The sequence below is a fragment of the Arthrobacter sp. 260 genome (genome assembly GCF_013116745.1).
In the GTDB taxonomy this organism is placed as follows: Bacteria; Actinomycetota; Actinomycetes; order Actinomycetales; family Micrococcaceae; genus Arthrobacter_D.
On record NZ_JABFOE010000005.1, the window covers coordinates 1 to 115,343 of the forward strand.

The 115,343-nt window shown below is 63.5% G+C and carries 110 protein-coding genes and 1 tRNA gene; 57 read left to right on the plus strand and 54 right to left on the minus strand.

Translation table 11 applies throughout. From position 1 onward, the window contains the following. A partial coding sequence (locus HMI57_RS07125) for an ice-binding family protein (protein ID WP_346655154.1) occupies positions 1–1,012 on the minus strand: 1,012 nt, incomplete at its 3' end. Positions 1,013–1,373: 361 nt separating this feature from the next. Here HMI57_RS07125 and HMI57_RS07130 point away from each other — a divergent pair. The 3 genes from HMI57_RS07130 to HMI57_RS07140 all read left to right on the plus strand — a co-directional run bounded on the left by HMI57_RS07130 (position 1,374) and on the right by HMI57_RS07140 (position 3,024). Beyond that, positions 1,374–1,733, plus strand: a complete 360-nt coding sequence (locus tag HMI57_RS07130; protein WP_171585261.1) for a VOC family protein — start codon at positions 1,374–1,376, stop codon at positions 1,731–1,733. A gap of 20 nt (positions 1,734–1,753) precedes the next feature. Beyond that, the gene (locus HMI57_RS07135) at positions 1,754–2,185 is read left to right on the plus strand and encodes a DUF1801 domain-containing protein (RefSeq protein WP_171585262.1); all 432 of its coding nucleotides are present in this window, start codon (positions 1,754–1,756) and stop codon (positions 2,183–2,185) included. A 143-nt stretch (positions 2,186–2,328) separates the two neighbouring features. Continuing rightward, entirely contained in the window at positions 2,329–3,024 is a 696-nt protein-coding gene (locus tag HMI57_RS07140) for a hypothetical protein (protein ID WP_171585263.1), read from the plus strand. A gap of 39 nt (positions 3,025–3,063) precedes the next feature. On the opposite strand, the gene HMI57_RS07145 is transcribed toward HMI57_RS07140, so the two are convergent. The 9 genes from HMI57_RS07145 to HMI57_RS07185 all read right to left on the minus strand — a co-directional run bounded on the left by HMI57_RS07145 (position 3,064) and on the right by HMI57_RS07185 (position 13,024). Next, complete coding sequence (locus HMI57_RS07145; protein ID WP_171585264.1) at positions 3,064–4,311, minus strand: ABC transporter permease; 1,248 nt, start codon at positions 4,309–4,311, stop codon at positions 3,064–3,066. Next, a complete protein-coding gene (locus HMI57_RS07150) occupies positions 4,308–5,189 on the minus strand; it encodes an ATP-binding cassette domain-containing protein (RefSeq protein ID WP_171585265.1) in 882 nt (293 codons plus the stop codon). The genes HMI57_RS07145 and HMI57_RS07150 overlap by 4 nt, the downstream gene beginning before the upstream one ends. A 79-nt stretch (positions 5,190–5,268) precedes the next feature. Further along, entirely contained in the window at positions 5,269–5,955 is a 687-nt protein-coding gene (locus tag HMI57_RS07155; protein WP_171585266.1) for a response regulator transcription factor, read from the minus strand. Between the two features lie 41 nt (positions 5,956–5,996). Continuing rightward, complete coding sequence (locus HMI57_RS19520) at positions 5,997–7,343, minus strand: histidine kinase (RefSeq protein ID WP_171585267.1); 1,347 nt, start codon at positions 7,341–7,343, stop codon at positions 5,997–5,999. 171 nt (positions 7,344–7,514) lie between these two features. Beyond that, positions 7,515–8,927 (minus strand): amidase family protein, encoded by a 1,413-nt coding sequence (locus HMI57_RS07165; protein WP_171585268.1) that lies wholly within the window; start codon positions 8,925–8,927, stop codon positions 7,515–7,517. Next, a complete protein-coding gene (locus tag HMI57_RS07170) occupies positions 8,924–10,153 on the minus strand; it encodes an amidohydrolase (RefSeq protein WP_171585269.1) in 1,230 nt (409 codons plus the stop codon). The genes HMI57_RS07165 and HMI57_RS07170 overlap by 4 nt, the downstream gene beginning before the upstream one ends. Positions 10,154–10,191: 38 nt before the next feature. After that, the gene (locus tag HMI57_RS07175) at positions 10,192–10,923 is read right to left on the minus strand and encodes a hypothetical protein (RefSeq protein ID WP_171585270.1); all 732 of its coding nucleotides are present in this window, start codon (positions 10,921–10,923) and stop codon (positions 10,192–10,194) included. Between the two features lie 28 nt (positions 10,924–10,951). Beyond that, positions 10,952–11,707, minus strand: coding sequence for a DUF5058 family protein (locus HMI57_RS07180; RefSeq protein WP_171585271.1), 756 nt, complete (start codon positions 11,705–11,707; stop codon positions 10,952–10,954). A gap of 45 nt (positions 11,708–11,752) precedes the next feature. Next, positions 11,753–13,024, minus strand: coding sequence for a M20 family metallo-hydrolase (locus tag HMI57_RS07185; protein ID WP_171585272.1), 1,272 nt, complete (start codon positions 13,022–13,024; stop codon positions 11,753–11,755). 301 nt (positions 13,025–13,325) lie between these two features. Between HMI57_RS07185 and HMI57_RS07190 the strand changes: the two genes are divergently transcribed. Genes HMI57_RS07190 through HMI57_RS07200 form a run of 3 tightly spaced genes read left to right on the plus strand, consistent with a single transcriptional unit; the run spans position 13,326 to position 15,887 of the window. Continuing rightward, positions 13,326–14,312: a LacI family DNA-binding transcriptional regulator gene (locus tag HMI57_RS07190; protein ID WP_228720993.1), complete on the plus strand. Its 987-nt coding sequence runs from the start codon at positions 13,326–13,328 to the stop codon at positions 14,310–14,312. Further along, a complete protein-coding gene (locus tag HMI57_RS07195) occupies positions 14,303–15,007 on the plus strand; it encodes a uridine kinase (protein ID WP_346655155.1) in 705 nt (234 codons plus the stop codon). Before HMI57_RS07190 ends, HMI57_RS07195 begins: the two co-directional genes overlap by 10 nt. A gap of 49 nt (positions 15,008–15,056) precedes the next feature. Then, positions 15,057–15,887, plus strand: a complete 831-nt coding sequence (locus HMI57_RS07200) for a class II glutamine amidotransferase (RefSeq protein WP_171585273.1) — start codon at positions 15,057–15,059, stop codon at positions 15,885–15,887. Here the strand turns inward: HMI57_RS07200 and HMI57_RS07205 are convergent. Beyond that, complete coding sequence (locus tag HMI57_RS07205) at positions 15,884–17,047, minus strand: AI-2E family transporter (protein ID WP_171585274.1); 1,164 nt, start codon at positions 17,045–17,047, stop codon at positions 15,884–15,886. The two genes, HMI57_RS07200 and HMI57_RS07205, sit on opposite strands and share 4 nt — an antisense overlap. Before the next feature lie 112 nt (positions 17,048–17,159). Here HMI57_RS07205 and HMI57_RS07210 point away from each other — a divergent pair, with 112 nt between their 5' ends. Then, on the plus strand, positions 17,160–18,437 hold the full coding sequence (locus HMI57_RS07210) for an ion channel protein (RefSeq protein WP_346655156.1): 1,278 nt from the start codon (positions 17,160–17,162) through the stop codon (positions 18,435–18,437). A 34-nt stretch (positions 18,438–18,471) separates the two neighbouring features. On the opposite strand, the gene HMI57_RS07215 is transcribed toward HMI57_RS07210, so the two are convergent. The 4 genes from HMI57_RS07215 to HMI57_RS07230 form a co-directional block, all read right to left on the minus strand. Beyond that, the gene (locus tag HMI57_RS07215) at positions 18,472–19,026 is read right to left on the minus strand and encodes a hypothetical protein (protein ID WP_228720984.1); all 555 of its coding nucleotides are present in this window, start codon (positions 19,024–19,026) and stop codon (positions 18,472–18,474) included. 38 nt (positions 19,027–19,064) lie between these two features. Further along, positions 19,065–19,454, minus strand: a complete 390-nt coding sequence (locus HMI57_RS07220; RefSeq protein WP_171585276.1) for an SHOCT domain-containing protein — start codon at positions 19,452–19,454, stop codon at positions 19,065–19,067. A gap of 73 nt (positions 19,455–19,527) precedes the next feature. Next, positions 19,528–19,917: an SHOCT domain-containing protein gene (locus HMI57_RS07225; protein ID WP_171585277.1), complete on the minus strand. Its 390-nt coding sequence runs from the start codon at positions 19,915–19,917 to the stop codon at positions 19,528–19,530. Between the two features lie 45 nt (positions 19,918–19,962). Continuing rightward, the gene (locus HMI57_RS07230) at positions 19,963–20,388 is read right to left on the minus strand and encodes a hypothetical protein (RefSeq protein ID WP_171585278.1); all 426 of its coding nucleotides are present in this window, start codon (positions 20,386–20,388) and stop codon (positions 19,963–19,965) included. Between the two features lie 188 nt (positions 20,389–20,576). On the opposite strand from HMI57_RS07230, the gene HMI57_RS07235 reads away from it, so the two are divergent. From HMI57_RS07235 to HMI57_RS07245, 3 genes are all read left to right on the plus strand, one after another. After that, the gene (locus HMI57_RS07235) at positions 20,577–21,617 is read left to right on the plus strand and encodes a GGDEF domain-containing protein (protein WP_171585279.1); all 1,041 of its coding nucleotides are present in this window, start codon (positions 20,577–20,579) and stop codon (positions 21,615–21,617) included. Between the two features lie 80 nt (positions 21,618–21,697). Then, positions 21,698–21,982, plus strand: a complete 285-nt coding sequence (locus tag HMI57_RS07240; protein ID WP_171585260.1) for a hypothetical protein — start codon at positions 21,698–21,700, stop codon at positions 21,980–21,982. Positions 21,983–22,093: 111 nt separating this feature from the next. Beyond that, the gene (locus HMI57_RS07245; RefSeq protein ID WP_171585280.1) at positions 22,094–23,113 is read left to right on the plus strand and encodes a DUF808 domain-containing protein; all 1,020 of its coding nucleotides are present in this window, start codon (positions 22,094–22,096) and stop codon (positions 23,111–23,113) included. Between the two features lie 33 nt (positions 23,114–23,146). Here the strand turns inward: HMI57_RS07245 and HMI57_RS07250 are convergent, their stop codons facing one another. The 17 genes from HMI57_RS07250 to HMI57_RS07330 all read right to left on the minus strand — a co-directional run bounded on the left by HMI57_RS07250 (position 23,147) and on the right by HMI57_RS07330 (position 41,675). Continuing rightward, positions 23,147–23,608, minus strand: coding sequence for a hypothetical protein (locus HMI57_RS07250; protein ID WP_171585281.1), 462 nt, complete (start codon positions 23,606–23,608; stop codon positions 23,147–23,149). Between the two features lie 9 nt (positions 23,609–23,617). Next, the gene (locus HMI57_RS07255) at positions 23,618–24,232 is read right to left on the minus strand and encodes a hypothetical protein (RefSeq protein WP_171585282.1); all 615 of its coding nucleotides are present in this window, start codon (positions 24,230–24,232) and stop codon (positions 23,618–23,620) included. 170 nt (positions 24,233–24,402) lie between these two features. Beyond that, positions 24,403–24,478 (minus strand) — tRNA-Ala (locus HMI57_RS07260). A 107-nt stretch (positions 24,479–24,585) separates the two neighbouring features. Further along, complete coding sequence (locus HMI57_RS07265) at positions 24,586–25,266, minus strand: histidine phosphatase family protein (protein WP_171585283.1); 681 nt, start codon at positions 25,264–25,266, stop codon at positions 24,586–24,588. After that, positions 25,263–25,703: a ribosome silencing factor gene (gene rsfS / locus HMI57_RS07270; RefSeq protein WP_171585284.1), complete on the minus strand. Its 441-nt coding sequence runs from the start codon at positions 25,701–25,703 to the stop codon at positions 25,263–25,265. The genes HMI57_RS07265 and rsfS overlap by 4 nt, the downstream gene beginning before the upstream one ends. A gap of 31 nt (positions 25,704–25,734) precedes the next feature. Next, a complete protein-coding gene (locus tag HMI57_RS07275) occupies positions 25,735–26,406 on the minus strand; it encodes a hypothetical protein (protein WP_171585285.1) in 672 nt (223 codons plus the stop codon). A 7-nt stretch (positions 26,407–26,413) separates the two neighbouring features. Beyond that, positions 26,414–27,037: a nicotinate-nucleotide adenylyltransferase gene (gene nadD / locus HMI57_RS07280; RefSeq protein ID WP_318779248.1), complete on the minus strand. Its 624-nt coding sequence runs from the start codon at positions 27,035–27,037 to the stop codon at positions 26,414–26,416. 60 nt (positions 27,038–27,097) lie between these two features. After that, positions 27,098–27,343 (minus strand): hypothetical protein, encoded by a 246-nt coding sequence (locus tag HMI57_RS07285; RefSeq protein ID WP_171585286.1) that lies wholly within the window; start codon positions 27,341–27,343, stop codon positions 27,098–27,100. 93 nt (positions 27,344–27,436) lie between these two features. Continuing rightward, positions 27,437–28,720: a glutamate-5-semialdehyde dehydrogenase gene (locus HMI57_RS07290; RefSeq protein ID WP_171585287.1), complete on the minus strand. Its 1,284-nt coding sequence runs from the start codon at positions 28,718–28,720 to the stop codon at positions 27,437–27,439. A 9-nt stretch (positions 28,721–28,729) separates the two neighbouring features. Then, entirely contained in the window at positions 28,730–29,863 is a 1,134-nt protein-coding gene (gene proB, locus HMI57_RS07295) for a glutamate 5-kinase (protein WP_171585288.1), read from the minus strand. A 7-nt stretch (positions 29,864–29,870) separates the two neighbouring features. Continuing rightward, on the minus strand, positions 29,871–31,490 hold the full coding sequence (gene obgE / locus HMI57_RS07300; protein WP_318779247.1) for a GTPase ObgE: 1,620 nt from the start codon (positions 31,488–31,490) through the stop codon (positions 29,871–29,873). A gap of 118 nt (positions 31,491–31,608) precedes the next feature. After that, on the minus strand, positions 31,609–31,869 hold the full coding sequence (gene rpmA / locus HMI57_RS07305) for a 50S ribosomal protein L27 (protein ID WP_081743419.1): 261 nt from the start codon (positions 31,867–31,869) through the stop codon (positions 31,609–31,611). A gap of 35 nt (positions 31,870–31,904) precedes the next feature. Continuing rightward, entirely contained in the window at positions 31,905–32,213 is a 309-nt protein-coding gene (gene rplU / locus HMI57_RS07310; RefSeq protein WP_019482657.1) for a 50S ribosomal protein L21, read from the minus strand. Between the two features lie 282 nt (positions 32,214–32,495). Continuing rightward, positions 32,496–35,798: an Rne/Rng family ribonuclease gene (locus HMI57_RS07315; protein WP_171585289.1), complete on the minus strand. Its 3,303-nt coding sequence runs from the start codon at positions 35,796–35,798 to the stop codon at positions 32,496–32,498. A 375-nt stretch (positions 35,799–36,173) separates the two neighbouring features. Further along, complete coding sequence (gene dxs, locus HMI57_RS07320) at positions 36,174–38,147, minus strand: 1-deoxy-D-xylulose-5-phosphate synthase (protein WP_171585290.1); 1,974 nt, start codon at positions 38,145–38,147, stop codon at positions 36,174–36,176. A gap of 168 nt (positions 38,148–38,315) precedes the next feature. Beyond that, entirely contained in the window at positions 38,316–39,629 is a 1,314-nt protein-coding gene (locus tag HMI57_RS07325) for a class I SAM-dependent RNA methyltransferase (protein ID WP_171585291.1), read from the minus strand. Positions 39,630–39,698: 69 nt separating this feature from the next. Next, positions 39,699–41,675: an APC family permease gene (locus HMI57_RS07330; RefSeq protein ID WP_171585292.1), complete on the minus strand. Its 1,977-nt coding sequence runs from the start codon at positions 41,673–41,675 to the stop codon at positions 39,699–39,701. 127 nt (positions 41,676–41,802) lie between these two features. On the opposite strand from HMI57_RS07330, the gene HMI57_RS07335 reads away from it, so the two are divergent. Together HMI57_RS07335 and HMI57_RS07340 are read left to right on the plus strand one after the other, a co-directional pair. Next, complete coding sequence (locus HMI57_RS07335) at positions 41,803–42,477, plus strand: TrkA family potassium uptake protein (RefSeq protein ID WP_171585293.1); 675 nt, start codon at positions 41,803–41,805, stop codon at positions 42,475–42,477. Further along, positions 42,474–43,184 (plus strand): TrkA family potassium uptake protein, encoded by a 711-nt coding sequence (locus tag HMI57_RS07340; RefSeq protein ID WP_171585294.1) that lies wholly within the window; start codon positions 42,474–42,476, stop codon positions 43,182–43,184. The genes HMI57_RS07335 and HMI57_RS07340 overlap by 4 nt, the downstream gene beginning before the upstream one ends. 4 nt (positions 43,185–43,188) lie before the next feature. On the opposite strand, the gene HMI57_RS07345 is transcribed toward HMI57_RS07340, so the two are convergent. The 4 genes from HMI57_RS07345 to dut form a co-directional block, all read right to left on the minus strand. Continuing rightward, complete coding sequence (locus HMI57_RS07345) at positions 43,189–43,920, minus strand: DUF3159 domain-containing protein (RefSeq protein ID WP_346655157.1); 732 nt, start codon at positions 43,918–43,920, stop codon at positions 43,189–43,191. Next, positions 43,917–44,297 (minus strand): OB-fold nucleic acid binding domain-containing protein, encoded by a 381-nt coding sequence (locus tag HMI57_RS07350; protein ID WP_171585295.1) that lies wholly within the window; start codon positions 44,295–44,297, stop codon positions 43,917–43,919. The genes HMI57_RS07345 and HMI57_RS07350 overlap by 4 nt, the downstream gene beginning before the upstream one ends. Beyond that, positions 44,290–45,213 carry a DUF3710 domain-containing protein gene (locus HMI57_RS07355; RefSeq protein ID WP_171585296.1) on the minus strand — a complete coding sequence of 308 codons (924 nt, stop codon included), beginning with the start codon at positions 45,211–45,213 and terminating at the stop codon, positions 44,290–44,292. The genes HMI57_RS07350 and HMI57_RS07355 overlap by 8 nt, the downstream gene beginning before the upstream one ends. Before the next feature lie 67 nt (positions 45,214–45,280). After that, positions 45,281–45,766 (minus strand): dUTP diphosphatase, encoded by a 486-nt coding sequence (gene dut / locus HMI57_RS07360; protein WP_216607251.1) that lies wholly within the window; start codon positions 45,764–45,766, stop codon positions 45,281–45,283. A 136-nt stretch (positions 45,767–45,902) separates the two neighbouring features. On the opposite strand from dut, the gene HMI57_RS07365 reads away from it, so the two are divergent. Beyond that, the gene (locus tag HMI57_RS07365; RefSeq protein ID WP_171585298.1) at positions 45,903–46,367 is read left to right on the plus strand and encodes a DUF3093 domain-containing protein; all 465 of its coding nucleotides are present in this window, start codon (positions 45,903–45,905) and stop codon (positions 46,365–46,367) included. 15 nt (positions 46,368–46,382) lie between these two features. Here the strand turns inward: HMI57_RS07365 and HMI57_RS07370 are convergent, their stop codons facing one another. Further along, on the minus strand, positions 46,383–46,682 hold the full coding sequence (locus tag HMI57_RS07370) for a DUF4193 domain-containing protein (RefSeq protein WP_171585299.1): 300 nt from the start codon (positions 46,680–46,682) through the stop codon (positions 46,383–46,385). A 279-nt stretch (positions 46,683–46,961) separates the two neighbouring features. On the opposite strand from HMI57_RS07370, the gene sepH reads away from it, so the two are divergent. Next, positions 46,962–48,212: a septation protein SepH gene (gene sepH / locus HMI57_RS07375; RefSeq protein ID WP_171585300.1), complete on the plus strand. Its 1,251-nt coding sequence runs from the start codon at positions 46,962–46,964 to the stop codon at positions 48,210–48,212. A gap of 59 nt (positions 48,213–48,271) precedes the next feature. Here sepH and HMI57_RS07380 read toward each other — a convergent pair whose 3' ends face one another. From HMI57_RS07380 to HMI57_RS07395, 4 genes are read right to left on the minus strand one after another with little or no spacing between them, the layout of a single operon-like run. After that, positions 48,272–48,988: a thymidine kinase gene (locus HMI57_RS07380; protein ID WP_171585301.1), complete on the minus strand. Its 717-nt coding sequence runs from the start codon at positions 48,986–48,988 to the stop codon at positions 48,272–48,274. Continuing rightward, on the minus strand, positions 48,981–50,177 hold the full coding sequence (locus tag HMI57_RS07385) for an alkaline phosphatase family protein (protein WP_171585302.1): 1,197 nt from the start codon (positions 50,175–50,177) through the stop codon (positions 48,981–48,983). Before HMI57_RS07385 ends, HMI57_RS07380 begins: the two co-directional genes overlap by 8 nt. A 6-nt stretch (positions 50,178–50,183) precedes the next feature. Then, positions 50,184–50,861, minus strand: coding sequence for a DUF5998 family protein (locus HMI57_RS07390; RefSeq protein ID WP_171585303.1), 678 nt, complete (start codon positions 50,859–50,861; stop codon positions 50,184–50,186). Between the two features lie 44 nt (positions 50,862–50,905). Next, positions 50,906–53,608, minus strand: coding sequence for a GNAT family N-acetyltransferase (locus tag HMI57_RS07395; RefSeq protein WP_171585304.1), 2,703 nt, complete (start codon positions 53,606–53,608; stop codon positions 50,906–50,908). 82 nt (positions 53,609–53,690) lie between these two features. On the opposite strand from HMI57_RS07395, the gene HMI57_RS07400 reads away from it, so the two are divergent. Next, the gene (locus HMI57_RS07400) at positions 53,691–56,171 is read left to right on the plus strand and encodes a DNA topoisomerase (ATP-hydrolyzing) (protein ID WP_171585305.1); all 2,481 of its coding nucleotides are present in this window, start codon (positions 53,691–53,693) and stop codon (positions 56,169–56,171) included. A gap of 2 nt (positions 56,172–56,173) precedes the next feature. Here HMI57_RS07400 and HMI57_RS07405 read toward each other — a convergent pair whose 3' ends face one another. Next, on the minus strand, positions 56,174–57,160 hold the full coding sequence (locus tag HMI57_RS07405) for a GNAT family N-acetyltransferase (protein ID WP_228720985.1): 987 nt from the start codon (positions 57,158–57,160) through the stop codon (positions 56,174–56,176). A 134-nt stretch (positions 57,161–57,294) separates the two neighbouring features. On the opposite strand from HMI57_RS07405, the gene HMI57_RS07410 reads away from it, so the two are divergent. Together HMI57_RS07410 and HMI57_RS07415 are read left to right on the plus strand one after the other, a co-directional pair. Further along, positions 57,295–57,660, plus strand: coding sequence for a BlaI/MecI/CopY family transcriptional regulator (locus HMI57_RS07410; RefSeq protein ID WP_171585306.1), 366 nt, complete (start codon positions 57,295–57,297; stop codon positions 57,658–57,660). Positions 57,661–57,664: 4 nt separating this feature from the next. Continuing rightward, entirely contained in the window at positions 57,665–58,642 is a 978-nt protein-coding gene (locus HMI57_RS07415) for a M56 family metallopeptidase (RefSeq protein WP_171585307.1), read from the plus strand. A gap of 35 nt (positions 58,643–58,677) precedes the next feature. Here the strand turns inward: HMI57_RS07415 and HMI57_RS07420 are convergent, their stop codons facing one another. Beyond that, a complete protein-coding gene (locus HMI57_RS07420; RefSeq protein ID WP_171585308.1) occupies positions 58,678–60,786 on the minus strand; it encodes a DNA topoisomerase IV subunit B in 2,109 nt (702 codons plus the stop codon). A 259-nt stretch (positions 60,787–61,045) separates the two neighbouring features. Between HMI57_RS07420 and HMI57_RS07425 the strand changes: the two genes are divergently transcribed. Next, positions 61,046–61,270, plus strand: a complete 225-nt coding sequence (locus tag HMI57_RS07425; protein ID WP_171585309.1) for a hypothetical protein — start codon at positions 61,046–61,048, stop codon at positions 61,268–61,270. 109 nt (positions 61,271–61,379) lie between these two features. Here the strand turns inward: HMI57_RS07425 and HMI57_RS07430 are convergent, their stop codons facing one another. The 3 genes from HMI57_RS07430 to HMI57_RS07440 form a co-directional block, all read right to left on the minus strand. Further along, positions 61,380–62,627: an RNA polymerase sigma factor gene (locus tag HMI57_RS07430; protein WP_171585310.1), complete on the minus strand. Its 1,248-nt coding sequence runs from the start codon at positions 62,625–62,627 to the stop codon at positions 61,380–61,382. A 284-nt stretch (positions 62,628–62,911) separates the two neighbouring features. Beyond that, positions 62,912–64,174, minus strand: coding sequence for a DUF4192 domain-containing protein (locus HMI57_RS07435; protein WP_171585311.1), 1,263 nt, complete (start codon positions 64,172–64,174; stop codon positions 62,912–62,914). 99 nt (positions 64,175–64,273) lie between these two features. Continuing rightward, complete coding sequence (locus HMI57_RS07440) at positions 64,274–65,272, minus strand: PAC2 family protein (protein ID WP_171585312.1); 999 nt, start codon at positions 65,270–65,272, stop codon at positions 64,274–64,276. A 177-nt stretch (positions 65,273–65,449) separates the two neighbouring features. On the opposite strand from HMI57_RS07440, the gene HMI57_RS07445 reads away from it, so the two are divergent. From HMI57_RS07445 to HMI57_RS07460, 4 genes are all read left to right on the plus strand, one after another. Then, positions 65,450–66,985 carry a leucyl aminopeptidase gene (locus HMI57_RS07445; protein ID WP_171585313.1) on the plus strand — a complete coding sequence of 512 codons (1,536 nt, stop codon included), beginning with the start codon at positions 65,450–65,452 and terminating at the stop codon, positions 66,983–66,985. A gap of 189 nt (positions 66,986–67,174) precedes the next feature. Further along, a complete protein-coding gene (gene lpdA, locus HMI57_RS07450; RefSeq protein ID WP_171585314.1) occupies positions 67,175–68,557 on the plus strand; it encodes a dihydrolipoyl dehydrogenase in 1,383 nt (460 codons plus the stop codon). Positions 68,558–68,681: 124 nt separating this feature from the next. Next, the gene (gene sucB, locus HMI57_RS07455) at positions 68,682–70,469 is read left to right on the plus strand and encodes a 2-oxoglutarate dehydrogenase, E2 component, dihydrolipoamide succinyltransferase (RefSeq protein WP_171585315.1); all 1,788 of its coding nucleotides are present in this window, start codon (positions 68,682–68,684) and stop codon (positions 70,467–70,469) included. Positions 70,470–70,514: 45 nt separating this feature from the next. After that, on the plus strand, positions 70,515–70,946 hold the full coding sequence (locus HMI57_RS07460; RefSeq protein WP_171585316.1) for an OsmC family protein: 432 nt from the start codon (positions 70,515–70,517) through the stop codon (positions 70,944–70,946). A gap of 73 nt (positions 70,947–71,019) precedes the next feature. Here HMI57_RS07460 and HMI57_RS07465 read toward each other — a convergent pair whose 3' ends face one another. Further along, positions 71,020–74,409 (minus strand): S41 family peptidase, encoded by a 3,390-nt coding sequence (locus HMI57_RS07465; protein WP_171585317.1) that lies wholly within the window; start codon positions 74,407–74,409, stop codon positions 71,020–71,022. Positions 74,410–74,528: 119 nt separating this feature from the next. Here HMI57_RS07465 and HMI57_RS07470 point away from each other — a divergent pair, with 119 nt between their 5' ends. Next, positions 74,529–75,428, plus strand: coding sequence for a TIGR01777 family oxidoreductase (locus HMI57_RS07470; RefSeq protein WP_171585318.1), 900 nt, complete (start codon positions 74,529–74,531; stop codon positions 75,426–75,428). On the opposite strand, the gene HMI57_RS07475 is transcribed toward HMI57_RS07470, so the two are convergent. Beyond that, complete coding sequence (locus HMI57_RS07475) at positions 75,425–77,134, minus strand: serine/threonine-protein kinase (RefSeq protein WP_171585319.1); 1,710 nt, start codon at positions 77,132–77,134, stop codon at positions 75,425–75,427. The two genes, HMI57_RS07470 and HMI57_RS07475, sit on opposite strands and share 4 nt — an antisense overlap. 111 nt (positions 77,135–77,245) lie before the next feature. Here HMI57_RS07475 and lipB point away from each other — a divergent pair, with 111 nt between their 5' ends. The 4 genes from lipB to HMI57_RS07495 all read left to right on the plus strand — a co-directional run bounded on the left by lipB (position 77,246) and on the right by HMI57_RS07495 (position 80,187). Continuing rightward, entirely contained in the window at positions 77,246–77,962 is a 717-nt protein-coding gene (lipB, locus tag HMI57_RS07480; protein WP_171585320.1) for a lipoyl(octanoyl) transferase LipB, read from the plus strand. Between the two features lie 3 nt (positions 77,963–77,965). Continuing rightward, positions 77,966–78,970, plus strand: a complete 1,005-nt coding sequence (gene lipA, locus HMI57_RS07485) for a lipoyl synthase (protein ID WP_171585321.1) — start codon at positions 77,966–77,968, stop codon at positions 78,968–78,970. Positions 78,971–79,062: 92 nt separating this feature from the next. Further along, the gene (locus HMI57_RS07490) at positions 79,063–79,815 is read left to right on the plus strand and encodes a DUF4191 domain-containing protein (protein WP_171585322.1); all 753 of its coding nucleotides are present in this window, start codon (positions 79,063–79,065) and stop codon (positions 79,813–79,815) included. A 33-nt stretch (positions 79,816–79,848) separates the two neighbouring features. Beyond that, positions 79,849–80,187, plus strand: coding sequence for a transcription initiation protein (locus tag HMI57_RS07495; RefSeq protein ID WP_171585323.1), 339 nt, complete (start codon positions 79,849–79,851; stop codon positions 80,185–80,187). Between the two features lie 41 nt (positions 80,188–80,228). On the opposite strand, the gene HMI57_RS07500 is transcribed toward HMI57_RS07495, so the two are convergent. Then, positions 80,229–80,666, minus strand: a complete 438-nt coding sequence (locus tag HMI57_RS07500) for an RDD family protein (RefSeq protein ID WP_171585324.1) — start codon at positions 80,664–80,666, stop codon at positions 80,229–80,231. A 261-nt stretch (positions 80,667–80,927) separates the two neighbouring features. Between HMI57_RS07500 and glnA the strand changes: the two genes are divergently transcribed. Both glnA and HMI57_RS07510 read left to right on the plus strand, forming a co-directional pair. Next, positions 80,928–82,352 (plus strand): type I glutamate--ammonia ligase, encoded by a 1,425-nt coding sequence (glnA, locus tag HMI57_RS07505; protein ID WP_171585325.1) that lies wholly within the window; start codon positions 80,928–80,930, stop codon positions 82,350–82,352. Positions 82,353–82,592: 240 nt separating this feature from the next. Then, positions 82,593–84,341 carry an RNA-binding domain-containing protein gene (locus HMI57_RS07510; RefSeq protein ID WP_216607234.1) on the plus strand — a complete coding sequence of 583 codons (1,749 nt, stop codon included), beginning with the start codon at positions 82,593–82,595 and terminating at the stop codon, positions 84,339–84,341. A 41-nt stretch (positions 84,342–84,382) separates the two neighbouring features. Here the strand turns inward: HMI57_RS07510 and HMI57_RS07515 are convergent, their stop codons facing one another. From HMI57_RS07515 to HMI57_RS07530, 4 genes are all read right to left on the minus strand, one after another. Next, on the minus strand, positions 84,383–84,799 hold the full coding sequence (locus HMI57_RS07515; protein WP_171585326.1) for a hypothetical protein: 417 nt from the start codon (positions 84,797–84,799) through the stop codon (positions 84,383–84,385). A gap of 83 nt (positions 84,800–84,882) precedes the next feature. Then, positions 84,883–85,569: a hypothetical protein gene (locus tag HMI57_RS07520; protein WP_171585327.1), complete on the minus strand. Its 687-nt coding sequence runs from the start codon at positions 85,567–85,569 to the stop codon at positions 84,883–84,885. 10 nt (positions 85,570–85,579) lie between these two features. Next, the gene (locus HMI57_RS07525) at positions 85,580–86,656 is read right to left on the minus strand and encodes a site-specific integrase (protein WP_171585328.1); all 1,077 of its coding nucleotides are present in this window, start codon (positions 86,654–86,656) and stop codon (positions 85,580–85,582) included. After that, positions 86,643–87,395, minus strand: coding sequence for a helix-turn-helix transcriptional regulator (locus tag HMI57_RS07530; protein WP_171585329.1), 753 nt, complete (start codon positions 87,393–87,395; stop codon positions 86,643–86,645). Before HMI57_RS07530 ends, HMI57_RS07525 begins: the two co-directional genes overlap by 14 nt. Positions 87,396–87,526: 131 nt before the next feature. Between HMI57_RS07530 and HMI57_RS07535 the strand changes: the two genes are divergently transcribed. From HMI57_RS07535 to HMI57_RS07565, 7 genes are all read left to right on the plus strand, one after another. Then, entirely contained in the window at positions 87,527–87,727 is a 201-nt protein-coding gene (locus tag HMI57_RS07535; protein WP_171585330.1) for a helix-turn-helix domain-containing protein, read from the plus strand. Between the two features lie 110 nt (positions 87,728–87,837). After that, a complete protein-coding gene (locus HMI57_RS07540) occupies positions 87,838–88,317 on the plus strand; it encodes a hypothetical protein (protein ID WP_171585331.1) in 480 nt (159 codons plus the stop codon). After that, positions 88,314–88,604 carry a hypothetical protein gene (locus HMI57_RS07545; RefSeq protein ID WP_171585332.1) on the plus strand — a complete coding sequence of 97 codons (291 nt, stop codon included), beginning with the start codon at positions 88,314–88,316 and terminating at the stop codon, positions 88,602–88,604. Before HMI57_RS07540 ends, HMI57_RS07545 begins: the two co-directional genes overlap by 4 nt. After that, positions 88,601–89,014, plus strand: coding sequence for a hypothetical protein (locus tag HMI57_RS07550; protein WP_171585333.1), 414 nt, complete (start codon positions 88,601–88,603; stop codon positions 89,012–89,014). Before HMI57_RS07545 ends, HMI57_RS07550 begins: the two co-directional genes overlap by 4 nt. Then, a complete protein-coding gene (locus HMI57_RS07555) occupies positions 89,007–90,110 on the plus strand; it encodes a hypothetical protein (RefSeq protein WP_171585334.1) in 1,104 nt (367 codons plus the stop codon). The genes HMI57_RS07550 and HMI57_RS07555 overlap by 8 nt, the downstream gene beginning before the upstream one ends. Further along, the gene (locus HMI57_RS07560) at positions 90,100–91,401 is read left to right on the plus strand and encodes a DnaB-like helicase C-terminal domain-containing protein (protein WP_171585335.1); all 1,302 of its coding nucleotides are present in this window, start codon (positions 90,100–90,102) and stop codon (positions 91,399–91,401) included. Before HMI57_RS07555 ends, HMI57_RS07560 begins: the two co-directional genes overlap by 11 nt. Positions 91,402–91,456: 55 nt before the next feature. Beyond that, on the plus strand, positions 91,457–92,113 hold the full coding sequence (locus tag HMI57_RS07565) for a hypothetical protein (RefSeq protein ID WP_171585336.1): 657 nt from the start codon (positions 91,457–91,459) through the stop codon (positions 92,111–92,113). A 1,671-nt stretch (positions 92,114–93,784) separates the two neighbouring features. Here the strand turns inward: HMI57_RS07565 and HMI57_RS07570 are convergent. Then, the gene (locus HMI57_RS07570; protein ID WP_171585337.1) at positions 93,785–95,146 is read right to left on the minus strand and encodes a Fic family protein; all 1,362 of its coding nucleotides are present in this window, start codon (positions 95,144–95,146) and stop codon (positions 93,785–93,787) included. A 165-nt stretch (positions 95,147–95,311) separates the two neighbouring features. On the opposite strand from HMI57_RS07570, the gene HMI57_RS07575 reads away from it, so the two are divergent. From HMI57_RS07575 to HMI57_RS07675, 21 genes are all read left to right on the plus strand, one after another. Continuing rightward, complete coding sequence (locus HMI57_RS07575; protein ID WP_171585338.1) at positions 95,312–95,578, plus strand: hypothetical protein; 267 nt, start codon at positions 95,312–95,314, stop codon at positions 95,576–95,578. A 534-nt stretch (positions 95,579–96,112) separates the two neighbouring features. Continuing rightward, complete coding sequence (locus HMI57_RS07580; protein ID WP_171585339.1) at positions 96,113–96,376, plus strand: hypothetical protein; 264 nt, start codon at positions 96,113–96,115, stop codon at positions 96,374–96,376. 536 nt (positions 96,377–96,912) lie between these two features. Further along, positions 96,913–97,254, plus strand: a complete 342-nt coding sequence (locus HMI57_RS18830) for a hypothetical protein (protein WP_216607236.1) — start codon at positions 96,913–96,915, stop codon at positions 97,252–97,254. Between the two features lie 39 nt (positions 97,255–97,293). Then, positions 97,294–97,644, plus strand: a complete 351-nt coding sequence (locus tag HMI57_RS07590; RefSeq protein ID WP_171585341.1) for a hypothetical protein — start codon at positions 97,294–97,296, stop codon at positions 97,642–97,644. Further along, positions 97,628–99,394, plus strand: coding sequence for a terminase (locus tag HMI57_RS07595; RefSeq protein WP_346655158.1), 1,767 nt, complete (start codon positions 97,628–97,630; stop codon positions 99,392–99,394). The genes HMI57_RS07590 and HMI57_RS07595 overlap by 17 nt, the downstream gene beginning before the upstream one ends. Then, positions 99,394–100,707, plus strand: a complete 1,314-nt coding sequence (locus HMI57_RS07600) for a phage portal protein (RefSeq protein ID WP_171585342.1) — start codon at positions 99,394–99,396, stop codon at positions 100,705–100,707. The genes HMI57_RS07595 and HMI57_RS07600 overlap by 1 nt, the downstream gene beginning before the upstream one ends. Further along, positions 100,691–101,488 carry a hypothetical protein gene (locus HMI57_RS07605; protein WP_171585343.1) on the plus strand — a complete coding sequence of 266 codons (798 nt, stop codon included), beginning with the start codon at positions 100,691–100,693 and terminating at the stop codon, positions 101,486–101,488. The genes HMI57_RS07600 and HMI57_RS07605 overlap by 17 nt, the downstream gene beginning before the upstream one ends. A gap of 47 nt (positions 101,489–101,535) precedes the next feature. Next, positions 101,536–102,015: a hypothetical protein gene (locus tag HMI57_RS07610; protein WP_171585344.1), complete on the plus strand. Its 480-nt coding sequence runs from the start codon at positions 101,536–101,538 to the stop codon at positions 102,013–102,015. Between the two features lie 55 nt (positions 102,016–102,070). After that, positions 102,071–102,967, plus strand: coding sequence for a P22 phage major capsid protein family protein (locus HMI57_RS07615; protein WP_171585345.1), 897 nt, complete (start codon positions 102,071–102,073; stop codon positions 102,965–102,967). Next, entirely contained in the window at positions 102,967–103,428 is a 462-nt protein-coding gene (locus tag HMI57_RS07620) for a hypothetical protein (protein WP_171585346.1), read from the plus strand. The genes HMI57_RS07615 and HMI57_RS07620 overlap by 1 nt, the downstream gene beginning before the upstream one ends. A 9-nt stretch (positions 103,429–103,437) precedes the next feature. Further along, positions 103,438–103,827, plus strand: a complete 390-nt coding sequence (locus HMI57_RS07625) for a DUF6093 family protein (protein ID WP_171585347.1) — start codon at positions 103,438–103,440, stop codon at positions 103,825–103,827. After that, positions 103,824–104,207, plus strand: coding sequence for a hypothetical protein (locus tag HMI57_RS07630; RefSeq protein ID WP_171585348.1), 384 nt, complete (start codon positions 103,824–103,826; stop codon positions 104,205–104,207). The genes HMI57_RS07625 and HMI57_RS07630 overlap by 4 nt, the downstream gene beginning before the upstream one ends. Continuing rightward, positions 104,204–104,638: a hypothetical protein gene (locus HMI57_RS07635; protein WP_171585349.1), complete on the plus strand. Its 435-nt coding sequence runs from the start codon at positions 104,204–104,206 to the stop codon at positions 104,636–104,638. The genes HMI57_RS07630 and HMI57_RS07635 overlap by 4 nt, the downstream gene beginning before the upstream one ends. A gap of 51 nt (positions 104,639–104,689) precedes the next feature. Next, positions 104,690–104,848: a hypothetical protein gene (locus HMI57_RS07640; RefSeq protein ID WP_171585350.1), complete on the plus strand. Its 159-nt coding sequence runs from the start codon at positions 104,690–104,692 to the stop codon at positions 104,846–104,848. 1 nt (position 104,849) lies between these two features. Next, positions 104,850–105,362: a hypothetical protein gene (locus HMI57_RS07645; RefSeq protein WP_171585351.1), complete on the plus strand. Its 513-nt coding sequence runs from the start codon at positions 104,850–104,852 to the stop codon at positions 105,360–105,362. A gap of 95 nt (positions 105,363–105,457) precedes the next feature. Further along, on the plus strand, positions 105,458–105,979 hold the full coding sequence (locus HMI57_RS07650; protein WP_171585352.1) for a hypothetical protein: 522 nt from the start codon (positions 105,458–105,460) through the stop codon (positions 105,977–105,979). A gap of 110 nt (positions 105,980–106,089) precedes the next feature. Then, positions 106,090–106,368 carry a hypothetical protein gene (locus HMI57_RS07655; RefSeq protein ID WP_171585353.1) on the plus strand — a complete coding sequence of 93 codons (279 nt, stop codon included), beginning with the start codon at positions 106,090–106,092 and terminating at the stop codon, positions 106,366–106,368. A 163-nt stretch (positions 106,369–106,531) separates the two neighbouring features. Continuing rightward, positions 106,532–109,924, plus strand: a complete 3,393-nt coding sequence (locus tag HMI57_RS07660; RefSeq protein WP_171585354.1) for a phage tail tape measure protein — start codon at positions 106,532–106,534, stop codon at positions 109,922–109,924. A 56-nt stretch (positions 109,925–109,980) separates the two neighbouring features. Beyond that, a complete protein-coding gene (locus HMI57_RS07665; protein WP_171585355.1) occupies positions 109,981–110,742 on the plus strand; it encodes a hypothetical protein in 762 nt (253 codons plus the stop codon). Beyond that, a complete protein-coding gene (locus tag HMI57_RS07670; RefSeq protein ID WP_171585356.1) occupies positions 110,743–113,022 on the plus strand; it encodes a hypothetical protein in 2,280 nt (759 codons plus the stop codon). 5 nt (positions 113,023–113,027) lie between these two features. Further along, the gene (locus HMI57_RS07675) at positions 113,028–115,301 is read left to right on the plus strand and encodes a hypothetical protein (protein ID WP_171585357.1); all 2,274 of its coding nucleotides are present in this window, start codon (positions 113,028–113,030) and stop codon (positions 115,299–115,301) included. The last annotated feature ends 42 nt before the right edge of the window (positions 115,302–115,343 follow it).

Genomic DNA, 115,343 nt, shown 5'->3' on the forward strand with positions numbered 1-115,343 from the left:
GGGTGGTGGTGGTGGGGGTCGGCACCGGTGTGGTCTCGGTTGGTGCGGGAACGGGCGTCGTGAGCGTCGGCGTAGGAACTGGGGTGGTCAACGTTGGTGTAGGCACCGGGGTGGTCACCGTTGGTGTAGGCACCGGGGTGGTCACCGTAGGAGTGGGAACCGGCGTCGTCACCGTAGGTGTAGGCACCGGGGTGGTCACCGTAGGAGTGGGAACCGGCGTCGTCACCGTCGGTGATGGCACCGGGGTTGTCGTCGTCGGTGATGGCACCGGGGTTGTCGTCGTCGGTGATGGGACGGGCGTCGTCGTCGGCGGGACGGTCGCCGTGATGCATTCCGAGCTGGTGAAGACGTTGTTGTTCAGGGTTACAGCACCATCGCGGGCCAGTGCACGCCCGTCGATAGTCGAAGCACTATTCACAGTGATCGAGGTCTGCGCCAGAATGGTCCCCGCAAAAGCTGAGCCGGAGCCAAGGGTCGCCGAGCTACCGACCTGCCAATAAACGTTGCAGGCCTGGGCCCCGTTGATGAACTGGACGCTGCTGCTCGAACCGGTGGTGAGGGTCGATCCGGCCTGGAAGATAAATACAGCGTTGGGGTTGCCCTGGCCATTCAAGGTCAGCGCCCCATTGAGTCCGAGTGCCGTAGCGTTGGTATACACGCCTTCCACCAGGGTGAGCCCACCCAATTCCGCCGCCACGCTGGCGGTGCTCGGTTCAAGGGCCGCGTTGTTGTAGACGGTGTCAAGGTCCGATTTTGCCTGGACGGCCGCAGGGTTCGCGATGTCTTCTCCGGCTGAGACAGGGGCACCGGTGACTGACGTTCCCGGGCTCAGCCCGAGCCTGCGATTAAGGGTCGTCGCCCCGGTATTGGTGACCGTGGTGCCGGCAAGTACCGAATAGTTTGCCGCGGTGCCCAGCAGAGGAGCGTCGGCCGCAAACGCAGCTGGCTGTCCGGTAAGTGCCCCCAGGAGCACCATGAACCCAGCGGTGGTGGCTGCGACGACGCCGACCACAGCCCGCGTTTGTGGATTGCCAAGTTGCCATTTTTTCTGTGGGAATGACTAGTGCTCATGTGGATGCCTTTCAGCAGCGAGAGTGCGCCCAAGAGCGCGACCCTCGCCATGGCCACATCCACAGCGAACGATCTCGATTTAGGTCACGAGAGAGAGTAGACACAATGCGAGATGATCAAGCGAGACTAGAGTCCGAAGGGCACTTGGCTCTTCGGCTCCTTCTGTCAGAGTAACCCCTACGAGCGTAAAAAGATCCTCAATCGCGAACATTTAGTTTATTTGTCAACCCCCTGTTATCTTTTCACCGCTACTTCCGGGGTTATGCCTTCATATTCGCCGTACCTGGCAGTAGGATTCCGGCATGGCAATTGCGCGCTACCCCAGTGTGGTCATCGACTGTCCCGACGCCTCGTCGCTCGCAGCGTTCTACGGCGAAATCCTTGGTTGGCGCTCTGACGTCAATGACGGATGGGTGGATATCCGCCCGGACGACGGAAGCAACTGCATCTCGTTCCAATCGGTGGAGAACTACCGTGCGCCGGAGTGGCCCGGGCAGGACGCGCCGCAGCAGATGCACCTCGACCTGATGGTGCAGGACCTCGATCATGGCGAGTCAGTGGTGCTGGGGCTGGGTGGTACCAAGGCCGCCGTCCAGCCCGGAGAGACCTTCCGTGTCTACCTCGACCCCGCCGGGCATCCGTTCTGCCTGTGCCTGAGCTGACCCGGTGGAAGCGATCACCGATGGCTGATTCCCCCACTGGCCCGACGGGCGCAGACCCCACCGAGTTTGTCGCGGCCGTTGCACATCCCGTCCGGCGCAAGGACGCGGAGACCCTGCTGACGCTAATGGAGTCGGCAACCGGTCAGGTTCCCGTCATGTGGGGACCCACAATGGTGGGCTTTGGGCACTACCACTACCGGTATGACTCGGGCCGGACCGGTGATGCGCTCGCCGTCGGATTCTCGCCGCGCTCAGCAAACCTGGTGCTGTACGGGCTCAGCTATGGCGATGACTCAGAACGATTGCTCGCCGAACTTGGCAAACACAAGCGGGGAAGTTCGTGCATCTATATCAACAAACTTGCCGACGTTGATCTGGACATTCTGGCCCGCCTGGTCCGGGAGGGCTACGAATATTCGACGACTGTCAGGGACAGTTCCTCAGCTGACTGATCGGTGAAATCCGGCCTCGAACCGGACGCCGTCAGAATCGCTGTATAACGGTTCGACCACGTAACCAAGTTGTGCTGTCAGATAGCGCGTCGCGTCTGTAATGTCCAAGACATCTACTCACCGTCTCACTGAAAGCACCGCCCGTGAAGAAGCTCTCGCCCTTTTTTGCCCTGTCTATCTCCGCCCTCCTCCTGACGGGGTGCGCCGCCAACGTTGGGCCCGCGGCCGAGGCAACTGACTCAGACGCGAGCGCGTCCCCGACAGCGACGGCGACGGTGTCGCCAAGCACCGCATCGAGTCCAGAAGACTCCGCCGTTGCGGCACCGACCGCTGAGCCCGCAGCAGCTTCTCCCGCACCAACTACTGAGCCGACCACGCCAGAACCGACAGCTGAGGCTACTCCTGCTCCAATCACCGAGCCGACCATGGAGGCTGAGCCAACCGAGGAGCCTAGCGAGGAGCCGATCACTGAAACCTCAGAGCCTCCGATTCCCGGGCTGTCGGGTAGCTATGACGACCTGGAACTGGTTTCCACCTGGGATGGCCAGCGGGTAGTCCGCCATGTGGGTACCACCTGGAACATCGCCGGCTCGGGCTATGCGCCGGGGGCGGAGATCAAGGTGATCTTCACACCCGTTCAGAGTGACTATTCGCTGATTGGTTACCCGGTTACCTACGCCGATGCCAACGGCAATTACACCTTCGAAATCAGCCTCGGAGCCGATCTTGAACCCGGGGACTACGGAGTGATGGCTGTCCCCGTGGGACTGAGCCCTGAGGACACCGAGGCAGCCAAACGGTATTCGATCATCGAAGTGGTCTCCACCTGGGCGCCCTAGCCGACCCGGCGAAGACCACTTCGATTCCCTGACTGGCTACTACTGTTCCAGCTTCATCGCCTTCCGTAGGCTCAGCGCTCCGCCACCCTGCATGACTGCCCGGCGGTAGATCTTCTCGCCGAGGTGAAGCAGTGCGACGGCCGCGGCCAGTGCGATCACCAGTGACAGCAAAGGTTCCCACAGTGCCACGGGAGAGTTCAGCACCCGGATCGGCATTGCGACTGAAGACACCACCGGGATGTAGGAGGCGATCACCAGGAACTGGCCCGAGGCGAACAACCCGACAAAGAGTGCACCAAAGATCAGTGCCATCACCGGAGTCGAATTGTTGTTCAGGTCCTCGGGCCGGCTCGCCAGGGACCCGAGTACTGCCCAGATGGCGGCGAGGATCAGGAACCCAAAGAGGAAGAACACGAGGAACCAGCCGGAGGCAGGGATAATGCTGCCGACCAGGTCAGCGGTGTCCGTGAGGTTGAGCGCCAGCAACGCGGCGCCGCCGTAGAGGGCCAGCTGGACCATGGCCAGGATCGTGTTGCCCAATACCTTTCCATACAGCAGCTGACGGATCGGGATGGCGGTGGCCAGGATCTCCACGACCCGGTTCTGCTTCTCCTCGACCACCGAGTTGGCGATCGCCATGCCGAAGATGATCGACGCCATGTAGAACAGGAAACTGAAAACGAAGCCGGCGATGGTGGCAAGCAACTGGTTTTCAGCGCTGCCCTCCAGCAGTATCTGTTCCAGCTCGGCGCCGGAGAGCAGCTGCTCGGCTGTCGTGCCGACAGCTGCGGCATTGCTTTCCAGGACAAACGCGTTCAGCGCCTCGCCCACAAGCTGGGTGATTCCTGAGTCGATCTCGGTTTTCCCGGTGAGCTGCCAGGCGCCGTCGGACCCCTGCAGCAGCGCCGCATCGGCTTCCTCGGCCCGTACCAGTTCTACTGCGGCGTCATCGGAGTCCGCCTCGACGGCGGTGAAGGTGACGTTGCCGTCGTTGGCCTGACCCGCCTCATCGGCGAGCTGGACCACTGCTGTGGCGGAATCCGACTGGACCGCAACAGAGAAGTCGTCGCCACGGTTCATCATGAAGGCGTTGAAGACCACACCGCCAACAATCAACACCAGGGTGACCAGGGTGCTGATCGCATAACTGCGGTCCCTGACCTTGATCATGACTTCCCGCAGGGTCACGATCAGCCAGGGCGGCTGCGTCCCCGTGGACCGGGGGCGCGCATCCTGCGATGAAGGTGCGCTCCCGTCACGATCCTTGACACGTGTTTCGGTGCTCATTGGGAAACCTCCCGGTAGATTTCGCTCAGGCTTGGTCTGATCCGGCTAAATTCGTGCACGCTCCCTCGGGTCATGGCTGTGGCGAGCAGGCGTTGCGCGGTGTCATCATTGTCGATTTCCACCACGGCATCCTGGCCGGCGACGTCGATGACCCGCACCCCTGCTTCCTCGCGGACCCACCCGGCGTCGGGGGTGACCGTCAGCCGGTGACGACGGGGTGCCGACGCCCGGAGCTCCTCGCCCGAGCCTGATGCGACAAGCCGGCCCTGCTGCAGGACCACCAGGTTGTCGCACAACCGGTCGACGAGATCCAGCTGGTGGCTGGAGAACAACACGGGGACGCCCTGGGCGGTGCGATCGCGGAGGAGCTCGACCATCGAGTCCACCGCGACCGGATCAAGTCCGGAGAACGGCTCATCGAGGATCAGGACTGTCGGCCGGTGCAGCAGCGATGCGGCAATCTGGACGCGCTGCTGGTTGCCGAGGGAGAGGGACTCAAGCTTGTCCTTCCCGCGGCCGCCGAGCTGGAACCGGTCCAGCAGGTCCTGCGCCTGGGCACGGGCGTCGGAGGGGGTCATCCGGTGCAACTGGCCGAGGTAGACCAGCTGGTCGAGGATCGGCTGTTTGGGATAGAGCCCGCGTTCTTCAGGCATGTAGCCAAAGGTGGACCGGTCACTGGCGGTGATGGGCTTGCCGTCCATCAGGACTTCGCCGCCGTGGGCGGTGAGCACCCCCATGATCATCCTCATGGTGGTGGTCTTGCCCGCCCCGTTGGCGCCGACAAAACCGGTCATCTTCCCGGACGGGATAGTGAAGCTCACGTCGTCAACGGCGAGATTCTCGCCGAAGCGCCGCGTGAGGTTCTGGACCTGCAGCATTGTTTCCTCCTGGTTGTCTTCCTGGAGTCAAGCCTAGGCAGCAGGGCAACGCACCGGATGAGCCAAAAGGCTGAACCTGTTACTCCCCCGGACGGATGAGTCCGCTCTCGTAGGCGAAGACCACTGCCTGCACCCTGTCCCGCACCTGGACCTTCGCGAGGAGTGAGGAGACGTGGGACTTCACCGTGGCCTCAGCGAGGAAGAACTTGCTGGCGAGTTCGGCGTTGCTGAGGCCGGTGGCCAGGCTGGCGAGGATTTCTTTCTCCCGCTGGGTGAGGGAATCGAGGCGTTTACGGTGTTCGCTGCTCGGCTGGGCTGCCGGCGTCGTTCCTGCAGCCTCAAGGGATTTGGCGAAGCGCTCGATCACCCGGACGGTGACCTCGGGGGCGAGCAGCGCGTACCCTCCGGCGACAGCCTGCACGGCGGCGATCAGGTCATCAGGGTCGGCGTTCTTCAGGAGAAAACCACTGGCACCGCCGCGGATCGCGTCGAACAGATAGTCCTCACGCTCGAAAGTAGTCAGGATGATGACCCTGCCCCGGTGCGCCCGGGTGATCAGCTCAGTAGCCTGGATGCCGTCCATCACCGGCATCTGGACGTCCATCAGGATGACATCGACGTCGTGCTGGCTGGCGAAGTCCACGGCTTCCTGACCGTTGGTGACCTGTCCCACCACCTCAATGTCGTCCTCAATGGAGAGCATGGTGGCGAACCCTGCCCGGACCAGGGCCTGGTCGTCGGCGAGCAGCACGCGGATGGAATCCATGGGTGTCCTTCAGCAGTTAATTCAGCACGTGGTACAGATGATCAGTGGAGCAGGAATCTGGCGCGAACCCGCCAGCCGCCCTCCGAGCGCGGTCCGATTTCCGCGGTGCCCCGGTGAAGGGCCACCCGCTCACGGATTCCCTGCAGACCAAACCCGGACCCGGTTTCGGAAGTGGCGCGTGGCATCCCATTGTCCACTGTTTCGAGCTCCACCCACCGCTGCTCCCCCGCGCGTCCGGTCCGCAGGGTCATTACCGCTGACCCGGCAGTTGAATGCCGCCGCACATTGGTCAGGGATTCCTGGGCCGTGCGGAACAGCGAGAGGGCCAGCGGCGCCGAGATTTCGGCGAGCGCGCCGGGAATGTCCTCCACCCGGCCGAAGCTGACGGTGAGCCCCAGCTCCCGGTGCTGGCGGGCCAGCTCCTCGAGGTCGTCGAGTCCGGGCTCGGGACGCCGGCCCCCGTCATTCGCTGTGCCGGGCTCGGCGCTTTCAGAGCGGAGCACACCCAGGAGGTTGCGCATATCGGTCACCGCCTGGCGGCTGGCTTGTTCGATGGTGCGCAGTGACTCGACTGCAACGTCAGGGCGCTTGTCGATCACCCGGCGGGCGGCACCAGCCTGCACCCCGATCACCGAGACATGGTGCGCGACGACGTCGTGCAGTTCACGGGCGATGCGCAGGCGCTCCTCCACAACGGCCCGCCGTGCCAGTTCTTCCGCCTGCTCGCTGAGTAGCACTGCCTGTTCGGCCAGCTGGGTGCGCTGGAGCGCGTTGCGCCAGGAGGACATGCCCGCGAGGATGGCGCCGCCAAAATAGGCAAAGTTCACAACGAAGTTGTACAGCGCCACCGAGGTGAGTGGCTCGAAGATTCCGCCGGTGAACTCGGGGTTGTCCTCGTACTGGGCGAGGATGCCATCGAACGTGTTCGCCACCGTGAGGCCGAGGATAATCCACAGGGTCATCGCAACCACCACTACGGTGGTGCAGATCCATAAGGTTCTCCGATCTCTGGCCCAGGCGACGGCTGAGTAGAGGGACGCAAAGTAGGCCACCTGATAGGAGAGCTGGAGCGACACCAGGGGCGAGAGCAGGCTTAGGAGGATGAACAGGGTGGACATCACCAGCATGACGATCACCGGGTACTTCCGGCGCAGCACCAGGGGCAGGATCATGCCCGCGAGCACCAGGTGCTGAACCCAGACCGGGTGGCTGTCCTCGGTGACCATCCCGAATCCGCGAGTCAGTTCGAGCGTGAAGGCGCTGACCAAAGCAAAGACGAGCACCCCGAGGACATCCCTGCGCAGCTCCTCCCGGGTGGGGCCGGGACGTTCCCACCGGTTGTCGTCACTGTCGACGGTGTGGAGCCTGAGCCATGCGAGGAGGTTCACCGGTCGCGCCTTCGCAGTATTGGGCGCACGGAATCGATCATGGATGCCAGTGTAGTCAGCGGGCACGGGGGTCCGACTCCCCCGCCCGGTCTAGTCCGATCGGATGAGGCTTAAGACCGGCCCGCCTCCCCCCTTCGGATCGGGGCGAGGCGGGCCTGCCGGACAGACGGATCAGAGGGTTGGCGCCTGCTTCGCGTAACCAGTGGCCTGCTCGAACCCGTACGCCACCTGCAAGAGGTCAACATCCCTTCCGTGGGGCATCGTTAGCTGCAGACCAACCGGGAGCCCGGTGGTGCTGAAACCGGCGGGGACCGAGACCGCGGGAAGTCCCGTCGCCGAGATGAGGCAGGCGGACCGCATCCAGTCGAGGTAGGTTTCACACTCGACGCCCTCAACCGCTGTGGGGTAGCGCAGCGTGGCGTCGAAGGGCAACACCTGGGCCACCGGGCTGACGAAGACATCGAACCTTGTGAAGAAGTCGGCCACCTTCCCGGCCAACCGGGTCCGGGCAAGCGCGGCATCGACCAGATCGCGGCCGGTCAACGCCTTGCCCTGTTCCACGTTCCACTGCACCTCGGGTTTGATTACCTCCCCGTGCTTCTCAAGGAGCGTCCCATAGGCCAGGAGGAAATCGAACGCCCGTGTGATGCCGAAGACCTGATCAGCGTCCCGCAGGTCGGGCGCCGCCTCCTCGACGGTCGCGCCCAGGTCCACGAAGACCTGCAGCTGGGATTCCAGAACGCGCAGCACCTCTTTCTCCACGGGGACCCCCAACCCAAAGTCGGGCGACCAGCCGATCCTCAGGCCGGTGAGATCCCTGTGCAACGGGTCGCTGAACCGCTTGCTGCCCAGCGGATAGGGGTAGGGAACATCAGGATGCGCGCCGGCGACCGCGCTCATCCCCAAGGCGATATCCTCGACGTCGCGGGCCATCAGCCCGGTCCGCCCCAGCCAGGCCCACGCGTTGCGGGTGGGCGACATCGGCAGGACGCCCACTGACGGCCTGAAGCCCACAATGTTGCAGAACGAAGCCGGGATGCGCAGCGACCCGCCCATGTCGCTGCCGTCGCTCAGCGGCTGGATGCGGGCCGCTATCGCGGCGGCGGCTCCCCCGCTGCTCCCTCCGGCGCTCACAGTGGCGTCATATGGGTTGGTGGTGGTCCCGAAGATCTCGTTGAACGTGTGCGATCCGGCGGCGAACTCCGGTACGTTCGTCTTCCCGGTGGTCACCACCCCGGCAGTCTTCAGCCGGCCGATCAGCAGGTCGTCGAACGTCGGCACATGGTCCTTGAAGATCACTGACCCCTGGGTGGTTCGCATCCCCTTGGTGTTGTTGGTGTCCTTGTGGGTCATCGGCAGGCCGTGCAGTGGTGGCAGGTCGACCCCCGACGCCGTCAGCTCATCAGCTGCCGCGGCCAGCCGCTGTGCGCCGTCCCGGTCCTGGGTGATGACCGCATTGATCTTCGCGTTTACCGCGTCGATCCGGGCGAAGTGCGCCTCGAGCGCCTCCCGGGCAGAGATGTCACGACGGCGGATCGCGCCGGTGAGCGCCGTCGCCGAGAGATCCATGGGTCCGCCGGTCATCGCGCAACTTTCGAGAGGATGGCTGTCATGGCGGCACGGACGCCGGTGGTGAGGGTCGGTTCGATGTCGGGGGCGAAGTGCGGCGAGTGGTTGCCGGGAAGGGGCGTGTCGGCGTCGAGCCGTTCCTGGTTGTAGGCGCCGAACATCCAGTACACGGACGGCACCCCGATGGCCGTCGCGAACAAGCCGAAGTCCTCGCTGCCCATGACCGGCGGAACCTCGTTGACTGAGTCCTCGCCCAGCGTCAGGTGGAACTCTTTGATCAGCGCATCAGTGGTGTCGGGGTCGTTGTAGCACTCCGGGAAGCTGGAGATTTCCTCGATCGACGGCGCCGGGGCGCCGGATGCGTCGGCCTCCGCCTTGATGATGCGGCGGAGGGAATCAAGCACCCGCTCCCGCACCTCGGGGTCGAAGGTGCGCACGTTGACCGAGAACTCGGCGGTGTCAGGGATGATGTTCTCCTTCAGCCCGGCGTGGAAGGTGCCGATCGTGACGACCGCCGACTTCATCGGGTGCACTTCCCGGGCGACGATCGTCTGGATCCGCACCACCATGTGGGCGCCGAGCACGATCGGGTCGATCGACTGATCCGGCTGGGACCCGTGCGCCTGCCGGCCCTGGACGGTGATTTTCCAGGAGTCCGCCATGGCCATCGCGGTGCCGCGGCTGATGTTCACCGTCCCGGCGAGGCCCGGCCAGACGTGCTGGCCGTAGATCACCTCGGGTTTAGGTGCCTTGTCCCAGATTCCGTCCTCCACCATGGCTTTGGCCCCGGCGGCTGTTTCCTCACCCGGCTGGAAGATGAACACCACAGTGCCCGACCAGGTCTGAAGCCCCTCGCTGAGCAGCCTCGCCGCCGTCAGTGCTGCGGTGATGTGCGTGTCATGACCGCACCCGTGCATCACCGGCACCTCGGTCCCGTCGGCGAGGTGCCCCCTCGCCTGGCTGGCGTAGTCAAGGCCGGTGTCCTCCTGCATGGGCAGGCCATCAGTATCGGCGCGGAAGCCGACCACCGGGCCTTCACCATTGCGGAGGACTCCGACGACGCCGGTTCCGCCGCACAGGTACGCTTCGATTCCCAGGTCGGTGAGTGCCTTCAGGATGAAATCGGCGGTCTGGGTTTCCTGCATGGACAGTTCCGGGTGGGCGTGCAGATGACGGTACAGCTCGTGCATGGCCGTGCGGTGATCGGCGGACAGTTCGAGCGAGGTGGTCTCGGTGGTCATGGGGTTCCTATCGTGGAGGTGGTGGTGAGGACGGCGGACTAGATGCCGGGGTGTTCCTGGACGGCGGCGGCGTCGGAGTTCCTGGACCGCAGGAACCAGGCGAGCACCGCGGTCAGCAGCACCACGATGCCAGTGGCTGGCTTCGCGAGGGCGGGAACGGCGGGCACCAGGACAAACAGGACGACGACGGCAACGACGACGGCGATCACCGTCACCCGGGGCTGCTTCATCGTCACGATGAGCTGCACCAGGACGGCGCCGATGATGCTCGGGAAGATGTAGAGCCGCGCGACGTCGACAATATCGGTGGGAATGATACTGACCAGCCAGGTGCCAAGCACTCCGACGAACAGGAGCATCGAGAAGACATGGACCATAGCGGCCCCACAGATGGCCATCAGAGCCGAGAACTCTCCGCGCTTGGTTCCTGCCTTTGCACCCACTGCGGCCTGGGCCACCAGGGCTGAGGGAAGCAGCTTGTTGGCGATATTGCCGATCATGAACGCCTGGTACATGGCGGCCGGGCCGAGGACCGGGTAGTAGGTGATCGGCTCGACGAACCAGAGGACGAAGAACGCGGCAGCGACGGCGAAGAACGCCGTCCAGATCATCCCGGAGGTGATGCCCAGGTCGGTGAACAGGACCAGGTAGATGGGGGCGGCAAGGGAGAACACGAGCGCGATGATCATGGTGATGCGTCCCCAGCGGGACGTGGTGCGGTCAAACTGGTCGACGGCGGCGGTCTGTTCAGCAGTGGCTGTAAAGCTCATGGCATGTTCCTTTCGTGGAGGGTGCTGCTCAGGCCGCTGCGGGAGCGAGGCCGGCGGTGTGGGCGAAATAGGCGACCGCGAGGCCCACCAGGATGGCGATGCCGAGGCCCCATTCCCGGAGCCAGGCGGCGGACAGCGTCTTGGCGAGGAAGAGGCAGATACCCATCACCAGGGCCGACACGATCACGGTGATGATGTGCACCGGGGTTTTCCCGAGCTCGGCGATGCCCAGGCTGGCGAAGGCACCGATGAGCGCGGCGGCGGGCACGATGGCCATCAGTGCCGGGTTGACATGCCGCAGTTTGGAGTCTCCCCGCTTCAGCAGCGGGGTGAGGGCGAGGGTGGCGATCATCCACATGGCGCCGGACATGCTCATGGCCATGAAAGCGACAACGAAGACCGCCTGCGTGTAGTCCGGACCGCCCAGCGTGGCATCCATGGTGGCCGCGGCGAGCGATGCCGACGCCGACTCGGTGGCAGCGGATCCCACCAGGCCGATCCGGACCAGTACTGCAGGGGTTCCGAACAGGGTCAGGAGCGCGACGCTGACCAGGACCACCGCGAGGGAGGGTCCGATCGCTGCCACGGCGCCAGCCCTGAACGAGGTCTTCAGCTCGGCCTGCGAGATGTTGGCCGAGGGACCAGCCTTCTGGGCTGCGCGCATGTAGATCACTGATTGAAGGATGATCGCTCCGAAAACACCGATCGCCAGGATCCACAGGATGGGAATGTTGGCGATGGCGAGGATATCGGTGGATCCTCCGGGCATGACTGCGGTTTTCATGACTGCTCCAGGGGGAAAGGGGGACGGATCATTGGCGGGGATGGTCTAGGAATGGCCGGTGAGTGTTGTCTGGTCGAGGGCGATGAGTGTTTGGGTCAGGGCTGTCACACCCGTCGCGACATCGGCGAAGTCTGTCCATTCCTCGGGACAGTGGCTCTTGCCGGCTTTGGAGGGGATGAAGATCATGCCCATCGGCGCGAGGGTCGCCATGTGGACTGCGTCGTGAGTGGCGCCGCTGGGAACCGGCATCCAGGGGACGCCCAGGGTGTCGGCGACCCGCGCTGCGGTGTCGTGGACACCCGGGTGGGTGTGGACCACCTCGTTGTCAGTTGACCAGGTGAAGTCGACGTCCACACCGTGGTGGCTGGCCTGGCCGAGAATTTCCTGGGCGAGGCGGCCCTTCACGCCGGAGAGCCAGTCGGCGTCGACGCTTCGCACCTCGCTGGTCATCCTGACCAGTGAGGGAACCACGTTGGGTGAGCGGGACTCGGATTCGAGGCGGGTGGTGGTGGCTACGCCGTGGGTGGGCGCTCCGCATCCTTCCCGTCGGACGGCAAGGACCGCTTCGGCAGCGGCAACCATGGCGTCGGCGCGGTCGGTCATCGGCCTGGTCCCGGCGTGGTCGGGTGAACCGGTGAAGACCGCGAGGAGCCGCTGGATTCCCGCGATGCCCGTCACTATCCCGAGGGGAAGCCCACGCTGCTCGAGGGTGGGGCCCTGTTCGATGTGCAGTTCGAGGAACGCGTGCAATCCGGTCCTGCGGGCCCAGTGGGAGTTCAGGGTGGCCGCCGGGTCGAGACCGAAGCGTGAATAGCTTTCACCGAGGGTGACTCCCCGGTAGTCGGTACGGTCCAGGTCCTGGGCGGTCAGCTCGCCGGCCGCAGCCCGGCTGCCGAGGCAGCTCAGTCCATAGGGGTTGGATTCCTCGCCGAAGAAATCGACCACCAGGAGGTCCCGGGTGAGTGAGGTGCCACCTTCCCGCAGCTGCCGTACCGCGTCGAGCGCCCCCAAGACTCCGACAATTCCATCAAACCGGCCGCCGCCGTCGACCGTGTCCGTGTGGGAACCGGTGACGAGAGCGGGGGCATTGGGGTTGGTTCCGGGAAGCCGGCCCACGATGTTGCCGGCACCATCGGTGTGCACTTCGAGTCCGGCATCTTTCATGCGGTGAACTGTCCACTGCCGGGACTCGCGGTAGGCCTCGCTGAACACATCGCGGGTCCACCCCGGCCGTGAGGCCTCACGGTAGTCGGAGATCTCGGTAATTCCCGCTCCCAGCCGCTCGGCTGCCTCGATCGTGTGGCTCGAAGTGTGCAAAGGAAGGCCTTTCGTCGATCTTGGTCGGTGGAATACGAACTGCTTGTGCAATCGTTTGCAAACCGTTGCAAACACATAACGCTCGTACGAATATGGTCTACATCACACTACTCAGGCCTCGTTACGTCAAGGTTTCGAGGGAATTAACTTCTCGCCCCTGATTCCTTCCGTTGCGCGTAGGGACAGGTTCGCGCAAACCATTGCGCTGACGACTGCACGTGGCCGTAGACTGCGCTATAGAAGTGAAAGGGGCAAAGCTATCGCTGATCTGACAGGCGTTGAGCGCCAGAGACCGGTAACGCTGGCGACCGTTGCCCGGCATGCCCAGGTCCATGTATCAACCGTTTCGCGCGCCCTCAGCGAGGATCCCTCAGGGGTGGGGTCAGACACCGTCCGTCGGGTCCGGGAGCTGGCAGCGATGCTGGGGTACCACCGCGACGTCGGAGCGGCAGCGCTCCGCACCGGAAGTTCCCGACTGATCGGGGTTCTGGTGCCCCGCCTGACCGACCTGGTCCTGGCCACCATCTACGAGAGCATTGACGCCGCGGCGGGCACTGCCGGGTACACCACTGTCGTCTCCAATACCCTTGATGACCCGGCTCGTCGGCGCGGCCGGCTGGATGCCCTGCTGTCCCGCCGGCTCGATGGCGTGATCATCGGAGACTCGCACATCGGAGACACCGCTGCCTTCGAGTTGCAGCAGCGAGGTGTGCCGTACGTCCTGGTGATGCGTAAACTCGAGGGCCATCTGTCAGTGACCACCGACGACCACCTCGGTGGCCGCCTTGCGGCCGAACACCTGCTGTCGCTGGGACACCAACGGGTGGGAGTGATCGCCGGTGACCTCCTGGCCAGCACCGGCTTGCAGCGGACCCAGGGCTTCCGGACCGCTTTCGAGGCTGCTGGGTACCCGATCGAGGACCACTACGTGGTGAACTCCGGTTTCGGTGCCCGGGCGGGGAGGCTCGCCGGGGACCAGCTCATGAGCCTTGAGCACCCGCCGTCGGCAATCTTCGCTGTGGACGACCTGACAGCGGTTGGCGCCATGGGGGCCATTCGCGCCGTCGGGAAACACCTGCGGGAGGATGTGGCCCTGGTGGGCTACAACGACGTCGATCTGGCCGCCAACCTGCCGGTTCCGTTGACCTCCGTCCGCTCGGCGCTCACCGAGATGGGAGAGCTCAGCTTCGCCGCGCTGCAACGGCGGATCAATGGTGAGGAGACCGAATCGGTCCTCCTGAAGCCGGTGCTCATCCCCCGCGCAACGACTGTGGAACGGTGGGAGTAGGGTCTGTCGCGACGGTGTTCGCGGGAATTGCTGCGGCCATCACACCGTCTGCGGGCACCCGGCGCACCTTGGTGGGCATCGACGGGGTGGACGGCGCGGGAAAGACCACCTTCGCCGATGTGCTTGCGGAGTACCTGCGATTGCAGGGCCAGACCGTGGCGCGGGTCAGTCTGGACAACTTCCACCACCGCCGGGGTCTTCGGTATCGGCTCGGACCCTCGTCCCCTGACGGGTTCTGGCTCGATTCCTATGACTACCGGAGCCTCCACGAGCGTGTGCTTGACCCTTTGGCCCCCGGCGGCTCGGGATGGTTCCGTCCTGCCGCCCACGACCTTCTCTCCGATGCACCGGTCACCCCGCCCTGCGAGTTCGCCCCACCGGGTTCCATCGTCATCCTGGACGGTCTGTTCCTGCACCGCGATGAGGTGGTGCGCTCCTGGGACTTTTCGGTGTTCCTCGATGTCCCCTTCCAGGTAACGGCCCGGCGGATGGCAGTCCGCGATGGCTCCCCTGCCGATCCCGGCCACCCGGGGATGCGACGATACGTAGGTGGCCAGGAGATCTATTTCGCGCTGTGCAATCCCGCGGCCAGGGCAACCCTCGTGATCGACAACACCGATCCGGAATCACCGGCGGTGATCACCGCCGACGCCGCTTCCTACGTCCTACCGTCAGGGCTCACCCCTGACGGGTGAGCCTTGACCTGACCAGCCCGTGGTGAGATGAGGCCGGAAAGGTGGACTCATGTGCCGTTGGATTGCCTACTCCGGAACACCCGTCAATCTGGAGGACCTGCTGTACAAACCCGAGCGTTCCCTGGTGATGCAGAGCAAGCATTCGCGACTGGGAGCGGAAGCGATCAACGGGGACGGCTTCGGCATCGGTTGGTATTCAACGCTCCCCCGCCCAGGCCTCTTCCACAGCACCGATCCCGCGTGGAACAACATCAACCTGCGCGAACTCTCAGCTCTTGCGTGGTCGGGCCGGGTTTTTGCGCACATCCGGGCCTCAACCGGTACCGCGGTCCAGCAGACCAACTGCCACCCGTTCCGCTACGACCGGTGGCTGTGGATGCACAACGGGCTGATCAACGACTTCCCGAAGATCAAGCGTGACATGACCCTGGACATCGCTCCGGAGCTTTTCCCCCTGATCGAGGGGTCCACCGATTCCGAGCTGTTCTTCTACCTTGCGCTGACCTTTGGGCTCACTGACGACCCTCCCCGGGCTGTGGCACGAGCGGTCCACCGGATCGAGGAGATCGGCCGGAGTTACGTCGTTGAGCATCCCCTGCAGATGACGGTCGCGGTGACGGACGGTGAAACGACGTGGGCTTTCCGGTACTCCACCGAGGGGAGGTCGCGTTCGCTCTTCAGAAGCACCGACATGTCGGCGCTTCGTGCCCTCCATCCGACCCACGAACTGCTGCAAGGCCTGTCCGACGACGCCCGCCTGATAGTGTCCGAACCGTTGGGAGACCTTGAGGGCGCGTGGCAGGAGGTCCCTGAATCCTCCTACCTTGTGGTGCACGGTGCCGACGCCGACATTTACCCGTTCTCGCCTGCTCCCGCCTAGTGGGCGTTTTGCCGCGGAACCACCACGCGGCGAACGATCAGGGTGATCGCCGCTGCCACTGGGGTCGCGATGAGCGCCCCGATGAACCCCATCAGCACGGCCCCGGCGGTGGCCGAGATCAGCACGGTAGCCCCTGGAATGTGCAGCGCCTTACCCATCGCCTTCGGCGTCAGGATGTACGCCTCGACCTGCATGTACACCAGCATCGCTACCAGCACGATCAGGCCCGAGACGGGCGAACTGAGGAACGCGAAGATGCTCATGAAAACGGTTGTTACCACCGTGCCGATCAGGGGAATCAGCGTGATGAAGAACGCCGCAAACGAGATGAGACCTGCGTAGGGAACCCTGGTGAGGGTCAGGATGATCAGGCTGAACCCGGCGTTGATCGCAGCGAGCACCACCATGCCGCCTAGGTAGCGTCCGATGGAGTCGGTGATCTGTTCGGTGAGGTAGATGGTGGTATGGCGTTTGGACCGGCTGACCAGCGAGTAGAAACCCCGCTTCATACTTTTGAGCGAGGCCAGGAAGTACAGGGTAAGCACGGCGGTGAAGAACGCGGAAGACACCCCGCCGGCAATGCCTCCGCCGATCGCCAACGCGCCGCCGGCGACGACGGCCCAGAACGAGGGTTGACCGACCAGCTCGTTGAGCCAGTCAATCGCAGCATCGGCACCACCGTTGGTCAAGGTATTCAGGCTCTGTACCACGGGCTGGTCCGCCAACCTGTCGATACTGCCCGGCAGTGCACGGGCCAGCGCGAGTGCCTGCCGGATCAATGGGGGCAGCACGAGGACCAGCGTGGTGCCGGCAAGCAGGGCAAATCCCAGGGCGACGACGAAGATCGCCCTGCCCCTCGATTGGCCCGCCCGCGTCAGCAGGTTGACCAGCGGGTTGAGGGCCAGTGCGATGAACAGTGCGGCGAAGACGGTGAACACCACTGACGACATCGCCACCAGCGACATCACCAGACCCAGCGCAACAATTGCGCCGAGGGTTACCGAAAACCCCAGCGCGAACGGCGACAGGGGCTGACGGTTCCGGCGCTGCGCGTCCCGCCGTGTGGAAGGCACCTCCCCCGTCGACGGTGGGACGGGCGTGCTGAGGTTGGGGCGACCCGGCTCGCCGACAAGGTCCTTACCCGGTTGCGCGTTCATCATGACTCGATCCGTTGCCGGTGCGTCCTACGCCTACTGTCCCTCCCCTGCTTCAGGCACGGGATCACCCGCGCAGGGTGATTTGGCCTCCAACGCCCTGAGGAGAATGGCAGATGTGGACGGACAAGGGGAACCAGCAATCCGGACGCTCCTGGGCCTCTCACTCCCCGCGGCCGCAGTAGGTGTCGTCGCAGCCCTCGGACTATTCCTCGTCGAGGAAGCCGCCCACCTGCTCGAACACGTCCTCTGGGTTGACCTTCCGGGCGCCTGGGGCCTCTCCCCCGATTCCGGCTGGTGGATTTTCACCGTCCTCACCGCAACCGGGCTGGCGATCGGACTCATCCTGTCCTTTGTCCCCGGTCACGGCGGTCGGGATACGGCGACGGTCGAGCTCATCGCGCCGCCGCTGGCGCTCGCCGTCGTTCCCGGGCTTCTCCTGGTGACGGTCCTGATGCTGGCGGGCGGAGTCAGCCTGGGCCCCGAGTCCCCGATCATCGCAATCAATACCGCTGTCATCGTGGCCCTCGTCGGAAGGCTATGGCCACAGATCGGCGTGGAACTGGTGGTCATGGTGACAGCAGCGGGAACCATCGGGGCACTCTTCGGTACGCCCGTTGCCGCGGCCCTGGTGTTCACCGGGGTGGTCGCCGCAGCGAAGTCCGGCGGCGCGCTGTGGGACCGGCTTTTCCTCCCCCTCCTTGCGGCGGCCGCCGGATCACTGACGATGAGGGTGATCGATGGGCCCCAGTTTGGCGCGACGGGCATTCCCGCACTGGGGGCGCCACGGTTGTCGGATCTGCTGGCCGCCGGTGTTGTGGCCAGCGTTGCGGCGCTAATCATCCTGCTGGGCGCGATCATCTTCCGGCCGCTCCATGCCGTCTTCAGAAAATGGGGGAAACCATGGATCTACACCACCGTTGGCGGGATGATCCTCGGCGTGCTGGGAGCGGTCGGAGGCTCGGTCACGCTGTTCAAGGGTGGTCAACAGATGGCGGACCTCATCCGGGGCGCGGAGGACTACTCAGCGACCCAGCTGGTCTTCATTATCGCTGTCAAGCTCGCAGCGTTGCTGGTGGCCGCTACTGCTGGCTTCCGGGGTGGACGGATCTTTCCCGCAGTCTTCATCGGGGCTGCGGTGGGTCTCCTGGCTCAGTCCCTCCTCCCCGGCATCCCTCTCGGTCTGGCCCTTGCCAGCGGAGTTCTTGGGGCTGTGCTCGCGGAATGCCGTGACGGGTGGATTGCCCTGTTCATCGCGATCATCGTGGTCGGTGATATTTCCCTGCTCGCCGTCTTGTGCCTGGCCGTGCTGCCCGTGTGGCTTCTGGTGGCCCGCGCACCGAAGATGATTGTGTATTCGGCGGACCGTGGCCACGTCCCGGGGGCAAGCGTCTAATCCACCGCGACTCTGTCGGCCGGCCAGGCCGCGATCAGGGGTTCTCCGTGCAGCCGTCCGGTTCCGAGTTCCCACTCACGACAAAGTCCTCACAGGTATGGAAGACCGAATGGTTTACCCCGAGGGCGTAGGCGGTAGCGGCGATGGAAGCCACTGCGGCGATCACCAGGGCCCGTCGCACCAGGGGCTGGTCGGAGCCCAATGCGGGCCAGACAACCCTGGCCAGCACCCACATGGTCGCCGGTATACCCACGATGGCGATGGCATTCCCCAGGAGGTCGGTCAGTACATCCAGCGGGCTCCCGTCGTCCCTGCCGACAATGACGAGGATCAGCCACACCGTGGGCAGGAAGAGGGCGATCGCCCGGCGCAACCGATACCGTTCTCCATCCCGGCGGAAGATGACAACGAGGAGGGCCGCGGTCGCCGCAGCCCAGACCGTAAGGACCTGATCAAAAAACAGCCGGCCCCAGGCACCGAGGGTGAACGAGGGCCACCAGACCGCAACACACATGCCGACTGCGATCACGCCCTGGGTATGCGCGGGTGCGGTCGCGGCGGCCGGTCCCTGGCCGTCTGGTGTTTCCATGCCCGGTGACGCCTTCTGCCCGCCGAAGCAGTTCCCTCCTAGGCGCTGAGTGCCTTCTGCTTGATCAGGGTGTACTCCTCATCAGTGATGGTGCCGGCGTCGAGCAGTGCCCGTGCCTTATTGATTTCGTCGCTGAGGCTGACACCTGAGACCGAGCGGATGTACGCCGATTGGGCGTCCTGACGGGCGATCGCCTGCTCCTGGTTCCGGGTTGCCATTCCATCGCCCCGAACAATCAAGTACACGAGGATTGACAGGAAAGGAAGGAAAACCAGGCCGATGAGCCACACCGCCTTGTGCCAGCCCTTGAGGGCCTTGTCGCGGAAGAGATCGGCGATGACCGAGAAGAGGATCGTAACGAAGGCCAGTACCGCGTAGATCCAGAAGAGGAACCAGAAGATGTTCCAAAAACTGGTCCAAAAATCCATTGCTACTCCTAAGTGAGTGAAACTTGGTGGATGAATTCCCCGGGTGGGGTCATTCCTGGGGTCATTTAGCTGACTACTGTGCGAGCGTCTGCCGCTTGATCAGCTCGTACTCTTCCGAACTGATGGTCCCGGCGTCGAGCAGAGCCCGGGCCTTTGCAATCTCATCGCTGAGGCTCGCCCCCGAGACGGACCTGATGTAGGCGGCTTGCTCCTCGCGACGTTCGTCGGCAAACCGCTGCCCGCGCGTCGCCATGCCATCGCCCCGGGCGATGAGATACACGAGAATCGATAGGAAGGGGACGAAGACGAGGAAGACCAGCCAGACTGCCTTAAGCCAGCCGCTCAGATTCCCATCCCGGAACAGGTCGGTGATGACCGAAAAGAGCAGGGTCAGAAACGCGATCAGGGCGTAGATCCAGATCAGTAGCCAGAAGAAATCCCAGACTCTCGACAGAATTTCCATTTTTCACTCCTTTGGGCGACATGCACTGGTGGTCGGGGACGTGGGTTAGCACGTCAGGTCGGACTCAAGATCGTCAAGGGATGATCCGACGTCGGATGCTTCGCTGCGCAGGTCCTCGACGGCGTCCGGCAGCGCCGTATCTTCGGGCACGTCGTCGACCGCCGATCGGAATTCCATGACACTGGCCTCCAGGTCGTCCATCCGGTCCTGGGCCACATCCTGTGCCTCTGCCATGAGCGTTTCATAGGCATCGACGACGGCGTCCCGTGCCGACCGGACTTCCTCGACCGTGGATTCGGCCGTCAGCGCTGTACGGAAGTCCTCGACCGCCGTGGCCAAGGCTTCGGCCTCGGTGCAGGCCTGCGACACATTTTCTTCAGGGGTGGGGGAACTGCACCCGGTCAGGGCAAGAGAAATCGCTATAACTCCGGCGGCTGCGAAACCCCCGAACCGGAGAGATCTGCGCTCCATGATGCTCCTTCATCGAACGACTCCCAACACCGCAGGCGGCGATGGATGCTTATACTCCGCCAGTGTCCTGCGGCAAGATTCCTGTCGCATCACCCAGACAGGATGAACCCTGACCGGGGATCTGCTGTAGGTTGTCCATAAGTCGTGCCAAGAAGCGTATTGGTTGGCTTCCGAACAGCAAGGTCAACATGTCATCAACCCGAGGTAGTGCCTCGCCGGGCAGCGTTGCCAGCTTCCTGAAGTGGATGCAGCGGACCCGTCCCTTCCCGTACTCGCGGGAGGTTTCGGCTGCCGCGATGGCCCTGTTCTATTTGGTCGGGGGCGTGACGATGTTGCTGGTGCTGTTGTTCCCCCATCCGCCGACTCTCAATAACGCACTCCTGGCGGGTCTGGGAGTGCCGCTCGTCCTCGCTGGCATCACTATTCTCCTGCTGCGTCACCGGATTCCCGCCGCGGCTCAACCCTGGCTGCTGGCGACCGGCACGGTCGTCGTCACTATCTTGACGGCTACCGGGGGAAGTACCTCGGGGGTGGTTTCTTTCAGCTTCTTCTACCTATGGATCGTCATCTACGCCCTGCTGTTCCTCAATCCCCTGGTAGCGGCACTCCAGATAGGGTTTGCCGCCGTCACCTATCTGGGGGTGACTGTCCTCTTGGTCCGGGATGAAGCCACTCACCTGACGGTCTTCGAACCGATTGCCCTGATCACCGTGATCTCGACGACGGGCGGTGTCATCATGTGGCTGTCCCAAGCCCGCGAACAGAGCGAAATCGACCCGTTGACCCTGATCATCAATCGTCGGGGCCTGGACCGAATTCTTCACGCCGCGCTGAGCGGGGATGGCACGCCGCGCCGTTCCCTGGTGGCGGGGCTGATCGACGTCGACCATTTCAAGGAGGTGAACGATCTTCAGGGCCACGCAGCTGGAGATCAGCTTCTTGAGGAACTCACCAGTAAGTGGCAGCAGGCGCTGCGGGCGGAAGACACCCTCGGCAGGCTCGGAGGCGACGAGTTCGTGGTTCTGCTGCCCGGTTGCGCCCCCGCAGACGCGGACCTGATCCTGGAGCGCCTCCGTTCCGTTGCCTTGCAATTCAAAGTCTCCTGCTCAGTGGGGGCAGCGCTGGCCGAACCCGGCGATAGCGCGTCAATGCTTCTTGGCCGGGCGGATACCGCCCTCTACCAGGCGAAGAACCTGGGTCGTAACCAGGTCGCCTGGGCGGCGAGCTAGCAGGTTCGCTACCGAAACGTGACAGACCTGTTGCGGTTTTGTGCTCCCCCGCCAAATACTCCCGCGCCACAATGGGCCCCATGAGACTGGTGAACGGATTCGTTGGGACATCCTGGCAGTGGCTTCGCATCAATCCAGGTGCCCTGCCCTCCATCATCGCGCTGGTTGCCGTCACCGTGTTCTGGGTCGTCGGTCTCGCTGGTGGGATGTCCTTGCTCAGAGAACATCAACCCCCTCTGACCACGCTGATCGGGTTGTATCTCATGCTCGCGCTGGCCGCCTTCTCGATCATCATCGCTGTACTCGCTGCTTCCGATCTCGCCGGCCGCCTGGCCGGGAAAAGGCGTGGATACCGTCGGATCTAAGGATCCATTCGATCGGCCCACTTGGTCATATACTCAGTGCATGCCGATCACCAGCCTGACCTATGGCTTCCGCGCCCTGCACCCCTCCACGTTCCAGTGTGGGGGCGCCCTGTGAGCGGCGGTCTTGTCGCACTGCTCGACGATGTCGCGGCCCTCGCCCGGATTGCTGCCGCGTCCGTGGATGATGTCGCAGCCGGCGCTGCCAAGGCGGGAGCCAAAGCAGCGGGCGTAGTGATCGACGACGCCGCAGTAACGCCTCAGTACATGTCCGGGGCCGACCCATCCCGCGAACTGCCAATGATCAAGCGAATCTTCTGGGGCTCCCTGCGGAACAAGCTATTGATCATCCTTCCCGCGCTGCTACTGATCAGCGCCTTCATCCCGTGGATCATCCCGTTCATCCTCATGGCGGGTGGCACGTACCTCTGCTACGAGGGTGCGGAGAAGGTCTGGCACAAGCTCCGTGGCCAGCATGCGGCCGAGAAAACTCCCGCTGTCGACCGCGGTCCTGAAGCGGAGGCGAAGGTCACCAAGGGTGCCATCACCACCGACTTCATCCTGTCGTGCGAGATCATGGTGATTTCCATGAACGAGGTGGCCGACGAGTCGATCTGGGTCCGGGCGATTATCCTGGTCGTCGTGGCGATCGCCATTACCGTCATCGTGTACGGAGCGGTTGCACTGATCGTCAAGATGGACGATATCGGCCTGCACCTGACGACCAAGGATTCCGCAGGGTCCAAGCGTTTCGGTGAAATGCTGGTCAAAGGAATGCCGTCGGTCCTGGCCACGATCACGCTGATCGGGACCGTTGCCATGCTGTGGGTTGGTGGTCACATCATGTTGCAGGGTGCCTACGACCTCGGCTGGCACGCCCCCTATGATCTGGTGCATGTCCTTGAGGCGCCCTTCGCTGGAATCGCCGTCGTCGGCGGTTTCCTGGCCTGGCTTGTGAACACCCTGTGCTCAGCGGTCCTCGGACTCATCTGGGGCCTCATCGTGATGGCCATCGTGCACCCGGTCATTAAGGCGCTGCCGTTCGGCAAGAACAAGGGTGGCCACGAAGAAGGCGACCTCCGCGCCGCGATCGCTGGACACCGGCCGAAGCACGACTCGGAGCGGGCCTCCTAGGTTCGGTCACCCACCCCGCACGACCATCACCCCTCAGTCGGCACGGCTGTCGGCAGGGGCGACGATGGCGCTTTCCGGCTCAGTGGCCAACGCCAGCTGCCGCTCGCGCTTGGCCGCAGAACGGTCCGCTAGATACCCAGCGAAGATTAGGAACGCGGTGCCGACAGCCATCCACAGACGCGGCTGCTGGGCTCCGAACTGGCGGAGCTTCCGCTCCAGCCGTCGATCGATTGCCTCGCTCGTAGCAGCGAAGCGAAGCGCCGCACCACCTGTGGCGAGCCCTGTCAGGACCCTCAGGGGAAGTTGTTTACCTCCTGAGGTGACTCCCACGTAGAAACCCGACACAACGGCGGATACCACCCGCATCGTGCGGCGGTCCCGATCATTCAGCTTCGCATCGTCAACAAGCGTCAGCCCTCCCATAACGCCAACAGAAGCTATGCCAAAGACCGGCGATGCCGGGTCCGTCAACGCACTACGCAAGTGGATCGTCACGAATTGTCCTCACATGTCGCCGGAGACAAGAGCTGGCTCCGTATCTTTCAGAAACCTTTGGGTCTTGCGGAAGTGCCAGATCATCACAACGAGCAGGCAAGCCGAAACGAGTGCGAGGAGCGCCCAGAATAGCCGGAACGTAGAACCAAGGTAGATTCCGCCGGCGAATATCATCAGCTGGCCGTTAGCGATCGAGAGTTGCAGCGCCAACCCCTGCAGCATCTGAATGGCGACTCCGCGGGCTACCACTACCTGATCATCCTGAACCGGTGCGGCTCCATTGATCTGCTTCCTAATACTCCGGGAGTCGTCCTTATGGAGCAAAATGTTCACCGATGCACGATCAGGCGTGACCAGCGGATTCACCTTCTTGCTGGCGTAGACAAACCCGTAGACCAGGGTCAAAATACCCGATACCTGCAGCGCGCCGGATGCTGTGGTGGTCCAGGCTACGGGTTCGTCGAAGACCAGGACCACGATTACGGCGACGGCGACGCCGATCAGCAGGATCACTGGGGTGACCGTGGTGTAGTAGCGGCGAACGGCTACGCCCACTCCTCCGTCGGCGAGGCCAAGGGCAGCCCGTTCCGCGCGGGCCCACTTCGTCGATCGATCATCGGTCACTGTTTCCCCCACGCCGTCCGTTCTCAACGCATTGCTTGTATCGTACGTGCGGCGGGAGACTTTGGCGGCGCAGTCGGGGGGTGAACTGCACGTACAACCAGCAGTGGGTCGGCGGGGTAAAGAAAAATCCGCTGGGACGACGGCTACAAGCCGTTGTCCCAGCGGATCATTGGTGGAGCTAAGGGGATTCGAACCCCTGACCCCCTGCATGCCATGCAGGTGCGCTACCAGCTGCGCCATAGCCCCAATTCCTTGGTGCCACCCCGCCGAACCGGCCGGAGCAACTTGTTTAGTTTAGTCAACAATCGGCCCCCTGCAAAATCGGCCGGTTTCTGGCCGGTCAGTAAGGGCATCTAGCCTTCCAGCGGCGTGGATGGCATCGATGCCAACCCCACATTGTGCTCGGTCAGCTGCCACTTGTTTCGGGCTTCCGGACCCTGATCCAGCTCCTCGAGAACCGACCAATGGCAGTTGGAGACCCCCGACAGGGACGCCCAGAGTTCCGGTGGCAGTCCCATCAGCGCAGCAAGCCCCGCCCGGATCGATCCGCCGTGGCTCGTCACCACCAGGGTCTGCCCAGGGCCAAGATCCGCCACGGCCTCGAGGGTACCTTCAGCCATTCGCCGGCCCACGTCCAGACGGCTCTCGCCGCCCCCGGCAAGCATGGTGGGGTCCCCGCCATGCCACGCGGCCTGATCTGCAGGAAACCGTGACGCAATCTCGGCGAAGGACAACCCCTGCCACTGCCCCGCGTAGGTCTCCCGCAACCGGGGATCCAGCTCCACGGTGACGCCGGTCAACGACGCCAGCTCATTCGCGGTGGCAACAGTTCGGGCAAGGTCGGAGGAGTAGATACGCGAAGGCGCCAGGTACACCAGTTCAGCAGCGGCCTCCCGTGCCTGCTGTTGACCCAGCTCGTCGAGCGGGATGTCCTCCTGCCCCTGGAACAATCCCCGGGCATTCCAGTCGGTCCGCCCGTGCCGCCAGAACACGATCCTCCGGGCGCCCGCCGATCCGGCGGCGTTGAACCTCACCCGGCGTCAGGAGAGGTGGCGTCGTTGGCCAATGAAGGACCTGCTGCAGGTGTTGACGACGTCGACGCTGCGGGCGCGTCTTCCAGCTGCAGGTCAATGACCGGGCAGTCACCCCATAGGCGCTCCAGCGCATAGAAGACACGGTCCTCTTCATGCTGGACGTGAATTACGACATCCAGGTAATCCAGCAGAACCCAGCGGCCTTCGCTGCGTCCCTCCCGGCGGACGGGCTTGAGATCCCGCTTGGCCAGTTCCTCTTCGATGCCATCGACAATCGAATTGACCTGCCGTTCGCTGGATGCCGAAGCAACCAGGAAGACATCGGTAATCGCCAGCCGTTCGCTGACGTCAATAGCCACAATGTCCTGGCCAATTTTGTCCGAGGCTGCATGTGCAGCCGCCCGGGCAATTGCGATGGACGTTTCGTTAGCGCTCACGTATCTCCTTGTGTGTAGTCAGCCGTCAGGTTCAATTGAAGACCCCGGTGATCATAATGACCCCGGTGATCAGCGCCAGGGCGCCCAGACTGACAATCGAATATTGCAATAGCTGCAGGCGCTTGACCCGCCCCAGCCCCGCCGTCATGGCATCGAGTGGTTCGAGACCGTGCGCAGTGCGTGCGCCGATCGGATCGGCCCGCTCCGGGGCGGCGTTCCCGGGTTCCGGCGTCGTCATTGACGTGGAACCGGGCGTCGTCGCGCCTGGTGGTTGGAAGGCAGCGACCGGCAGCCCGACGAACCTGCCGGACGAGAAGATCGAAAGGTTGTGGGCGGCCGTCGGGTCGTCAACGCCCGGCTCGGAGCCGAGACCCACCAGGGCGTGCTGCGTTTCCTCGATGGAAGGTTGCTGCACCGTCAGGGCGCGCGTGTTCAGGGCTGCCGCCCGGTCCGCGAGGGCTTTTTGCTGCTTCAGAACTTCCGGGTCTACCGCAAAGGGATCATCGTCCCCGGACTCCTGCAGCAGGGCGACATGCTCCTGCGCCTGAGCCTGGATGGAGGGTTCGTCACTACGACGACGGCGGTCCCGCCTTCCTCCTTCACGGACCGGTCCAAGACCGGTCACGGGACGGTCGACGTCGGCGTTCGTCCCGCGCAGATCCCGTCGCTTCCGCTCGTGCGCGGAATCGTTGCCGTTCGTCATTGGTTTCTCACCCAGTAGTAGATTTCAGTTCGTTGTGTCGGACGGGATGTTCCAGACGCTGCCCGGCCACTGCCTCATCCCGGTAAAGACCGTGCTTGGCAATGTACTGGACCACGCCGTCGGGCACCAGGTACCAGACCGGATCCCCGGCAGCCACCCGCAGCCGGCAATCCGTCGAGGAAATGGCCATGGCTGGCACTTCCAGCAAACTCACGTCCCTGCCTCCCCCATCGAGTTCGTGGCCTGGTCGGGTGACCCCTACGAAATGGGCGAGGGACCACAGTTCGTCGGCGTTCTTCCAGGACAGGATCTGAGCCATGGCATCGGCGCCGGTGATGAAGAACAGTTCAGCCTCGGGCCGGGCCGCCTTCAGGTCGCGCAGCGTATCGATGGTGTAGGTGGGACCGGGGCGGTCAATATCCACGCGGCTCACCGTGAAGTTCGGGTTGGACGCCGTCGCCACGACCGTCATCAGGTAGCGATGCTCAGCCGGGCTGACTGCCCGTTCCGCTTTTTGCCACGGCTGCCCGGTGGGCACGAACACTACCTCGTCGAGGTTGAAGACTGCAGCCACTTCGCTGGCTGCGACAAGGTGCCCATGGTGGATGGGGTCGAAGGTACCGCCCATCACCCCAAGTCGCCACGGGCGGCCGTCCGCGTGTGCCCTATCGGCTGGATTCACGTCCCGTGGCTAGCGGCGCGTGGCTTCGCCGTGGTCATGCTTGTTAGGGTGCTGCTTGTGCGGGTCAGCGTGCTCCTCAACGGCGTCGTGACGGTTCCCGAGGCTGGTGAAGGCCAGGGTGATGAACATCAGCGCCAGCAGCGCTCCCATGATGATGACCCCGTACAGTACGGGATCCATCGGAAGTTCGACGTGTACCGCGTGTCCGCCGGTCTCGGCAGCGACAACTGCGGCATCGAGAAACTGAGAAAGCATAAATTCTCCCCTTGAAATCAAGTTAGTACGTGGCCGGTCAGCACAAACCGGCGGATAGGTTCCCTACCATGTTACGCGCATTGGGGCACTGTCCTAGGCCCGGACCTGCCCATCGCCCTGAAGGATCCATTTGGTAGTAGTCAGCTCACGCAATCCCATTGGCCCGCGCGCATGCATCTTCTGGGTGGAGATTCCCACCTCGGCGCCTAGTCCCAGCTCTGCCCCATCGGTGAACCGGGTCGAGGCGTTGACGATCACTGCCGCCGAATCGATACCGGCGATGAACTGCTCAGCGTTGCCCAGGTCGTTGGTGACGATCGCTTCGGTGTGGCCGGTGGTCCACCGTCGAATGTGCGCCATGGCCTCATCCAGGGAATCCACTGTCGCCACCGCGAGGTCCAGGTCCATGTACTCCCTGGCCCAGTCATCGTCGGTGGCCAGGATGGCGCTGACGCCGTCGGGCAACGCGTCGAGGGTCCGTTGGTCCGCGTGGATGCGCACCCCGGCTGCCACGAGCGCCCGCAGCACGTCGCCGGTGGCGACGGCGTCGCGGTGCACCAGCAGGGTCTCGACGGTGTTACAGACACTGGGGCGTTGGGTTTTCGCATTGAGGAGGATGTCCACGGCCATTTTAGGGTCGGCACTGCGATCAACGTAGATGTGCACGTTGCCCTCCCCGGTCTCGATCACCGGTACTGCCGAGTTGGTGACAACCGTCTGGATCAGGTCGTGGCCACCACGGGGAATCAGCACGTCCACCCGCCCGCGCGCCTTCATCAGAACGTTGGCGCCCTCACGTCCATACTCGTCGACGCTCTGCACGGCGTCGGCCGGCAGGCCCGAGGTCACCAGCGCGCCCCGGATGATGTCAAGCAGCGCCAAGTTGGTGTGTGCGGCGGCGCTGCCACCACGGAGGATGACCGCGTTGCCGCTCTTGAGCGCCAGCCCGGCGATGTCGACGGTCACGTTGGGCCTGGCCTCGTAGATCGCGGCGACGACGCCGAGGGGTACATGGACCTGGCGCATCCGGACACCGTTGGGCAGAGTCTGTCCGCGCTCAAGTGAGCCCACAGGATCGGGAAGTCCCGCGAGGTTCGTCAGGGCTGCCGCCAGCCCCTCAATGCGTTCATTGGAGAGGCTAAGACGGTCAAGGAGCGCCTTCGAGGTGCCGTTCGCGTGCCCTGCCTCAACATCGAGTGCGTTGGCGGCGAGGATCCCGGCACCGTTGGCTACCAGGGCCTCACCGATCGCGAGGAGTGCCTGGTCCTTGGCGGCCCGGTTGGCGGCGGCTAGCTGCCGTGCCGCCACGCGCGAGCGGTCAGCGATGGCGTGCACCGCAGTGGTCACATCTGTCTGCTGTTCGGTCACGGAAGTCATTGACCCAGTCTAGCGAAGCACCACGAGGTCGTTGACGTGGACCACTGAACGCTCATATTCGCGGCCCAGCTCCTTGGAGAGCTCACGGGTGGTCCGGCCCAACATCCTGGGCAGTTCGAAGGAACTGTAGTTGACCAGTCCATGTGCGACGACGCCGCCCTGCGGGTCCAGCATGGCCACCGGGTCGCCGGCTTCGAAGTCGCCTCCGACCGAGACAATGCCGGCGGGCAGCAGGGAGCGCCGCCGTTCGCCGACGGCTTTCGCTGCGCCGTCGTCGAGGGTCAGGGTGCCCCGGATGTCTGCCAGGTGGGCCAGCCACAGGAGGCGAATCGGCTTGCGTCGGCCGTTGGTGCTGAACCAGGTGCCGACGTCGGCGCCGGCCAGTGCTGCCGCCGCGTTGTCGGTTGATGTGACCAGCGCAGGGATTCCGGAGCTCGCGGCAATGGTCGCCGCCTCCACCTTGGTCACCATGCCACCGGTACCGACCCCGGCCTTGCCGGTGCGCCCGATCTCGACGCCCTCGAGGTCCTGTGGACCGCTGACCTCGGGAATCCGCTGGGCGTCGTCCTTGGGCGGTCCGTCGTACAGGGAGTCGACGTCGGAGAGCAGCACCAGCGCGTCAGCCTTTACGAGGTGCGCCACCAGGGCGGCCAGGCGGTCGTTGTCACCAAACCGGATCTCGTGGCTGGCGACGGTGTCGTTCTCGTTGACGATGGGAACAACACCGAAATTCAGCAGCCGCTCCATAGCCCGATGGGCGTTGGCGTAGTGGCCGCGGCGGATCAGATCCTCGGCGGTAAGCAGTACCTGGCTGACCGTGACGCCATGGGCACCGAACGCGGCCGTGTACCGGGCCATCAGCAGGCCCTGGCCAACACTCGCGGCGGCCTGCTGGGAGGACAGCTGGTTGGGCCGTCGTTTCAGCCCGAGCGGCGCCAGGCCGGCCGCGATGGCACCGCTGGACACCAGGATCACCTCGGTGCCCTCGTTGCGGCGGGCGGCGAGGACGTCGGACAGGCCTACCAGAGCTTCCTCGGACAGACCACCGGAGATGGAGGTCAGCGAGGATGATCCCACCTTCACGACAATCCGCTTCGCCTTTGCGAGGCCCGAACGGGTTCTCAGGGGACGTTTAGCCGTCATCGTCACCTCAGTGTCCGGTTTTTTCGTCATCCGCTGCTGGTGCCGGCTCATCAACCTGCGGCTGATCAGGATCGGCCCCCGGTCCGGTACGGGTCTTGTAGTTGACCGATTCAGTCCAGATCCCGGCCTTGCGCTCGGTCTCCAGATCGGCCCGGGCCGCGGCGCGTGCATCCTTGCGGTCCTGGTAGTCCTCGCGCTTTTCATCGCGGGTGGGTCGCACGAACTCCGCCAGGCGGATATCGGTGCCACGCGGTGACGCGAGCAGCTCCGCGCCGCCCATCATGGTTGGCTCCCAGTCGAAGACGACGCCGTCGTCCTCGCCGATCACCACAGTGTCGCCGGGCTTGGCGCCGCTCTTGAACAGCTGTTCCTCGACACCGAGCTTCGCCAGCCGGTCCGCCAGGTAGCCGACGGCTTCGTCGTTGTTGAAGTCGGTCTGCTTGACCCAGCGCTCGGGCTTCTCACCGATGACACGGAACAGCGGCAGGAGGTTTTTCTCCTCGTTCCGGATGATGAAACCGCGGGAGTTGACGGCGCGGGGGCGGAGCACGGGCGGGGTGATCTTCGGCGGGGTGGCCTTGAGCTCGGCGCGGGCGGCGGTCACGATCTCGCCCATCGCGAAGCCGAGCTGCCGGAGCCCCTCGTGGCTGGAAGCCGACACCTCGAAGACGCGGTACCCGCGTGCCTCGAGTTCGGGCCGGACGAAGGACGCCATGTCCTTGCCATCGGGGACATCGACCTTGTTCAGGGCAATCAGTTTGGGGCGCTGGTTCAGCGGGACGACGTCGCCGTCGGGGCCCGCGAAGCTCATGTCGACCGCGTACTTTTCGAGCTCGCGCTCGATGATGTCAAGGTCATTGAGCGGGTTGCGGTCGGACTCAAGCGTGGCGCAGTCCAGGACGTGGACCAGCGCGGCACAGCGCTCGACGTGGCGCAGGAAGTTGTGGCCGAGGCCCTTGCCCTCGCTGGCACCCTCGATCAAGCCGGGCACGTCGGCGATCGTGTACCGGACATCGCCGGACTCCACGACGCCAAGGTTCGGCACCAGCGTGGTGAAGGGGTAGTCAGCAATCTTGGGGCGGGCCGCGGACATGGCTGCGACGAGGCTGGACTTGCCGGCGGAGGGGAAACCAACCAGCGCGATATCGGCAATGGACTTCAGTTCCAGCACAATGTCGCGGGCGTCGCCGGGGATACCGAGCAGCGCGAAGCCGGGTGCCTTGCGCTTCTGGGAGGAGAGCGAGGAGTTGCCGAGTCCGCCCTGGCCACCGGAGGCAGCGACGAATTCGGCGCCTTCCCCGACCAGATCGGCGAGCACTTCGCCGTCCTTGGTCTTGACGACGGTGCCGTCAGGCATGGGGAGGATCAGGGTCTCGCCCTGCTTGCCTCCGCGCCAGTCGCCCATCCCGTTGCCGCCGTTGGTGGCGTGACGGTGCGGGGCGTGGTGGTAGTCCAGGAGGGTGGTGGTCTGCGAACTAACGCGCAGGATCACGCTTCCGCCGTCGCCACCGTTGCCACCATCGGGCCCGCCCAGCGGCTTGAACTTTTCACGCTTGACGGAAACGCAGCCATGACCGCCGGTACCGCCCGACACATGCAGAACCACCCGGTCAACGAAGCTTGCCACGTTGAACTCCTTCAGAATTTTTGGATTTGGTGCCGAGTGTATCCCGGCTTAAAAAGAAAGTGGGGCGAGCCGGATCGGCTCACCCCACCTCACTGCCTAATGCTTGGTTGCGCAGAAACTACTCTGCGACTGCGCCGACGATGTTGACGACGCGGCGTCCACGACGGCTACCGAACTCTACCGAGCCGGCCTCCAGTGCGAACAGCGTGTCGTCTCCGCCGCGGCCAACGCCAGCGCCGGGGTGGAAGTGGGTGCCACGCTGGCGGACGATGATCTCGCCGGCCTTGACAACCTGTCCACCGAACCGCTTGACGCCGAGGTACTGGGCGTTCGAATCGCGACCGTTGCGAGTGGAACTCGCACCCTTCTTATGTGCCATCTGCTTTGCCTACCTTTTGATAAAGAACGAAGAGGTTACTTGATGCCTGTGATCTTGACGCGGGTCAGTTCCGAACGGTGACCCTGGCGCTTCTTGTAGCCGGTCTTGTTCTTGAACTTCTGGATGACAATCTTCGGTCCACGAAGATTCTCAATGATCTCGGCAGTGACAGCGACCTTGGCCAGGTCATCTGCTGCTGAGGTTACCTTGTCGCCGTCGACCAGGAGGAGGGCGGGCAGCTGAAAGCTGCTGCCGGCCTTACCGGTGACGCGGTCAAGGGTTACGAGGTCTCCCACGGAAACCTTTTCTTGCCGGCCGCCTGCGCGGACAATCGCGTACACCACTTGGGAACTCACTTCTCTCGACAACTATGCTTGGAAAACTACTGTGTGCGTACTTACACCGGTAAACCATACTATTTGGTCCTACCGCTGACGCTGTGCATCGACGCCCCGGATAACCGGTTAGAAGGCGAACGCACCGAAGATCAAGATTACGCCAGAGCGGCGGTTTCCTGCAAATCCTCCCAGGGTGGGCGAGTCGCGGGAACCTCCGAACCGGGACGAGCCGCTCCCCCACCCCTGGCCCTCCCGTGGGAGGGCCAGCGGCACGGGAGCAGCCCACCGCTACAACTCGGAGGCGGGAACCCCTACCCCAAGGATCATTGGCTCATCCTTGGCTGGCACTGCTGCCGGGGACTTTCGGGGTGCCACGGCGGTTGCGACGAACCGTGCCACCGGCTGCTCGGCGATCTCTGCGGCATCGGGCTGCTTCCGCTCGATGGTGGCGGTCGCGGCAGTCCCCTGGGGGCTGCCGGCACGCCGGCGGTTACGGCGGGGGCTGCGAGGCTCCTCTGCAGGGCTCACCGGTTGCTGCGTGGGACCGGACGATCCGGTCTCACGCGACACAGCACGCGCCGGCTGCTGGGCGGCGGCAGTCCGTTCGTTGGTCGACTGCCGGGACCGTCGTCCACTGGCCGGCTGTTCGTTGCCCGGCCGTTCAGAAACCGGCTGTTCGGATGAGGGTTGTTCGGACACCGGCTGATCATTAGTCGGCTGTTCGGACGTGGGCTTGCGGTCGAACGCCTGGGTGAGGCTGTCGAGGGTCAGGCGACGTGCTTCCTGGACCTCGGCGTCGCTGCTCTCCGCGCGGGGGAGGCTTACCGTTTCCCCGTTGATGGTGAGCACCACTTCGGCGGCCTCGTCAGCCGCAGGGTGGCCCTGAGCCTCATGGGCGGCGTGGGTGGCTGCGGCGATGCTCGCGAGGGCCACCCGGGCCGCTTCAGCCCGTGCCTGCCGCTCGGCGTCGTTCTGCGGCGCCTCGGGAGCCTGCTGCTCCTCGTCGGCAGGTGAGGAGGACCGGCTCCGGTTGCGCTTGCGCTCGCTCCGGGACACCTTCTCCTGCCGGAGGTGCTGCTGGTGGTTGTCCGGCGAGACAACATGCCGTTTGTGTTCCACCGGCTCGTCGTGGGTGACGACTCCGCGCCCACCACAGTGCTCGCAGTTCTCACCGAAGACCTCCAGCAGGCCGGTGCCCATCCGCTTCCGGGTCATCTGGACCAGCCCCAGCGAGGTAACTTCGGCAACCTGATGCTTGGTGCGGTCACGGCCCAGGCACTCGACCATCCTACGGAGCACCAGGTCCCGGTTGGCTTCCAGGACCATGTCGATGAAGTCAATGACGATGATCCCGCCAATGTCGCGCAGGCGCAGCTGGCGGACCACTTCCTCCGCCGCCTCCAGGTTGTTCTTGGTGACGGTCTCCTCGAGGTTTCCACCGCTGCCGGTGAACTTGCCCGTGTTGACGTCAACAACCGTCATCGCCTCGGTGCGGTCAATCACGAGTGACCCGCCGGAGGGGAGGAACACCTTCCGGTCGAGTGCCTTGTGGATCTGTTCATCGATCCGGCTGGCGAAGAAGATATCCTCGTTGCCGGTCCACTTCTCCAGGCGGCCCACCAGGTCCGGGGCCACGTACATGACGTAGGCCTCGATGGTGTCCCAGGCTTCATCACCGGAGACGATCAGTTTGGAGAAGTCCTCGTTGAAGACGTCGCGGACCACCTTGATGGTCAGGTCCGGTTCCCCGTAGAGCAGCTCGGGTGCGAGCGACTTGGTGGAGCCGGACTTGGCCTCGATGTTCTCCCACTGCGACCGCAGCCGGTTGATGTCATGCGTCAGCTCTTCCTCGCTGGCACCCTCCGCAGCGGTGCGCACGATTACCCCGGCATTGTCGGGGAGGCGATCCTTGAGGATGCGCTTGAGCCGGTTGCGTTCCACATCGGGAAGCTTGCGGGAGATTCCGGTCATGGAGCCGCCCGGCACGTACACCAGGTAGCGCCCGGGCAGGGAAATCTGGCTGGTCAGGCGTGCACCCTTATGGCCGACGGGGTCCTTGGTGACCTGCACCAGGACGGTGTCGCCGGACTTCAGGGCAAGCTCGATCCGGCGGGGCTGGCCGTCGAGGCGGGAGGCATCCCAATTGACCTCGCCGGCGTACAGGACGGCGTTGCGGCCGCGGCCAATGTCGACGAACGCTGCCTCCATGCTCGGCAGCACGTTCTGGACCTTGCCCAGGTAAACGTTGCCGATCAGGGAGTCCTGCTGGGTCTTCGACACGAAGTGCTCGGCCAGCAAACCGTCTTCGAGGACAGCGATCTGGATCCTGTCGTCGCGCTGCCTGACGATCATCTGCCGGTCCACCGATTCCCGGCGTGCCAGGAATTCCGCTTCGGTGATCACCTGGCGACGGCGCCCGGTGTCGCGGGATTCGCGCCGGCGCTGCTTCTTGGCTTCCAGCCGGGTGGAGCCCTTGACGCTGGTGACCTTGTTCGAGGGTGCAGTTTCCTGGACCTGCCGGGGTGCTCGCACCCGGGTCACGGTGTTGGGTGGGTCATCATCCTGGCCGCCGGTGAGTTCAAGGTCCTGATCTCCGCGGCGGCGACGACGACGGCGCCGTGAGGTCACTCCCTCGTCGCTGTCGCTGTCCGAGCCATTATCGGCAGCCGGGCCGTTGTCGTTGCTGCCGACGTCCTGGTCGGCGCGGCCCTTGCCCCGGCTTCGGCGGTTACGACGACGGCGGCGCCCACCGGTCTCGGTGTCACCATCCTCGTCGTCCTCGGTGGTGTCCTCGTCGGTGGAGGATGGTGCGGGAGCGGTCTTGCGGGCGGGAGCTGCAACAGCCTGCAGGTCGGGAGCGTGGAACAGCGACGCGGGGATGGCAAAGGGGTCCGCTGCCGACAGGGTCGGTGGGACCTCGGGGGTTTCGGGCACCTGGACCGCTTCGGGGGTTTCCGCAGCGTCCTGCACGGCCTCGCTGGAGGCATACTGGGCCGTGGCTTCCTGGGCAGCCTCTTCCACCGCTGGGGTGGCCTGCGCGGCTGCAGCCTCCTCGGCCGCGGCTTTCTTCTGGGCTACGGTGAGCCGGCGGCGCGGGGCCTTCTTGACAGGGGTCAGCACAGCGTCTGCCGGTGACGTACCTGCCTCGGCATCTCCACTCGCAGCGTCTCCATTCGCAGCGTCGTCGCTGGGTGCGGTGATCGCGGCGTCAGCCTTGCGGGTGGACCGGCGGCGGGCCGGTGCCTTTGCCTTCGGCGCGTCGGCTGGGTCTGCAGGATCAGCGGCTGCCGAGTCCGGCGTCGTCGAACCGGTGGGTGGGGTAGACGGCGCGTCGGGGAGGACGATATCGCTGGTGGTTGCCTTGCGGCTGCGCGAGGCACGACGCTTCGGCGCAACTGGCTCGTCGACTGCCGCAATGTCGGTGGCTGCGGTGTCAATAACCGCTGCGTCGGTGGGTGACTCCTGCGGGGTCTCGGCTGCGGGCTCCACCTTCTTGCGGCGGGTCCTCGGAGCCTTCTTCAATGGAACATCGAGCTGTTCCTGCGTGGGGTCTGACGGATTCTGCTCTGTAGGGTTCTGCTGAGTATCCATATGGTGTTTTGCTCCAGCGCCCCTGCGGCGTCGGCCACATTCCGACGCCCCCGGGGGCAGTATGTCGGTTGTTCGCGGACCTTGGCGCCTCGCGTTTACCGGAAGTCGTCTAAGTGAGCTTCGAGGTCGCACCATCCGTGGGGTGCGGCATCACTCGAAGACCAGTGGCGCTTTTCCTTATCCGCTGCTTTCCCAACGGGTGGCCTGCACAGCGGATTCCCGGCACCCCATCCGTCAGGATGTTTTCACGATGCACGCGGAAGCGTCGCCGGCAGAGCCGGAAGCCTGTCACTGGACCGGCCGGGGAATGTGGTTCCCCTGCCAGCCACGTTCATTGTCTCACAGACTGTTTCTGACACTCCGCTTTTCGGCGGCCTAGAGTTTGGGCAGCTGCCCCGTGACCGGTGAATCCTGACCGGGGAGCGGGCGTGCGACGGGAACACGGGTGCCCAGCACCTGTTCGACCACGTCCTGTGCCACCTTGCGCGCGGTCAATCCGACGCGTTCGAGCACCTCGCTGCGGGTGCCGTGGTCGAGGAACTCAACCGGCAGTCCTACCTCGTTCAATGCGGTGTCCACACCGACGGCACGCATTTCCTGCCGGATCCGTGACCCGACTCCACCCGCCCTGACACCGTCCTCGATCACGATGACAATCCGGTGCTCAGCGGCCATGTCGATGACCGAGCGGCGGACGGGGAGGACCCACCGCGGATCGATGACCGTCGAGCTGATCCCCTGGGCACCCAACCGGTTGGCGACGTCCAGGGCGAGTTCGCTCATCGCGCCGACGCTAACAATGAGGACGTCGTTGCTGCTCGACCCGGTCGGGCGACGAAGCAGCACTTCGACGCCGTCGTCGAGCCGTTCAATGGCTAGCACCTCGGCGCCCACCGCTCCCTTGGAGTAGCGGACCACACTGGGGGCGTCGCCGATGGCGACAGCCTCCCGAAGCTCCTCACGCAGCCGGGTAGCGTCACGGGGAGCGGCCAGGTGCAGCCCGGGAATGATCTGGAGCATGGCCATGTCCCACATCCCGTGGTGGCTTGCGCCGTCGGGGCCGGTGACCCCGGAGCGATCCAGGACCACAGTGACCCCCGCCTTGTGCAGTGCGACATCCATCAGGAGCTGGTCGAAGCCGCGGCCCAGGAAGGTGGCGTACAGGGCAACCACCGGGTGCAGTCCGCCAAACGCCATCCCGGCGGCGCTGGTGAGCGCATGCTGCTCGGCGATTCCGACGTCGAACACGCGTTCCGGGTATTTCTCAGCGAACTTGTGCAGCCCCACAGGGATGAGCATGGCGCCGGTGATCCCGACGATGTCCTTGCGCTCGTCAGCGATCGCCGTGATCTCGTCGGCGAAGACCGAGGTCCAGGACTGCGGTCCGGCGGCGCCGACCGGCTGACCGGTTTCGGGATCGATGATGCCCACCGCGTGGAACTGGTCGTCGACGTGGGCGCGGGCCGGCGCGTAGCCGTATCCCTTCTCGGTCATCGCATGCACGATCACCGGGCCCTCATAGTTGCGTGCCTGGTGCAGTGCGTGCTCGACGGCTGCCATGTCGTGGCCGTTGATCGGGCCGATGTATTTCATCCCGAGGTCCTCGAACAACCCCTGGGGTGCCCACCAGTCCTTGATGCCCTTTTTCGTGGCGTGCAGGCTCTTGTAGGCGAAACGGCCCAGGGGGCCGCCGTTCTGGAGGCGACGCTTGGACCAGTCGAGGGTGCCCTCGTAGACGGGATGGGTGCGGACGGTGTCGAGGGTGGGCCGCAGCGAGGCCAGGTAGTCGGCAACTCCCCCGATGGTCGGCGCGTAGGACCTGCCGTTGTCGTTGACGACGATCACCACGCGGCGTCGTTTGTCGGCGGCAATGTTGTTGATGGCCTCCCAGGCCATCCCGCCGGTCAGGGCGCCGTCGCCCACCATCACGACTGTGTACCTGTCGCCTTCACCGGCGATCACCCGGGCGCGGGAAATGCCGTCGGCCCAGGACAGGGAGGAGGACGCGTGGGAGCTCTCGACGACGTCGTGCTCGGATTCCGCGCGGGACGGGTACCCGGACAGTCCACCCTGCTGGCGGAGGGTGCTGAAGTCCTGGCGGCCGGTGAGGAGTTTATGCACGTAGGACTGGTGTCCCGTGTCGAAGATCATCGCGTCGCGCGGCGAGTCGAAGACCCTGTGCATCCCAAGGGTCAGTTCGACGACCCCCAGGTTGGGACCGAGGTGCCCTCCGGTCCGGGACACGTTGGTGATCAGGAAGTCACGGATCTCCCCTGCCAGGCGCACCAGCTGGTCGTTGGTGAGCCGGCTAAGGTCCTGGGGGTGGCGGATGGTTTCCAAGAGTCCCATCGGTGCCTCCTTGCGTTGGTCAATCCCGCCGGACGTCCACCCGCGGGTCATTAACTCTAACGCGGGATCTCCGCCAAGGGTGCCCGCCGCCAAAACGCCACGGCACCCGGCGGCGTCCCGGAAGACCGGCCGGGAGCACCGTTTCAGGTGGCCGACCGGTCATCGGACCTAGCCGGCAACCGGGCGCAGCACCGCGAAGGACTCCATATGATGCGTGTGCGGGTACAGGTCGAACACGCGCAGGGTGTCCAGTTCCCAGCCGGCCTGCTGGAAGTATCCGACGTCGCGGGCAAACGATGCCGGGTCGCAGGACACGTACCCGACTGCCCGCGGACCGGCGGCGATCACCTCGGTGATCGCTGCCTGACCGGCGCCGGCACGCGGCGGATCCAGCACCACCACATCGAGTGAGGGTTTCCGCTCCTGGAGCACCCGGTCCACCTTGCCCTGCACGATGTCGACCTGGGTGCGGCCGTGCAGGTTGCGCTTTGCGTCGCGGGACGCGCCGGGAGACCCCTCAACCGCGAGGACACTGCCCGTGTCGCGCACAGCGTCGGCGATCGGCGCCGTGAAGAGCCCGGCCCCCGCGTAGAGATCGGCGGCCCGCTCCCCCGGCTGGATGGCCAGGCCATCCAGGACGGCGCCCATCAGCAGCTCCGGGGCACCCCGGTGAATCTGCCAGAACCCGTCGCCGGTAATCCGGTAGGTGTTGTCCCGCACCGTCTCAGCGAGCCAGGTCTTGCCGCGGACCCGCTCCACTGTCCCCTTTTCGGGGTCCCAGAAGGCCACTGCTGGTCCGTCGAACTGGTGGACGACTGCCGCGGTTTGTTTGCGCCGCGCGCCGGGTGCGGGGACCAGCAGCACGAGGGGCGGTCCGCCCGCTGAGCCGACCGCCACCTCGACCCGCTGGATGCCGGTGAAGTCGATGGTCCACAGCTGGAGCTCGTTGATCGCATCGATGGCCAGGGGCATCTCGGCGACCGGGATCAGTTCGTTGGACCGGTGGGCGTGCATGGCGAGGTGTCCGTCGGGTGCGACGGCGAAGCTTGCCCGGGTGCGCCACCGCAGACCGTCCGGGGATTCGCCGGGAACCGGTTCCACCTCGACCGTGCGCTTCACTCCTGCCAGCCGGCTGAGCTGTTCGCTGAAGACAGTCCCCTTGAGCTCGCGCTGGGCGGGCAGGGCGATGTGCCCAAACTCGGCACCACCCACGGGCGCGGCCCCCCGCTGGGCGGCCAGCAGCGCGTCGGCGAGGGGCCACGGGTGGTTGACCCGGTGCTCGGATGCCTCCAGCACCTCGACCACGTCCGCACGCCAGAATTTCGCGCCGTCGTCGTGCTCAGTGAGCCTGACGCGCACCCTTTCGCCGGGCAGCGCATGGCGCACAAAGATCACCCGACCCTCATGGCGCGCCACGCAGTGGCCACCGTGGGCCACCGGGCCGATGGTGAGGTCGAGGGTGGCTGACGGCTGGTCTGTCACTGTGGGTCCTTAATTACTGCTGGGATAAATACTGCTGTGGATCTGCGGAACTGGTGTTTCCCTGAAAGGTCATTGCAGGTCCTGGAATTTTCGTGCGGCGTCGGAGGATGCGAGCTGCCAGGGGACACTTGCCACCATAACCCCCGGTTCGAAGTGCAGCCGGGTCTTGATGCGGAGGGCGGTCTGATTGTGAACCAGCTGCTCCCACCATCGGCCCACCACATACTCGGGGATGTAGACGACAATCAGGTCCCGTGGGGAGTCGCTGCGGATACTCCTGATGTACTCCATGATCGGGAGGATGGTGTCCCGGTAGGGCGACGCCAGCACCGTGATCGGCACCGGAATCTCGTACCGGTCCCAGTCGCGCAGCGTCCGCTCCGTCTCCTCCGGATCCACATCCACCACGATCGCGTCCAGCTTGGACGGCCGGGACGCGCGGGCAAAGGCGAGGGCGCGCAGCACCGGCTTGCGGACGTGGGAGACCAGAATGACCGCGTGGACGCGGGACGGCAGCGCACGGGAGAAGGTGGAGTCGTCGAGGGCCAGTTCGCTGGCCACCTGGTCGTAGTGCCGCTTGATGCTGTGCATGACGGCGAACAGGACCACCATCGCCAGCACGGCCACCCATGCTCCGTACTCGAACTTGGTCACCAGGACCACCACCAGCACCGCGGCGGTAAGCACGAAACCGACAGTGTTGATGGCCCGGGACTTCTTCATCCGCCACCGCCGCTTTTTGTCGGCGGTGCTGCGCAGCTCGCGGGTCCAGTGTTTGATCAGTGCGGCCTGGCTCGCGGTGAAGGACACAAACACGCCGACAATATAGAGCTGAACCAGCTGGGTGACATCGGCGCGGAAGACAAAGATCAACAGGATGGCTCCCGCGCCGAGGGCGAGGATGCCGTTGCTGAAGGTCAGCCGGTCCCCGCGAGTGCGCAGCTGGCGCGGCAGATACCCGTCCTTGGCGAGGATTGAGGCAAGCACTGGAAAACCGTTGAACGCGGCGTGACCGGCCAGGACCAGGATGAGGGCGGTGGCGCCCACCACCAGGATGAAGGGTATCGCCGCGTCGCTGAAGATGGTGCGGGCCAGCTGGCTGACCACCGGGTTCTGAATGTAGTCCTCGGACACGGGGTTGCCGTCCAGCAGCAGTTGCTCCTGCGGGTTCTGCACCACGTGCACCTTCACCGCGTTGGCGAGGTAGATCACCCCGGCCATCATGGCCGACGCGACGACGCCGAGAATGAGCAGGCTGGACGCTGCGTTGCGGCTACGGGGAGCCTGGAAGCTCGGCACGTTGGCGCTGGGGACCTCGACACCCGTGAGGGCTGCCGCCCCGGCGGAGAAGGCGCGGAGAATCAGCAGCGCACCCGCAAGGCCCACCAGCCCGGCGTCGAGCGCGGGGTCGGGGATGATCTCGAACCGGGCGCTGGGCGCCTCCCCCAGCGTTCCGTTGAGGCGCTGGATGATGCCGACGGCGCACATGCCAAGGATCGCGGCCAGGAAGACATAGGTGGGAATGGCAAGGGCCAGGGTGTTCCGGGACACGCCGCGCAGGTTCAGCAACACCAGGACGACGACGCCGGCCACCGCCATCACCGTCTGGCCGCCCGCGAGCCCCGGCGCGAGGGCAATGAGGTAGTGGGCAGCGGCGGACACCGAAACGGCGACGGTCAACACGTAGTCCACCATCAGGGCGGACGCCACGGTCAGTCCGGCCGAGCTTCCCAGGTTGCGGCGGGCGATCTCGTAGTCGCCACCCCCGGTGGGGTACGCGTGGACGGCCTGCCGGTAGGAGGCGATCACTACCAGCAGCACCACCAGGACGGCCAACCCCACCCAGGGCGACACCGACACGGCAGCCAGCCCGGCCAGGGCCAGGGTGAGGAGAATTTCGTCGGGTGCGTAGGCCACCGAGGACAGGGCGTTGGCCGAGAACACCGGCATCGCGATCCGCTTGGGCAGGGTCTGATGCCGCAGCCGGTCGTTGCGGAACGGTTTGCCCACCAGCACCCGCTTGACGGCTTCAAAGAAAGTCAGCACAGCCCACAGACTAGCGCGTTTGTTGCTGCCACACTCCATTAGGCTGGGTGCAGCGGACGCAGGCCCCCAGCGAGTGGAGCGCGTTGACACGTAGGTTGGCAATCGGTTGGAACGGCAGGTGGCGCGAGTGGCGCATTTTGTAATTATGGGGTGCGGCCGGGTGGGCGTCAGCCTCGCCCATACCCTCGACGAGTCGGGGCACACGGTGGCCATCATCGACCAGGACGACCGCGCATTCCGCCGGCTCAGGGGCTCGTTCGGTGGCCGGAAGGTCACCGGCGTCGGTTTCGACCGGGACACGCTGAAGAACGCAGATATTGAGAACGCCTACGCCTTCGCAGCGGTGTCCAGCGGTGACAACTCGAACATCCTGGCTACCCGGGTGGCCCGTGAGATCTTCCACGTGCCGCACGTGGTGGCACGTATCTACGACCCCGGACGAGCTGAGATCTATCAGCGTCTGGGCATTCCCACGGTTGCCGCGGTCCGGTGGAGCGCCGACCAGGTGCTGCGCCGCATCCTGCCCGAACAGAGCATCAACGGGGATTTCCGGGAGACCTCGGGACGGCTGATCCTTGGCGAGCTCACTCTGCACGACGGCTGGCTGGGGCGGTCGCTTGCCGATATCGAGGCCGCGTCGGGGATCCGCGTCGCCTATCTCACGCGGTTCGGTGAGGGCATGCTGCCCACCTCGGAGACCAGCTACCAGGAAGGCGACATTGTGCACGCCATGATGAAGACCTCCGCCACGGACGAGATAGGGCGTATCCTCGCCAAGAAACCTGTGGAGGAGTCGGAGTGAGAGTAGTCATAGCGGGCGCAGGCAGCGTGGGATCCTCGATCGCCAAGGAGCTGCTCTCGAACAACCACGAAATCCTGCTGATCGATGAGAAGCCCGAGGTGATCGGCCGCAGCGGGCTCAAGGGAGCCAAATGGCTGATCGGTGACGCCTGTGAGCTGACCACCCTCAAGGACGCCCGGCTGGATGAGGCTGACGTGGTGGTCTCCGCGACCGGGGACGACAAGGTCAACCTGGTGGTGTCCCTGCTGGCGAAGAGCGAGTTCGGGGTGGGCCGGACGGTGGGCCGGGTCAACAACCCGAAGAACGACTGGATGTTCGACGACTCGTGGGGTGTTGACGTGGCCGTGAACACTCCCCGGCTGATGACGGCGTTGGTGGAAGAGGCAGTCGAGATTGGTGACCTGGTCCGGCTGCTCACCCTGCAGAGCGGTGTCACATCGATCGTCGAGTTCACCGTGCCCCAGGAATCACCGATCGTGGGCCGCACCCTTGGTTCGCTGATCCTGCCGGAGGACTGCACGGTGGTGGCAATCCTGCGGGACGACGCGTCGATTACGCCCAGCCCCGACGACGTGGTGGAACCGGGCGACGAGCTGTTCCTGATCGCAGCGATCGCCGCCGAGGACGCGCTCCGCAGCGTGCTCCTCGCCGTTCCTACTGACGACGACGACACCGGTGCGCCCGTGGACGCGCCGGGCCTGCCCTGACCGGCTACCTGTCTGTCGCGCCGGCTGGGAGCTGGGCGGGCGGGCGGGACACGAGCCACGCGAGCCACAGCCCAAGTGCGTAAAGCGGGAGTCCCATAATCAGTCGGGTGGTCCCGAGCGCCACGAAGTTCTCGGCGAAGTACAGGGGCATTTGAACGGCCAGCCTTAGCCCGAGGACCGTCACGATGATCCAGGTGGCAATGGTGTACGCCTTGACCCGCAAAGGGTCCTTCCGCCATTCGACACCCTCACCCCTGATGAAGCCGAAGAGCAGTCCGGCGATCGGCCACCGCGCCGCGATGGAGATGACCATCGCGATGATGTAGGCGCCGTTCGTGAAGAACCCGGGGACGAAAAAGTCTTCGGCATTGCCGGTGCGGTTGGCTACAAAAGCGCAGATCGCCACACCGATCAGGCCCGATAGCGCCTGCGTGAGGGGGGTCCTGGAGACGAGCCGGATGACGGTGAAGATGGCGGCGACACCCAGTGCGGCGATGAGTGAACTCGCCAGGTCCCGGTTGATGGTGAAGACCACAGTGAAGATCAGGCCGGGCAGGATGCTCTCGGCGAGCCCTCTGACCCCGCCAATCGACTGCAGGACATCGATCTGGCCGTTCTCCGAGCGTTGCATGCCGGACCGGGCGGCGTACTGTTCCGCCAGTTCGGCGGCAGTGGGTCCCTGGCGCTGAGCCGGATCGGGCTCAGGCTCGGTGCTGGGTGGTGGGGGGGTGCTCACTGCTGTGCCTCCGGACGGCCGATGATTTCGTAACGAGGATTGTAGATCGTTGGCATCCCGTCCACCGGGCTGACCATACCTTCAAAAGCTATCTGGGTTCCCGCTTCGATGCCCGGCACCCGCCGCTGTCCAATCCAGACCAGCCGTACCTGGGCCCGTAGGCGGGCCACACTGTCGCGGCGGTCGGATCCGGTGGTCACCGGCGGGGCGTCGTCGGACACGACCGCGGCGAACTGGGGTGCTGAGCTGCGGGGCAGGACGGTGATTCGCGAGATGTAGCCCCGCGCCCTGGCCCGCCCACGGGTGGGCAGCCCACCGACAGTTGAAGCGGCGCCGGGGTGCACCCCGGCGCTGTCCACTCCCGGTCGGTCAGCCAATGTGGGTGATCTCGGGACCGCGCTTCAGCGGATCGGTGAGATCAGGAGCCGGTGGCACGGGCTCGGTGGGGCGGGCCGACGCCGATTCCTTGGGCAGCCGGAGCTGCAGTAGTTCACGTGGCGGCAGCGGGTGGTCTCCCCTGACCACGACGACCTTGCGGAAGAGTTCCTCGATCGGTGCGGCCGCTTCCTTGTTGATTGCCGCGGGTCCGCCGATGACACCGCGGAGGAACCAGCGGGGGCCGTCGACGCCGAGGAACCGGGCCACCCGGAAGCCGGGCTGCCCGTCCGCCGTTTTGGCGGGGAGCTTGGCTACCAGTTCGGTGCCGAAGGTGCCGACACGATCCTGGACCGTGCCACCCTGCGAGCCGACGGAGACGCCGATCTGGGCCCGGATTTCGTCCCACAACCCATCGGTGCGGGGTGCGGCAAACGCCTGCAGTTGCAGGTTGGATCCGTTCAGGTCGAGGGTCACGGCGATGACCCGCTTGGTCTTCTCTTCCACTTCGAGGCGAAGCTGGAGACCCTCGGCTGCTCCGATGCGTAGCGCACCGAGGTCGATGTAGCCGGCGTCGGAGTCGTGTTCCGAGACGTCGAACGGCCCGTTGTCACGGGAGACGACCACGCCCGGGGCCGGGGCCGCGGGTGTTGAGGGGGCAGCGGGGGTTGGCTCGGCGTCGTCGTCGGCTGCGACTGGCGCGTCGGTGCCATCAGCGGCCGTTGCGGGTTCCGGGGCATCAGTGGGGGTGGTCGCCCCCTCAGGGGTGGGATCCGCGGCGGTCGTGTCCTCGGTGGTCGTATTCTCGGTCGCAGCGGCTGACGCTGGTGCAACCTGTTCCTCGACCGGGCTGGCGGCGGGTGTCGCCTCTTCTGCCGGGAGGTTCTCTTGCTTCTTCTTCAGGCGCCCAAAAACCATGATTGGGTTCCTTTCCTTGGTGTGTGGGACCCGTCGTGCCGGGTCCCGTAGCTGGATATCCTCTAGGTTATGCGTGGGTTGGATGCGCTGTGGGTTCGATGCTGTAACCCCCGGTGGATCCGAAGCCCGCAGCGCCGCGCACCGATTCCGGAAGCTCCTCCACCACTGTGAAGTCAGCCTGTTCCACCTGCTGGATGACCAGCTGGGCGATCCGGTCACCCCGTTTGAAGCTCAGTGACTCAGTTGTGTCGGTATTCAGCAGGGTGACGGCAATTTCCCCCCGGTAGCCGGAGTCGATGGTCCCCGGTGCGTTGACCACTGTCACCCCGTGCTTCGTCGCCAGACCGGACCGCGGATGGACCAGGCCCACATATCCTTCCGGAAGGGCAATGGCCACGCCGGTGGGCACCAGGGCCCGCTCCCCCGGTGCCAGCCGAAAATCGATGCGGGTCCGCAGGTCTGCGCCAGCATCACCCGGCTGGGCGTACGCCGGGGGTGTCATCGCGTCGTCGAGCAGTTTGATCTGCACGGGAAGTCTCCGCTGTGGGTCCAGCACGTTCTTACTCCAGCTGCGTCGTGGGTGATCGGGGTAGGCCTTCACTCTAGCGCCTTAACCTTTGTGGCTGCCGGGTGCCGACGATGCCGCGTGCTGGGATGAAGTACCCCGAAAAATCTGTCAGGGTAGGGGTATGTCAACCCCCGCTCCAGCACCATCCACCAGCCCCGTCATCTACGAGGAGCGGCTGTGGCCTGCACCGTGGATCTGGCTGGTTGCGGCCGGCGCGGCGGGAGCCTCAGTGGTCACGTTCGCCCCCATCAACCTGACCACCGGGTTCATTGCGGCCACCGTCGTCGCAGTGGTGCTGGTCACGCTCCTGGTGTTGTCCACGCCGCGCATCGTAGTGACGTCGTCGCACCTGACCGTGGGACGGGCCACCATTGAGCGGCAGTTCCTCGGGGAGGTGACGGCGTACACCGGTGAGGACGCGACCGCCCAGCGCGGGCCGCAGCTGAATGCGACCGCGTACCTGTGTATCAGGGGCTGGATTTCCCCGGTGGTCCGGGTGGCAATCACCGACCCGGCGGATCCCACTCCCTACTGGTTGACCTCCACCCGTCGCCCCGAGCAGCTCGTCGCGGCCCTGGCCAGCTGACCAGGTCCTGACGACCTACCCCTCGCAGTCGCTGCAGTAGGCCAGTGCACCGGCCTGACGGGCGATCTGGGATCGGTGACGCACCAGGAAACAGGAGGCGCAGGTGAATTCATCGGCCTGGGCGGGGAGGATCCGCACCTGGATTTCCTCGCCTGAGAGGTCGGCTCCGGGCAGTTCGAACCCGTCAGCCGCTTCTATTTCGTCCTCGTCGATCACCGGGGACTGGTGGTCGGGTCGTTGCGCTTTCAACTCGTCGATCGAGTCAGCGTCCGAGTCGTCCTGGGTGGTGCGCGGCGTATCGTAATCGGTCGCCATAATCGGTTGTTCACTCTCCGGTGTTCTGTGGTTGTGCTACTCGAAACTGTCCAACGTTCACGTCGAAACTGTTCAACGTCGAGTCCAACGCTGACTGACCGCAGTTTGTGCCCGTACGCCAGCGATTGTTGCCCACGCCGCCGGGATAGTCCAATTCCGCGTCGTCCTGGCCCGTCCGACGGCGAAAGTTCCGCGCCACACCACGGGTGTAGTAGGCATGTGGGCCAACAGGTGGCAAAGTTTCACGGTAAGGAAGCAATGTCGGCTCGGAGGATTTTCATGCAGGAACTACGGCTGGTAGGTGTTCACGAGGACGGCGGACACCTGCACTTGAACGGCGAGGACGGCTCGAATTACAGCCTGCCGGTCAACGAGGCGCTCCGCATGGCGGTTTCCCGCCCCATGGAACAGCACAAGATCACCACCCCACCGCCTCCCGCGGGCAAGCCGGTGGTGCCGTTGTCGCCCCGGGACATCCAGGCGAGGATCCGCAGCGGCGCAACGGCCCAGGACATCGTTGACGAGACCGGCCAGGAACTGGCACACGTGCTCCGCTATGAGGGTCCGGTCCGCGCCGAACGCGACTACATGGCCATCCTGGCCCAGCGCGTCGAGGTGTCCTCTCCCCTGCCGTCCCACGATGGCTACCGGTCAGCGTTTGGCGAGAACCCGGCACAGCTGGGAGAAATGGTCGATTACCGGCTGCAGGCCTACGGGGTGGATCCGAGCGGCGTCGAATGGGACGCCTGGCGCCGGCCGGACGGACTGTGGAATGTCGTCGCCCGATTTGAACTGGCATCCGACGCCCGTGTGAGTGTGGGCGAGGAGCCACCGGCCCAGTGGACGTTCAACCCCAGCCGCAAGACAGTCCTCAACACCAACCGGTGGGCCCAGCTGCTCAGCGAGCTTGAACCTCTTGACGGCCCTCTGCCGACGCGCCGGCTCAGCGCCGTGGCCGATCACGTCTTCGACTTCGAGGCCCAGAAGGCGCCCGAGGTTGCCGCCGAAGAGGCCTCCGACAACCTGTTGGACGTGCTCCGGTCCCGCCGCGGGCAGCGTCTCGGAGTGGATGAGGAGGGCGACGACGCCCTCGCGCATCTGCTGGCCAAGGGCAGTATCCCCGCGGCCCACCCCCGCCCCACCGAGGGGGACGAAGAGGCGGACGCCATCGGTTCCGCCGAGAGCATGGACGACGCCGAGGAACCGCAGCGGTTCGCTGGTCTCAGTCTGGCCCCGTCGATGCGACCCGACGACGAGGACCAGGAGCACCAGACCTACAGCGATGGCTCACCCCGCCTCTCCGAGGATGTGAGCACTGACACCCGTGAGATCAGCATCTTCGCCCGGCCCGGGCGCCCGGCACAGCCCTCTGCCGAACCGGCTGAGGCTACAGATGACCGCCCGGAGCAGGACCCGGTCCCCGCACGTTCACCGAAGGTGGCCGACGAGCCCACAGATCGCAAGATCCGGCCGAAGCGGTCCAGCGTCCCCAGCTGGGATGAGATCGTCTTCGGTACCAAGAGCGACTAGCCGACCTGAGACAAGCCGGTGTCCTGGGAAAGCCAAGCGTCGGCACACCAGTTCCTGCCCTAGGGCGAGAACGGCAGCAGCATTTCGTTGCTCTTCATCGCGTTGGCCGTCCGCAGGGTAACCCGCCGGGTGTGATGGCGCCGGCACAGGGTTTCGTAACCCGTCACCGGCGGGTGGGGAGCGTCGTCTGCGGCTCCTTCGGCAATCGGCAGTTCGGGCTGCAGCGGGTCCCGCTGCACCTGCTGGAGTTCCACATCGCCTACCACCACCTGGTCACCCTCGACCACCATGACACCGTCGATGGTCCGCGCATTGTGGGTTGCCCGGCGGCCGCACCAGCAGAGCGCCTCCACCTGGAGCACCTGGACCCGGTCCGCGAGTTCGATGAGCCGCTGCGAGCCAGGAAAGAGCCTGGTTCTGAAATCCGAGGTGATCCCGAATGCAAACACGTCGACGTCCATCTCATCGACAATGCGGGCCAGCTGGTCGATCTGCTCGCCCGTGTAGAACTGGGCCTCGTCGCAGATCAGGTAATCGACGCGCTCGGCGGCCGTGCGACGTCGGACAATCTCGGCCCAGAAGTCGGTGCTGTCGGTAACCTCCACCGCTCCCGTCTGAAGGCCCAGCCGGCTGGAGATCATTGCCTCGCCCGCCCGGTCGTGGGAGCTGAAGAGCAGGCCAGCCCGGCCCCTGGCCCGATGGTTGTGATCCATCTGCAGGGCCAGGGTCGATTTGCCGCAGTCCATGGTGCCGGAAAAGAAGATCAGTTCAGCCACGGGAGACCTTCCCGCCTGGGCGGCCCAGCGTCAGCAACGGCACTTCGCGTTCGGCGCGGGTCAGGGACCCATGCTGCCCCACAACTTCCATCGCTGATTCGCTGGTGCGGCGGCGGTCGTACAGCGCGATGGGTTCCCGTGCCGCGACCAGGAGGTCACCTATGCGGGGCAGGACCCGCTCGTCGACCTGGCCGAACAGCCCTGCCTCGATGGCCTGCTCGCGGGTAAGGATCCACGCGTACTGCCCGTAGGCCGCCTGCCAGGCCGCGATGAGGCTCTCGCGCCGGTCGGTGGACAGGCCGGGTTCCAGGTACAGGTGCAGCATCCGCGGCTCGCCGGCTGTGTGGGCGACTCCGTCGATCAGCGTGGGGTCGGTCGAGAAGTCGTAGCGGTGCGCCTCGTCGACGTCGACCATCCCGTGGTCGGCAGTCAGCAGCAGGAGGGTGTCGGAGGGCACGCGGGCGGCGAGCGTTTTGACGGCACCGTCGACATCCTCGAGCTGGGTTCCCCACTGGGAGGAACCGCAGCCGAACCGGTGGCCGGCCTTGTCCATCTCGTTGAGATAGAGGTACACGAGGGACCGCTTCGTCGCGGCGAGCTGTTCGTGTGCACTGCGCACCCGCGCTTGAAGGGTTCCGGCTGCCAGGTAGCTGCCGCCCCTGAGCGCGGCGCGGGTCATGGCGGAATCGGCGAACTTCGGGAGGGACACACTCACCACGGGGACCTGGGCGGAAACCTGTTCAAAGACCGACGGATAGGGCTGCCACCGTTGGGGGTCCACTTTCGCGTCCCAGCCGCCGAGCATGTTCACCACCTTGTCCTGCTCGGGGTCCAGGACGTCGTAGCCCACCAGGCCATGCCTGCCGGGAGGCAGGCCGGTGCCAAGGCTGGCCAGTGACGCGGCGGTCGTTGACGGGAACGCCGATCCGATGGTGCGGGCGCTGTCCAGGTGCCGGCGCAGGAACGGCGCGTGCCCCCCTCGTTTCTTCAGCAGCGCCGACCCGAGCCCGTCGACCACCACCACGCAGATACGGGACGCGGCCGGCAGGCCGAGGGCGTTGTCGAAGGGGCCGGTGGTGGAGGTGAGGTCCAGGGCCGCGGCAGCGCTGGTGAACACCTCGGCGATGGTGCTGCGGCCATAGGCGGGTGCCGCCGGAAGAGGCTCCCGGTGTCCGGTGATCTGATCCACTGAGGGCTAGCCCTGGTGGTGGGTCCGGCTGAACCGCGCACCGAGACCTGGCTGCCTGCGCGGCGCCGGAGCCAGCGTGCCGGCGGCGACGGGCGTGACCGGGTTGGCCGTGTTGACCTTCCGCAGGGCGCGGGCAAAGGACTTCGCGTTCTGGACTGCCTGCATGCCGTCGGCCTCGGCACTGACGCGCAGCACAATGTCCTCCTGCGAAATGGTGCCGGTGTAGCCGTGGTCGGCGTCGCACTGCGGGTCGCTGCAGCCGGCTGGCCCCATGTCCAGACGCTGACCGCCGGACCAGGCAATTGCCAGGGTGAGCTCACGGGCCTGGTCGGAGGGTTTGTAGTCCTGCGGCTGGGCGTACAGGTAGCTGAGCACCACCGACCGGATCTGGATGACCGGGACGGATTCGGTGGAGACCTGGGCCATCATCTGCTGCCCGTCCTCATCCAGCTGCTGGTCGTCGACGTGGGTGATCACCAGCATGTCCTCGGTGAGGACCAGCACAGTGATGTGGCGGTGCACCTCGTTCCGCTCGAAGTGGGTCTCCAGGTGCACCACATGGGAGAGCGGTTCCCTGCCGTCGAGGGCATCGTGCACCGTGTCGGCGACCAGGCGAGGGTAGAAACCAGCCCGTTCCAGGGAGGCGTCGAGGCTGCGGCGTTCAGCGGAGAGCGATGAGGTCATACATCCAGTTTCCCTTATTCGGGCGCCCGCCGCCTAACCCGGTGTCAGTCCCGCATGGCGCGCCGGGCGCTGTCGGTCCGCCGCTGCGGGTTGCCCACCAGGATGTCGGTGCTCAGGATGACCAGCCCGCCCGCCGAGACCAGCACGGGGTTGAACTCCAGCAGTGCGATCTCGGGGTGGCGGTCCTTCAGGACGGCCACCCGTTTGATCAGGTTCTCGATGGCCGCGATATCGGTAGCCGGAAGACCCTGGTACCCGAACAATTTGCGGGAGGCCCGGGGTGCACGGACCAGGTCCGAGACGTCAACGGTGGAGAGCGGCGGAATGCTGTGCGCCCAGTCGTCGAGGAGGTCGACGGCGTCGCCCGCCAGCCCGAAGGACAGCACCGGCCCCAGCAGGGGGTCCTCGATGGCACGGAGGGTGCACGCCTGACCGGAGGGTGCCATCGTTTGCACTTCCATCCCGCTGACCCCGAAGGGCGCCAGCACCTTCTCCATCTGGGCGATGTTCAGCCGGAGCGAGTCGGCATCCTCGATGTTCAGCCGGACGCCCCCGAGGTCGAGCCGGTGCCGGAGGTGCTCGTCAACGGTCTTGATGACCACCGGCCAGCCCAGCCGGTCGGCGGCCGCCACCGCCTCGTCGGCGGTGGTGAACCGGACGGCGGGAAGCAGGGTGATGCCGTAGTGGTCCAGCAGGGTGGCAGCTTCGCCCGGGTCCAGACGGGTCAGCCCGTCGCCGTCGACCCGTTCCAGCGCCTGATGGAGCAGCCCCGACGCGGCGTCCGGATCGATGTCCGCCGGCTCGTCGAACCCGCCGTTGTCCCGTGCCCGCCACCGGGCGTACGTCACGACTGCTCCCAGCGCGGCGACCGCCGCTCCTGGGCCCGAGTAGCACGGGATTCCCCGCTGGCCGGTGGACTCCCCCATCGGATTGTCGGGGACAGCGAGCAGCCCCTCGGAGCGCACCATCGGATCCAGAATGCCGGCGAAGGAAGCGACCAGCGGCTTGTTGGCCGTTTCGGCGCAGTCCCTGAGACAGGCCGCGATGGCATCGACTGTCAGGCCCGGGGAGGGCAGCAGGGCAACCACCGCCGAGTGCACCTCCTCATCCGCTAACGCCTCCAGGACCGCCGCGCGGAGGACGGGCAGCGCAACCGACTGTCCGGTGTCCAGTTCGATGTCGGTGACCAGGCGACGCACGTCCAGGGACTGGGCGGCAGCCGCGTCGGCCACCACCTTGCCCAGCGCCAGGGAGTTGCTGAACACCGCGAGGCTGGGACCTGCGGGCAGCGGCTGGCTGACGAGGATCTGGGCAATGTCCACCAGCTGGGCGGTGGTCTCGACCCGGATCACCCCCGACTGTTTGAGCATCGCATCGAGCGCACCCGACGGCGCCTGGGTGGTGCGCACTGCGTGTCCCGGGGGCAGCTGAAGGCCCATCACATCGGACTTCGCCACGATAACGGGTTTTGTCTTGGACAGGCGGCGGGCAATCCGGGAGAACTTGCGGGGGTTGCCGACCGATTCGAGGTACAGCCCGACGGCCCGGGTGGAGGGATCGTCCTCCCAGTACTGCATGGCGTCATTACCGGAGATATCAGCCCGGTTCCCGGCGGAGACGAAGGAGCTCAGTCCCAGCCCGCGCCGCCCGGCGGCCGCGTAGAGCAGGACGCCGATCGCCGCCGACTGGCTGAACAGGCCCAGGGCGCCGGCAGCGGGCAGGGCGGGAGCCATTGAGGCGTTGAGTCTGATCGCTGGGTCGGTGTTCACCAGTCCGAGCGACGCCGGTCCCACCACCCGCATCCCGTAGGCCCGAGCCCGGTGCACGAGGGTTCGCTGCCGGGCCAGGCCTGCGGCGCCGTCGTCGGCAAATCCGGCGGTGGCGACGAGCAGTCCCTTGACGCCAGCCTCCCCGCACTGGTCAACCACCGTTGCCACCTGGTCGTAGGGCACGGCGATGACCGCAAGGTCGACTGGCCCCGGCACCTCAGCGATCGATGCGAAGGAAATCATTCCCGCCAGTTCGAAGGCCTCGGGGTTCACCGCGTACACGTCGCCGGTGTAGCCGCCGTCAATGATGTGTTCCAGGAAGGAGTACCCGACGGTCCCCCACTCGCGGCTGGCGCCGATCACTGCCACCGACGACGGCGAGAGCAGGTCGGCGACGCTGCGGGCCTCAGCACGGTGCTCGCGGGATTCCATCACGGCCCGGGATTTCTCGGTGGGGTCGATGTTGAACTGCAGCATCACCACGCCGTCGTCGAAGCGGCGCTGCACCTCATACCCGGCCTCGGCGAAAACGGTGATCATCTTCCGGTTCTCCGGGAGGACCTCGGCGGAGAACCGGCTGATTCCGTTCTCCCGGGCCGCTGCCGCCAGGTGCTCCAGCAGGATGGACCCCAGCCCCCGGCCCTGATGGGCGTCGGCAATGTTGAAGGCGACCTCCGCCTCGGTCGGGTCATCGAGCCGGTCGTACCGTCCGATGCCCAGGATGTCGGTGCCCCGGGTGATCACGAAGGCGACCCGGTCGCGGTGGTCCACCTCGGTGAACCGTTTGAGCTCTTTGGTGCTCAGCGACGACTTGTAGGTGAAGAACCGCAGGTAGATGGAGTTCTCGGACTGCTGCATGTGAAAGTGCTGGACAGCGTCCGCGTCGTCGGGCGAAATGGGCCGCAAATGTGCGGTGGCGCCGTCCCGCAACACGACGTCGGCCTCCCAATATTCCGGGTAATGTCCGCCAGCAGCCATAGACTCACCCTAGTGGGCGTTCGGCGCCCACGTCATTACTGTTGGCAGCACACCCCCTTCACGACCCGAGGACCACCCGATCATGGCCAGGCGCCAAACCACAGCAGCCCCGGTGGATTACACCGAGAACATCATCGATATCGACGTCACGTCCGAGATGGAACACTCGTTCCTGGAATACGCCTATTCGGTGATTTACTCCCGGGCCCTGCCCGACGCGCGGGACGGGCTCAAGCCCGTCCAACGGCGCATCCTCTACATGATGACCGACATGGGTCTGCGGCCGGACCGCGGGCATGTGAAGTCCGCCCGTGTGGTGGGCGAGGTGATGGGAAAACTCCACCCCCACGGTGATGCGGCAATCTACGACGCGATGGTGCGCATGGCCCAGGACTTCTCCCTGCGCCTGCCCCTGATCGACGGTCACGGAAACTTTGGCTCGCTCGACGACGGCCCGGCCGCCCCCCGGTACACCGAGGCCCGGCTCGCCGCCGCGGCGCTCACCATGACTGACCACCTGGACGAAGACGTGGTGGATTTCGTCCCGAACTACGACAACCAGCTGCTGCAGCCCGAGGTACTCCCGGCCGCGTTCCCCAACCTGCTGGTCAACGGCGCCACGGGCATCGCCGTCGGCATGGCCACCAACATGGCACCCCACAACCTCGGCGAGGTGATCGCCGCCGCCCGGCACCTGATCAGCAACCCGGATGCGGGTCTTGATGACCTGATGCGTTTCATTCCCGGCCCGGACCTCCCGAGTGGCGGCAAAATTGTCGGTCTCGACGGGGTGCGCGACGCGTACGCCACCGGCCGGGGGTCGTTCAAGACCCGCGCCACGGTAGGTATCGAGCAGCTCTCCGCCCGGCGGACCGGCCTGGTGGTGACCGAGCTTCCCTACACGGTGGGCCCGGAAAAGATCATCGAGAAGATCAAGGATGCCGTCACTTCCAAGAAGCTGCAGGGCATTTCCGACATCGTGGACCTGACCGACCGACGCCACGGGCTCCGGCTGGTCATCGAACTGAAGAACGGTTTCAACCCGAACGCGGTGCTCGCCCAGCTGTACCGGTACACGCCGATGGAGGATTCCTTCGGGATCAACAATGTGACCCTGGTGGACGGGCAGCCCAGGACGCTCGGCCTGGTCGAGCTGCTGCAGGTCTACATCAAGCACCGGCTCTCGGTGGTCCGCCGGCGCACCACCTACCGGCTGGGCCGCAAGAAGGACCGGCTGCACCTGGTCGAGGGCCTGCTCATCGCGATAGTTGATATCGACGAAGTCATCCAGATCATCCGCTCCTCCGACGAGTCGGCGCAGGCCAGGGAACGCCTGATGTCGATCTACGACCTGTCCGAGCTGCAGGCCAACTACATCCTCGAACTGCGCCTGCGCCAGCTGACCAAGTACTCACGGATCGAGCTGGAGAAGGAACAGGACGAGCTGCGCCGCGAGATTGCGCTGCTGGAAGAGCTGCTCGGCTCCGAGGAACGGCTGCGGGCTCTCCTGTCGGAGGAACTTGCCCAGGTGGCAGAGAAATTCGCGACGCCGCGGCGAACGGTCCTTCTGGAGTCCGAGTCCAGCTCCCCGCTGAAGGGCACGGTCATGCCGGCGGCTGTGGCAACCGGCGGTAAGGCGGCTCCCCTGCCCCTCGAGATCGCTGACGACCCCTGCTGGGTCATTCTCTCCACGTCAGGTCAATTGGCGCGCACCTCCAGCCAGGATCCTTTCGGTGAGGCAGGGCAGCGGGTCAAGCACGATGTGTTCCGCTCGGTGCTCCCCTCCACCGCCCGGGCAGAGGTAGGTGCGGTGACGTCCGCCGGCCGGATGCTGCGCCTGCAGGTGATGGACATGCCGGCGCTGGCCCCCACCGCCGGCATTCCGAACCTGGCCGGTGGAGTCCCCGCGCAGGAGTTCATGACGCTGCTCCCGGGCGAGGTACTGGTGGGGTTGGCGCCCCTGGACACCGTGATCGCCCTGGGCACCGCGCAGGGCGTGGTGAAGCGAGTGGCTCCTGAGTACCCGCTCAACCGGGACGAGTGGGAGGTCATTTCCCTCAAGCCCAAGGACAAGCTGGTGGGTCTGGCGACGGCCGCTGACCACGATGCCCTGGTCTTCATCACCGCGCAGGCACAGCTGCTCCGTTTCCCCGCGTCGACGGTCCGGCCGCAGGGCCGCACCGCTGGCGGGATGGCAGGCATCAAGCTGGGAACGGGCGACTCGGTCATTCACTTCGGTGCCGTGACTGCCGACGACCCGGCAGCCGTCGTCGTCACCGTCGCAGCAGCGAGCGGGGCGCTGCCCGGCACCTCCGCGGGTTCGGTGAAGGTCACCGAGTTCGCCGAGTACCCGGCGAAGGGCAGGGCCACTGCTGGCGTGCGTGCCCACCGGTTCCTCAAGGATGAGGACGGGCTGGTGGTCGCCTGGGCCGGTCACGGACCGGCGAAGGCGGCCTCCTCGAGCGGCGTGTCCCGGGCGCTGCCCACTGAACACGGCCGGCGGGACGGTTCAGGAGTGGCGCTCAACCAGACAGTGGAGGCGATCGGGCCCAGCCCGGTTTGAGGCTAGATCGCCAGTTCGTAGACCCTAGTCCGGTGGGTGGGTTCGTAGCCGAGGCGTTCGTACAGCCCGAGCGCCCCTGACGGGTTCTCGGTGTCCACGCCCAGCCCGGCGTTCTCGATGCCATCCGCTGCGAACCGTCGCATCGCCTCGACAAGCAGCGCCGGGGCCAGACGGAGCCCCCGCCAGTTCCGGCGCACCCCAAGCAGATCGGTGTAGGCCTCCGTGTATCCCAGGATCTCCTTCGAGCCGGGGTCGAAGCTGGCCAGCTGGTAGGCGGCCACCTCACCGGTTTCCTCGTCGACCACCGCCAGGCTCCAGTCAGGTCTGAACTCGGGGTGCGTCACCGTGTACCGCCAGGATTCCTCGTCCCGCGGCTCACTGCCCCAGTGGTCCTGGAACGCCTCGTTGTGGGCCAGCCGCACCGCCTCGGAGAGTTCCTCAGAAAACGTTGCGATCCGCAGTCCGGCAGGGATCTGGACCGCCGGGATCTCCGTCCCCAGGGGGCGGGTCATCTCGGTGAAGTACCGCACCACAGTGTTCCCGGTCGCATCCATCAGGGCCAGCTGGGAGGGAACCCGCTCCTCCGCGTAGGTGCGCAGCACCCCTTCCGCTGCGCCGTCCTCATCGAGGCGCCGTCGGGCGCGCGCCGCCTGCCAGCCGTACAGTGCGGTCCCGATGCCGCGGCGCCGCCAGGCCGGATCCACCCCACCCATCGTGTGGATCAGGGTCGAGCCATGATTCTTCTGGATGGCTCCGACCGCGCGGGGGACGCCGTCGGCGTCCAGCCCCAGGATGGTGTCCTTCTCCGGGTCTGTCTTTGACGATTCAAGGATCTGCTCCAGGTCGGCGCGTTCCTCAACCCAGTCCGGCTTGTCCTCCTCGGCCATGCGCTTGATGAGCTCCAGCCACTGCCCGATATCGTCCGGCGTGATAGGCCGCCACTGCAGGGGCGTACCGGTGGGAAAGTAGTCCGTCACTGACTTAGTCATGGCAAAAGAGTATGGCACGCGGTCGGGTGAAGCATTTCGCCGTCGCCGATGTGACCTGTTCTACCGCATGTAGAACATTGCCCAAAAAGGGAGTAGATTTGTTTAGTAACTCACAACTGAAATGAAGGACTTGCATGGCCACCCTCGGAGAACTCGAACGCACAGTGATGGACCTGCTGTGGGGCACCCCCGGGGCTTTGACAGCCAACGCGCTGCGCGATCAGCTGGCCCTGGCCACGCACGACGCCGTCGGCAAGGAACTCGCTGTCACCACGGTCCTGACCGTCCTGTCACGCTTGGAGAAAAAGGGCCTGGTGGAGCGGGAACGCGAAACCCGCCCGCACCGCTACCGGGCCATCACCAGCCGTGAGGAACACACCGCCGAGCTGATGCACGAGGTCCTGGTCACCGCTCCGGACCGGGAGGCCGTCCTGGCACGGTTCATCGGAAGCGTATCGGACAGCGAGGCACAGGCGCTGCGTAAACTGCTCGGCAGCTGAACGGATGTTTTGGGCCGCCCATCTGCTGGCCGGGCTCGCCGTCGTTCTTGCCTGGCCAGCACCGGTAGCGCTATCGCGGGCGAAGTGGCCCACCCGGGCACCCGCTACCGCGATGATTCTCTGGCAGGCCATTGCCCTGGCCGGTGGGCTCTCGATGATCGGGGCCATGCTGGTGTGGGGGCTCGATCCGCTGGGAGACAACCTAGTGGAGGCCCTGGGCCGGCTAGGCACGATGGCCATCAGCAACGAGCCTGCCGCTGAGCTGGGTCTGGTGCATGTGTTCGCGCTCAGCGCCGCGGGGCTGCTCAGCGCCCACCTGATCTTCACGCTGCTGTTGACCTACGCCAAGATCCAGGGCCAGCGTCGGCGCCACCGGGACATGCTGAACCTGCTCAGTTCACCCGCCGCGAACCGTCCGGCCACCCTGGTGATCAACCACCCCACCCCCGTCGCGTACTGTCTGCCGGGCGGTGCCCGCTCAGTCACTGTTCTGTCGGACGGGTTGTTGGATCTCCTGACCGCTCAGGAGCTCGACGCCGTCCTGGTGCACGAGCGTGCCCACCTCCACCAACGCCACCACCTGCTCCTGTGGGCATTCGCCGCCTGGCGGTCGGCGCTGCCGTGGTTGCCGACCTCCCAGCTGGCACAGCGCGCAGTCAACGAACTGATCGAGATGCTGGCCGACGACGAGGCGCTGAAGACGGTCCGCGAGCCGGTTCTCGCCCGGGCGATCGCCATTGTGGCATCCGGGCCGCTGGCCGACTCTGACGGGGTCTACCCATCCGACGCGCTGTCCACCACCACGCTGACGCCCGGTTCCCCGAGCGGGCAGGACACCGGGTCCACGGTGAACCGGATCCACCGGCTCCTTACCCCGCAGCCAACCCTTTCGCCGGTGCAGCAGGGCGCAGCCCTCGGCACCTCTGGCCTGCTGCTGGTGGCCCCGACCCTGCTCCTGATCGCCCCCTGGATGCTGGGCTGACACATCGCGCCAGGAGCCGCCGTGGTGCCCGCCGGTCAGGCGTCGATCTGCTCCCGGTCCAGGGACGCGGCGCCCGCCACGATGAAGTCCTTGCGCGGGGCAACGTCACTGCCCATCAGCAGGTCGAACACCCGCTCAGCTGACTCGGCTTCTTGGATCCGGACCCTCCGGAGGGTCCGGTGCCGCGGGTCCATGGTGGTTTCAGCCAGCTGCTCGGCGTCCATCTCCCCCAGGCCCTTGTAGCGCTGGATGGGTTCCTTGTACCGCTTGCCCTGCTTCTCCAGGGCGGCCAGGAGCCGGTTCAGTTCCTGCTCCGAGTAGGTGTAGATCGTCTCATTGGCCTTGGACCCGTGGTTGACCACCTCCACCCGGTGCAGCGGCGGTACCGCAGCAAAAACCCGTCCCGCGTCGACCAGCGGACGCATGTACCTGAAGAACAGTGTGAGCAGCAGAGTCCGGATGTGGGCGCCGTCGACGTCGGCGTCGGTCATCAGGATCACTTTCCCGTAGCGGGCGGCGTCCAACTGGAAGCTGCGGCCGGAGCCTGCGCCCACCACCTGGATCAGGGCACCGCACTCGGCGTTGGCGAGCATGTCCCCCACCGAGGCCTTCTGGACGTTCAGAATCTTCCCGCGAATGGGAAGCAGTGCCTGGTAGTCGGATGAGCGTGCCAGCTTCGCGGTGCCAAGAGCACTGTCACCCTCGACGATGAACAGTTCGGAGCGCTCGACATCGTCAATCCGGCAGTCAGCCAGCTTGGACGGCATCGACGAGGTCTCGAGGGCGTTCTTCCGTCGCTGCGTTTCCTTGTGAACCCGCGCGGAGATGCGGGACTTCATCTCAGCGACAACCTTTTCCAGCAGCAGCGCGCTCTGCGCCTTGTCGCCGCGGGCCGTCGAGTTGAGCTTGGCGAGGATTTCCTTCTCGACCACCTTCGCCACAATGGCCCGGACCGCGGACGTGCCGAGGATTTCCTTGGTCTGTCCCTCGAACTGGGGTTCCGCCAGCCGCACCGTCAGGACGGCTGTCAGTCCAGCGAACACGTCGTCCTTTTCGATCTTGTCGCTGCCGGCCTTGAGCTTCCGGGCGTTCGCCTCGATCACCTTCCGGAAGGATTTCAGGAGGGACTGTTCGAAGCCGCTCTGGTGGGTACCACCCTTGGGCGTCGCGATGATGTTCACGAAACTCTTCACTGTGGTGTCATAACCGATTCCCCAACGCAGGGCAATGTCGACCTCGCAGTCGCGTTCCACCTCGGCAATCTCGCTGTGCCCGTTTTCGCCGAGCACCGGCACCGATTCCTTGAACCGACCTGAGCCGTGCAGGCGCCACACATCGGTCACCGCGCTGTCGGCGGCGAGGAAGGTGGTGAACTCGGAGATCCCGCCGTCGTGCTGGAATACTTCCTCCACTGGACCGGCCTCGGCGGCGGTGCCAGCGAGGCGGCGTTCGTCGCGTAGGGTGATCCGCAGACCGGGAACCAGGAAGGACGTCTGGCGGGCCCGGGACTGCAACTCCTCGTAGGAGAATTTCGCGTCGGGGGTGAAGATCTGGCGGTCAGCCCAGTAACGGATCCGGGTACCGGTGACACCGCGCTTGGTGGTGCCGACCACCTCGAGCCGGGAGCTTTCGAGGAACGGCTCGAACTTTGCGGTGGGCGAGGGGGTCTTGGCGTCGAGGAACCGGCCGGGCTCACCGCGTCTGAAGGACATCTGATAGGTCTTGCTACCGCGGTCCACCTGAACATCCAGCCGGGCGGACAGCGCATTCACCACACTCGCGCCCACACCGTGCAACCCGCCGGACGCCGTGTAGGAGCCGCCGCCGAACTTTCCGCCAGCGTGCAGCTTGGTGAACACCACCTCTACACCGCTGAGTCCGGTTTTTGGTTCGGCGTCGACGGGAATGCCCCGGCCGTCGTCGTGAATCTCGACCGACCCGTCAGGGTGAAGGATGACCTTGATGCTCTGGCCGTGCCCGGCGAGGGCCTCATCCACCGAGTTGTCGATGATCTCCCAGAGGCAGTGCATCAACCCGCGGGAATCCGTGGAGCCGATGTACATGCCCGGCCGTTTGCGGACAGCTTCGAGGCCTTCCAGGACGGAGAGGTGGCGGGCGTTGTATTCGGTGCTTGGTGGCGCCACGTTGGGTGAAACTCCTTGGCAGGTAGGACAGGGTGGAGGCGTCACCGGTAGCCGGGCGCCGCGCCGGGGACCTCCGGCCGCATTCTTCCAGCATATTCCCCCGGCCTGACGGTTCGGCGTAGGCGGGCCGCACGGTCCGGCACCAAAGGTGTGACGGCGTCGGACTATGCTACGCGCTCAGCGAAAGAACACCCAGCTTGCGATGGATCGGCAACGAATAGTGGTTATATGAACTACAGGAACCACTAAGGAGGCAATTATGACAACAGCAGTAGCAACCCGCGAAATGACCGCGCTGGACCGCTGTGACCGCTGCGGAGCCCAGGCCTATGTGCGCGCAGTACTTCAGTCCTCCGGTGGTGAGCTGCTCTTTTGTGGCCACCACGCGCGTTCCGTTGAGTCGAATCTGAGGCCGCTGACGTCCGAGTGGCAGGATGAGACCAACCGTCTGCATGCAGCACCCGGACCGGTAAGCGAAGACTAGAAGCGTCACCCGGGCCGCCAATAGCGGCCTGAAATTAGAAAGGACCCCCACACCTGAGGTGTGGGGGTCCTTTCTGGTTGGAGCCGGTGTTCGGAGGCCCCAGGGCTTGCTAGTCGAGGTAGTCGCGCAGCACCTGCGACCGGGACGGGTGACGCAGCTTGGACATTGTCTTCGATTCGATCTGGCGGATCCGCTCGCGGGTCACACCGTAGACCTTACCGATTTCGTCTAACGTCTTCGGCTGTCCGTCAGTGAGGCCGAAGCGCATTGCGACGACGCCCGCCTCCCGTTCCGACAGCGTGTCGAGCACCGAGTGCAACTGTTCCTGCAGCAGCGTGAAGCTAACGGCGTCGGCGGGTACCACGGCTTCGGAGTCCTCGATCAGGTCACCGAACTCCGAGTCGCCGTCTTCACCCAGCGGGGTATGCAGCGAGATGGGCTCGCGACCGTACTTCTGGACCTCGACAACCTTCTCGGGTGTCATGTCCAGTTCGAGCGCGAGTTCCTCAGGCGTGGGTTCGCGACCCAGGTCCTGAAGCATCTGCCGCTGTACCCGGGCCAGCTTGTTGATGACCTCGACCATGTGGACAGGGATGCGGATGGTCCGTGCCTGGTCGGCCATGGCACGGGTGATGGCCTGGCGGATCCACCAGGTGGCGTAGGTGGAGAACTTGAAGCCCTTGGTGTAGTCGAACTTCTCGACCGCGCGGATCAAGCCCAGGTTCCCCTCCTGGATGAGGTCAAGGAACAGCATGCCGCGGCCGGTGTAACGCTTGGCCAGGGAAACCACCAGACGGAGGTTCGCTTCCAGCAGGTGGTTCTTGGCGCGCTTGCCGTCGTGGATGACCCATTCCAGTTCACGGCGCAGTTTCGGATCCAGCGGCTTCGCGGCGTCCTTGTCTGCAGCGAGCTTTTCCTCGGCGAAGAGGCCAGCCTCGATGCGGAGGGCAAGATCGACTTCCTGCTCCGCGTTCAGCAGAGCCACCTTGCCGATCTGCTTCAGGTAGTCCTTGACGGGGTCCGCGGTCGCGCCGGCAGAGATAACCTGCTGGGCGGGGGCGTCGTCGTCGTCGGCGTCCGAGTAGACGAAGCCTGAGCCGGCCTTGGTTTCAGCCTCGGCGGCTGCGCGCTCGGTGGTTTCAGCGGGCTCGACGGGGTTTCCCGCGGCGTCGATCTCCGGGCTGTCGTCTTCAACCTCAGCGGCGGCGGCGTTCTGCGCTGCCGCCTTCGCGGCCCGTGCTGACAAGGGCTTCACAGCAGCGGTCTTCGGTGCCGCCTTCTTGGGGGCGGCCCGGCGTTTGGTGGTCGTTGCCCCGGGTTCTGTTACATCCGGTGCAGTTGTCTTCTTGGCCGACACAGAGAACCTTTCATACGGCGTCTGTGATGCTGCCAAGGGGGCAACACCACTATGACCCTGTCAAGTCCGTGATTGAATTCAAGGAGATTGACGGGGCTTTCCTCATTGAAGAGGAACCGTCCCGCCGCCTGCACTATTCCCCAACCATCCAGCAAAGGATGGCCGGTTGAGATACAGAACACTTCTTGACACACGAACCCGACCGGGTCTCGACTCCCATTGTCGCACGATTCGCGGGCTTCGATAAATCCTCTGCCCATCCGAAACCGCCCTCGCGCCACCGCTTAGGGGGCAGATGGGTTGCCGTTCCGCCACGCCAGATCCTTGTCCCTTGACCATTCTGCGAGCATGCCCCGCGCCACCACCTCCTCCAGCAGTTCAGCGAGCCTGTAGCCGGGTTCGACCGTCAACGCCCGCTGGAAATAGAGGTGCGCCCGGGAGCCCCTGCCGCGTGCCCACTCGATCCACCCGAGCATGGTCAGCAGGGCGGCAAGCGGCTCCCCCTCGGCAACGGCGGACAACTGGGTCAGATGGTGGTGTGCTGCATCAATGCGTTGCCATTGCAGCTGGCCACGGTACTGGCCGATCAGGACACTGCAGTAGTTGTCGGCGGCTGCCCGCTCGGGTGCGTCCCGGTCGGCGTCGGCCTGGGCTGTACCGGCGAGCCCAGTACCCCTGAGGAGACCGAGCCCGGATGCCCCCTGCAGGGCCATTGACTTCCCCAGCCCCGTGAGCACCAGTACTGAGTCCCGCAGGGTGCGGCAGGTGAGCGATGCCAGGAGGTGAGTGGTCGTTTCGAGGTCCGGGGTGGATTCCCCGGTGTGATCCTCCAGGAGGTGGTCCGCGGGCGCGGGGGGCGACGGCGCCGCAGGAACTGCAGATTTGGTGGTGAGCAACTCCTCCCAGAGCGCGAGGGTGGCAGTGAATTGGGAGGTATTCCGCCACCGCCGTCGCAGACGGGATTCCTCGGCCCGCCACCGGCAGGTGAGGTCCGCCCGATCCGTCCACGGTTCGTGGCCGCCAACTCCGACGGCGGCGGTCAACGAGTCAGCATAACTGCTCCCCCGGTAGACCAGTTCCGCGTTCAGCGGGCTGTCCTGGACGCTTGCCAGGGGGTGCCCCGGCCAGGGGCAGCACTTCGGGTCCTCACAGAAGTAGTCGCGCCAGCAGGTCTCGTTCACCAGCCAGCCATCGCGCAGGGCCAGCCCCACCTCGTCGAGTGACTGCCTGAGGCGGCCGACGATCTCGTAGTGGGGTGGTGGCCCGTGCCGGTCCCACGGCTCCCCCGTGTAAAGGATCATCAGCGTGCCGTCCGCGGAGGTGTCGGCGGTAAGAATTGAGCAAAGGCCCGACGCATAGGCAACCGGGTCAGCATCCGAATGGGGCAGGTCAACCCGCAACATTGCCCCAACCCGCTTCCCGGACATCGTGAGCAGGACCAGGCTTGATTCCGGCTGGAAACCCAACGTATGCAGGATGTAACTGAGGATGTCGGCTGGCGACGTGACCTTGAAGGGGGGCTCGGGCGGGGCTGGTGCGGATGTCATTGGTTGAGCATGCCCTCGGCCCGGCCAAAGCGGAGGCCGGGCCGACTCTATGTGCGTAACCCCAGAACGAAGACCCCTGTGGAGGAAGGTCGGGAAACCTTAGCGGCCGGCTTCGCCCTCGGGCTCGGTATCGGGATCCGGCGTTTCGCCGGCCTTCCGGTCCTCTTCCAGCAACTGCTCTGACTCGTCGGCAGCCTGCGGGCTGGCCAGGTAGGCTTCCACCGCCGCGCCGATCTCGTCCGCGTCCGCCAGCTCGCTGTTTTCCTTCACCAGCAGTGATCGGCGTTCGGCGGACCCGGCGCGCTCGTCGTAGCGCTGTTCAAGCGTGGTGACAACTCCGCGGACGTCGGCGGAACCGTCGACCTGCCGGGCGATCTGCCGTTCCACGTCACGGCCGGCTTCACGCAGCCGGTCGGTGGGCAGCACCAGCGACGCGGACGCGCCGAGGTACTCAAGAGCAGTGACCGCGGCGGGCGGGTATTCGGCTTCCGCGAGGTAGTGGGGCACGTGCACCACGTAGCCGACGACGTCGTGCCCGGACTCGATCAGGCGGAGCTCAAGGAGGTGGCCTACTGAGGCCTGCAACTCGGCGGTGGGCCGCCAGGTGTTCATTCCCTCGATCAGGTCCGCGCGGTTCCCATGAACTGTCACGCCGAGCGGGCGGGTGTGCGGGACGGGCATCGGCACGGAGTTGATCCAGGACACCAGGGGCACCTCGAACCGGTCGACGAGTCCTGTCACGGCGCTGATGAACCGTTCCCACTGCAGGTCCGGCTCAAAACCGGCAAGGAGCAGGAACGGCACTCCCATGCCGTCGTACACGCGGTGCAGTTCAAGGCGGGGCGGGTGGTAGTCGGCGAGGTGGTCCTCGGCGAACGTAATCCTGGGGCGCCGGCTGCGGTAGTCGATCAGCTGGTCGGCATCGAACACCGCCACCAGCTCATGGTCAAGGGTGGTCAGCATTTCCTCGATCACCTGGGACACCACATGCCCCGCGTCGACAAATCCGGTGAAACCAGCAAGAAGAGGAAGCCCCCGCAGCTGCTGGCCGTCGATCAGGTCGGCGTTTGAGTTGAAAAGAGTTTCAGGATTGAGCATCTCCCCTCCTAACAGGTTCGTAGCTTTCTTCAGATACCTAGTCCAACGCCGGAAGGGAGCAGATTCATTCCGCCCGACGGCAGGTTCCCTAACAGACTACGATCGATAGTGGAACGGCGCGTCATTGAGCGCCCAGCCACCAATCTGTCCAGCACATGGAAGTGAGGAACACACCCAGTGAATATCGCCAGCGAACTCAAGCTGACAGCTGTCACCAAGGACTCCAAGAAGACCGCAGGTGACGCCCTGGTAATCGGCGTCGGCCAACAATCCGGAGCGCCCGTCCTGCTCGACTCCCCGCTCCCGGCCAAGGATGCGAAGGCACTTGCCGATTCCCTGCCGATGCTCGGTATCACCGGCGCAGCCGACGAGGTACGCCGACTCCCGGGCCTCGAAGGGACCGCTGCTGAAGTGCTTGTCCTCACCGGTGTAGGCCGCCTGCCAGCGGATGGAACCCTTACCGCCGAAGCGCTGCGCCGCGCCGCGGGGGCGGCAATCCGCCAGCTCATCGGACTCGACTCGGTCACCATTGCCCTGCCTGCGGCCACAGTGGCCGACGCCGCAGCAGTGGCCGAGGGCGCAGCGATGGGAGCCTACTCCTACGACGAGCACCGGTCTGCCCGCGCAGCCAAGGACGGCTCGCCGGCCAAGCAGCCGGTCAAGAGCGTCACGATCGTGACCCCGGTGGCGCAGGACCGTCAGCTGAAGGCCGCGCTGAGCCGCGCCACCATCCTCGGCCGCGGCGTCAACATCACCCGGTCGCTGGTTAACCAGCCACCGAGCCACCTTTACCCGGAGACCTTCGCCCAGGCCGCCAAGGACCTGAGCAAGGGCCTGCCCATCAAGGTCACAGTGCTGGATGAGAAGCGCCTGGAGAAGGACGGCTACGGCGGCATTCTCGGCGTCGGCAAGGGATCATCCCGGCAGCCGCGGCTGGTCAAGGTGGAATACTCTCCCGGCTCCGCAAAGAAGAGCCTCGCCTTCGTCGGCAAGGGCATCACCTTCGATTCCGGCGGACTGTCCCTGAAGCCAGCCGCCGGCATGCAGACCATGAAGCTCGACATGGCGGGTGCCGCCGTCGTGCTCAGCGCCGTCCTGGCCATCGCCGAACTGGGCTTGCCCGTGAAGGTGACCGGCTGGCTGTGCCTCGCCGAGAACATGCCGTCAGGATCGGCCCAGCGCCCGTCGGATGTTATGACCACCTATGGCGGACGCACCGTCGAGGTGCTCAACACCGACGCCGAGGGCCGCCTCGTGATGGCCGACGCACTGGCAGCCGCCAGTGAAGAGGCCCCCGACGCGCTGATCGACATCGCCACCCTCACCGGCGCGCAGATGATTGCCCTGGGTCGACGGGTGTCGGGCGTCATGGGTGACGACGAAGTGGTTGACGCGGTGAAGGGTGCCGCCGACCGTTCAGGCGAACTGTTCTGGCCGATGCCCCTCCCCGAGGAGCTCCGACCGAGCCTGGACTCCCAGGTCGCCGATATCGCCAACATCGGCGAGAAGTTCGGCGGCATGATGACCGCCGCGGTGTTCCTGCGGGAGTTCGTTGGCGAAGTCAACGGACGCAAGATTCCCTGGGCACACCTTGACATTGCGGGACCTGCATTCAACGAGGGCGCCCCGCACGGCTACACGCCGAAGGAGGCCACCGGCGTCGGCGTCCGCACCCTGCTGGCGTACGCCGAAGACGTGGCCGCCACAAAGTAAGCCTGCTGGGCAGTCTCGCTTCCCACCCGGGGGTGAGACTGCCCACAAAGGGGCGAACATTGCCCTTCATCAAGTGGATGCTGGTGTGATCTGGGGATAGGGTGAATCCAGATCACACCAAGCATTCCGCCAAAATCATCAACCGACGGGCCCCCTGGTCCGTCACAGATTACGCGAGGGAGCGTCCAAGTGGCCGATACGGCAGCTGCGCAAGAATTCGACATCCTGGTACTGGGTGGGGGCAGTGGTGGCTATGCCGCCGCACTCCGAGCCGTCCAGCTGGGATTCACCGTGGGACTCATCGAGAAGAGCAAGCTGGGTGGTACCTGCCTGCACAACGGGTGTATTCCCACCAAAGCCCTGCTGCACTCCGCTGAGGTTGCCGACACCGCGCGTTCCTCCGAGAAGTACGGCATCAAGGCGACGTTCGATTCGATCGACATGCCAGCCGTCAATGCGTACAAGGACGGCATCATCGCCGGCAAGTACAAGGGCCTGCAGGGACTGATCAAGTCCAAGGGCATCACAGTGATCGAGGGTGCTGGCAAGCTCACCTCCACCAACACCGTCGAGGTGGACGGCACGTCCTACACCGGCAAGAACATCATCTTGGCGACCGGCTCCTACTCGCGCACCCTTCCCGGCCTGGAAATCGGCGGCAAGGTCATCACCTCCGATCACGCGCTGAAGATGGACACCCTTCCCAAGAAAGCAATCGTGCTCGGCGGCGGAGTCATCGGCTGCGAGTTCGCCTCAGTCTGGAAGTCCTTTGGCGTCGACGTCACCATCGTCGAGGGCCTCCCATCGCTCGTTCCCAACGAGGACGCCACGATCATCAAGGCATTCGAACGGGCCTTCAAGAAGCGCGGCATCAACTTCAACACCGGCACCTTCTTCGAGAAGGTCGAGCAGAACGACGACGGCGTCGTCGTCACCCTCGTGGACGGCAAGACTTTCGAGGCTGACCTCATGCTGGTCGCCGTCGGCCGCGGCCCCGTCACCGACGGTCTGGGCTACGAGGAAGCCGGCGTCACGATCGACCGCGGCTTCGTCATCACGAACGAGCGCCTGCACACCGGCGTCGGCAACATCTACGCCGTCGGCGACATCGTTCCCGGCCTGCAGCTCGCGCACCGCGGGTTCCAGCAGGGCATCTTCGTCGCCGAAGAGATCGCCGGACTGAAGCCGGTCATCGTCGAGGACGTCAACATCCCGAAGGTCACCTACAGCGAACCCGAAATCGCCTCCGTCGGGCTGACCGAGAAGGCCGCCAAGGAAAAGTTGGGCGACGACAAGGTCCTCACCCAGGAATACAACCTTGCCGGCAACGGCAAGACCTCCATCCTCGGCTCTGGCGGACTCGTCAAACTGGTCAGCGAGAAAGACGGACCGGTCATCGGGGTGCACATGATCGGCACCCGGATGGGCGAGCAGATTGGTGAAGCTCAGCTGATCGTGAACTGGGAAGCCTACCCGGAGGACGTGGCGCAGCTGATTCACGCCCACCCCACGCAGAACGAAGCACTCGGCGAGGCGCACCTCGCCCTGGCGGGTAAGGCGCTGCACGGATAACCGTGCACTAAGCTCGCACTAAGCGTTCCACCAGCATTACTCGCAACCTTGGCTCGAAGGTGTCGGGTCCCCAAAGGGATCCGACACCGCACAGCAAAACCTAATCAGGAGAAACGGGGACACTATGTCTGAATCCGTCAACTTACCCGCCCTCGGCGAAAGCGTTACCGAAGGCACCGTCACACGCTGGCTCAAGGCGGTCGGTGACCGTGTCGAGGTTGACGAGCCCCTGCTCGAGGTGTCCACCGACAAGGTCGACACCGAGATCCCTTCGCCTATCGCCGGGGTCATCGAGGAAATTCTGGTAGCCGAGGACGAGACCGCTGAAGTGGGTGCACCACTGGTGCGCATCGGCGACGGATCCGGCGGCTCCGATGAGTCGGGCAGCTCGGACGACGCTGATGCGTCGGAGGCTGCCGAGGAGCCAGCAGCTGAGGAACCGGCAGCCGAGCCCGAAACCGAGGAGAAAGCCCCCGAGCCGGAGGCCGCCGCCAGCGATGAGTCGGGCGATTCATCAGGCGAGAGCACCGAAGTGACACTTCCTGCCCTGGGCGAGAGCGTCACCGAGGGCACCGTGACCCGCTGGCTGAAGGAAGTCGGCGACGACGTCGAGGTCGACGAGCCGCTCCTGGAGGTGTCCACCGACAAGGTTGACACCGAGATCCCCTCCCCCGTGGCCGGCAAGCTGCAGGAGATCCGCGTCGCCGAGGACGAGACCGCTGAAGTGGGCGCCGTCCTGGCACTCATCGGTTCCGGAGCATCCGCGCCCGCCAAGGCCGAAGGCGGCGCCGAGCCGGTTGCCGCCGCTCCGTCCGAGGAACGCGAAGAGCCGGTCGCCGAGCCCGAGAAGGCCAAGGCAGAACCTGCCAAGGAAGAATCCGCTCCCAAGGAAGAGGCCAAGCCGGCAGCTCCCAAGGCCGCCGAGGAAAAGCCTGCGGACAAGCCAGCCGAGAAGAAGCCAGCCGAGGACACCTCGGGCGGCTCCGACGCGGCCTACGTGACTCCCCTGGTGCGCAAGCTTGCAAACCAGCAGGGCGTTGACCTGCAGTCCGTCAAGGGCACTGGCGTCGGCGGTCGCATCCGCAAGCAGGATGTTCTCGAAGCCGCCGAGGCGGCCAAGAAGACGTCCGAGCCGGCCCCAGCAGCAGCACCCGCCGCAGCTCCGGCAGCGCCGTCCGCCGAGGCCTCAAAGCTCAGGGGAACGGTCGAGAAGGCCCCACGGATCCGGCAGACCATTGCCCGCCGGATGCGCGAGTCGCTGGAGGTGTCAGCCCAGCTGACACAGGTCATCGAAGTGGACATGAGCAAGGTGGCGCGGTTGCGTGCCTCGGCGAAGGACAACTTCCAGGCCCAGAATGGCGCCAAGCTGACCTTCCTGCCGTTCATTTCCAAGGCGGTCACCGAGGCCCTGAAACAGCACCCGAAGCTGAACGCCTCGTTCGATGAGGAAGCCAAGGAAGTCACCTACCACGACGCGGAGCACCTCGCGATCGCCGTCGACACCGAGAAGGGCCTCCTGGTTCCGGTCATCAACGACGCCGGGAACCTCAACCTCGCCGGGCTGGCCAAGAAGATTGCCGACGTCGGGTCGCGGACCCGCAGCGGCAAGATCGGACCCGACGAACTGTCGGGCGGCACCTTCACCATCACGAACATCGGGTCGGTCGGCGCACTGTTCGACACCCCGATCATCAACCAGCCCCAGGTCGGTATCCTGGGCACCGGTGCGATCGTGAAGCGGCCCATCGTGGTGACCGCCGACGGTGAAGACACCATCGCGATCCGCTCCATGATGTACCTCAGCCTTACCTACGACCACCGCCTGGTGGACGGAGCCGACGCCGGCCGCTTCCTGCAGTCGCTGAAGTCCCGTCTGGAAGCCGGCGCATTCGAAGCGGATCTCGGACTCTAACCCGCTCCACCCCGAGGTCAGACACCAACCCGAAGGAGAACAGTTATGGCTACATCACGTTCAGCCCACACCGTCTGGAGTGGCAACCTGCAGTCCGGCAGCGGACAGGTCAGCCTCGACACTTCCGGAATCGGCACCTACGACGTCACCTGGAAGGCACGCTCGGAAGAGGCCGGAGGCAAGACCAGCCCGGAAGAGCTGATCGCTGCCGCCCACTCCTCCTGCTTCTCCATGGCATTCAGCCTGGCGCTCAGTGAGGAAGGCAAGACGGCCGACCGGATCGAGACCAAGGCCGAGGTAGATTTTGTGCCCGGCGAAGGAATCACCGCCATCCGGCTGATCCTCAACGCGTCCATCCCGGACATCGACGACGCCGACTTCCAGCGTCTCGCCGAATCAGCCAAGACCGGCTGCCCAGTGTCACAGGCACTGGCCGGGGTCAAGAGCATCACCCTTGAGGCGACGCTGCAGTCCTAGCTCCCCGGTAGAGCAGACAGCAAAGGCGGCCACCCGGTAACGGGTGGCCGCCTTTTGCATGCCGATTTGAGGACTAGCCCTGCTGTGGCCGCGGGGGCAGTTTTCCCGGGTTCAGCAGCGGGTAGTTGGTCCGCACGGGTGGCACGTCGGTGGGCGCCGTCGTGATCATTTCCCTGAGGACTTCCATCCCACGCTTCAGCTGTGGGTCCTCCCCCGCCGCGTGGGCCTGTGGAGGGAACGGTACCTCGATGTCGGGATCCACGCCGTAGTTCTCCACTCCCCACCCCACACCGCCCGTCATCCAGAACGCGTACCGCGGCTGGGTGACAGCCGTGCCGTCCGCGAGGGAGAACCGGCCGTCGATTCCGACGACGCCGCCCCAGGTACGCGCCCCGATCACCGGGCCGATTGCCCTGAGCTTGGACACCTGCGTGATGATGTCGCCGTCGGACCCGGCGAACTCGTCGGTCAGGATGACCACCGGTCCGCGGGGCGCGTGGGCGGGATAGGTGCCGGGCTGCTCGCCCCGGGGGAAGGACCAGGCGGTGACCTTCCGGCCAATGAGCTCGGCCACCAACTGGGAGGTGTGGCCCCCACGGTTGCTCCGCACATCCACCACCAGTGCGTCGCGCGCGGTTTCCCGGTCGAGGTCGCGGTGCAGCTGCGCCCAGCCCCTGGCCACCATGTCCGGAATGTGCAGATACCCGAAGCGTCCCTCCGAGGCCTGGTGCACGAGTGCCCGGTTGGCGGTCACCCAGTTCTGGTAGCGCAGCCGTTCCTCGCTGCGCAGCGGCACGACGGCCACCCGTCGGACCTGCGGTTCGCCCTGCTCCGGGTTCCTGACCACCGTCAGTTCGACGGTCTTGCCAGCGGCACCGGTAAGCAGCACCGAGGGTCCGTGCGCCGTCGGGACGGGGACTCCGTCGACGGCGGCGATGATGTCCCCCACCTCCACTGCTACGCCAGGGGCAGTGAGTGGGGACACAGCCTGCGGGTCGGAGGACTCGCCGGCGAAGATGCGCTGGACCGCCCAACCCTGCTCGACCGGTGCCAGTTCGGCACCGAGGAAGCCCTGTGCGCCCGTTCCCGGTTCGCCGAACAGGAGTGGGGTCACGTACGCGTGGGAGGTTCCCAGTTCGCCATGTACCTCCCAGAGGACATCCACCAGGTCATCGTGTGACCCCAGGCGTTCCACCAGCGGACGGTAGCGGTCCCGGATGGCAGGCCAGTCGAGGCCGCCCATCTCCTGATCCCAGAAGAAGTCGCGCTGCAACCGCCAGGTTTCATCGAAGGCCTGACGCCAGACGCTGACGGGATCGAGCAGGACGCGGATCCGGCCCAGGTCGACTTCCACGTTGTCCGGGGAGTCCTTGTCGACCTTGCCCTTAGTGGGGACTGCCGTGACCTTGCCGGCATGGATGACGACCACAGTGGCGCCGTCACCGCTCACCTCGAAGCTGTCCACCTCCGACACCAGGGTGTCGGCGGCGCGTTTGGCGAGGTCAAAGCGTTCAAGGCGTTTCGCCGGGTCCTTCGCCGACGTGGTAGCCCGCCCGTCGCCGGTCACACCGACACTCTCGGTCGCGGTCCACAGCAGCGCGCCGTCGACAGCGCGGAGCCCCTCGTAGTCTCCCTGCGGGACCGGTACGGCGATGATCCGCTCGGCCAGTCGTCCAGGGTCAACGGTGACGCTGACGTCCGGTTCGTCGTCGGCCTGGTCAGCGCCCAGGGTGGCAGCCGGCGCGGGATCTGCCTGGTGCACCGACGGCCCGAACGGTGACGGCGTGTCAGCCGACAGCGCCACCAGGAAGGGCTTGGTGGACACGGGGAAGCTGAGGTCAAACCGGTGGGTGTCGTACACCGGATCAAAACTGCGGTCGGAGAGGAGGGCGAGGAAACGGCCGTCGCGGGTGAACACCGGCGAATGGTCGCGGAACCGGCCATCGGTCACATTGTGGATCTCGGCACCGGGTTCCGTCCTTGCGAGCCGGACCTGGGTCCTGGCCCCTTCGCCGGTGACCGGTTCGGCCCAGGTCAGCCACTGGGAATCCGGAGAGAACGCCAGATCGTCCACCGCCCCGTGGTGGGTTGAGGCCAGGGTGAACAGGGTGCCGCTGTCGAGCAGCAGGATAAGGATCTCGCCCATCTCACCGGCGACGGCCACCCGGGTGCCATCCGGGCTGGTGGTGAGGTTGCTCGCACGGAACGGCCCGTCGAACGCCCACCGCGAGACGCCCGAGGCGGCTGCCGTGTCCTGCGCGACGACGGTATCCTCGGCTGCCGTTCCGTCGGTCGGAAATATAGCGGACGCCGCTGACTCCAGGGATGAGCCCGACGAAGGAACTGCTGTCCTGGACCGTGGGCCGGGAACGCCGGTGGCGAACACGTCCCGGATGAACAGTGACTCCTCACCGCCATGGTCAGCAATGTAGGCCACCTGGTCTGCACCGAGCGGCTGGCCGAGCCGGGCCCGGACCCCGGCGGTGGCTTCCACCACGCGCGACGGTCCGTCCTTATGGGTCAGCCAGTGCAGGGTGCCGTGGCTTTCGACGATGCTCGCTGTGCCGGTGGGCACCGGGGTGGCGGCCGCCAGGTGCCTGACCACGTTCAGTGGCTGGGGGCGGCGTCCGGTCGAGGCGGAGCCGAGCGAGATCTCCAGCCGGACGGGCGCGGCGTCGAGCGAGTCCATCAGCCAGAGAGCCCCGGCGGATTCGAAAACCATCCGCGTGCCATCTGTGGTGGCGTGCCGTACATAGAAGTCGGAGTGGTCGGTGTGTCGCTGCAGGTCCTGTCCCTGGACGGTGACCGAGTACAGGTTCCCGTAACCCTCATGGTCGGAGAGGAAGGCAAGCCGGTCTTTCACCCACAGGGGGTCGGAGATGTTCCCGTCGAGTTCCGGGAGAAACCGGGCGAAGTCCCCGGATCCGTCGGCGTCGATCCACAGCTTCCCGGCGGTACCGCCACGGTAACGCTTCCACCAGGCTGGCTCGCGGGTCAGGACGCTGGCGATGACGACCGGCTGGGTGCCGCCGGTCACCGGGCCCTGGACCAGCGCGTCAAGGGGACCATAGGGGTAGACGGTCTGCGCTGATCCGTCGAGGGGAACACGATATCCCCAGGCGTGCCGCGGGTCCTGATGGCGGAACGCACTGGTCGCGATGACATCACCCTCGGCGGTGAACCCCCGGACCTTGGTGCTCTGATGGCCCCAGTAGGTCAGGCGGCGGAAATTGCCGCCCTCGGTGTCCGCCGCCACCACTTCCGGTGCACCCGCCTGGGTGACGGTCCAGGCAATGGTGGTCCCGTCCGGAGAGAACCGGGGTCCGCGGGCAGGAAGTTGCATGGCTGAAATGCGCCAGGCCCGCCCACCCGTCAGAGGGGCGACCCAGACATCGTTTTCAGCGACAAAAGTGACCAGGTCACCGTGGACATGTGGGAAGCGCAGATAGTGTGAGGGAACCATCCCACGATCATAGTCACTGGGTACCCTGCGTCGGCCGACTGGACGCCTGCGGGAAATCCCCGGGACGCCACGGGCGCCACCTGTTCCTTTTGGACGGGGCTGGGTGGTGGGATAGGGGTATGAGAATTCTGATCTCCGGTGCGTCCGGAACCATTGGCAAGGCCTTCATGCAGCAACTGGCCCCAGGGCCCCATGTGGTGACGCGACTGGTCCGCCGGACGCCGTCCGGCCCGGATGAGATCAAGTGGGATCCCACGGCGGGCGGCCTGGACCCGGCGATCATGGACGCCACCGACGCCGTCGTGAACCTTTCAGGCGCCGGGATTGCCGGGGCGCCCTGGACACGCGGCTACAAGGAAACCCTCTACTCCTCACGCCTGACCGCCACCCGCACCCTGGTGGACAGTATGCAGCGGGCCGAATCACCGCCAGCGGTGTTCCTGAGCCAGTCGGCGTCGGGATACTACGGGGACCGCGGATCGGAGGTGCTGCCGGAATCCGCGGCGTCCGGCGACCTGCTGCTCTCCGACATCTGCCGGCGGTGGGAAGCCGAGGCGTTGCGGGCACCCGAATCCGTCCGCACCGTCCTGATGCGCACCGGTGTGGTGATGTCCACCAAGGGTGGCGCCCTGCCCAAGCTCCTGGTGCCGCTGCGGCTCTTTGTCGGCGGACCGTTGGGGTCCGGGAAGCAGTGGTGGCCATGGGTGACCCTCGACGATCAGGCCCGGGCGATGGCTTTCCTGCTGGAGGCCGAGGTCAGCGGCCCGGTCAATATAGCGTCGCCTTCCCCGGCGACCGTCGCTGAACTGACGGAGGCGCTGGGCGCCGCCCTGAACCGTCCCACCCGGTTTCGGGTGCCGGAATGGCTGCTGACCGCGGTGCTGGGACAGTTGGCGCGCGAGCTGCTCCTGCCCAGCGCACGACTCGATCCAACGGTGCTCCGGGATGCCGGATTCGAATTCCGCCAGGACTCGCTGGACGACCTTGTCCAGTGGGTCAGGGACTCCCGGCGCGCCTAGGGTTCCCGCACCTCCCGGATCAGCCACCGGTCAGCGATCCGCTGCAGGACGAAGACCAGCTGCTGGCTGACTTCCTGGGGGACCACCCGTTGCGTCCGGCCGCCGACGGTGGCCTCTGCATAGCCGGAGGTGGTGGCCGTCGCTGCGATCGCCACCGTTCCAGTGTTACCCGTTCCAGTGTTACCCGCGGCGGTGTCCTTGGCGTCGCCAGGAGGGATGTCGATTCGCTCCAGGTTGGCCAGGTCGCTGCTGAGCCCGGTCAACACGTGTCCGCGGGCAGCCAGCTCGACGACCACTTCCTCATCGGCGGCCAATGCCGCTGATTCAGGGACGAAGACGTGCCTCAGCAGGGCCGGATCGGCCGTTTCGAAGGCCCGCTCCCGGACCCGGGACAGGTGCGGCAGTACCTCCAGCGGATCAGTCCCCGCGAGGGCCTCGGGTAGGACATCGGGCGCCGTGTCGCTGGCATGCGCCGTTGGTTCTCCTGCCGGAGCTGGCCTCGGTGGGGCCGTTTTCGGTGACGGTATTGGTGGCGGTCCTGACGGAACTGTCCCACTCGGGAGGTTGACGGCTCCCGCTCTCCCTGCCTCCACGGGGTCGGGCGCACTGACCGATACGGCCCCAATCGCGACGACGACAATCGCGACGACACCCAGGGCGAGGGCAATGAACAACCCGGCCGCCACCCCGCGTACCCGGCGCTGGGATGGCGGGGCGGCCCGGCGTCGTGGACCTCCAGCGGGAGCTGCGGAGCGTGAGGTGGACCGTCTGGGAACAGGGGCGACGACCGAAGCCGGGCGTCGCCGCCGTCGTCGTTTCTTCTCCGGTTTTTCGTCCGGGTCGGGCCGCCGGGTCATGAGGCTTGGCGTGACGTCGGGGTGGACGGCCGCCACCAGGTCCAGCGGTGCTGCGGTCGCCGTTCGCTGCACGGCCCGCGCGAACTCGATCGCGGTGGGCCGGTCTTCCGGCTCTGACTCCAGCCCCCAGCTAATGAGCTCAACAAGCGCCTCGGGGGTGTCGGGCACCAGCAGTGACAGCGGCGGGCGTTGACTCGCCGGGCCGGGGATTCTCCCGGTCAGGGCAAACCAGCCCACAGCGGCGAGGGCAAACAGGTCCGCCTCGGTATTCAACCCGTCGTGGTCCCGCGGCGTTTCCTGAAACCCCGGGGTACCCGTCGCCACGTGGCTGCCTTCCCCGAGCAGGCGCGCGATTCCCAGGTCGGCGAGGAGGGGCTTGCCCAGCTCGGTGAAAAGGATGTTGCCGGGGGACACATCACCGTGCACGGCTCCCCCGTCATGCAGGTAGGCCAGTACCTGGGCCATCGGCGTCAGGACGGTCACCACCTCGCCCGGCGACAGCGGCCCCCGCACCGAGACAAGGTTCAGTAACGATCCGCCGGCCGCGTAGTCCATCCGAAGTGCGGTGCCCTGCGCGGTCTGGACCACCTCGTGGAGGGCAAGGAGGTGCTCGTGGGTAAACCGGGACAGCATCAGTTGCTCGCGGCGGACCACGTCCACGCCGCGGTCACCGCGACCGGCCGAATCCAGCACCTTGAGCGCGAAGCGCGCTCCTTGATCGTTGCAGACCAGCCAGACGGCTGCGCTGCCGCCCGTGCCCAGGAGACGTTCGCACCGGTAACCTGGCACGCTGGGTGGATTGGCGCCTGAATCGTTCAGGGGTTCCTCGCCGGTAGGTGTGCTGTCCATGCCCCTGTTGTACTGGATGACTCAAAAACCTGCAGAAGTTATCCACAGGCTTGCGGCGCCGCTCGACAGGGGCTGTGAACTTTGGTCCCCGCGCAGGTCTACCCTTAAGCCATGACACTTCAGTACTCGCGTATTGGGCTGGACCCGGAGTTTGTCGACTATGAGACCGGCTGGGACCTACAACGTGAACTCCACGCCGGCGTGGTGGCTGGCACGGCGCCGAGCACCGTGCTGCTGCTGGAACACAGCGCCGTGTATACGGCGGGGCGACGCACCGAGGACCATGAGCGGCCCTTCGACGGAACCCCAGTTGTCGCGGTGGACCGCGGTGGGAAACTCACCTGGCACGGTCCCGGCCAGCTGGTCGGCTATCCCATCCTTGCGCTCCCCGAGCCGACGCGGGTGGCTGGCTATGTCGCCATCCTCGAGGACGTGATCATCGCCGTACTGCGGGACTATGGGATCGCGGGGATCAGGATCGAGGGCCGGTCCGGAGTTTGGGTTGCGGCGGACGACCGCGGGCCGGACCGCAAGATCGCCGCCATCGGGATCCGCATCAACCGTCGGGTCACCATGCACGGGTTCGCTGTCAACTGCAGCAACGATCTGGCCCCGTTCGAGCAGATTGTCCCCTGCGGAATCAACGACGCCGGGGTGACAACGATCTCTGCGGAAACAGGCACATCGGTGACCCCGTCGGACATCGTTTCGCGGATTGAAGAGGAACTGCGCAAGAATGAACCATCACTGGTTGTCGAGGCGGCAGAGGTTTCCCGCCCGTCAAGCACAGTCAACCCTGCCGGTGCCCACCGGTCGGAAGGAGCATAACCCGTGAGTCTAGCCCCCGAAGGACGACGCCTTCTCCGAGTCGAGGCCCGCAACGCCGCGATCCCGGTGGAGCGCAAGCCCGACTGGATCAAAGCGAAGGTGAACATCGGCCCCGAGTTTGTGGCCATGAAGAACCTGGTGAAAAAGGAAGGCCTCCACACGGTGTGTGAGGAGGCCGGCTGTCCCAACATCTTCGAGTGCTGGGAAGACCGGGAGGCAACCTTCCTGATCGGCGGCTCCGAGTGCACCCGCCGCTGTGACTTCTGCCAGATCGACACCGGCAAACCCCAGCCGTTGGACCGGAGCGAACCTTTCAAGGTTGCCCAGTCGGTGAAGTCAATGAACCTCCGTTACGCCACGGTGACCGGCGTCGCCCGCGACGACCTCGCTGACGAGGGCGTCTGGCTCTACGCGGAAACCATCCGCCAGATCCACAGCATGAACCCCGGCACCGGCGTCGAGATCCTCATCCCTGACTTCTCCGGCAAACCGGAACACATCCAGGCGATCTGCGACGCCGCCCCCGAAGTCTTTGCGCACAACGTTGAGACGGTCCCCCGGATCTTCAAGCGCATCCGTCCCGCCTTCCGGTATGAGCGCTCGCTCGACGTGATCACCCAGGGCCGGGACCTCGGGATGGTCACCAAGTCCAACCTGATCCTGGGCATGGGCGAGACCCGGGAAGAAATCTCAGAGGCGATGCAGGACCTGCACGACGCCGGCTGCGACCTGATCACGATCAACCAGTACCTGCGACCAAGCGAACGCCACCTCCCCGTGGACCGCTGGGTGAAGCCTCAGGAGTTCGTCGAATTGCGCGAGGAGGCGGAGGAGATCGGTTTCCTCGGTGTCATGAGCGGGCCATTGGTCCGGTCCTCGTACCGTGCCGGCCGACTCTGGGCACGGGCCATGCGCAAGAAGGGACTCGAACTTCCTCCCGCGCTGGCCCACATCGAGGACTCCGGCTCGACGCTCCAGGAGGCGTCAAGCCTCGCCCCCACGGGCTAGCCCGCCGGGTCAGCCGTGCACCCCGGTCTGACGACCGGGGTGCTTTCGGCACGTCCACCCGCCATTTGAGGATCACGTAGAATTGAAGCACTATGGCCAACAGCATTGAATCAGACGGATCATCCACCCCCAAGCGGCGCCTTTTCTCCCGGAAGCCGAAGCCCCAGAAGGGGCCGAAGAAGACCGGGCGGATGAAGCAGATCTCCGAGGTCTTCAAGATGACCCGGCGGAACGACCCGAATGTCGTCTGGGTCATGCTGCTGGCGTTCCTCGCGATCGTCGCCGTCGGCCTGGTCATTGGTTTCCTCATCCAGAACTGGATCACGATGCTCATCATCGCGATCCCCCTGGGCTTCCTCGCGGCAGTGTTTATCCTGTCCCGGCGTGCCGAACGTGCTGCGTTCTCCCAGATAGAGGGCCAGCCGGGAGCCGCCGGGGCTGCCCTCAGCGTGCTGCGCCGTGGCTGGATCCTCCAGGATCAGCCGGTTGCCATGAACCCCCGCTCGCAGGACGCCGTGTTCCGCGCCATCGGCCGTCCCGGAATTGTCCTCGTCACCGAGGGTCCTTCAGCCCGGGTGAAGCCCCTGATCGACGCCGAGCGTCGCAAGATGGCAAGGATTGTGCCCAACGTCCAGATTCACGTCATCGAAGCCGGACGCGGCGAGGGCCAGCTTCCCCTGGCGAAGGTGGCCAAGAAGGCGCAGAAGCTCAAGAAGACCTTGACCAAGCAGGAAGTCCAGGCCGTCAACAAGCGCCTTACGGCCCTGGGTACCAAGCTCCCCATCCCCAAGGGTGTCGATCCCTTTAAGGCCCGCCCGGACCGCAAGGCCATGCGCGGACGCTAGACCCCCACTGTCGATTGGTGGCACCATCGGGGCATGACAAAATACCTCATCTCTTTCCCGAGCGAAGCCATGGTCGTCACCGACGAGGAGTTCCCCACCGTTGTCGCTGAGTCACATGCGGTAATCGAGGAAGCCAAGGCGGCCGGCGTGTATGTGTTTGGCGGCGGAATCAACGAGGACGTTGCGCCGGTCCTCGTTTCCGCTGACGGCTCAGTGAAGACCGATACCTACCCTGGCAGCGAGCTCAGGGGCGGGTTCACGGTGCTGGAACTGCCGACGCGCGATGACGCGGTCAAGTGGTCGCAAAAGATTGCAGCTGCCTGCAGGTGCTCGCAGGAGCTCCGGGAGTTCATGTACGACCCGGCCAGCTAGGTCCGGACAGGCTAGGTCCGGACAGGCTAGATCCGGACGGGCTAGATCCGGACGAGGACAGTCTGGACAGCGCGGTCGTGCACGCCGCGTTGATCCCGGTCCACAATGAGCGCTGGGACCACCAGGCAAATCAAAAGGGTTCGTATTGCGGCCTTGGCGAACCCCGCCGGACGACCGCTGAGCGTCTGCACCTGCATCCCCATCATCCGGTGGCCGATGCTGTAGCCGAAGAAGCCGACCAGCAGGATCTGGGTCACCGCGAATACGCCCAGCGTCGCGAAGCTGTTGTAGTCGAAGAACAGGTAAGAAATCAGCGAGCTGAGGGCCCAGTCGAGCAGCAAAGCGCCGACACGTCGGGCTGGCCGGGCAATCGATGCTGGCCCTTCCTTTGGCCGGCCCATCCCCTGCCCCGGCCAATAGTTGGTGTGGTTCGACGGCGAACCGCCGAGCCATGAGCCAATGTCATTTCTATCTACCACCGTCCAATCTTAACGCCTCGGCATGTCCCGGATTCCCGGCGTCGTCGTCGCACCCGGGTGCCCTTTCCGACCCGCGAGCGTAAATCAGGCTAGGCTAAAAGAGCCTTAGTCACCCGACCATCCTTAAGTAACGTGCCGGAAACAATTGCGACACCAGTGGGAAACTGCAATCTCCTACAGTTGTAACTATTGCGGCGGAGCGCTCAATGCTACTGATCTGCGCCCGGTCGTTATCCCCCACATGCGTTAGGAGCATAAACGATGTTCAAGAATGCGGACGAAGTCCTCAAGTTCATCGCTGACGAAGACGTAAAGTTTGTCGACGTCCGATTCACCGACCTTCCCGGAGTGCAGCAGCACTTCAACGTTCCCGCTAAGTCAGTCGATGCAGACTTCTTTGTGAACGGGCAGCTGTTTGACGGATCATCGATCCGCGGCTTCCAGGGAATCGCCGAGTCGGACATGCAGCTGATTCCGGACGTCACCACTGCGTTCATTGACCCCTTCCGCATTGAGAAGACGCTCGCACTGAGCTTCTCGATTGTTAACCCTCGGACCGGCGATCCCTACCACCGTGACCCACGGGGTGTGGCAGAGCGCGCCGAGGCTTACCTCAGCTCAACCGGCATCGCTGACACCGCGTTCTTCGCCCCTGAAGCCGAGTTCTACATCTTTGACAACGTGCAGTACGAATCCCTCCCCCAGGGCAGCTTCTACAAGGTTGACTCAGTCGAGGCACCCTGGAACAGCGGTCGCGAGGAAGAGGGCGGAAACCTTGGCAACAAGACTCCGTTCAAGGGTGGCTACTTCCCCGTGTCCCCCGTCGACAAGCAGGCCGACCTCCGCGACGCCATCTGCGTCGAACTGGACAATGCCGGCCTTGAGGTCGAGCGGTCGCACCACGAGGTAGGTGGCGCGGGCCAGGCGGAGATCAACTACAAGTTCACCACCATGACTCACGCAGCTGACGACCTGCAGAAGTTCAAGTACATCGTCAAGAACGTTTCCGACGCGTGGGGCAAGTCGGCAACGTTCATGCCCAAGCCGGTCTTCGGTGACAACGGTTCGGGGATGCACTGCCACCAGTCGCTGTGGAGCGCTGGCGAGCCACTGTTCTATGACGAGCGCGGCTACGCAGGACTGTCCGACATGGCCCGCTGGTACATCGGCGGCCTCCTCAAGCACGCCTCTGCTGTGCTGGCATTCACCAACCCGACGGTTAACTCCTACCGCCGCCTGGTCAAGGGCTTCGAAGCTCCGGTCAACATGGTCTACTCGCAGGGCAACCGCTCGGCCGGTATCCGCATCCCGATCACCGGTTCCAACCCGAAGGCCAAGCGCATCGAGTTCCGCGCGCCGGACCCCTCGTCCAACCCGTACCTGGCCTTCGCAGCACAGCTGATGGCCGGCCTTGACGGCATCAAGAACCGGATCGAGCCAGCTGACCCGATCGATAAGGATCTCTACGAGCTCCCCGCCGAGGAAGCCAAGGACATCCAGAAGGCTCCAGGCTCGTTGGAGGAAGCTCTGCTCGCCCTCGAGGCGGACAACGAGTTCCTGCAGGCCGGTGGCGTCTTCACCCAGGACCTGATCGACACCTGGATCGAGTACAAGCGTGAATTCGAGATCATCCCGCTGTCGCTGCGCCCGAACCCTTACGAGTTCGAGCTCTACTACGGCGTCTAGCTAAAACAAAGGGCTGTAGCGGGTTTAGTCCGCAGGCAGTCCGCAAGAGTTCGAAACGGCATAAAAGATTGGAGCCCTTCACCTCGGTGGGGGGCTCCAATCTGTGATGTCTTCCCCGGCATACTCCGGCGCCCACACCCCAGGGCTACCAGGGCTCCCGTGCTCAAGATTCATGAAACATCCTTTGAGGGTTCTTTGAGTGGTATGACAGAATGTTAGTAACCTCAAAGGAGTATCAAAGTGGACCTTGATTCCGCCCTTCATCTCATTCTGACGTCAAAAACATCCGCGGCGAAAATCGAGTCGTCGTCCCTTGAATTCAAGCAAGAGAAAAGGGAGAAAAAGGAAACTTTCCAAGACATAGCTGAAGCGTCAGTCTGCTTCGCGAATGGCGCGGGTGGGAAGATCATTCTCGGTGTCAGCGATCGAGGTACCGGTTCGGATGCGTTCCTAGGAACGGATATCGAAGCCGACGTCATGAAGGAGCGAATCTACGCGCTTACCCAGCCCTCACTTTTGGTGACTCTGGAGGAAATGACCACTGCAGACGTCCGCTTACTGATTATCGACGTACCTGCGGGCCTAGATGTCTACCAAACCCACAAGACTGCGCCTACTCGTCGCCTCGGCGACCAGTGTCTCGTTCTGCTACCTGCGGAGGTGGGACGACTCAACGACGAGCGACGAGGCGCTGACTGGTCAGCGGATGCATCCGGGCGGCCATTAGAAGATATTTTGCCCTTAGCCCTTGTGCGGCTGAGGGGGTTGCTGAGCCAAACCACATCGCCCGGACTCAGAAGTCTCGCTGAGGCCGGTGTAGACGAGATGCTGACTTCCCTCAGATTTATCCACCAGGATGGAACGCTCACTCGTGCGGCTGAGATAATGCTCTGCGGATCGACACAAGGCTTACCTGACACTCTCGTTGTTTATCAACATCGCAGCACGACCGGTGGAGAGGCTGATTTTGTCCGGCGGTGGGGCGCTCCGCTCGTACAAGCCTTTCCAGAAATAATGGACGTCATAGCCAATCGCATCGGGATTACACCGGTCACAACCGGTTCGGGCCAGCAGATCCAGATTGAGGACTATCCCCTGGCTGCCATCCGAGAGGCACTAGCAAACGCGCTCATGCATGGAGATCATAGGGAATCACGCCCCGTTTCCATCGAGCACTCCCCCGAACTGTTGACTGTACGTTCACCGGGACCGCTCGTGACTGGTGTTCTTCCCACCAATATTCTCACTCATCCGTCTAAGCCCCGTTTCAGGCACTTAGCGGATGTTTTCAGGAACATTGGTCTAGCCGAACAGCTCGGACAAGGCGTCGACCGAATGTTTAGAGAGATGATCAGGAGCGGTCGAGCTGTTCCGTCTGTCGAAGAGGTAAGTGAGGGACAGGACACCTTGATCACTTTCACTGGTGGCCCGCCAAACTCACGAGTTGCTCGATTCTTGGCAACGTTACCCCTTGCCGAGCAGAACGATACTGACACGCTTCTCGTTACGACCGTGCTCTGTGAAAAGAGGACCATTACAGCTTCCTCAATCAGTAATGTCCTCCAGCGAAGTGTCGAGGCCACTGAGTCGATCTTGCGTCGCTTGGCAACCGGCGAAGCTCATCTTCTGGAACCGACAGCTGGCACATCATCTAGGCGACACCCTAGTTATCGCCTCCAACGAACCGCACTCGTCGCGCTCGGACCCGCGCTTCGGTATCAGAAGCGCTCAGTGAATGAGAGCGACGCAAAGATAGTGGAGCATGTAAAGGACTACGGTCAGATAAATAGCAGAACGGTGCAACGACTATTCGATCTGGACGTCTTTCAGGCGCGGGACCTGCTCCGGGATCTTCTCGGACGGGAACTTCTGATTCGTATATCTGAGCAATCAAGGGGTACCGCGGTTCGCTATGGTCCTGGTCCTAAGTTCCCACTGAAGAAGGCTAGGCCGAAACCCGGACCCGCGCCTGACGAGACATTGTTTTGACGATCTCAGTTCTGTCCGATCGGAATCCGCCTTCTAATTATCTAGATGCTGACTTTGCCCATGTCGCTCCACAGGGAATCAAGTTCACTTGCATCTTCCACTACCACCCCCGCTGGAACGATTGCTATCTCAGCCTTCACCTCAGTTGTGCCGTGTTGCAGAGGCTCGAATGAAAGTGAATAGAAGCTCATAAGATCATTTTCCGCGGTTGCGCTGGGGCCGACGATGCCTGCATATTTTTGACCTTCATCACCAAGTAGCCTGAATCGTGGATGTCCACCACCCAATCCTTTGGCCGGAAACGCGACATGAATTCTTGTGCGCACGTTCCAGACTTCAAGGCTGATGAAGTAGCCTCGGTGGCGAAGCTGCCCGTCTTCCAAAATGAACTGAGGGTTCTCAGGAGTGAGTACTTTTCTAAGCTCAACGAGAGCAGGGAAATCGTCGAATTCATCCATCAGTCGAAGCTAACATCTATGACTGTGCGATGAAAGGATTCCACAGGCTTTTCGGACGATGAAGACGCCCTACTGATGGAAACTTACGGTTGAGGATGGAAACTTACGGTTGAGCCGCGGTGACCTTCCAGGGTCCTGCCGGTCAAATGCCTAGATACATCTTCCTGGGCCAACCTTGGGGTGTGCTTGAGGACGGACCCGGCCGCTGATCCTCCGATCCCGTCATACATGGACACACGCGCCAGCGAAACTCCGGGCTTGAATAGTGCAACCGCATCTTTGATGGCGTCGTAGAAAGCTCGCTGTTTCCACCTTGAGGAACCGAGGGTGCCCAAAACGCCGGGTGGGTCAGAGGGACCAAACATGCGCTCGGTCGAGTTGCTTGACCAATATTTGCCATAGCTTGCTTTGGTGATGCACGCTGACTCCCAAGCCGAAGACATCTCGCGATACTGTTCCGCCCAGGGCAACCGATCGCTCCATGACAGTTCTAGAGTGGCGAGTCGATACCTGTTGAAGTGGGCTTCCTCGTCGTATTCGATGTGAAGTCCGGTAGAGCTGACGAAGTCCCATTGGCCTGTTGTGAAACTTGTTGGAACTGTTCGGCCGGTCAGCTTGCTGTGGAGCTGGAATAGCTCCTCTTGAGCGAACGCCGGAAGGTCTGTTGTTGTTGCCCTGCCCCACCCAGCCCTTTTTCGCTGGGGGATATCAAGCAGAACAAACCCCAGCTGATTAAGGCACTCAGTGAAGTTGGCTGCTTGATTACCCATTTTCGGCTCCTTATTTCGAAGCTGATCCATGCATTCCGGTGGAGGTGCGCTCGATGAGAATAGCGGAGACTGCGGCTCGCGAGGAGTCGTCCTTGTCTGGCCAGATATGCCCATACGTATCGAGCGTGGTTTTTGCGGACGAGTGCCGAAGTCGTGTTTGAACGACCTTCACATCGAGCCCAGAGGCTATGAGTAGCGAAGCAAAGTAGTGCCGGAGGTCGTGGAACCGGAAACCGTCGGGTAGACCTTCTACCTGGACTCGTGCACGCCGGAACTGCGTCTCAATCGTGTAGGGCGCCACGGAGCGGCCCCACTCCCCCGTGACGATCGTTTCCGAACCCCACTTGGTCGGGTTGTGGTTGAGCTGCAGCGCGAGCTCCCGCGGGATCGGGATGGGCGTCTTGGACATCTCAGTCTTGAGTGGCTCGGCCGGATACTGAATTGTCGGATTGACGAAACCTCGCATGAAGTCGACGTCCTGGACCCGGAGCGCCGCTACTTCCGCGACCCTCAGCCCTGCGAAGGCGGCCAAGAGGATTGCCGGCCGCATACTCTCTGGCATTAGGTCATGAAGCGCCCACACTTGCCCGGTGGTTGCGACGTAAGGTCGCTGCTTGCCGGCGCCGGGAGACGTCCTGCGGCTCACGGGTGACTTAGGGATTAGCCCGTCATGCACTGCATCCGCAAAGAGGTGGGACAGGCGGGCGTGCAGCGCGTACACGGTCGAGTCGGCGTAACCCTCTGCCTTCAGCTTCGCGGTCCAGGACCGCACCTCCGACGGTCGCACTGACGCCAGCTCCTTCGTCCCGAACTCGGCCTCGATGTGCTTGAGGTGGGACCGGGCCTGCTTCACTGTCGACGGACGCTTGTTCTCGTAACCCTTCATCCAGGAGACGCACCATTGCGACACTGTCGTCTTCGCGGTCTTGGGGTCCACATAGGTGCCAGTAACGACCGATGTCGTTACCTCATCGAGCCATCGTTGACCGTTCAGCTTCCGGGCAAAGTGTCGCGAGTGCTCCTTGCCGGCGGCGTCCCTGTATCGGGCACGCCAGCGCCCGTCAGCCCTCTTCTTAATGCTCGCCATCAGTTTCCATCGCTCTCCGGGGCAAGGACTCACGGACATAAGATCGGGCACGTTGGATTTCTACATCCGAGCTGAGTCCCACGATTGGAAGTTCTGCATCCTGCGCCTTGCTCCAGTCCTTCTCAAAGGCCAGGAGAGCCTCGGGCAACGGCAGAGATTCCAATTTCCCACCCGATCTGACGAACTCTGCCCTCACCTCCATAAGATCCCATATCGCCTCCCGAAGGAGCACTCCGGAGATCACTGGGCCAGCGAATTCCCTGTCCAGCTTCGCCGCATCAAAGTTGGGGAAGACATGTTGAAGAGCATTTTGCCAGACGACCGTTCGTAGGAATCGGTTGTAGTTCCTAAGAGAGTCAAAGGGACCGTCTGACTGATTGCCCGTTAGCCAGTCATAAGCATCGACTAAGGGCATAGGTAACTCGGCGGACGGACTCATACTCAATTCAGACGCGTAAGGCATCCCCAGGAGCAGATAGGCAGGGGGAACTTGCAGTGCCGACGCGAAGGCGTACACCTCCCCAACGCTGAACGAGGTTCGCTTTCGGCCCGACAAAATGCCATTGAGGGTTGCGACGCCAACGGGCCACCCAAACTCATCCAAACGGACCACAAGATCCCGGATAGTGAGGCCCTGGTCGTCCCTTAGAGCATTGACGCTGTCGACGATGAGATTGGCATGGGCGGCCTCCCAGCCCCTCCACCGTTCCTTGCTCTGCCCAGCACTACTGTTTGTCATTATCTGATTATTGCATATGGGTCGAGTTGTCGCCTGTTGACATGCGTAGGCCATTCCGGGTACCGTCGTCCTGTCAGCAAAACAAGACAACTTTTCTATAGTTTATTATCAAGATTTGATAAGGAGTACTCATGGGGTCAACCCCGAATTCTCACCTGCTAACCCTCGACGAGGCAGCGGCCTTCCTTCGAAAGTCACCCGCCCAACTTCGATGGATGCGGCACCGGTCTGAAGGACCAAAGTCCGCAAAACTCCAAGGACGCGTTATGTACCGCGAGCAGGATTTAGTTGCCTGGGTCGACGCCGCATTCGAAGCGGAAGAAGCCAGATAGTGAATGCCGCATCTGGACCCACCTCTACACACAAAAACGGCCTGGACACTCCCGCCAAGAAGTCAGTCCAGACCGTCATCAGCAACGCCCTCCAGAGAGAAGGAATCGCAATGTTTGAAGCCTACTACACGTCTACGATTTGTCGGGGTATTAGCGCGAATCACGACCATAGCTACCCAACCGACGCCGTTCGGATCGAGGATTCAATATACGTCTCGCTTTCTCCTCGCGCCGTAAGAACGGCCCAGTCGTACGACGGTAAATTGGTGCGCTACTTCGCCACAATCAACCATTGGCCAGCGACCGGCCGCATGCTGGTTACCATCTATGCCGGTGCTACATCCGCCGAGATCGACTCAGCGCTATGCACAGCCGAAGCCCCACGCCAAGATCCCCGCACTTGGTTCAACCATCCATGCGAGCCGGAACGACTCCGCATTAGCCTGTGCCGCTACGTGGACGATCACTATGTCAGCGAGGTCGCCGAAGCGGTCTTCGCGGACCTCGGGAACATCGACCAGGATCACCAGCTTCAAGTGGAGCACCTCCCGCTGTCCATCAACGCCGATGCGACGGAGGCCGCAAAATGACGGACCACACGAAGACCGCACCCCAGGCCAGCAAGAAAGAGAACAGGTTGGACCCCGCCCATATTTTCTTGGGCGAAGGCACCTATCCCCCGATCTACGGCTCCAAAGTCCCGACCCGCTGCGGAAAGTTGCTGGAGCCTCGAAGCCGTCCGGGCGACAAGGAGTTCCCGACAACACCATTCGCCAAAGACGAACTATGTGACACCTGCACGCTGATGTCTTCCATCGGTGCAGTGATCCCTCCAGAGGGACTCGCAATTGAATCGCGCAAAGAGGAGACCAAATGACCCGCGACGAATTGAATGGCGTGCTGGCCAAGCTCGGCCTTCTCGAAGGACGTAGCTTCACCACAGCTCAAGGAGACGCTTGGTACGAGATCCTCGGGGCACGGAAGGCAGATGACGCACACACGGCCGTTCTCCAATTCCACTCCAAACCATTCAAGCGTGTGGCGTACCCAGGGGACATCAACGGGATCGTGGAGGACATCGAGCGGTCACGGCTCGCCTTAATCGGCTCTCTGGAGCCGAATCTCGCAGACCTGGAGTCCACTGGTAACCGAAGGCCGCTCAACAAGGAGCTTTACAGGGTCGTTCGGCAGGGAGAGCTCAGCCCTGCAGGATACCGGGAGTACCAGCGCTCACGGATGACCCTCAAGGCCTTCATGGCAGGACAGGCGGTTCTAACCAGTGCCTAGGGAACGAGCGAACCTGAGGGTGGACATGCTCGCGGATGACGACTTCCGCGGGCTGTCCGTCCCAGCCCAACACCTATACATGATCCTCATGATCCACCCGACACTGTCCTACGCCGGCGTCGCAGATTGGCGGAAAGGGCGGATCGCAGGCATGAGTTCCGGTGCCACCTCCGAGTCCGTCAACGCAGCAGCACGGGAGCTGCAGACGGAACACTTCATCTACGTCGACGAGGAATCCGAGGAAGTCTTCGTTCGGTCCTTCGTGAGGCACGACGGGCTCCTCAAGCAGCACCGGCTGCCGATCTCCATGGCGAACGACTACGCGGCAATCTCGTCGCCCAAGATCCGAACCTACTTCGTGCACGAGTTGAAACGACTGCACGAGGAGATCCCGAATGAAAAATGCTGGGAGAACGACCGTGTCAGGAAGCTTCTGCAGGCACCTTCGAAAGACATGAAAACGGCTACCCATGCCGACGGTTATGCCAAAGGTTATGGCAAAGCCTATGCCGAGGGTTATGCCACCACCTTTGCCGAATCGTCGGGCGACGCTACTAGATGCCCTACTACTACAGCTACTACTACAGCTACATCTTCTAAAGAAGATAAAACCTTCTCGTCGGAAATCGCTGAAGCGATTCCACGACCAGACGTTGAACAGCTTCTCGATCTCCTCGAAAACCTCATCTTCGAAAACGGCTTCAAGAAGCCATCAAGGAACAAGGCGAACACCTCAGCGGCTCGCCTCCTCATCGACCGGGACGGGTACACCGTTCCGCAGATCGAGTGGATGATCCGATGGGCGACCAACGACGAGTTCTGGCGGAAGAACATCCTGTCCATGTCAAAGCTGCGGGACAAGTTCCCCCAACTGCTGGCGAAGGCGGACGTGAACCGTTCGAAACCGCAGGCAGGCTTCAACGGCGAGATAGACGTGGATGCCGTGCTGGGTCTCGACACCTGGGTGCTCGGTGACCCTCCGTCTGGGCTCTCCATCCCGGAGGAAGCTGCCTGGAAGAAAGCCCAAGTAGATACCCACCGGAAGGATCGGCTCAACTTGGCCCGGAAGCGTCTGGAGGGAACCAATGCAGCCTAGGCATGATTTGGATGCGGAGATGATCGTCCTCGGTTCGGCAATGCTGGACAGCCGGGTCATCGACGATTGCGTGATCGACTCGGAGGACTTCTACCGGCCAGCCCACGAGCAGCTCTGGACTTTGATCCTGACGGAACACCGGGCCGGCAACCCAATCAATCCGGTGACATTGGCCCAGAAGCTCGTCGGGTCACCAATCACAGGTTTGACGGACAGCTACCTGCACGACTGCCTAGCCGCTCCCACCTCAGCGTTCCAGGCACCGCACTACGCCTCAATGGTGCGATCCATGGCACGCCTGAGGAGGATCGCGGACGTCGGGACCGCGCTGGTGCAAAGCTCAAGCGAGGCTGACTGGGCGACCGTGGATGAGGTTCTGGAAGCCAACAGGGCGCGACTCGACGGCGTGGTCCAGATGGAGGGCACACAGGCGAGGGTACGAACCTTTGCTGATGCCCTGAAGCTGGCCGTCGACCGGTGGGACAAACCGAAGCCACGTGCCTTCCGTACCGGTTGGCCCGAGCTTGACGACATGCTCAACGGCGGTTGGAGGCCAGGTCAGCTGACCGTCATGGGTGCACGCCCAGCGGTCGGTAAATCTTTAGTCGCTGGGTGCGCTGCGGTTGCTGCAGCCGAGTATGGGTGCGGGTTCTTCTCACTCGAAATGAGCGAAGAAGACATGGTCGACAGGCTGGTCTCCCACGCTACCGAGGTCAACCTGGCCGCAATCAGCAACCACAAGCTCAAGGACGACGACTGGTCCAGGATCAGTGACCTGGTTCAGAAGTCGGCGAACTGGCCGCTCTACGTCGAAGAGGCTTCACAGTTCTCGATGGCGCAGATCCGGTCGAAAGTCCGAACCTGGACTCGACGCGGGCCGGTACCTCTAATCGTTATCGACTACCTGCAGCTTGTAACGCCGGCCAGTCGATCTGATCAGCGAGAGCGGCAGGTCTCTCGCATTGCCGAAGACTGCAAGCACTTGGCGAAGGAATTCAACACACATGTGCTCGCCCTCGCCCAGGTCAACCGCGGATCCACTCAACGCGAGATCAAAACACCCACAATGAGTGATCTCAGGGAGTCCGGCGGGATCGAAGCCCACGCCGACAACATCATCCTTCTGCACAGGGAAGGCACCGCAGAGGACTCCATCATTGAGCTCATCATCGCGAAGAATCGACACGGCAAAACCGGGAACCTGCAACTCAATTGGAGGCCCCACGTTGCCTCCGTAAGCGGCAACCACCGCAACCCTTACGAGCGCTACGAACTGGACCAAACCGCGTGACCTACCCGCAGGCCCAAAAATCACACCTAACACCCATCGAACTGGTTGGAGCGAAATGACCGCCACCGAACAACTTCTCAACGACCACATCCACCGCCTCACCCGCGAACACCGAGTCACCTACACCGACCCAGAAACCGGCAACTCGTCGTACCCCACAGAAATGTCGCTATTCGACCAGCTGCGGCTTGAACAAGCATCAGGCCGGCGTAGCACCGGAGGCAGCGGATCAGGGTCGCGCTCCCCCATCGCAATCCAGGCAATGATCCTCTGGAACGAGATTCGGGAAGCTCTCAACACCAGGCACATCCAACACACCGCGGCCGACGAGCCTGAGGTCAGTCACGAATCAAAGCTCCAGAAGTGGGGCGTACGAGCGCTCGCCGACCCGACCGGTGTAGCACAAGAGAACTGCCTCCGCACCACAGTCGGTTGGGTCAACGCCATCAGCAACCTCATCAATCCCGTCCGCAAGATCGAGATCGTTGGAACATGCCCCGTCGAAGGCTGCCACGCCACACACGCCTGGACATGGAACGAAGACGAATGGATCCGCAACACCGCCATCACCGCGGCCGGACTCCAAGTCCAATGTGGAGCATGCGGAACCACTTGGGCTGGCGCCGATCTGCACTCCCTCCCAGCTCTTATGGAAGCGGCCGAAGAATTCGTCCTAGAACTGTCAGTGGCGAATGAGTTGGTGAACCCATGAAGAACCCCGGACTGCACCTCGCAGCACTCAGATCCTTCACCAAAAGGAAAGAACCGGCCTGTAAGGGATGGCAAGTGACCCTCCCTGAAAAGATCAGCATCGTCCACTGCTTCCGCCGAGACTCGCGTATACGGCACATCGAAGCTCCACTCTTCCTCGAAGAACCGGACGACTACCGACACGCGCTCTGTGGCGCCCAAGTAAAACTCATACTGCCAACAGCATTCGCTAACGCCGGCGACGATGAGTGCCCTCGCTGCGCAGAACAGCTCAGTCTGGACCAGTCCAACGGGCTTCGCCACCCGACACCTTGGGATGGCGTTCCATGGTGGACAGGAGCTGAAGGGCCACGGCCAAGATGACACGCTTGTAAGTCGCGGCCGGGTGGGTTAATCTTGAGGCACAGAGCATAAGTGTCTCTACGACATGATGAAGGCCGCCATTGGTTCTAATGGCGGCCTTCAGTTTGTAGACACCCTATGTTCTAATTTTCGACCCAAATGGAGCTATCCCGAGCGGCTAGGCGTTGGATCGAAGCTATTAGTTCCCTTTCCTTCGAACTACGCTGGTCGACGCTCGAAGATTGAGCCCCAGACAACACCCTTGCCATTTGCCTTTTTTGCTTTCTTGACAAGTTGTTAGAAGCTTTTTTGATCGCTGCGATCACTTCTTGTTCCTCGTCTCGTATGCTTCTTCTCATCGCATTCGCAGCTTCCTGCGCAGATGCCTCTGCTCGAAACTTGCGACCTTCCGCAAGATCCCTCACTGCATGCGAAACCTGCCTAAGAACATAAGCTACAGCGGCAACGCCGGCCGATGCGGTCATAGCAGCCGATTGGATTACCTGCAGATCCATCTCATAGGGACTCCCATAGCGAGACCGGATAACCTGAAATCTTGACAGGATTCTGTGATTCGATGAGTAGCTAGGGTCATCCGATTCGAGGAACAGTCCGAGAGCTAGAATATTTGTCACATCGCGAGTCAATCGCTCGTGGGCAACGATGCTGATCCGAGGCCGCATTTCGATTCTCACAAATATGAATGTCGAGCTCAGATCCACTTCCGCAGAGACCGTCGTAGTCGTCATTCACGAATATTACCCTCCACACTTCCGTTTAGGCACCTGCTTCAATAAGAGCACCAGCAATGTTGGTCGTCTGAGCGACATGGCGGCGGACACGTTCCCTCCTCACTGGCGAGCGAAGAGCATAACTGAGGGTTCACCCAGAGGGCGGGGGGCGATCCACGATGCGATCCAGGATCACGTGGCCCGATTAGGGCACAGCGGCCTACTCGTCGATGTGGTCATTGGGTAAACGACAATGGCCGACGATGACGGCTTCATAAACTCGTGCTCCACACCTGCAGCTTCCACACCACACAGCTCATTTGGACTAGCGAAACTCACCGTCGAACAGCTCACCGATGACATCCTCGGGCGGAACCAAGACTGACTTTGATTGTTCCAATTCTTCGATAGACGGCTACTAGACTTGCGCCGCCCAACACTATGGCACGGCGTTCCATAGTGGACAGGAGCCGAAGGGCCACGGCCAAGATGACACGCTTGTAAGTGCCCGCCAAGCGCATTAACCCGAAGGCACAGAGCATAAGTGTCTCCAAGACACGACGGTTGGCCGCCACTCTCCGAATGGTGGCCAACCGTTTTTATTTGGAATCCTGAAGCTTTTGGTGAAATTGCCCTAACGCTCGGCTCAACTCCCCTTCCACCCAGTTAGTGAGCTTCCTCATCAACACCTCCGTGGCTTGAGGGGTCAATTCGCGCATCCAAACATCCAAACCGTCGTTTGCGCTAGAGGCGACAATGAGTTCAGCCCGCCCGTCATCAGCTGTAGAGATTCCAATATTTATCTTGACCAAAACCCTCGCTGCCTTGGGCCACGTACTGGCTATCCTCAGGTAGAGTGCGCCGTCCTTACCAATTACTTCGTACCCTGTTGGCACGTGATGCGGGCCCGTAAGCAAGCTAGCGTATGCGGAGCTTTCGATAGCCCTCGGAAGATCTAAGGTGGCGAGCTGACTAGTCAGTTCATTCACCGTCATATCCCTCAGCCGAACTGCGGCCGCACGGATTTCCTCGCTCCCCGAGCTACTTGCAAAAAGTTCCCGCAGATCATCCATGATGGTTTGCGTTTCGCCCGAATAATGCAACGACGATCGGATCAATCCGATAGTGTCGACAACCCTCTCCCCTATAAAGCTCACGAATGGCTTAGAATTTCCTCGGTCCGCGGCTTCAAGCGCATCAAAGTAGGGGTTGCGCTGATCCGCAAAAATCACAAGGGGAATGCCTGGATTGCGATAGAGATAAATACTGGCGAGGGCGCGAGCCACTCGTCCATTGCCGTCTGCGAATGGGTGGATGCAAACATAGGCATAGTGAGCGTATGCGGCCTGAACGATCGGATGTGCAGCGATAAACTTCTCTGATCGCAGTTCATCGACAAGCCTCTGCATCTCGGGTGCAGTGTCAGCGACGGGAGCGTAGGCGTGCACGTGACCACCCTCCAAAGTGGGACTGTTAGGCATCGTCTTATATTTCCCCTTTGGCAGGTCATGCTTCTGCGGTCCAACCGCGGTGTAGACGGTGTAGGTGTCCTGACTGGCGCAGACCAGCGCATGCAGTTCCCTGATGAAGACCTCCGTCACGATGACAGATTGTGTCGCGGCATCTAGAACAAATTCATAGGCATTCAACGCATCCTCGAAAGCCCTCCGAACATGATCTCCGCGGGAGGCCATGGCAACCTCCCAACTGGCGGATTGCGTGGCTATCGTTCTGGTGAAGCCGCGATCGACGGAGTACAAACCCTCAATGGCGCCCGTATCGATCGCAGCAGACCGCGTGGCAGCCAATACAGCGGATTCGAGCGTCGATGCGCTGGCCCCATCTTTAGCGTGTTGGAGCAGGTCGCGGTATCGGTCGAATGCTTCGGACCTAAATTCACCGGGATACCACTCGCTGTAAGTCGGGATTGGTCGGTAAACGGCGCCATTCTGATCTGTCATAAGTCGAACCCTACCCGCATACATGCCGGCGAACAGGTCTGTCGCATTGGATATTAGCGGATGCCTCGCCATTCAACCCTCCGGTGAATTGAAACAGAGGAATGCGCACCACCCGACCGGACTATGCAGAGCGTTCCTATAGTCGAATCCACCCAGGAGCAACCTATGTCTACTCAGTACCGCAAAACGCCAGTCGTCATCGAAGCGATGCTTCTCAATGGCAACGCCCACGAAGTCATGACATGGGTTCAGCAGATCCCCCGGGGGGCCTCAGCTACCTATGATCTGGACGATAACGGGCCCATCTACATCACGACGGTCGAGGGGACGATGAAAGCGGAGCCCGGCGATTACATCATCCGGGGAGTTCAGGGTGAGTTTTACCTTTGCAAGCCGGACATCTTCGAGAAGACCTACGAGCAGGTTGGATAGCCTTGCGTCGGCTATACAGTGCTGTGTGCCAGTGGCTCGAGGCCGATGCGCAAGCAAAGGGGCAGGCCAACGAAGACCAGCCAGAAGGCGACAACTTTAGTCAAGTCGAACTTGCACACTCCTACACCAGCCACCCCGAGATGCACAGTGGCCACCGTGAGCAATCCATAGATGATGACAACGGTGGACGTGGACGGTCCATCTCACTGCGATGGAATGGAACCGCCGACAGCTGATGGCATGGCATACCTCCACCCGCTCGAAGCGCCTACCACCTGACTGGCCCAAGCTCAGGCAAGCCGTCAAACGTAGAGCCGGCGGGATATGCGAATGGGTAGCCGACGGCCACCGGTGCACAACCATAGGTAGCGAGTGCGACCACACCACCCCGGGCGACAACCACGCGCTGTCCAACCTCCAATGGTTATGCACCAATCACCACGCCGAAAAGACCCGGCAAGAGAACGCGGCACGCAACACAGCCAACGCCCAACTCAGACGCAGACCCACCGAACCACACCCAGGGAGAACACCATGACCGCAGTCACCCTCAGCAAAGCAATCGGCGGACACAACAAAGGTGCGACCATCAACGTCACACCAGGCGTCGCCGCCTACCTCACCAACACTGGACACGTCGAAGAGACCACAACTCCGGCCGTGGCTGAGGACACGGACACCAAGCCAGCCGGCAACGCAAGCCTAGAAGCATGGTACGACTACGCACTACGCAACGGACACACCGAAGCCGAACTTGACGGACTCAAGAGGGACGACATCAAGACACTCATCGGATAGACTCAAACCATCGCGAGGTCGACGGCCAACCCCACTGCGGGGTGCCTCCCCCGCGGAAAACCCCCTTACCGCCGGATAGCAACTCTCATCCTGCGTGCGCTCCTTCTGGCTTTTTCGGTGGGGCTGGGAGCTCCCTGGCTCTCTCTGTGCCGACCTTTCGATGGCTTTGTGGGCTTGAATAACCCCCGCTTCGGTAGATCGGCTCCTGCAGATGCAACCTCTTGCGAACCCTTCCAACTCTCCTAGATTTAGCGGATTATCCGTAACAACTACGGTAGACTAGAAGGATGACTGAGAGGGTGTGCGAGTACTGCGGAGAGAGCATCAATCTCCTGCGTGCTGGCGCCCGGTTCTGTTCCACGAAGCATCGTGTTTATGCGTCTCGGAAGCCTGTTTTACCGGTGGAAATGACTAGTAAAGCGCGATGGATGCGGTGGAAACCGGTTCGACGTGGGGGTCGGGTGACGAAGCTGCCCATCACCACCGAGGGGAAGCCGGCGTCTTCTACGAATACGGCTACGTGGTGTTCCTACCAGGTGGCTCGCCAGTCCACCTTGGGCACCGGCCTCGGGTTCGCCCTTGGTGAGGGTATCGGCTGCATTGACTTGGATCACTGCATCATCGACGGCGTGGTCGCCGAGTGGGCACGCGCAATCTTGGACTCATGCCCGCCGACCTATATCGAGGTCTCCCAGTCCGGTGAAGGCCTGCATATCTTCGGCCTGTTGCCTGAGGGTTCCGGTCGGAACATCCGCTCGGGAGAAATGGCGATCGAGTTCTACTCCGCCGGCCGGTACATCGCCGTAACCGGCAACAGCTTCGAGGGTTCCCCTACGAGGCTCGCAGATTTGTCCGGGGTTGTTGCCTCGGTCGTCTAGTGCCCCTGGTGGGCGCGCACAGCGTCCCGGGAGGACATCATGGCAGCTACAGCACCGCGTGGCCTGGAGGCCAAGGGTAAGCGCCTGTGGAAGGACACCACATCTAACTACGAACTCCGCGCCGATGAACTGGACACACTCGAGGACATCTGCCGTGAGGCCGACCTGATCGTTCGCCTCGAGGCAGAACTCGATGGGGCGGAGCTGATCACAACTGGTTCACAGGGGCAGGACGTTGCTAATCCCATGGTGTCGGAAATCCGGCAGCATCGGGCAACAAAGAAGGCTCTGTGGGCCAGCCTGAAACTGCCAGATGAGGGTACCGCGGGCAACCAGCAACGCGCGGCGGCACAAACACGTTGGGCCCAGACCCGTGGCAAGGTCTCGTAGCTCCGCGGCTCTCATCACTTCTGCCGAGTCGGACTTCGCGGAGATTATCCGTTGGTACGAGGATCAGCTCGCGTCTGCTTTCCCTCCTGCCGGGCTGTTGTGGGAGCCGGTAAAGATCGGTCCGACCTGGCAGTACGAGAACGGGTGGACGCTCCCCCGCTTCACACTCGGATGGCGGATCCTTGCTTGGTGTGGGTACTGGCTGAAGGACAAGCACGGGAAGCCTTGGGCGTTCACCGCTGAGCAGACCCGGTTCATCCTCTGGTACTTCGCTGTCGAAGAGTCCGGTGACTTCGTCTACCACTCGGGTGTTCTGCAGCGGTTGAAGGGTTGGGGCAAGGACCCGATCGCTGCGTGCCTGTCGATGGCGGCCATGTTCGCCGAGGTGACCTTCGACTACTGGGATGGAGACAACCCGGTGGGACGCGAGCAGTCGAACGCGTGGATCCAAATCGTTGCCGTATCACTCATTCAGACGCAGAACACGATGAAGCTCTTTCCGTCGCTGATCACTGCGGAGGCACGGAAGCACTACGGCATCCAAGTCGGCAAGCGGAACGTGTGGGGTGCTGGCGATGAGCGGCAGATCGAGGCGGTGACGTCGTCGGTAATGTCCATCGAGGGCGGCCGACCGACGTTGGTGATCCGCAACGAGACGCAGAACTGGAATTCTTCGAACTCTGGTCATGAGATGGCTGGAGCAATCGAGGGTAACGCGGCGAAGTCCGATAAGGATTCGCCGGCAAGGATGCTGGACATCTGCAATGCGTACCGGCCGGGTGAGGACTCGGTGGGTCAGCGTATGAGGGAGGCCTACGAGTCGACATTGGGTGATGAGGCAGATTTTGCCGAGTTCGGTGTCATGTATGACTCGCTTGAGGCTCCCCCGGAGGCGCCGTTGACGTTGGCCGCTGCCCCTGACGTGGTGCTTGCGGTGCGGGGTGACGCGGTGTGGTTGGACGCGGAGGGGCGCATCAGAAAGTCGATCGCGAACCCGGCGAACACTCCGAGTGAGTCGCGGCGTAAGTGGTACAACCAGATCACCGCGGCCGAGGACGCGTGGACTGAGCCGCTTGAGTTCGACCCGCTGAAGGATCCTGAAAAGGTCCTGGAACGTGGCGAGGAAATCGCCCTGTTCTTGGACTGCTCTAAGTCCGACGATGCCACCGCTTTGGTGGGCTGCCGGATGTCCGATGGACATGTGGTGACTCTCGGTATGTGGCAGCGTCCGCCTGGCAAGCGCGGGGACGGATGGTTGGCGCCCCGCGAGAAGGTCGACCAATCGGTGCGCGAAGCGTTCGACGAGTTCACAGTGGTGGGTTTCTTCGGGGACCCGTCGCATGTGAAGGACGACGAGACGATGGACCGCTACTGGGATCCGCTGTTCAACGACTGGCACCTGCAATACCGGCACAAGCTCCGTGTGTGGGCGTCAGGAAAGAAGGGTGGATCTGGCCATGCGGTCATGTTCGACATGTCGGCCCGGGACAACACCCGTTCGTTCGCTTCTGCGGTGGGCTTCACTCTCGAGGAGATCAAGTCTGCATCGTTCACCTGGGACGGCGACGCCCGGTTGCGTCGACATGTGCTGAATGCCCGTCGGTACCCGGTTGACGGGTACGTATCCATTTCGAAAGACAAACGCGAGTCGAAGAACAAGATCGACCTCGCAATCTGCATGGTCGGCGCCCGCATGGTGCGCCGGCTAATCCTGAACAGCGGCAAGAAGGGTGGTGGGCAAGTATGGTGATGCGAAAAAATGCTGTGCTGGAGCTCGCCAACGACGTCCTTGTCCCTGGCTGGCAGCAGGAACGCCAGAAACTCGACAGGATCGATAATTGGCTGCGTTGGACACCTGAAAAAGTGCGGGTGCCAACCTCGGCTGACCAGGAAGAGAAGTACCTTCGGGACCTCGCTGAGACTCCTTGGCTTAGTTTGGTCGTCACGACGGTGGCTCAGCAGTTGGTTGCTGAACTGGTTCGTTCAGCCAAGTCGCTGAATGTGGATCCGGTGTGGGAGCCGTGGGTGCGGAACCGGATGCCATCACGGCAGCGGGCCATCCACCGCGCAGCCCTTGGCTACGGGTACGCCTACACGACGGTGATGCCCGGTGACACAGGCTCCGTGATCCGGGGTTACTCGCCACGGGACATGTACGCGGTCTACGCTGACCCGGTTGAGGACGAGTACCCGATGTATTACCTGCGTGTGCGCGGCGATCACCGGTACGTGGTCGACGAGGAAACTGTCCACGTTCTCGGGCTTGAGGATGGGCGCCTCCAGTACATTGAGGAACGCTCCCACGGGGTTGGTGTGGCTCCGGCTATCCGGTACTCCAATCAGATCGACCTTGAAGGCCGCACCCCGGGCGAAGTTGAACCATTCATCCCAGCCGCTCAACGTATCAATAAGACGACATTCGACAGGTTGCTTGTTCAGCATCACTCGTCGTGGAAGGTTCGCACTGCCACCGGCCTCGAAGACCCCAAGAGCGACGAAGAGAACGAGCGCCGGAAGCTGCTGTTGCGCCAGAACGACATCCTCACGGGCGGTGAGGGGGTCAACTTCGGCACCCTCGATGAGACGAGCCCTGAGGGCCTGATCAAGGCCGAGGAAGCGGACATTGAAACGCTGGCCGCGGTCTCCCAAACCCCGGCGCACGCACTGACGGGCAAGATGATCAACCTGTCCGCTGACGCGATCACCGAGGCCCGAGCCATGCTCGACCTGAAAGCTGGAGAGCGCAAGGTCGGCTTCGGTGACTCGCACTGCCAGACATTGCGGCTCGCCTCCCATATCGAAGGGCGCGAGAACGACGCGAACGACTTCAGCCTGGTCATTGACTGGGCAGACCTCGAATCGCGTTCAATGTCGCAGGCTGCGGACGCTCTCGGCAAGATGGCGTCGATGCTCGGCATTCCTCCGGAGAAACTGTGGGATCGTATCCCCGGCATCACTCCGGATGTGGCGAAAGGCTGGCTGGACTACAAGCGGGAGAATCCTTCCGCCGAAGCCCAGTTGGCCAACTCCCTGATGGTTCAGTCCAATGGCACTGACGGCTGAGGGCAGGGAGCTCACTGAGGCCAACCGTCTCGCCCAGCTTGCTATCGCGGCCCGCGCTATGGCCGTCTCTAGCGTCCTCTGGGATGGCGTGGACGTGGGGCGATTGGATCAGTCCACGGCCCGATGGATGCCCGCCCAGCTGGCGGTGCTTCGCAGGTTCCACAATGACTCCAACCGCGTTGCTGGGGAATATCTGCGCCAGTACCGGCTAGCCGAGGTCGGACAGCCCGGGGATCCTATCCCGGGTGTGTTTGATACGGCCGAGATGCGCAACACCATGTTGCTGGCTGGCCCGGTTCGAACAAAGTTGCTGATCGCTAACGGCATGGAGCCAGATGAGGCGAAGGCAGGAACGTTCGTCAAGCTTGGCGGCATGGTTCGCCGGCAGGTGCTTGATGGCGGTCGCGGATCGGTCAACAGGACTGAACGTGGCGACCGGAGAGCCAAAGGTTGGCGGCGCGTCAGCGATAGAGACCCTTGTACGTTCTGCGCGATGCTTTGCGCTCGGGGCCCTGTCTACGGATCTGAACAGAAAGCTAACCAGGTGGGCGGCTCCGGACTCCAATTCCACGGACACTGTGGCTGTACCGCCGAGATCATCTACGGCGAGTGGACACCCACTGAGACTGAGCAGACATTCGTGAACGCCTATGACGCTGCGGCAGCGGAGGCCGACGCGGCAGGTCAGTCACGCATGCAAAGCACCATCCTCTACAGGATGCGCCGAGATGGATCCTTCAAGGACTCCCCCAAGATCCGCAACGCGAACAGCGCTGCGTAAGAGCTGCCCTGGTGGCGGCGCCAGTACGAGAAGCCCCAGGAGGGCACATGTCAGAACAGCCAGCCGAATCCACTGAATCGACCGAGGAGAACACGGAGGAAACCAAAGCCCAGGAGGCGAAGGGGACCGAAGAAGAATCCACGGAAGAGGTATTCGACGCAGAGAGGGCTCGCGAGAAGATCCGCAAAGCCAATGGCGAAGCGAAGAACCTCCGAGAACGCGCCCTCGCTGCTGAGGAGAAGGCGAAGGGCGCCGAAGGCAAAGACACGAGGATCACGACCCTGGAGGCCGAGAATCTGCGTCTGCGCGTTGGTGTCAAGCATGGACTGCCCGAGGCGCTGATCAAGCGCCTGTCGGGAACCACCGAGGAAGAGATTCTCAAGGACGCCGAAGAGCTCATGGAGTTGTTCGGCCCGAAGAAGCCTCCGACGAACCGCCCAAGCGAAAAGCTCCGCGGCGGCGGTGACCCAACTAGCGAGCCCGAAGAGCGGGACCTCGACAAGTTGGCGCAAGGCATTTTCCGTTAGATCGTGCGTCTCCGCCACGGAGGTCGCGCCAGTAACTACACACTAGGAGGCCCCCGTGGCTAACACTCTTTACACCCCGGAACAGGCGGCGCGGGCTACGCTCGCTTCCCTGCGCTGGTTGACCAACCTTCCCCGCACCGTCCGTCAGGACTTTTCCAGTGACTTCGTTGCTGGCCGGGGTCAGACCGTGAATGTGCTCGGCCCGGTTAGCGCCGGCACCGCGAAGGTCTACACCAAGGCCCAGCGCGACGCCCGCGAAGCAATCCAATTCAACGAGCTGGATCAGCAGTGGTTCCCGGTCACCCTGGATAACCAGGTGTACAACGCACTGCGACTGCCGGACGACTTCGCAACGTTCACCCTGACCAACCTTGCCCAGCAGGTCCTTCGACCTCAGGCTGAGTCGGTCGTTGATGAACTCGCTGCGCCGCTGATCGCGGAGATGGCGACCATAGCTACGGACGCGTCGATCCCTGCTGTGGCTCCGGATGGCTCGAACATCATGCAGGTCCTGATCAAGTCCCGGCAGGTACTCAACGAGCGTCGCGTCCCTACCGACAGCCGCACGTTCGCTGTCGGGGCGGACATCGAGGCCGCGATCCTATCGTTGCCCCAGCTTCAGAAGGTCAATGAGGCCGGAACTTCGGAGACCCTGCGGAACGCGACCATCGGCCGCCTGTTCGGTTGGACCATCGTGGCTGATGCTGCGCTGCCATCCGATTTCGGTATCGGCTACCACCGGGACGCGTTCGCTCACGTCACCCGTCCATCACGTCAGCCTGAGGGTGCGGCGAAGTCGGCCACGGTCGCACAGGATGGGTTCGCGCTCCGCTGGATCCAGCACTACAACCCGCTGCAGCTCGAAGACCAGTCAGTTGTGGACACCTTCTACGGTGCCGCCACACTGGACGCCAACCGGGCCGTCTCCGTCTCGCTCGCGACAGGCGTGTAATGGCGGCCCCGGCAACTCTCGCCGGGGTCGAAGAGCTCGCCGATTGGCTTGGTGAGCCGATCCCAAATGGTACGGCTGAGTCCAAGCGAGCGGTGCTCTGCCTGCGTATCGCGTCCGCCCTGGTTCGTAAGGAATCGGGGCGGACGTGGACCACTGACACGGGGACCCTTGTCGCGGATGTCCCCGAGGATGCGGTCATGGTCACTCTTTATTGTGCTGGCCGGGTGTTCGATAACCGGTCAGCACAGACGCGGGGTTCCATTGACGACCGGGACGAGGCATGGCGGGTCGATGAGTCAGGTGCTTACCTGACTGACTCCGAGAAGCGGATGCTGTCCGCCTTCAAAGCCACGTCTTTGAGGGGTCTTGGTGTTGTTGCGACGACTCGCATTGACACTGTTCCCGCCTCCCAGGGGTGGGTTCCTACGGGTACGCCCGAGGTCCAGTTTCCTTGGTATTAGGGGGTTTTCATGCGTCTTGGAGTTCTGCTCAAAAGTGGGCAGCGTGCGGCTGAACGGCTGATGGTCGATCGGTGCAAGGTTGCCCGCACCACAGGTGAGTCGGTGTTCAACCCGGCGACGGGGAAGTACGAACCTTCCCTGACCACCACCTATGAGGGTAAATGCCGGTTGCAGACTTCACGCACGCAAGCGGCCAACCCCGAGGCCGGCGGCGCGGTGTTCACCGTCGAAAGGCTCGACCTGCAACTGCCGGTCTTGGTTGAACTTTCGGTGGGTGAGGTCGCCGAGCTGGTCGAGTCAATCAATCCGATGATCGTGGGGAACAAGTACCGCGTCACCGGGTTGGCGGGCAAGACTCACGAGACGAAGCGGACCTACAGTGTGGAGGTTGTGTCGTGATCGACTCGTCAGAGCTCAACGGTTTGGCCGCGGACTTCTCCAGAGCGGGAAGTGTTGCTGTCGGGAAGGTTCGCCCGATTGTTTCCAAGGGCGCACTGAACATCAAGAACCGGATGCAGAAAGACGCTAGCGCCTCCCGACACTTCGGGCAGATCGCGCCGACCATCGACTACCACATCAACGCCACTGACGAAGGTATCGAAGCCGAGATTGGCCCGAACAAAGCTCGAGGCCGGTCAGCTTCCCTGGCCGGTCTGGCTTACTTCGGTTCGTCCCGGCCAGGCGGTGCCACCGTCATGGATCCCATCCACGCTTTGAACGACGAGGCGGGGAACTTCGTGGAGCATCTAGCTAAGGCTGTGGGGTTCATCTTCGAATGATCCGTGAACACTACCTAGCAGTCCGCGACCTCATCCCCGAGTCCGCAAGTTATGACATCCACTTCGGGAGCGTGAGCCCCAAGCACGACGAAGAAGGCAAGGAGATCCCCCTGCGTTACCCGTATGTGGTCGTGTGGGGCGACTTCGGCACGGAGCATTCGGAGTCTTTGGCCCGCGTCCCCGACCAGCTGGACCTCCGCCCGCGTGTCACCTACGCAGGCGAGGGGTATGAGCAGGTGATGTGGCTCGCCGACACGGTGCGCCCCCACCTGAACCGGGCATCCCCTGTGGTGACCGGTTGGCACCCGGGAAAGATGAACGTCTCCCCTCTCCGCCCACCCGAAGAAGACCAAGATGTGACCCTCCCCGGTTCGAACACCTACCCGTGGGCGGCTGTTGACGAGTTCCCGTTCATATCCACCCGCAACTAACAATCCCCGGCCCCATTGAGGGCCATTTTTTATGCCCGAAAGGCGATCATCATGCCCCTCATTGAGGTCTATTCCAAGACGACCGGGGAGAAGCAGTACGTCCCCGAGCACTTCCTGGCTTCGAAGAATCCAAAGCTGAACAACTTCCGCAAGACCCCGCTCCCCGAAGTTCCGGCGGCAGCAGAAACCCCGAAGAAGAAGGAGTCCTGACATGCCCCGTTTCATTGGCGATGGAAAGACCAAGTTCACCCTGCTCACCACGAAGCCAGCTAACCCGGCTGACCCGACCGCTACCGAGCTGAACGCGGGTATTGATGCGTCGTTCAAGGTTCTCGGCAGCGACTTCCTTTGGTCGGCCACAGACTCGACAGCGATCACTGAAACCCCGCTTGGCGAAAAGATCGAATCCTCCGCACCGGGCCGCGGCATCTATCAGGCAGGCCTGACCCTCTGGCGTTACTTCGCCCTGGCCGGCGGTGCGGATCCCACCGAGGACGAGGTATTCGAGGCGCTGAAGGCCAAGGGCACCACCCTGTGGGGGTACGCCCGCGAAACCGACAAGGACGCTGAGGAAGATTGGGCGGCCGGCGACGAGATCTATCTCGGAGCTGAGGTCGTCAATGACACCCCACAGCGTCTCGATGGGACCGGATTCATCAAGCGCCGGGTCCCAATGATGGTCCAGCGGGCCTACGACAACATCACTGTTGCCGCCGGGGTCTAACACCCCTCGACCGGTTGGGTGCGCGTGATTTCAGTCTCCGCGCACCCAACCGCACCACGCCTTCTCGAGACTGAGCGAAATGGAGACTGAAACCCATGACTAATTCACCAGACGAGTTCGACCTCGACGGTTGGGTGAAGGGCATCAAACGCCCTGAGCGTTCCGTGACTGTGTACCAGCGGCCCGACATCATCGCCGAGCTGGATGAGTTGGAGAGGCAGATCAAGACCGCCCGACGCGTCGCACAGGACGACGAAGGAAGCCTCGGATCCAAACGTTCGCTGCGTGCCCTTGAGGGTGAGTACCAGCGGATGGCTCAGGAGTTCTCCGACTCGGCCCTCACGATTCGTCTCCGGTTGGTTGACGCGGACGAGAAGAAGCGGATTGTCGCGAAGTCCAAGAAGGGCGACATGGCCGATTTCGCCGGCCGCATGTGGTCAGCGGCGATCATCAGTCCGAAGGTCACACCCAAGCAGGCGCTGGCCCTACTCAGCAGCATCGATGAGGTCCAACTCGCCGCCGTGCAGGAGAAGTTCGACGCCATGCAGGCGGACATGCCATCTGTGAGCGCCGATTTTTTGCCGAGGTCCTCTGGACGGGAAAGTGGCACGGAGTAGTCCAGATCCTCAAAACGTGTGAGCGGTTCGGCCGTCCGCCGTCCGCTTACATGGGCGGTCCGGAGTGGGGCGAGAAAGACCACCTATTGACTCTCGCCTACACCGTTTACGTGGATGGGTTGAACGAGATGGGCTTCCCTATCAATCAGTCCCGCCACTTCGATAACGACGGTTACTACGAGGCCGAAACCATCCAGGATCATTCACTGGCTGCCGTTGAGCAGTTCCAGAAGGACAACAAAGTTTCGAGTCCTGGCGAGCGGGTCGTGGTTCGTTACACGCGCCCGCCGGGTAAACCGCTAGCTACGTTCCCTGCGGATACCAAAACCAACAATCAGGGTAATCAACCCTGCAAACGCGACAAGAATGCTGAAGCCGTACAGGAATGACTCTGAGGAATCTTCGCCGCCTGTAGCAAATATCAAGTGAACGGCGATCCCGAGCACGAGCATGGCCAACCCGGTCACTATCGCGTTGTGCCCGCGCCGTTTGGCCTGTATCCCCCGCGTGTCAGTCATCCACCCATTGAACAGCATGTAGGGGGTTCCCGCTATGGCGGATCGCAATGTAGTCGTGCGCCTAACAGCCGAAATCGCCGGTTTCAAGCAGGCGATGGACGAAGCCACACGGGTTACGAAACAGACCCAGAAGGCTACCGAGGATGCCGGGAAGTCCGCTGACACAAACCTTGGGCGGATGGTCCAGTCTGCGCAGAAGAACCGCCAAGCGTGGGATCAGACCGGCGCCACATTCCTGAAGACAGGTGCCGTCATCGGCGGCGGCTTGGCAATGGTCACGAAGGCTGCCGTTTCGTGGGAGTCTGCGTGGGCTGGCGTCCAGAAGACCACGGACGGCTCGCCTGAGCAGATGGCCGCGCTTGAGAAAGAGCTTCGCGGACTTGCCAAGACTCTGCCGGCAACGCATGAAGAGATTGCTGGTGTGGCTGAAGCTGCAGGTCAGTTGGGTATTCAACGCGAGAACGTTGCGTCCTTCACCAAAACGATGGTTGACCTCGGGGAATCCACCAACCTGTCATCTGAGGAAGCGGCTACGGGTTTGGCGCGGTTCTCCAACGTGATGGGCACCAGCCAGGACGACGTCTCGCGTTTGGGCTCCACGCTGGTGGGGTTGGGCAATAACTTCGCCACCACTGAGTCCGAAATCCTGGCGATGTCCATGCGCCTCTCCGGTGCTGGCGTGCAGGCTGGGCTTTCTGAGGGCGAAGTGATGGGTCTCGCGGCTGCTATGTCCTCAGTGGGCATTGAGGCTGAGGCTGGCGGTAGCGCCATGTCCATCACCATGAAGCGGATCAGTAAGGCCGTCGAAGAGGGCGGCGGGTCACTCGACCTGTTCGCCAAGACTTCCGGCATGACCTCGGAGCAGTTCTCGACGGCTTGGGAGAATGACGCAGCCGGTGCCTTGACCACATTCGTTGCTGGTCTTTCTGAGACTGAAGCGATGGGCATGTCCACCAACGCTGTGTTGACCGAGCTGGGCATCACTGGCATCCGCGAGGCTGACGCACTCTTGCGCCTGTCGTCCGCTCACGAGGTAACGACGGCAGCAATGGCTCAGGGCAACGAGGAGTTCGCACGCAACACCGCCTTGCAGGAAGAGGCTGCGAAGCGGTACGAGACTACTGAATCCAAGATCAAGATCGCTTGGAACAACATCAAAGATGCTGCCATTGAGGGCGGCGCTGTAATCCTGCCCGTTATAGCTGGGCTGGCTGAGGGTGTCGCTGATATGGCGGAGTTCTTCGGGAACCTTCCGGGGCCGGTGAAGGGTGCCATGACCGGTATCGCTGGCATTGCCGGTGTTGGTGCGCTCGCCGCTGGAGCTTTCCTCACCCTGTTTCACCGGGTAATGGACACGGTCGGCGCGTTCAAAACGCTATCTGCTGATGCTCCACGGGCTGCTAGTGCCCTCGGCAAGGTCGGCAAGGCTGCTGGTGTGGCTGCTGTTATCGGCGGTGTGGTTACGGCGCTGGCTAAGTGGTCAGAGTCCAGCTACATGGCGGACATTGACACGGGTATGGGCAAAGTCTCCGACGCGCTCGCCGACATCACCACCGACGCACCCGGCGCGGCAACAGCGCTAGACTCCCTCTTCCAAGATCGCAATGGCGGGGATCTGATCGGGAATGTTGACGATCTCGGATCAGCTATCGACCGGACGTTCAACAAGACTGCGGGCCGTAAGTTCAATGACTGGGCTGAGGGCATCATTAGCTCAATAGTCCCCGTTGAGGGCTCATCCCACATACTGGCGGATTCATGGAAGCGGCTTGATCAGGGGCTCTCCGATCTGGTCACCTCGGGCAACCTTGCGGGCGCGGACGATGCGTTCAAGAGCATCCAGGAGCAGGCTGAAGCTCAGGGTGTTTCCCTTGAGGAACTGTCGGCTAAGTTCCCCCAGTACGCTGACGCTCTAGCTACTGCTAGTGCTGAGCAGAAGGAAGCGGCCTCTAGTGCTGAGGCGACTGAGGCTGCTCTTGAGCAGGAGGCTGCTGCTGCGGAGGAAGCTGCTGTTGCTTCTGCGGAAATGGAAGAAGCTCTTGCTGAGATTGGTTTGTCAGCAGACGGCACGATCGCTTCTCTGAACACCTTCATCGGTGTACTGCAGGAGTCGGGTCTTCTGACCCTGTCTGCGCGGGATGCTTCCCGTAACTTCGAGGCCGCAATCGATTCGATCCAACCCGCCATTGATGCACTCATTGAGAAGCATGGCGGTCTGGGCGAGGTCCTCAACGACACCGCATCGGGTTTTCGAGACGACACGGAGGCCGGCCGTGAGGCCGGTTCCGCGTTCGACGCTGTCGCTTCATCGGGCGCAAACATGGCGCAAGCTATGGCTGACGCTGGCGGCACACAGGAAGAGCTCCAAGCACAACTTGGCACCACCTACGGCTCGCTGATCAACGCTGCGGGCCAATTCGGCATCACAGGTGAAGCTGCGGACCTGCTGGCCCGCGACGTAATGGGCATCCCCGCCGAGGCGAACATCGAAACGTGGATGTCCGACGAAGCCCTGAAGCGGGCCGAGGCGACGACCGCGGCCATGGACAACATCCCCGGCGAGGTCGACGTCCACTCATTCATGAGTAGCGATGCGAACGACATGGCGCTGAATACCAAGGCATCAGCCGAGGACGTGCCAGACCAAGTCACAATCGACTCCTGGATGTCCGACGCGGCGTTCATCGAGGCACTGGAAACCCGGGCCGCTGCACTGAACATCCCGCCGGACGTTGCGGTTGCTTCATTCATGTCGTCCGCGGCGCGGAACGAGGCCGACAGTACGACGGCGCAGGTGCTCAATATTCCTGCCGGGACATCGATCAGCTCATACATGGACGCCTACGCGCGGTACGAGGCGCAGAACCTCAACGCTGAACTGGACCGGGCGAACGGTCGGGTTGTGACCTCCTACATGGATGTGATTACCCGGCGGTCAGTCGTGGATATGGGTGGCGGTGCTGCACTAAAGCCTGGACAGATTGGCCGGATCGCAACTGGTGGGCGCGTTCGTGCTCCATCATTCGCTGACGGTGGACGGCTCCCCGCTACAGGGTTGGGTACTGACAAGATCCTTGGCATCTCGTCTATGACCGGCGGGCCTACTGCATGGGTTGATGACCGTGAATGGGTAATCAACCGCCCCATGTCTGATAAGTGGGACGTTCTGCTGGCCGCCATAAACCGCGACGACCCGCGCCTGTCTTCTATCCCGGCGCTTGCCGGCGGTGGACGTATGTCGCGGGAGTACCCGGCGGCGCCAGCTTATGCGGGTGGCAGCGGTTCGATGACGGCGACTGTGGAAACGGCGGCGATTGCTGCGGCGGTGTCGTCTGCGGTGGCCGGAATGCGGCCAATGGTCAACATCGGCGGGCGCGAGTTCTACGGCCTCATGCAGCAAACCAACAGAGACAACGGGGGCATCTAGTGGTGGCTTACCTTGGCCCGTTCGGGTCGATGATCCCATTCAAGTGCCCGTCCGCGTTGGCTGTTTCAGCGGCCGAGCGTTCGACGCTGACCCGGCTACTGGGCGGAGCTGTGTATGAGCAGCGCGGCCCTCGCGGCCGGCGTCAATGGTCAGTCGACATCGGCACGGCCACCCCGCAGGAGATCGCAATGTTGGGTGCGCTGGTAGATGGGTTCTATGGTCCGCCGCCGTGGGTGTTCGTTGGCCCAATGCAGATGGTCACCAACCTGCTCTCGCCTGAGCAGGCGCTGCTTGATACGGGAACGTATTCGACGGGCACCACGATCACTCAGGGTGGTGCTGGGACTACGGCTGACGGGCTGCGTTATGGCCGGTCATTGAACGTGTCGGGTGGTGCTGAGGTTGCTTTACATCGCCGTGATTCTCAGACTGAGCGGCTACCAGTGGTTCCCGGCATCCCTGTCACCGCATCCATTTACGGATCCGGCGGGGCTGCTATCCGACTCGACTGGATTAGTAACACGGGCGGGTTCATCTCCAACGTGACTAGCGCTGCGGGTTCGGGGAGTTGGACTCGCCGCGTGCTCAAAGCCACCCCACCTAGTAACGCTGCGGGCGCGCAGATGGTTGTCGTCGGAGCTACCGGCTTCACCATGCCCGCGTTTACCTGGACAACCGACACCGCCCCCTGGTCACCCGGTAAGGGTTCCAACGCCGTGACGGTTGACGGGCTCGCCGAGGCCGTCCAAATGGCCGTCCAAGATGCCCCGAACATGCGACGCGGTTCGGCCTCGTTCACAATACAGGAGCTCAATTAGATGCAGACGATCGCGGGGTATCCCACCAATCTGACCAGCTCGAAGCCTACTGTGACTGTCGGTTTGAATGGCACCCCGCGCAAGGTTGCATCAGTGAATGTCACTCGCGAGCTTCCCTCGGAACTTCCGGAGCAGGTTTCTGGTGGCTCAGGGATTGCGGCAGCAACGGGCGAAGTGGTGTGGTCCACCGAGGAGGTTTCCCGGTCGAAGCGAGTAACCCCATGGGGGTCGGGTGCCTTCCCTCCGAGGACTTGGGAGACGATCACCGTCGATTCAGGTTATGGCGGTGTGGAGGCGCGGTTGTTGACGGGCCAGGTCCGCGGCGGTTCCGGTTCGCTATCGTCCCGCTTCGTGTCGTCGGCGGTTATCGACTCGATCCACATGTTGAACCAACCCGTCTCGATTCAGCCGCTCCTGAAGGATATGCCGCCATTGAACTCGGGTGGAGATTACCGGTATATCGGGATCACGCCAACGTATTTCACTGACCGTATCCTGCGTGCGTGCGGGTTTTACTCGACGCCGGCACAGGAGAATGGCTGCGTGTTTTCGGCCCCTCTCATGGGCTCTGCGTGGCCTGAGCGCGGGCTGTGTGTGTCGTCTTCGTCGGCTGACTCGTTGGGTTCGCCGTCGTGGGTTGAGGCACCGTGGGGGCAGTCAGCATTCTCGCTGGACGCTTCCTACACTGGTGCGTTCACACCGGCCTATGATGGCCGGCTGAACCAGCCCATGCAGATGAGCCTCTGTGTAGACCGTTCGTACGCGTTTCCTGGTTCGGCGTCGGGCACGTTCACGACGTGGTGGGATGCGGATCATGTGCGGATTGGCGTCACTTCATCGGGTGCCGTGACGGCAATGAAGCGTGTCGGCGGCGTGGATTCTGAGGTTTGCCGGCTGACCATTGGGTCGGGCCGCGTGTTCACTCTGCGTGTTACTCCCGCTGGTCTGTGGACGATTGTGTCATCCGATGGCCGCACGGTTAGTGGCACGTCGGCGCTCTCGTCTGGGATGACCTCGACGCCGTTCACGTCGGTGCAGGTCCGCTCCGGTCATCAGGCGGCTTACCCGATTGGTGGTGCCCAAGTTGCTTTCACGAGCGTGTACACGGCGATCAATCATGTGCGGAACACGTCGCTGACTCCTGCCGCTTACCGGTTCAGTCTGGATGCTTCGCCGGCCATTGAGAACCGTAACGCCCTGGACTTGCTGAAGGAGCAGGCGTCGGCTGAGTGCGCGGCTTTCTATCTTGATGAGTACGGTGTCGCGACATGGATCAACCGTGACCTACTGACACCTGCCGGTCCTGTCGTTGAAACGATCACGCCTTCTACAAAATTGGTTGACCTCGATTGGGAGTACAACTGGGGCGGCGTCCGGTCGAAGGTCATCATCAACTACCGAATCCCTACGACATCTAAGGCGTCGAAGTGGGTCAATGATCTGGCGTTCCGTGGTGGCGGCGATTCGATGGAGTCCGGGCAGGAAAAGGTCGAGTTCGTTTCGGCTGGCTCCGATGAGGACTGGATCATCATCGATGAGACACCCGAGAGGATCGGTGACAGCGGCACTACGGCACCGTTCAACCGTGGCTGGGGATCCTTCTACGGGGGCACGGTCACAGATGGTGAGGACCTGGACCGGCTGGCAACAGCAACCGAACTGAGCGTGTCCGTTGAACGTCTCGGCGTCAATACCCTCAAGGTCACAACGCAGGTTGGCACGTTGCCTGCTGGGACGACGCTTGAGCTGCGTATGCCGGATTCTGTGACAGGAATTTGGCCGCAACATTCCAAGGCGAACCTGCCCGTGTTCCACGCGAACCGTGTTCTGCAATGGACCGGACAGAGTAAGACTGGCGTCAACCTTGGGCCGGTCAACGCACCAGTCCTTGAGCATGACACTGGCTTTTGGGTTCATCCTGACGGCATCCAGGCACTCGCTGACTGGCTCTCCGCACAAGTTTCACAACCACGAGCCGTAATCCGCTCACTCGAAGTGCTGCCAAATGATTGCAGGCAACGCACCGATATTGTGCAGGTCGAATTCGATCTAGTCAGTCTCCGGTGCCTCGTGGTTGGGATCAATGACACTACGTCCATGTCTGGACAAGCGATCAGTAAGTCTCAGTCACTCTCACTCCGGGTCATCAGCGACACGGCAGGCGAGACCTACAACGACCTTGACGCAGCCTACGGGTACGCAAACTATAGCCAGTTCGATGCGGCGTGGTCCCCGGACACCTACAACACCCTAGACTCCGATCCGCTAAGAGAGGCGTAACCAATATGGGGACAATACCTATCGGCTCAAACAACTGGGTCACCATCGACGGCAATACTGCGGTGGCGACTGTCGCTGACATCGCCGCAATCGTGGTTTCCGGTGACGCTTCCGTGGCGACAGCTAAGGGTGAAGCGGTCGCAGGAGACGCGGACACCCTAGCCGCTGCTGCTGTGGACGCCCAGAACAGGGTCAACATTGCGAAGGCTGAGGCGGGCGACTACTCGGATTTCCGGGATGACATCATCCGCACCGAGGCGATCACGCAGGCCGGGGTCTACACCGACCAGGAGACGGCGAAGGAGCGGGTACGGCTGACTCAGGTGGAGTCCACCAACACGAACCAGGGATCCACGCTCAACAACCACGACATCCGGTTGGAAGCTGTGGAGGCTCTCGGCGGGCTCGCACCCGGTAGCCTTTCAGATGCAACGATGGCTTCCATTGCTGCTTCGGCTGGGACACAGTTCGCAACCGAACTGACCAGCCAGATCGTCGGGTCGCTCCCTGTAGTGGTCACTAATGAACCCACAGGTGGAACCGACACGGCAATGCTGAACGCCGTACTCGCGGCCAACGCGGGCAAAATGGTGCAACTCCGCGCCGGCCGAACCTACATCATCAACGATCAACTCAACGTACCTAGCGGGACGACGTTCGACCTTAACGGTTCAACCATCGATGCCACAAGCATTCCAGCAGCCACCGCGTTGGGACAGCGCACAGCGTTCCGCACCGAGGGCTCGCTAAACTCCGCGCTGCCAATTTCGGCAGCTCTTGCTCAGGGGTCGCGAACAGTTACGGGGATCAGCAGCACAACAACCCTTTCGCCCGGCGACCTCGTGTTGATGGCTAATGACGAGTCGCCGGTGCCAGGGATGACCCGCTCGGACCGCGACAAGGGTGAGCTCAATGTCATTAAGTCGGTGGACTCGGGGACTCAGGCAACTCTTTTTATTGGCTCCCTTTTCGCTTACGGGAATACTGGGTTCAATCTGAGGAAGGTAAACCCGACGAAGGACGTGCGTGTTTCCGATGGCGAGGTATTGCTAGGTGGCGTGGGGTCAGGACACTGCGGATTGCAAGCTCGATATGGAAGAAACATCTATTTCGAGAATATGCGTGTGGACGGCGCCGAAGACACAGCCGTCAACTTCCGCACCGTCTGGAACGGACAAGTGCGAGGCGGCAACATTGAGAACTCCACGAGCTCAGCCACACTTGGCACGACCGGATACGGCGTGTCCATCGTGGAGGGATCAAGGTTCTGCGACGCCGAACGCGTCGAATTCAAGAACTGCAGACACTTCATAACAGGCGGCGGCTTCTGGCCGGCGTCGAACATCGACATCAACGACTGTTTCGGAATCGGTTCGCTCAACGCCGCCTACGACACCCACGAGTCGTGCTTCTACTGGCGTCTGCGGAAAAACAAGGCGCTTGCTTGCGCGGCAGGCTTTGGTATGCGAGGGCAGTTCATCGAAGTCGATGACAACTATGTCTTCGATTCCCCAGGGCTTGGTTACTCAGCACGTACTTTCGACGGTGTTACTGAGCAGCGCGGTATTTCCTTCCGACGCAACACTGCGGTTCGGTGTGCTGGCGGAGGTATCGCATTTGAGGGTATGGCTATCGGGGCCGAACCAAACTGCCTGAAGATCGACGGGGAGGCAACCGATAACATCATCACGGATTGCGGAACGCCAACCGTAGATGGGGTCGTTTTGCGCCACTTCGACGGGATGAGGGCGTGGGGTAACACTATCCTCAGGTCGGGCCGCAACGGCATCAACATAATCGGGCTTGTAGGGACACCATCGAAGAATCTGCAAATCGGGCCGCAGCGAATCCTTGACTCCGGAAGGCATGGAATCGAGATTGCGAATGTTGACGATGGTGCTGTCAGTGGCGCGGGAGGGGAGATTCGAGGCACGGTGAATAGCGGGATGAATATCACCAACTGCAACAGGTTTAACTACACCACCCCCACCATCCGGAACCCTGGGCAAGCCGGCGTGAATATCGTCGGCGGGTCAGGCCACTGCTTCTCGAACCCTTCGATAAGCGGTGGCCTCAACGCGGGCTACGACGCGATTCGAGTGAGCGGAAGTGGTGACTTTTCAGTGATCGGCGGAAACCTAGGTTCCTCGCGGCACGCTGTGTATTCGACCGCCACAGAGAACGTCATTCTTCAAGGGGTGAATATGCGTGGAGCAGCTAGCGGCCCCAGGTTTATCGTGGAGGCCGTCAATAAGGCGGTAAGCGGCAACCTGATCTGATCGCACAAATTTACTAATATCCAGCGAGGCGATCACTGAAGC

Bases quoted from the DNA above. Each gene is read 5' to 3' on its own strand.
- HMI57_RS07605 (WP_171585343.1), top strand. From the start codon at position 100,691: ATGGCACTGACGGCTGAGGGCAGGGAGCTCACTGAGGCCAACCGTCTC.
- HMI57_RS07475 (WP_171585319.1), bottom strand. From the start codon at position 77,134: ATGGACAGCACACCTACCGGCGAGGAACCCCTGAACGATTCAGGCGCC.
- HMI57_RS07440 (WP_171585312.1), bottom strand. From the start codon at position 65,272: ATGCTCAATCCTGAAACTCTTTTCAACTCAAACGCCGACCTGATCGAC.
- proB (WP_171585288.1), bottom strand. From the start codon at position 29,863: ATGACGGCTAAACGTCCCCTGAGAACCCGTTCGGGCCTCGCAAAGGCG.
- HMI57_RS07640 (WP_171585350.1), top strand. From the start codon at position 104,690: ATGCCCCTCATTGAGGTCTATTCCAAGACGACCGGGGAGAAGCAGTAC.
- HMI57_RS07670 (WP_171585356.1), top strand. From the start codon at position 110,743: ATGCAGACGATCGCGGGGTATCCCACCAATCTGACCAGCTCGAAGCCT.
- HMI57_RS07365 (WP_171585298.1), top strand. From the start codon at position 45,903: ATGTCAACCCCCGCTCCAGCACCATCCACCAGCCCCGTCATCTACGAG.
- HMI57_RS07285 (WP_171585286.1), bottom strand. From the start codon at position 27,343: ATGCTTTCTCAGTTTCTCGATGCCGCAGTTGTCGCTGCCGAGACCGGC.
- HMI57_RS07515 (WP_171585326.1), bottom strand. From the start codon at position 84,799: ATGGATGAATTCGACGATTTCCCTGCTCTCGTTGAGCTTAGAAAAGTA.
- HMI57_RS07660 (WP_171585354.1), top strand. From the start codon at position 106,532: ATGGCGGATCGCAATGTAGTCGTGCGCCTAACAGCCGAAATCGCCGGT.
- HMI57_RS07635 (WP_171585349.1), top strand. From the start codon at position 104,204: ATGATCCGTGAACACTACCTAGCAGTCCGCGACCTCATCCCCGAGTCC.
- HMI57_RS07170 (WP_171585269.1), bottom strand. From the start codon at position 10,153: ATGACCACCGAGACCACCTCGCTCGAACTGTCCGCCGATCACCGCACG.
- HMI57_RS07355 (WP_171585296.1), bottom strand. From the start codon at position 45,213: ATGGTTTTTGGGCGCCTGAAGAAGAAGCAAGAGAACCTCCCGGCAGAA.
- HMI57_RS07545 (WP_171585332.1), top strand. From the start codon at position 88,314: ATGACGGACCACACGAAGACCGCACCCCAGGCCAGCAAGAAAGAGAAC.
- sucB (WP_171585315.1), top strand. From the start codon at position 68,682: ATGTCTGAATCCGTCAACTTACCCGCCCTCGGCGAAAGCGTTACCGAA.
- HMI57_RS07565 (WP_171585336.1), top strand. From the start codon at position 91,457: ATGACCGCCACCGAACAACTTCTCAACGACCACATCCACCGCCTCACC.
- HMI57_RS07145 (WP_171585264.1), bottom strand. From the start codon at position 4,311: ATGAGCACCGAAACACGTGTCAAGGATCGTGACGGGAGCGCACCTTCA.
- HMI57_RS07645 (WP_171585351.1), top strand. From the start codon at position 104,850: ATGCCCCGTTTCATTGGCGATGGAAAGACCAAGTTCACCCTGCTCACC.
- HMI57_RS07165 (WP_171585268.1), bottom strand. From the start codon at position 8,927: ATGACCGGCGGACCCATGGATCTCTCGGCGACGGCGCTCACCGGCGCG.
- HMI57_RS07435 (WP_171585311.1), bottom strand. From the start codon at position 64,174: ATGACATCCGCACCAGCCCCGCCCGAGCCCCCCTTCAAGGTCACGTCG.
- HMI57_RS07560 (WP_171585335.1), top strand. From the start codon at position 90,100: ATGCAGCCTAGGCATGATTTGGATGCGGAGATGATCGTCCTCGGTTCG.
- HMI57_RS07390 (WP_171585303.1), bottom strand. From the start codon at position 50,861: ATGACCTCATCGCTCTCCGCTGAACGCCGCAGCCTCGACGCCTCCCTG.
- HMI57_RS07150 (WP_171585265.1), bottom strand. From the start codon at position 5,189: ATGCTGCAGGTCCAGAACCTCACGCGGCGCTTCGGCGAGAATCTCGCC.
- HMI57_RS07290 (WP_171585287.1), bottom strand. From the start codon at position 28,720: ATGACTTCCGTGACCGAACAGCAGACAGATGTGACCACTGCGGTGCAC.
- HMI57_RS07205 (WP_171585274.1), bottom strand. From the start codon at position 17,047: ATGATGAACGCGCAACCGGGTAAGGACCTTGTCGGCGAGCCGGGTCGC.
- HMI57_RS07495 (WP_171585323.1), top strand. From the start codon at position 79,849: ATGACAAAATACCTCATCTCTTTCCCGAGCGAAGCCATGGTCGTCACC.
- HMI57_RS07460 (WP_171585316.1), top strand. From the start codon at position 70,515: ATGGCTACATCACGTTCAGCCCACACCGTCTGGAGTGGCAACCTGCAG.
- HMI57_RS07625 (WP_171585347.1), top strand. From the start codon at position 103,438: ATGCGTCTTGGAGTTCTGCTCAAAAGTGGGCAGCGTGCGGCTGAACGG.
- HMI57_RS07275 (WP_171585285.1), bottom strand. From the start codon at position 26,406: ATGACGAACGGCAACGATTCCGCGCACGAGCGGAAGCGACGGGATCTG.
- dxs (WP_171585290.1), bottom strand. From the start codon at position 38,147: ATGGGACTCTTGGAAACCATCCGCCACCCCCAGGACCTTAGCCGGCTC.
- HMI57_RS07570 (WP_171585337.1), bottom strand. From the start codon at position 95,146: ATGACAGATCAGAATGGCGCCGTTTACCGACCAATCCCGACTTACAGC.
- HMI57_RS07535 (WP_171585330.1), top strand. From the start codon at position 87,527: ATGGGGTCAACCCCGAATTCTCACCTGCTAACCCTCGACGAGGCAGCG.
- HMI57_RS07540 (WP_171585331.1), top strand. From the start codon at position 87,838: ATGTTTGAAGCCTACTACACGTCTACGATTTGTCGGGGTATTAGCGCG.
- HMI57_RS07370 (WP_171585299.1), bottom strand. From the start codon at position 46,682: ATGGCGACCGATTACGATACGCCGCGCACCACCCAGGACGACTCGGAC.
- HMI57_RS07225 (WP_171585277.1), bottom strand. From the start codon at position 19,917: ATGGAAATTCTGTCGAGAGTCTGGGATTTCTTCTGGCTACTGATCTGG.
- sepH (WP_171585300.1), top strand. From the start codon at position 46,962: ATGCAGGAACTACGGCTGGTAGGTGTTCACGAGGACGGCGGACACCTG.
- HMI57_RS07600 (WP_171585342.1), top strand. From the start codon at position 99,394: ATGCGAAAAAATGCTGTGCTGGAGCTCGCCAACGACGTCCTTGTCCCT.
- HMI57_RS07620 (WP_171585346.1), top strand. From the start codon at position 102,967: ATGGCGGCCCCGGCAACTCTCGCCGGGGTCGAAGAGCTCGCCGATTGG.
- HMI57_RS07175 (WP_171585270.1), bottom strand. From the start codon at position 10,923: ATGAGCTTTACAGCCACTGCTGAACAGACCGCCGCCGTCGACCAGTTT.
- HMI57_RS07425 (WP_171585309.1), top strand. From the start codon at position 61,046: ATGACAACAGCAGTAGCAACCCGCGAAATGACCGCGCTGGACCGCTGT.
- HMI57_RS07135 (WP_171585262.1), top strand. From the start codon at position 1,754: ATGGCTGATTCCCCCACTGGCCCGACGGGCGCAGACCCCACCGAGTTT.
- HMI57_RS07220 (WP_171585276.1), bottom strand. From the start codon at position 19,454: ATGGATTTTTGGACCAGTTTTTGGAACATCTTCTGGTTCCTCTTCTGG.
- HMI57_RS07575 (WP_171585338.1), top strand. From the start codon at position 95,312: ATGTCTACTCAGTACCGCAAAACGCCAGTCGTCATCGAAGCGATGCTT.
- lipB (WP_171585320.1), top strand. From the start codon at position 77,246: ATGACACTTCAGTACTCGCGTATTGGGCTGGACCCGGAGTTTGTCGAC.
- HMI57_RS07180 (WP_171585271.1), bottom strand. From the start codon at position 11,707: ATGAAAACCGCAGTCATGCCCGGAGGATCCACCGATATCCTCGCCATC.
- HMI57_RS07580 (WP_171585339.1), top strand. From the start codon at position 96,113: ATGACCGCAGTCACCCTCAGCAAAGCAATCGGCGGACACAACAAAGGT.
- HMI57_RS07530 (WP_171585329.1), bottom strand. From the start codon at position 87,395: ATGACAAACAGTAGTGCTGGGCAGAGCAAGGAACGGTGGAGGGGCTGG.
- HMI57_RS07395 (WP_171585304.1), bottom strand. From the start codon at position 53,608: ATGGCTGCTGGCGGACATTACCCGGAATATTGGGAGGCCGACGTCGTG.
- HMI57_RS07410 (WP_171585306.1), top strand. From the start codon at position 57,295: ATGGCCACCCTCGGAGAACTCGAACGCACAGTGATGGACCTGCTGTGG.
- HMI57_RS07235 (WP_171585279.1), top strand. From the start codon at position 20,577: ATGTCATCAACCCGAGGTAGTGCCTCGCCGGGCAGCGTTGCCAGCTTC.
- HMI57_RS07130 (WP_171585261.1), top strand. From the start codon at position 1,374: ATGGCAATTGCGCGCTACCCCAGTGTGGTCATCGACTGTCCCGACGCC.
- rpmA (WP_081743419.1), bottom strand. From the start codon at position 31,869: ATGGCACATAAGAAGGGTGCGAGTTCCACTCGCAACGGTCGCGATTCG.
- HMI57_RS07315 (WP_171585289.1), bottom strand. From the start codon at position 35,798: ATGGATACTCAGCAGAACCCTACAGAGCAGAATCCGTCAGACCCCACG.
- HMI57_RS07525 (WP_171585328.1), bottom strand. From the start codon at position 86,656: ATGGCGAGCATTAAGAAGAGGGCTGACGGGCGCTGGCGTGCCCGATAC.
- HMI57_RS07215 (WP_228720984.1), bottom strand. From the start codon at position 19,026: ATGGAAACACCAGACGGCCAGGGACCGGCCGCCGCGACCGCACCCGCG.
- HMI57_RS07650 (WP_171585352.1), top strand. From the start codon at position 105,458: ATGACTAATTCACCAGACGAGTTCGACCTCGACGGTTGGGTGAAGGGC.
- HMI57_RS07415 (WP_171585307.1), top strand. From the start codon at position 57,665: ATGTTTTGGGCCGCCCATCTGCTGGCCGGGCTCGCCGTCGTTCTTGCC.
- HMI57_RS07155 (WP_171585266.1), bottom strand. From the start codon at position 5,955: ATGGATTCCATCCGCGTGCTGCTCGCCGACGACCAGGCCCTGGTCCGG.
- HMI57_RS07240 (WP_171585260.1), top strand. From the start codon at position 21,698: ATGAGACTGGTGAACGGATTCGTTGGGACATCCTGGCAGTGGCTTCGC.
- HMI57_RS07400 (WP_171585305.1), top strand. From the start codon at position 53,691: ATGGCCAGGCGCCAAACCACAGCAGCCCCGGTGGATTACACCGAGAAC.
- HMI57_RS07230 (WP_171585278.1), bottom strand. From the start codon at position 20,388: ATGGAGCGCAGATCTCTCCGGTTCGGGGGTTTCGCAGCCGCCGGAGTT.
- HMI57_RS07465 (WP_171585317.1), bottom strand. From the start codon at position 74,409: ATGGTTCCCTCACACTATCTGCGCTTCCCACATGTCCACGGTGACCTG.
- glnA (WP_171585325.1), top strand. From the start codon at position 80,928: ATGTTCAAGAATGCGGACGAAGTCCTCAAGTTCATCGCTGACGAAGAC.
- HMI57_RS07610 (WP_171585344.1), top strand. From the start codon at position 101,536: ATGTCAGAACAGCCAGCCGAATCCACTGAATCGACCGAGGAGAACACG.
- HMI57_RS07470 (WP_171585318.1), top strand. From the start codon at position 74,529: ATGAGAATTCTGATCTCCGGTGCGTCCGGAACCATTGGCAAGGCCTTC.
- HMI57_RS07405 (WP_228720985.1), bottom strand. From the start codon at position 57,160: ATGACTAAGTCAGTGACGGACTACTTTCCCACCGGTACGCCCCTGCAG.
- HMI57_RS07200 (WP_171585273.1), top strand. From the start codon at position 15,057: ATGTGCCGTTGGATTGCCTACTCCGGAACACCCGTCAATCTGGAGGAC.
- HMI57_RS07590 (WP_171585341.1), top strand. From the start codon at position 97,294: ATGGCAGCTACAGCACCGCGTGGCCTGGAGGCCAAGGGTAAGCGCCTG.
- HMI57_RS07675 (WP_171585357.1), top strand. From the start codon at position 113,028: ATGGGGACAATACCTATCGGCTCAAACAACTGGGTCACCATCGACGGC.
- HMI57_RS07520 (WP_171585327.1), bottom strand. From the start codon at position 85,569: ATGGGTAATCAAGCAGCCAACTTCACTGAGTGCCTTAATCAGCTGGGG.
- HMI57_RS07550 (WP_171585333.1), top strand. From the start codon at position 88,601: ATGACCCGCGACGAATTGAATGGCGTGCTGGCCAAGCTCGGCCTTCTC.
- HMI57_RS07490 (WP_171585322.1), top strand. From the start codon at position 79,063: ATGGCCAACAGCATTGAATCAGACGGATCATCCACCCCCAAGCGGCGC.